The sequence below is a fragment of the Rhodopseudomonas infernalis genome, assembly GCF_022271405.1.
Taxonomy (GTDB): domain Bacteria; phylum Pseudomonadota; class Alphaproteobacteria; order Rhizobiales; family Xanthobacteraceae; genus Rhodopseudomonas; species Rhodopseudomonas infernalis.
Genome location: NZ_JAJNAL010000004.1, coordinates 57,280 through 169,760 on the forward strand (window position 1 = coordinate 57,280; position 112,481 = coordinate 169,760).

At 66.2% G+C, this 112,481-nt stretch carries 106 protein-coding genes, 1 tRNA gene and 1 riboswitch (1 of these 108 running past the window's edge); of the genes, 50 read left to right on the forward strand and 57 right to left on the reverse strand.

Annotated features, from left to right (window positions below):
* Positions 1-4 precede the first annotated feature (4 nt).
* From LPW26_RS04635 to LPW26_RS04645, 3 genes are read left to right on the forward strand one after another with little or no spacing between them, the layout of a single operon-like run.
* Positions 5-421, forward strand: coding sequence for an HIT domain-containing protein (locus tag LPW26_RS04635; protein ID WP_238733110.1), 417 nt, complete (start codon positions 5-7; stop codon positions 419-421).
* A 4-nt stretch (positions 422-425) separates the two neighbouring features.
* Positions 426-1,358 carry an NAD(+) diphosphatase gene (gene nudC / locus LPW26_RS04640; protein ID WP_238733111.1) on the forward strand — a complete coding sequence of 311 codons (933 nt, stop codon included), beginning with the start codon at positions 426-428 and terminating at the stop codon, positions 1,356-1,358.
* Positions 1,355-2,284 (forward strand): sugar kinase, encoded by a 930-nt coding sequence (locus tag LPW26_RS04645; RefSeq protein WP_238733112.1) that lies wholly within the window; start codon positions 1,355-1,357, stop codon positions 2,282-2,284. The genes nudC and LPW26_RS04645 overlap by 4 nt, the downstream gene beginning before the upstream one ends.
* Positions 2,285-2,743: 459 nt before the next feature.
* On the opposite strand, the gene LPW26_RS04650 is transcribed toward LPW26_RS04645, so the two are convergent.
* Positions 2,744-3,181: a cupin domain-containing protein gene (locus LPW26_RS04650; protein ID WP_406677030.1), complete on the reverse strand. Its 438-nt coding sequence runs from the start codon at positions 3,179-3,181 to the stop codon at positions 2,744-2,746.
* Positions 3,181-3,948, reverse strand: a complete 768-nt coding sequence (gloB, locus tag LPW26_RS04655) for a hydroxyacylglutathione hydrolase (protein ID WP_238733114.1) — start codon at positions 3,946-3,948, stop codon at positions 3,181-3,183. Before gloB ends, LPW26_RS04650 begins: the two co-directional genes overlap by 1 nt.
* Positions 3,949-4,119: 171 nt before the next feature.
* Between gloB and LPW26_RS04660 the strand changes: the two genes are divergently transcribed.
* Entirely contained in the window at positions 4,120-4,884 is a 765-nt protein-coding gene (locus LPW26_RS04660) for a class I SAM-dependent methyltransferase (protein ID WP_238733115.1), read from the forward strand.
* A gap of 89 nt (positions 4,885-4,973) precedes the next feature.
* Here the strand turns inward: LPW26_RS04660 and LPW26_RS04665 are convergent, their stop codons facing one another.
* The 5 genes from LPW26_RS04665 to LPW26_RS04685 form a co-directional block, all read right to left on the reverse strand.
* Entirely contained in the window at positions 4,974-5,690 is a 717-nt protein-coding gene (locus LPW26_RS04665) for a DUF4167 domain-containing protein (RefSeq protein ID WP_238733116.1), read from the reverse strand.
* Between the two features lie 590 nt (positions 5,691-6,280).
* Positions 6,281-7,156: a peptide chain release factor N(5)-glutamine methyltransferase gene (prmC, locus tag LPW26_RS04670; RefSeq protein WP_238733214.1), complete on the reverse strand. Its 876-nt coding sequence runs from the start codon at positions 7,154-7,156 to the stop codon at positions 6,281-6,283.
* A 38-nt stretch (positions 7,157-7,194) separates the two neighbouring features.
* Positions 7,195-8,283: a peptide chain release factor 1 gene (gene prfA, locus LPW26_RS04675; RefSeq protein WP_238733117.1), complete on the reverse strand. Its 1,089-nt coding sequence runs from the start codon at positions 8,281-8,283 to the stop codon at positions 7,195-7,197.
* A 73-nt stretch (positions 8,284-8,356) separates the two neighbouring features.
* A complete protein-coding gene (gene ptsP / locus LPW26_RS04680; RefSeq protein ID WP_238733118.1) occupies positions 8,357-10,624 on the reverse strand; it encodes a phosphoenolpyruvate--protein phosphotransferase in 2,268 nt (755 codons plus the stop codon).
* A gap of 296 nt (positions 10,625-10,920) precedes the next feature.
* On the reverse strand, positions 10,921-12,174 hold the full coding sequence (locus LPW26_RS04685) for an aspartate kinase (protein WP_238733119.1): 1,254 nt from the start codon (positions 12,172-12,174) through the stop codon (positions 10,921-10,923).
* A 190-nt stretch (positions 12,175-12,364) separates the two neighbouring features.
* Here LPW26_RS04685 and ubiG point away from each other — a divergent pair, with 190 nt between their 5' ends.
* On the forward strand, positions 12,365-13,126 hold the full coding sequence (ubiG, locus tag LPW26_RS04690; RefSeq protein ID WP_238733120.1) for a bifunctional 2-polyprenyl-6-hydroxyphenol methylase/3-demethylubiquinol 3-O-methyltransferase UbiG: 762 nt from the start codon (positions 12,365-12,367) through the stop codon (positions 13,124-13,126).
* 140 nt (positions 13,127-13,266) lie between these two features.
* Here the strand turns inward: ubiG and LPW26_RS04695 are convergent, their stop codons facing one another.
* Positions 13,267-14,082, reverse strand: a complete 816-nt coding sequence (locus LPW26_RS04695; protein WP_238733121.1) for an MBL fold metallo-hydrolase — start codon at positions 14,080-14,082, stop codon at positions 13,267-13,269.
* A 154-nt stretch (positions 14,083-14,236) separates the two neighbouring features.
* On the opposite strand from LPW26_RS04695, the gene LPW26_RS04700 reads away from it, so the two are divergent.
* A complete protein-coding gene (locus tag LPW26_RS04700; protein ID WP_238733122.1) occupies positions 14,237-15,136 on the forward strand; it encodes an EamA family transporter in 900 nt (299 codons plus the stop codon).
* On the opposite strand, the gene LPW26_RS04705 is transcribed toward LPW26_RS04700, so the two are convergent.
* From LPW26_RS04705 to LPW26_RS04725, 5 genes are all read right to left on the reverse strand, one after another.
* Positions 15,137-15,574 (reverse strand): EamA family transporter, encoded by a 438-nt coding sequence (locus tag LPW26_RS04705; RefSeq protein ID WP_238733123.1) that lies wholly within the window; start codon positions 15,572-15,574, stop codon positions 15,137-15,139. It lies immediately after the preceding gene.
* A gap of 224 nt (positions 15,575-15,798) precedes the next feature.
* A complete protein-coding gene (locus LPW26_RS04710) occupies positions 15,799-16,293 on the reverse strand; it encodes a DUF1178 family protein (RefSeq protein ID WP_238733124.1) in 495 nt (164 codons plus the stop codon).
* The gene (locus LPW26_RS04715; protein ID WP_238733125.1) at positions 16,290-17,168 is read right to left on the reverse strand and encodes a carbon-nitrogen hydrolase family protein; all 879 of its coding nucleotides are present in this window, start codon (positions 17,166-17,168) and stop codon (positions 16,290-16,292) included. Before LPW26_RS04715 ends, LPW26_RS04710 begins: the two co-directional genes overlap by 4 nt.
* On the reverse strand, positions 17,165-17,440 hold the full coding sequence (gene grxC / locus LPW26_RS04720) for a glutaredoxin 3 (RefSeq protein ID WP_238733126.1): 276 nt from the start codon (positions 17,438-17,440) through the stop codon (positions 17,165-17,167). Before grxC ends, LPW26_RS04715 begins: the two co-directional genes overlap by 4 nt.
* Before the next feature lie 52 nt (positions 17,441-17,492).
* Positions 17,493-18,308 carry a ComF family protein gene (locus tag LPW26_RS04725; RefSeq protein WP_238733127.1) on the reverse strand — a complete coding sequence of 272 codons (816 nt, stop codon included), beginning with the start codon at positions 18,306-18,308 and terminating at the stop codon, positions 17,493-17,495.
* A 111-nt stretch (positions 18,309-18,419) separates the two neighbouring features.
* Here LPW26_RS04725 and LPW26_RS04730 point away from each other — a divergent pair, with 111 nt between their 5' ends.
* On the forward strand, positions 18,420-18,722 hold the full coding sequence (locus LPW26_RS04730; protein ID WP_238733128.1) for a hypothetical protein: 303 nt from the start codon (positions 18,420-18,422) through the stop codon (positions 18,720-18,722).
* A gap of 43 nt (positions 18,723-18,765) precedes the next feature.
* Complete coding sequence (locus tag LPW26_RS04735) at positions 18,766-19,599, forward strand: methyltransferase domain-containing protein (protein ID WP_238733129.1); 834 nt, start codon at positions 18,766-18,768, stop codon at positions 19,597-19,599.
* 153 nt (positions 19,600-19,752) lie between these two features.
* On the opposite strand, the gene mutT is transcribed toward LPW26_RS04735, so the two are convergent.
* The 6 genes from mutT to LPW26_RS04765 form a co-directional block, all read right to left on the reverse strand.
* Positions 19,753-20,154, reverse strand: a complete 402-nt coding sequence (gene mutT / locus LPW26_RS04740; RefSeq protein ID WP_238733130.1) for an 8-oxo-dGTP diphosphatase MutT — start codon at positions 20,152-20,154, stop codon at positions 19,753-19,755.
* 217 nt (positions 20,155-20,371) lie between these two features.
* Positions 20,372-21,613: a bifunctional glutamate N-acetyltransferase/amino-acid acetyltransferase ArgJ gene (argJ, locus tag LPW26_RS04745; RefSeq protein ID WP_238733131.1), complete on the reverse strand. Its 1,242-nt coding sequence runs from the start codon at positions 21,611-21,613 to the stop codon at positions 20,372-20,374.
* Between the two features lie 267 nt (positions 21,614-21,880).
* Positions 21,881-22,390, reverse strand: coding sequence for an OsmC family protein (locus tag LPW26_RS04750; RefSeq protein ID WP_238733132.1), 510 nt, complete (start codon positions 22,388-22,390; stop codon positions 21,881-21,883).
* 54 nt (positions 22,391-22,444) lie between these two features.
* On the reverse strand, positions 22,445-23,230 hold the full coding sequence (locus LPW26_RS04755; RefSeq protein WP_238733133.1) for an ABC transporter ATP-binding protein: 786 nt from the start codon (positions 23,228-23,230) through the stop codon (positions 22,445-22,447).
* A complete protein-coding gene (locus tag LPW26_RS04760) occupies positions 23,230-24,084 on the reverse strand; it encodes an ABC transporter permease (protein WP_238733134.1) in 855 nt (284 codons plus the stop codon). The genes LPW26_RS04755 and LPW26_RS04760 overlap by 1 nt, the downstream gene beginning before the upstream one ends.
* A 241-nt stretch (positions 24,085-24,325) precedes the next feature.
* The gene (locus tag LPW26_RS04765) at positions 24,326-25,309 is read right to left on the reverse strand and encodes an aliphatic sulfonate ABC transporter substrate-binding protein (RefSeq protein WP_238733135.1); all 984 of its coding nucleotides are present in this window, start codon (positions 25,307-25,309) and stop codon (positions 24,326-24,328) included.
* Positions 25,310-25,551: 242 nt separating this feature from the next.
* On the opposite strand from LPW26_RS04765, the gene LPW26_RS04770 reads away from it, so the two are divergent.
* Positions 25,552-28,350: a [protein-PII] uridylyltransferase gene (locus LPW26_RS04770; protein ID WP_238733136.1), complete on the forward strand. Its 2,799-nt coding sequence runs from the start codon at positions 25,552-25,554 to the stop codon at positions 28,348-28,350.
* Between the two features lie 7 nt (positions 28,351-28,357).
* Here LPW26_RS04770 and LPW26_RS04775 read toward each other — a convergent pair whose 3' ends face one another.
* Positions 28,358-29,974: a sensor histidine kinase gene (locus LPW26_RS04775; protein ID WP_238733137.1), complete on the reverse strand. Its 1,617-nt coding sequence runs from the start codon at positions 29,972-29,974 to the stop codon at positions 28,358-28,360.
* 255 nt (positions 29,975-30,229) lie between these two features.
* On the opposite strand from LPW26_RS04775, the gene LPW26_RS04780 reads away from it, so the two are divergent.
* Together LPW26_RS04780 and LPW26_RS04785 are read left to right on the forward strand one after the other, a co-directional pair.
* Positions 30,230-30,706, forward strand: coding sequence for a MarR family winged helix-turn-helix transcriptional regulator (locus tag LPW26_RS04780; RefSeq protein ID WP_238733138.1), 477 nt, complete (start codon positions 30,230-30,232; stop codon positions 30,704-30,706).
* Positions 30,703-31,149, forward strand: a complete 447-nt coding sequence (locus LPW26_RS04785) for a hypothetical protein (RefSeq protein WP_238733139.1) — start codon at positions 30,703-30,705, stop codon at positions 31,147-31,149. Before LPW26_RS04780 ends, LPW26_RS04785 begins: the two co-directional genes overlap by 4 nt.
* A gap of 18 nt (positions 31,150-31,167) precedes the next feature.
* Here LPW26_RS04785 and LPW26_RS04790 read toward each other — a convergent pair whose 3' ends face one another.
* Both LPW26_RS04790 and LPW26_RS04795 read right to left on the reverse strand, forming a co-directional pair.
* A complete protein-coding gene (locus LPW26_RS04790) occupies positions 31,168-33,894 on the reverse strand; it encodes an ATP-binding protein (RefSeq protein WP_238733140.1) in 2,727 nt (908 codons plus the stop codon).
* Between the two features lie 123 nt (positions 33,895-34,017).
* Entirely contained in the window at positions 34,018-34,446 is a 429-nt protein-coding gene (locus LPW26_RS04795) for a DUF1330 domain-containing protein (RefSeq protein ID WP_238733141.1), read from the reverse strand.
* An 83-nt stretch (positions 34,447-34,529) separates the two neighbouring features.
* On the opposite strand from LPW26_RS04795, the gene LPW26_RS04800 reads away from it, so the two are divergent.
* From LPW26_RS04800 to LPW26_RS04810, 3 genes are all read left to right on the forward strand, one after another.
* Entirely contained in the window at positions 34,530-34,892 is a 363-nt protein-coding gene (locus tag LPW26_RS04800) for a DUF1304 domain-containing protein (protein WP_238733142.1), read from the forward strand.
* Between the two features lie 154 nt (positions 34,893-35,046).
* Positions 35,047-36,267 carry an ABC transporter substrate-binding protein gene (locus LPW26_RS04805; RefSeq protein ID WP_238733143.1) on the forward strand — a complete coding sequence of 407 codons (1,221 nt, stop codon included), beginning with the start codon at positions 35,047-35,049 and terminating at the stop codon, positions 36,265-36,267.
* Positions 36,268-36,538: 271 nt separating this feature from the next.
* Positions 36,539-36,745, forward strand: a complete 207-nt coding sequence (locus LPW26_RS04810; RefSeq protein WP_238733144.1) for a hypothetical protein — start codon at positions 36,539-36,541, stop codon at positions 36,743-36,745.
* Between the two features lie 68 nt (positions 36,746-36,813).
* On the opposite strand, the gene LPW26_RS04815 is transcribed toward LPW26_RS04810, so the two are convergent.
* Positions 36,814-37,065, reverse strand: coding sequence for a hypothetical protein (locus tag LPW26_RS04815; RefSeq protein ID WP_238733145.1), 252 nt, complete (start codon positions 37,063-37,065; stop codon positions 36,814-36,816).
* A 187-nt stretch (positions 37,066-37,252) separates the two neighbouring features.
* On the opposite strand from LPW26_RS04815, the gene LPW26_RS04820 reads away from it, so the two are divergent.
* Entirely contained in the window at positions 37,253-39,508 is a 2,256-nt protein-coding gene (locus LPW26_RS04820) for a transglycosylase domain-containing protein (RefSeq protein WP_238733146.1), read from the forward strand.
* A gap of 66 nt (positions 39,509-39,574) precedes the next feature.
* Here the strand turns inward: LPW26_RS04820 and LPW26_RS04825 are convergent, their stop codons facing one another.
* The 4 genes from LPW26_RS04825 to LPW26_RS04840 all read right to left on the reverse strand — a co-directional run bounded on the left by LPW26_RS04825 (position 39,575) and on the right by LPW26_RS04840 (position 43,960).
* Positions 39,575-40,411 (reverse strand): M48 family metallopeptidase, encoded by an 837-nt coding sequence (locus tag LPW26_RS04825; RefSeq protein ID WP_238733147.1) that lies wholly within the window; start codon positions 40,409-40,411, stop codon positions 39,575-39,577.
* A 254-nt stretch (positions 40,412-40,665) separates the two neighbouring features.
* Positions 40,666-41,991, reverse strand: a complete 1,326-nt coding sequence (locus LPW26_RS04830) for a polyhydroxyalkanoate depolymerase (protein WP_319942160.1) — start codon at positions 41,989-41,991, stop codon at positions 40,666-40,668.
* 117 nt (positions 41,992-42,108) lie between these two features.
* The gene (locus LPW26_RS04835; protein WP_238733148.1) at positions 42,109-42,939 is read right to left on the reverse strand and encodes an ABC transporter permease; all 831 of its coding nucleotides are present in this window, start codon (positions 42,937-42,939) and stop codon (positions 42,109-42,111) included.
* A 232-nt stretch (positions 42,940-43,171) separates the two neighbouring features.
* Entirely contained in the window at positions 43,172-43,960 is a 789-nt protein-coding gene (locus LPW26_RS04840; protein WP_238733149.1) for an ABC transporter ATP-binding protein, read from the reverse strand.
* Positions 43,961-44,061: 101 nt separating this feature from the next.
* On the opposite strand from LPW26_RS04840, the gene LPW26_RS04845 reads away from it, so the two are divergent.
* Positions 44,062-45,387: an ActS/PrrB/RegB family redox-sensitive histidine kinase gene (locus LPW26_RS04845; RefSeq protein WP_238733150.1), complete on the forward strand. Its 1,326-nt coding sequence runs from the start codon at positions 44,062-44,064 to the stop codon at positions 45,385-45,387.
* A 106-nt stretch (positions 45,388-45,493) separates the two neighbouring features.
* On the forward strand, positions 45,494-46,048 hold the full coding sequence (locus LPW26_RS04850) for an ActR/PrrA/RegA family redox response regulator transcription factor (RefSeq protein ID WP_119855162.1): 555 nt from the start codon (positions 45,494-45,496) through the stop codon (positions 46,046-46,048).
* Positions 46,049-46,207: 159 nt separating this feature from the next.
* Here LPW26_RS04850 and LPW26_RS04855 read toward each other — a convergent pair whose 3' ends face one another.
* The gene (locus tag LPW26_RS04855) at positions 46,208-46,687 is read right to left on the reverse strand and encodes an MmcB family DNA repair protein (protein ID WP_238733151.1); all 480 of its coding nucleotides are present in this window, start codon (positions 46,685-46,687) and stop codon (positions 46,208-46,210) included.
* A 123-nt stretch (positions 46,688-46,810) separates the two neighbouring features.
* Between LPW26_RS04855 and LPW26_RS04860 the strand changes: the two genes are divergently transcribed.
* Positions 46,811-47,929, forward strand: a complete 1,119-nt coding sequence (locus tag LPW26_RS04860) for a vWA domain-containing protein (RefSeq protein ID WP_238733152.1) — start codon at positions 46,811-46,813, stop codon at positions 47,927-47,929.
* A 94-nt stretch (positions 47,930-48,023) separates the two neighbouring features.
* Here the strand turns inward: LPW26_RS04860 and pcaF are convergent, their stop codons facing one another.
* The gene (gene pcaF / locus LPW26_RS04865) at positions 48,024-49,232 is read right to left on the reverse strand and encodes a 3-oxoadipyl-CoA thiolase (protein ID WP_238733153.1); all 1,209 of its coding nucleotides are present in this window, start codon (positions 49,230-49,232) and stop codon (positions 48,024-48,026) included.
* 172 nt (positions 49,233-49,404) lie between these two features.
* Here pcaF and mutS point away from each other — a divergent pair, with 172 nt between their 5' ends.
* Positions 49,405-52,128 (forward strand): DNA mismatch repair protein MutS, encoded by a 2,724-nt coding sequence (gene mutS, locus LPW26_RS04870; RefSeq protein ID WP_238733154.1) that lies wholly within the window; start codon positions 49,405-49,407, stop codon positions 52,126-52,128.
* 205 nt (positions 52,129-52,333) lie between these two features.
* Here mutS and LPW26_RS04875 read toward each other — a convergent pair whose 3' ends face one another.
* Positions 52,334-53,266, reverse strand: coding sequence for a peptidylprolyl isomerase (locus LPW26_RS04875; protein WP_238733155.1), 933 nt, complete (start codon positions 53,264-53,266; stop codon positions 52,334-52,336).
* A gap of 410 nt (positions 53,267-53,676) precedes the next feature.
* Here LPW26_RS04875 and secA point away from each other — a divergent pair, with 410 nt between their 5' ends.
* Positions 53,677-56,520 carry a preprotein translocase subunit SecA gene (secA, locus tag LPW26_RS04880; RefSeq protein ID WP_238733156.1) on the forward strand — a complete coding sequence of 948 codons (2,844 nt, stop codon included), beginning with the start codon at positions 53,677-53,679 and terminating at the stop codon, positions 56,518-56,520.
* Between the two features lie 343 nt (positions 56,521-56,863).
* Here the strand turns inward: secA and LPW26_RS04885 are convergent, their stop codons facing one another.
* The 4 genes from LPW26_RS04885 to LPW26_RS04900 form a co-directional block, all read right to left on the reverse strand.
* The gene (locus LPW26_RS04885; protein WP_238733157.1) at positions 56,864-58,282 is read right to left on the reverse strand and encodes a L,D-transpeptidase family protein; all 1,419 of its coding nucleotides are present in this window, start codon (positions 58,280-58,282) and stop codon (positions 56,864-56,866) included.
* Between the two features lie 356 nt (positions 58,283-58,638).
* Positions 58,639-59,601 (reverse strand): acetyl-CoA carboxylase carboxyltransferase subunit alpha, encoded by a 963-nt coding sequence (locus LPW26_RS04890; protein ID WP_238733158.1) that lies wholly within the window; start codon positions 59,599-59,601, stop codon positions 58,639-58,641.
* Positions 59,602-59,728: 127 nt separating this feature from the next.
* Positions 59,729-60,760, reverse strand: coding sequence for a site-specific tyrosine recombinase XerD (gene xerD, locus LPW26_RS04895; protein ID WP_238733159.1), 1,032 nt, complete (start codon positions 60,758-60,760; stop codon positions 59,729-59,731).
* A gap of 45 nt (positions 60,761-60,805) precedes the next feature.
* Positions 60,806-60,952, reverse strand: coding sequence for a histidine kinase (locus LPW26_RS04900; RefSeq protein ID WP_119856036.1), 147 nt, complete (start codon positions 60,950-60,952; stop codon positions 60,806-60,808).
* A gap of 164 nt (positions 60,953-61,116) precedes the next feature.
* Between LPW26_RS04900 and LPW26_RS04905 the strand changes: the two genes are divergently transcribed.
* From LPW26_RS04905 to LPW26_RS04915, 3 genes are read left to right on the forward strand one after another with little or no spacing between them, the layout of a single operon-like run.
* Entirely contained in the window at positions 61,117-61,734 is a 618-nt protein-coding gene (locus tag LPW26_RS04905; RefSeq protein ID WP_238733160.1) for a shikimate kinase, read from the forward strand.
* Positions 61,731-62,876, forward strand: a complete 1,146-nt coding sequence (gene aroB, locus LPW26_RS04910; protein WP_238733161.1) for a 3-dehydroquinate synthase — start codon at positions 61,731-61,733, stop codon at positions 62,874-62,876. The genes LPW26_RS04905 and aroB overlap by 4 nt, the downstream gene beginning before the upstream one ends.
* Positions 62,877-62,921: 45 nt before the next feature.
* Complete coding sequence (locus LPW26_RS04915) at positions 62,922-64,289, forward strand: HlyC/CorC family transporter (RefSeq protein WP_238733162.1); 1,368 nt, start codon at positions 62,922-62,924, stop codon at positions 64,287-64,289.
* A gap of 217 nt (positions 64,290-64,506) precedes the next feature.
* Here LPW26_RS04915 and LPW26_RS04920 read toward each other — a convergent pair whose 3' ends face one another.
* The 4 genes from LPW26_RS04920 to sdhC form a co-directional block, all read right to left on the reverse strand.
* Positions 64,507-65,289, reverse strand: a complete 783-nt coding sequence (locus tag LPW26_RS04920) for a succinate dehydrogenase iron-sulfur subunit (protein ID WP_238733163.1) — start codon at positions 65,287-65,289, stop codon at positions 64,507-64,509.
* A 138-nt stretch (positions 65,290-65,427) separates the two neighbouring features.
* Positions 65,428-67,251: a succinate dehydrogenase flavoprotein subunit gene (gene sdhA / locus LPW26_RS04925; protein ID WP_238733164.1), complete on the reverse strand. Its 1,824-nt coding sequence runs from the start codon at positions 67,249-67,251 to the stop codon at positions 65,428-65,430.
* 2 nt (positions 67,252-67,253) lie between these two features.
* A complete protein-coding gene (gene sdhD, locus LPW26_RS04930; protein ID WP_238733165.1) occupies positions 67,254-67,676 on the reverse strand; it encodes a succinate dehydrogenase, hydrophobic membrane anchor protein in 423 nt (140 codons plus the stop codon).
* Positions 67,673-68,071 (reverse strand): succinate dehydrogenase, cytochrome b556 subunit, encoded by a 399-nt coding sequence (sdhC, locus tag LPW26_RS04935; RefSeq protein WP_238733166.1) that lies wholly within the window; start codon positions 68,069-68,071, stop codon positions 67,673-67,675. Before sdhC ends, sdhD begins: the two co-directional genes overlap by 4 nt.
* 360 nt (positions 68,072-68,431) lie before the next feature.
* Between sdhC and LPW26_RS04940 the strand changes: the two genes are divergently transcribed.
* The 4 genes from LPW26_RS04940 to LPW26_RS04955 all read left to right on the forward strand — a co-directional run bounded on the left by LPW26_RS04940 (position 68,432) and on the right by LPW26_RS04955 (position 72,699).
* Complete coding sequence (locus LPW26_RS04940) at positions 68,432-69,466, forward strand: cation diffusion facilitator family transporter (RefSeq protein WP_238733167.1); 1,035 nt, start codon at positions 68,432-68,434, stop codon at positions 69,464-69,466.
* A 280-nt stretch (positions 69,467-69,746) separates the two neighbouring features.
* The gene (locus LPW26_RS04945; RefSeq protein WP_238733168.1) at positions 69,747-70,748 is read left to right on the forward strand and encodes an Hsp33 family molecular chaperone; all 1,002 of its coding nucleotides are present in this window, start codon (positions 69,747-69,749) and stop codon (positions 70,746-70,748) included.
* A 271-nt stretch (positions 70,749-71,019) separates the two neighbouring features.
* On the forward strand, positions 71,020-71,517 hold the full coding sequence (locus LPW26_RS04950; RefSeq protein ID WP_238733169.1) for a hypothetical protein: 498 nt from the start codon (positions 71,020-71,022) through the stop codon (positions 71,515-71,517).
* Positions 71,518-71,628: 111 nt separating this feature from the next.
* Positions 71,629-72,699 (forward strand): hypothetical protein, encoded by a 1,071-nt coding sequence (locus tag LPW26_RS04955; RefSeq protein WP_238733170.1) that lies wholly within the window; start codon positions 71,629-71,631, stop codon positions 72,697-72,699.
* Between the two features lie 10 nt (positions 72,700-72,709).
* Here the strand turns inward: LPW26_RS04955 and apaG are convergent, their stop codons facing one another.
* Complete coding sequence (apaG, locus tag LPW26_RS04960; protein ID WP_238733171.1) at positions 72,710-73,102, reverse strand: Co2+/Mg2+ efflux protein ApaG; 393 nt, start codon at positions 73,100-73,102, stop codon at positions 72,710-72,712.
* Positions 73,103-73,372: 270 nt separating this feature from the next.
* On the opposite strand from apaG, the gene LPW26_RS04965 reads away from it, so the two are divergent.
* The 3 genes from LPW26_RS04965 to LPW26_RS04975 are packed head-to-tail and all read left to right on the forward strand — an operon-like array spanning position 73,373 to position 76,396.
* Positions 73,373-74,638: an OpgC domain-containing protein gene (locus LPW26_RS04965; protein WP_238733172.1), complete on the forward strand. Its 1,266-nt coding sequence runs from the start codon at positions 73,373-73,375 to the stop codon at positions 74,636-74,638.
* Positions 74,639-74,646: 8 nt separating this feature from the next.
* Positions 74,647-75,429, forward strand: coding sequence for an SGNH/GDSL hydrolase family protein (locus LPW26_RS04970; protein ID WP_406677015.1), 783 nt, complete (start codon positions 74,647-74,649; stop codon positions 75,427-75,429).
* A gap of 1 nt (position 75,430) precedes the next feature.
* Positions 75,431-76,396 (forward strand): SGNH/GDSL hydrolase family protein, encoded by a 966-nt coding sequence (locus LPW26_RS04975; protein ID WP_238733173.1) that lies wholly within the window; start codon positions 75,431-75,433, stop codon positions 76,394-76,396.
* A 15-nt stretch (positions 76,397-76,411) separates the two neighbouring features.
* Here LPW26_RS04975 and LPW26_RS04980 read toward each other — a convergent pair whose 3' ends face one another.
* Positions 76,412-77,059 (reverse strand): L,D-transpeptidase, encoded by a 648-nt coding sequence (locus LPW26_RS04980; RefSeq protein WP_238733174.1) that lies wholly within the window; start codon positions 77,057-77,059, stop codon positions 76,412-76,414.
* Positions 77,060-77,430: 371 nt separating this feature from the next.
* Positions 77,431-78,672 carry an O-succinylhomoserine sulfhydrylase gene (locus tag LPW26_RS04985; RefSeq protein WP_238733175.1) on the reverse strand — a complete coding sequence of 414 codons (1,242 nt, stop codon included), beginning with the start codon at positions 78,670-78,672 and terminating at the stop codon, positions 77,431-77,433.
* A 74-nt stretch (positions 78,673-78,746) separates the two neighbouring features.
* Positions 78,747-78,826, reverse strand: a riboswitch (SAM riboswitch).
* A 106-nt stretch (positions 78,827-78,932) separates the two neighbouring features.
* Between LPW26_RS04985 and LPW26_RS04990 the strand changes: the two genes are divergently transcribed.
* Positions 78,933-80,039 carry a 2'-deoxycytidine 5'-triphosphate deaminase gene (locus LPW26_RS04990; RefSeq protein ID WP_238733176.1) on the forward strand — a complete coding sequence of 369 codons (1,107 nt, stop codon included), beginning with the start codon at positions 78,933-78,935 and terminating at the stop codon, positions 80,037-80,039.
* Positions 80,040-80,149: 110 nt separating this feature from the next.
* On the opposite strand, the gene LPW26_RS04995 is transcribed toward LPW26_RS04990, so the two are convergent.
* Positions 80,150-80,770: a Uma2 family endonuclease gene (locus LPW26_RS04995; protein ID WP_238733177.1), complete on the reverse strand. Its 621-nt coding sequence runs from the start codon at positions 80,768-80,770 to the stop codon at positions 80,150-80,152.
* A gap of 81 nt (positions 80,771-80,851) precedes the next feature.
* The gene (locus tag LPW26_RS05000; RefSeq protein WP_238733178.1) at positions 80,852-82,195 is read right to left on the reverse strand and encodes a PQQ-dependent sugar dehydrogenase; all 1,344 of its coding nucleotides are present in this window, start codon (positions 82,193-82,195) and stop codon (positions 80,852-80,854) included.
* A gap of 145 nt (positions 82,196-82,340) precedes the next feature.
* Here LPW26_RS05000 and LPW26_RS05005 point away from each other — a divergent pair, with 145 nt between their 5' ends.
* Together LPW26_RS05005 and LPW26_RS05010 are read left to right on the forward strand one after the other, a co-directional pair.
* Complete coding sequence (locus LPW26_RS05005) at positions 82,341-83,381, forward strand: hypothetical protein (RefSeq protein ID WP_238733179.1); 1,041 nt, start codon at positions 82,341-82,343, stop codon at positions 83,379-83,381.
* Between the two features lie 114 nt (positions 83,382-83,495).
* Positions 83,496-84,947: an MATE family efflux transporter gene (locus LPW26_RS05010; RefSeq protein WP_238733180.1), complete on the forward strand. Its 1,452-nt coding sequence runs from the start codon at positions 83,496-83,498 to the stop codon at positions 84,945-84,947.
* A gap of 11 nt (positions 84,948-84,958) precedes the next feature.
* On the opposite strand, the gene LPW26_RS05015 is transcribed toward LPW26_RS05010, so the two are convergent.
* Positions 84,959-85,537, reverse strand: coding sequence for a methylated-DNA--[protein]-cysteine S-methyltransferase (locus tag LPW26_RS05015; RefSeq protein ID WP_238733181.1), 579 nt, complete (start codon positions 85,535-85,537; stop codon positions 84,959-84,961).
* 200 nt (positions 85,538-85,737) lie between these two features.
* On the opposite strand from LPW26_RS05015, the gene LPW26_RS05020 reads away from it, so the two are divergent.
* Together LPW26_RS05020 and LPW26_RS05025 are read left to right on the forward strand one after the other, a co-directional pair.
* Positions 85,738-85,811 (forward strand) — tRNA-Gly (locus LPW26_RS05020).
* Positions 85,812-86,039: 228 nt separating this feature from the next.
* The gene (locus LPW26_RS05025; RefSeq protein WP_238733182.1) at positions 86,040-87,245 is read left to right on the forward strand and encodes a Fic family protein; all 1,206 of its coding nucleotides are present in this window, start codon (positions 86,040-86,042) and stop codon (positions 87,243-87,245) included.
* 62 nt (positions 87,246-87,307) lie between these two features.
* Here the strand turns inward: LPW26_RS05025 and LPW26_RS05030 are convergent, their stop codons facing one another.
* Genes LPW26_RS05030 through LPW26_RS05065 form a run of 8 tightly spaced genes read right to left on the reverse strand, consistent with a single transcriptional unit; the run spans position 87,308 to position 92,873 of the window.
* Positions 87,308-87,535 carry a hypothetical protein gene (locus LPW26_RS05030; RefSeq protein WP_238733183.1) on the reverse strand — a complete coding sequence of 76 codons (228 nt, stop codon included), beginning with the start codon at positions 87,533-87,535 and terminating at the stop codon, positions 87,308-87,310.
* Positions 87,532-87,942, reverse strand: a complete 411-nt coding sequence (locus tag LPW26_RS05035; protein WP_238733184.1) for a DUF4440 domain-containing protein — start codon at positions 87,940-87,942, stop codon at positions 87,532-87,534. Before LPW26_RS05035 ends, LPW26_RS05030 begins: the two co-directional genes overlap by 4 nt.
* Before the next feature lie 38 nt (positions 87,943-87,980).
* Entirely contained in the window at positions 87,981-88,547 is a 567-nt protein-coding gene (locus LPW26_RS05040; protein WP_238733185.1) for a nuclear transport factor 2 family protein, read from the reverse strand.
* Positions 88,548-88,585: 38 nt separating this feature from the next.
* A complete protein-coding gene (locus LPW26_RS05045) occupies positions 88,586-89,110 on the reverse strand; it encodes a flavin reductase (RefSeq protein ID WP_238733186.1) in 525 nt (174 codons plus the stop codon).
* Positions 89,111-89,118: 8 nt separating this feature from the next.
* Positions 89,119-89,880, reverse strand: a complete 762-nt coding sequence (locus tag LPW26_RS05050; protein ID WP_238733187.1) for an SDR family NAD(P)-dependent oxidoreductase — start codon at positions 89,878-89,880, stop codon at positions 89,119-89,121.
* The gene (locus tag LPW26_RS05055) at positions 89,877-90,374 is read right to left on the reverse strand and encodes an aromatic-ring-hydroxylating dioxygenase subunit beta (RefSeq protein ID WP_238733188.1); all 498 of its coding nucleotides are present in this window, start codon (positions 90,372-90,374) and stop codon (positions 89,877-89,879) included. The genes LPW26_RS05050 and LPW26_RS05055 overlap by 4 nt, the downstream gene beginning before the upstream one ends.
* A gap of 14 nt (positions 90,375-90,388) precedes the next feature.
* The gene (locus LPW26_RS05060; RefSeq protein ID WP_238733189.1) at positions 90,389-91,660 is read right to left on the reverse strand and encodes an aromatic ring-hydroxylating oxygenase subunit alpha; all 1,272 of its coding nucleotides are present in this window, start codon (positions 91,658-91,660) and stop codon (positions 90,389-90,391) included.
* 52 nt (positions 91,661-91,712) lie between these two features.
* Entirely contained in the window at positions 91,713-92,873 is a 1,161-nt protein-coding gene (locus LPW26_RS05065; protein ID WP_238733190.1) for an acyl-CoA dehydrogenase family protein, read from the reverse strand.
* Between the two features lie 458 nt (positions 92,874-93,331).
* Here LPW26_RS05065 and LPW26_RS05070 point away from each other — a divergent pair, with 458 nt between their 5' ends.
* From LPW26_RS05070 to LPW26_RS05100, 7 genes are all read left to right on the forward strand, one after another.
* On the forward strand, positions 93,332-93,808 hold the full coding sequence (locus LPW26_RS05070) for a MarR family winged helix-turn-helix transcriptional regulator (protein ID WP_238733191.1): 477 nt from the start codon (positions 93,332-93,334) through the stop codon (positions 93,806-93,808).
* A 308-nt stretch (positions 93,809-94,116) separates the two neighbouring features.
* On the forward strand, positions 94,117-95,262 hold the full coding sequence (locus LPW26_RS05075; RefSeq protein WP_238733192.1) for an ABC transporter substrate-binding protein: 1,146 nt from the start codon (positions 94,117-94,119) through the stop codon (positions 95,260-95,262).
* A gap of 120 nt (positions 95,263-95,382) precedes the next feature.
* On the forward strand, positions 95,383-98,247 hold the full coding sequence (locus tag LPW26_RS05080) for an ABC transporter permease subunit (protein ID WP_238733193.1): 2,865 nt from the start codon (positions 95,383-95,385) through the stop codon (positions 98,245-98,247).
* Positions 98,244-99,008, forward strand: coding sequence for an ABC transporter ATP-binding protein (locus tag LPW26_RS05085; RefSeq protein ID WP_238733194.1), 765 nt, complete (start codon positions 98,244-98,246; stop codon positions 99,006-99,008). Before LPW26_RS05080 ends, LPW26_RS05085 begins: the two co-directional genes overlap by 4 nt.
* 66 nt (positions 99,009-99,074) lie before the next feature.
* Positions 99,075-99,800, forward strand: a complete 726-nt coding sequence (locus tag LPW26_RS05090) for a class II aldolase/adducin family protein (RefSeq protein ID WP_238733195.1) — start codon at positions 99,075-99,077, stop codon at positions 99,798-99,800.
* A 46-nt stretch (positions 99,801-99,846) separates the two neighbouring features.
* Positions 99,847-100,860 carry a ketopantoate reductase family protein gene (locus LPW26_RS05095; RefSeq protein WP_238733196.1) on the forward strand — a complete coding sequence of 338 codons (1,014 nt, stop codon included), beginning with the start codon at positions 99,847-99,849 and terminating at the stop codon, positions 100,858-100,860.
* A gap of 166 nt (positions 100,861-101,026) precedes the next feature.
* Positions 101,027-101,164: a hypothetical protein gene (locus LPW26_RS05100; protein WP_238733197.1), complete on the forward strand. Its 138-nt coding sequence runs from the start codon at positions 101,027-101,029 to the stop codon at positions 101,162-101,164.
* 45 nt (positions 101,165-101,209) lie between these two features.
* Here the strand turns inward: LPW26_RS05100 and LPW26_RS05105 are convergent, their stop codons facing one another.
* Complete coding sequence (locus tag LPW26_RS05105; RefSeq protein WP_238733198.1) at positions 101,210-101,581, reverse strand: hypothetical protein; 372 nt, start codon at positions 101,579-101,581, stop codon at positions 101,210-101,212.
* A gap of 244 nt (positions 101,582-101,825) precedes the next feature.
* Positions 101,826-102,350 carry a hypothetical protein gene (locus tag LPW26_RS05110; RefSeq protein ID WP_238733199.1) on the reverse strand — a complete coding sequence of 175 codons (525 nt, stop codon included), beginning with the start codon at positions 102,348-102,350 and terminating at the stop codon, positions 101,826-101,828.
* A gap of 460 nt (positions 102,351-102,810) precedes the next feature.
* Here LPW26_RS05110 and LPW26_RS05115 point away from each other — a divergent pair, with 460 nt between their 5' ends.
* The gene (locus LPW26_RS05115; protein WP_238733200.1) at positions 102,811-104,427 is read left to right on the forward strand and encodes an alpha-amylase family glycosyl hydrolase; all 1,617 of its coding nucleotides are present in this window, start codon (positions 102,811-102,813) and stop codon (positions 104,425-104,427) included.
* A 185-nt stretch (positions 104,428-104,612) separates the two neighbouring features.
* On the opposite strand, the gene LPW26_RS05120 is transcribed toward LPW26_RS05115, so the two are convergent.
* Both LPW26_RS05120 and LPW26_RS05125 read right to left on the reverse strand, forming a co-directional pair.
* Positions 104,613-104,966 (reverse strand): PRC-barrel domain-containing protein, encoded by a 354-nt coding sequence (locus LPW26_RS05120; RefSeq protein WP_238733201.1) that lies wholly within the window; start codon positions 104,964-104,966, stop codon positions 104,613-104,615.
* 386 nt (positions 104,967-105,352) lie between these two features.
* Positions 105,353-106,015 carry a DNA-3-methyladenine glycosylase family protein gene (locus tag LPW26_RS05125; protein ID WP_238733202.1) on the reverse strand — a complete coding sequence of 221 codons (663 nt, stop codon included), beginning with the start codon at positions 106,013-106,015 and terminating at the stop codon, positions 105,353-105,355.
* Between the two features lie 125 nt (positions 106,016-106,140).
* Between LPW26_RS05125 and gluQRS the strand changes: the two genes are divergently transcribed.
* Together gluQRS and LPW26_RS05135 are read left to right on the forward strand one after the other, a co-directional pair.
* Positions 106,141-107,019 carry a tRNA glutamyl-Q(34) synthetase GluQRS gene (gluQRS, locus tag LPW26_RS05130; RefSeq protein ID WP_238733203.1) on the forward strand — a complete coding sequence of 293 codons (879 nt, stop codon included), beginning with the start codon at positions 106,141-106,143 and terminating at the stop codon, positions 107,017-107,019.
* Positions 107,020-107,111: 92 nt separating this feature from the next.
* Positions 107,112-108,329, forward strand: a complete 1,218-nt coding sequence (locus tag LPW26_RS05135) for an ATP-binding protein (RefSeq protein ID WP_238733204.1) — start codon at positions 107,112-107,114, stop codon at positions 108,327-108,329.
* Here the strand turns inward: LPW26_RS05135 and LPW26_RS05140 are convergent.
* A complete protein-coding gene (locus tag LPW26_RS05140) occupies positions 108,256-109,149 on the reverse strand; it encodes a YihY/virulence factor BrkB family protein (protein ID WP_238733205.1) in 894 nt (297 codons plus the stop codon). The two genes, LPW26_RS05135 and LPW26_RS05140, sit on opposite strands and share 74 nt — an antisense overlap.
* A gap of 119 nt (positions 109,150-109,268) precedes the next feature.
* Here LPW26_RS05140 and LPW26_RS05145 point away from each other — a divergent pair, with 119 nt between their 5' ends.
* The 5 genes from LPW26_RS05145 to LPW26_RS05165 all read left to right on the forward strand — a co-directional run.
* Entirely contained in the window at positions 109,269-109,463 is a 195-nt protein-coding gene (locus LPW26_RS05145) for a twin transmembrane helix small protein (protein WP_238733206.1), read from the forward strand.
* Positions 109,464-109,522: 59 nt separating this feature from the next.
* The gene (locus tag LPW26_RS05150; protein ID WP_238733207.1) at positions 109,523-110,095 is read left to right on the forward strand and encodes a cob(I)yrinic acid a,c-diamide adenosyltransferase; all 573 of its coding nucleotides are present in this window, start codon (positions 109,523-109,525) and stop codon (positions 110,093-110,095) included.
* 100 nt (positions 110,096-110,195) lie between these two features.
* Complete coding sequence (locus tag LPW26_RS05155; protein ID WP_238733208.1) at positions 110,196-110,945, forward strand: electron transfer flavoprotein subunit beta/FixA family protein; 750 nt, start codon at positions 110,196-110,198, stop codon at positions 110,943-110,945.
* A 1-nt stretch (position 110,946) separates the two neighbouring features.
* Entirely contained in the window at positions 110,947-111,897 is a 951-nt protein-coding gene (locus LPW26_RS05160) for an electron transfer flavoprotein subunit alpha/FixB family protein (protein WP_238733209.1), read from the forward strand.
* Positions 111,898-112,054: 157 nt separating this feature from the next.
* Positions 112,055-112,481, forward strand: partial view of a 3-hydroxybutyryl-CoA dehydrogenase gene (locus LPW26_RS05165; protein ID WP_238733210.1) — the 5' end (the start) only. It continues 455 nt past the right edge of the window; 427 of the gene's 882 nt are visible here — the first part of the coding sequence; it begins with the start codon at positions 112,055-112,057; the stop codon falls past the right edge of the window.

The window sequence follows — 112,481 nt, forward strand, 5'->3', positions numbered from 1 at the left end:
CTCAATGTCTTCCGACTGGTCGCTGAGCTCGCAGCTCGAAAAAGACACCGTCAACATCGGCGATCTGCCGCTGAGCCGCGTCCTGGTGATCAAGGACGCGCACTATCCGTGGCTGCTGCTGGTGCCGCGCCGCGCCGGCGCGATCGAGATCATCGATCTCGACGAGGTCGAGCAGGCGCAGCTGATGACCGAGATCTCCCGGGTCGGCCGAGCCCTCAAGGAGATCACCAAATGCGACAAGCTGAACATCGCGGCGCTCGGCAACATGGTGCCGCAGCTCCACGTCCACATCATCGCGCGGCGCTCCAGCGACCCCGCCTGGCCGCGCCCGGTGTGGGGCGTGATGCCGCCGCTGCCGCACGATCCGGAAGAAGTGCAGCAATTCATCAGCGCGCTCCGGCGCAAGATCTGGCTGGGGTGAACCGATGAGCAGCGCATTCCCTCTGGGCCAGCCGGCCTTCGTCAGCCATGTGCTCGACCGCGCCGCGCATCTGCGTATGAACGACGCCAAGCTGATGGCGATGGAAGACAAGAGCGACACCCGCGCCTATGTGGTGCACCGCGATTCGCTGGTGGTGAAGCACGAGGACGGCGGCCCGCGCGCGCTGCTCACCATCAAGGAAGCGCTGGCACTCGGCGCCAACGCCGGCACGATCTTCCTCGGCCTGCGCGACGGCGCGGCGGTGTTCGGCATGGGCATCGGCGCGCCGGCCGCCGAGAAACTGATCGGCCGGCCCGATGCGGGCCTCGCCGAGCTGCGCGGCATGGCGATGCAGGGCCAGCTGCCGCCGGATCAGCTTTCCGCGATCGCGGTGGCGAAGTCGCTGGTCAACTGGCATCAGCGCCATGGCTATTGCGCCAATTGCGGCACCCGCACCTCGATGTCGCAGGGCGGCTGGAAGCGCGATTGCCCGAGCTGCAAGGCCGAGCATTTCCCCCGCACCGACCCGGTGGTGATCATGCTGGTGACGGCGGGCGAGAAGTGCCTGCTCGGCCGGCAGAAGCAATTCCCGCCCGGGATGTATTCGTGCCTCGCCGGCTTCGTCGAGGCCGCCGAGACGATCGAGGACGCGGTCCGCCGCGAGATCCTGGAAGAGTCGGGCATCCGCTGCACCGACGTGCGCTACTACATGACGCAGCCCTGGCCGTACCCATCCTCGCTGATGATTGGTTGTACTGCGACCGCCACCAGCGAAGACGTCACGGTGGATTTGACCGAGCTCGAAGACGCGCGGTGGTTCTCGCGCGAAGAAGCGACGCTGATGATGAAGCGCGAGCATCCGGACGGATTGGCCGGCCCGCACCCGTTCGCGATCGCGCATCACCTCGTCGGCCGCTGGCTGGAAGGACAATCATGACCAACACCGCCAAGCCCAATCCGCGCGTGCTGTGCATCGGCATTCCGGTCCGCGACCTCACCTTCCGGATCGAAGCGGTGCCGGGCCGCGGTTACAAGGTGCCGGCCAGCGCCTATCAGGAAATCTGCGGCGGCAACGCGCTCAATGCCGGCATCGGCATCGCCCGGCTCGGCGGCACGGCAACGATGTGCGGTCCGATGGGCGACGCGACTGAGATCGCAGGACGCTTCATCTTCGACAAGCTCGCCGAGGAAGGCATCGGGACCTCCGGGCTGATCCACATGCCGGGGCTGGTGACGCCTATCTCCGCCGTGCTGGTCGACCCCACCGGCGAGCGCACCATCGTCACCTTCCGCGATCCGAAGCTGTGGGACGTCAACCTGCCGGCCGCGGACGAATTGCTCGCCGACTGCGACGCCATCATGATCGAAAGCCGCTGCGCCGGCTTCGCGACGCCGCTGTGCGCCGAAGCCCGCAAGCGCGGCATTCCGGTCGTGGTCGATATCGACAGCGCGATGTCGCTGAACCAGGGCCTGCTCACCGCCTCGTCGCATCTGATCTTCTCGGCCGAAGCGCTGCACGCCACCGCCGGCATCGAGGACGACGAAGCGGCGCTGAAAAAGGTCGCGGCGCTGACCCACGCGTTCGTCGCCGTGACGCGGGGGCCCAAGGGCACGCTGTGGCTCGACGACAAGCAGCAGTTCCAGGAAACCCCGGCATACCCGGTGCACGTCGTCGACACGCTCGGCGCCGGCGACATCTTCCACGGCGGCTTCGCTGTGGCGTTCAGCGAAGGCCAGGACATCCCGAGCGCCCTGCGCTTCGCCTCCGCCGCGGCGGCGTTGAAATGCACCAGGCCGGGCGGCGCGTTCGCGTGCCCGAGCCGGGCGGAGGTCGAGGCGTTTCTGGCTGAAAAGGCGAAGTAAGCGTGCGTCGCGCAGCTCGTAGGATGGGTTAGGCACACTTGCGCCGTAACCATCACTTCGCTCACAGCGTCGTGCGATGAGTTACGCGCTTCTCAACACCACCTCCGTCATTGCCGGGCTTGACCCGGCAATCCATCCTCTTCGCAAAGATTCGCTTCAGCGCGCTGACGCGCGCGATGGATACGCGGGTCAAGCCCGCGCATGACGGGAGTGGGTCTGGCAAGGCAGTGCCCGCAAATAAGGACTCGTAGGATGGGTTAGGCGCACTTGCGCCGTAACCCATCACGTCGCGCACAGCTTCGCGTGATGGGTTACGCGCTTCGCGCTAACCCATCCTACGGGCTTGCGCCGCAACCCATCGCCTCGCGTGCCGTGCCTTGCGGCGATGGGTTACGCGCTGCGCGCTAACCCATCCTACGAGTCACTGCGTGTGGCGAAGCAGCGCCACGAAATAACCGATCACCCACGCCGCGGGTCCCAACCCGGTGGCGCCAATTCGAAGCGATCAAATTCGAAACCCGGCGCCACCGTGCAGCCGACCAGCGTCCAGTCACCGGTCGCGGCGGCGGCCTGCCAGGCGTGCGGGGGCACGATCGCTTGCGGCTGTTCGCCGGCGGTGAGATCCGGGCCGAGCGTGATCGTTCGATGCCCGCTGTCATCGGCGATCTGCAGCGTCAGCGGGGCGCCCGCGTAGTAGTGCCAGATCTCGACCGCGTCGATGCGGTGCCAGTGCGAGCGTTCGCCGCGCGCCAGCAGGAAGTAGATCGCGGTCGAGAAACTGCGGCCGGTTTGGTCGCAGCGCGTGTCGCGAAACGTTTCGCGATAGTGACCGCCTTCGGGATGAGGCTTCAGGTCGAGCCGCGCAATCACCTCGGCGGCGGTCAGTGTCCGATCAATCACGAGTTATTCTTGCGCTCGCGAATCTCGCCGAACACGTCGGCCGCGCTTTCGCCGGCGAGGCCGACCGCGGCGGCGACCGATGGCACGTCGGCGCGCAGGAACACATTGGCCTGCTTCTCTTCGCCCAGTGTCACCGGAATCGTCGGCTGGCCGGCCGCACGCTGCTGCTCGACCTGCTTGGCGCGCGCCTGCAGCGCGGCGTTGTCCGGCTCGATCGCGAGGGCGAATTTGACGTTGGAGGCGGTGTATTCGTGGCCGCAATACAGTTTGTAATCGTCCGGCAACGCGCGCAGCTTGAGCAGCGACTCCCACATCATCGGATAGGTGCCCTCGAACACCCGGCCGCACCCGATCGAGAACAGCGTATCGGCGGCGAACAGCGTGCGGTCGTCCTCGAACACGTAGGAGATGTGATCGAGCGTGTGGCCGGGGGTCTCGAGCACGCGCGCCGACAGACCGCCGACCTTGACGACGTCGCCCTCCTCGACCCGCAGGTCGACATCGGCGATCTTGGCGTTGGCGTCGTGCGGCGCGACCACACGGCACTGGTACTTCTGCTTCAGCTCGGCGATGCCGCCGACATGATCGGCGTGGTGATGAGTGACGAAAATATCCGTCAGCTTCCAGCCTTCCTTCTCCAGCGCGGCGATCAGCGGCGCGGCTTCCGGCGCGTCGATCGACGCGGTGGCGCCGGTCGCCGGGTCGTGGACCAGATAGCCGAAATTGTCGGAAAGACAGGGGACGATACGGATGTCGGCAGCCATGAATTCTCCCGGGGATTTCGATAGACGGCGCGTTGACGCGGAAGGCGCCGGCCGGTGTCACGACGATAGTCTATCACGGACCGGCAGGCGGATAAAACGCGGGGAAGCACCTGAGCGCCGCTGCACAAGGCCGCTTTGCCGGACGCGCCGCCGGCGTGGTAAAAGCCGCCCATGACGATGGATGTGGTCAAACTGCGCGAATTCTATTCGAGCCGGCTCGGCGGTGTCGCGCGGCGCCTCATCAATCGCGGTATTCAGAAGCGGTGGCAGGGCGGCAGGGACCAGCGCGTTCTCGGGCTCGGCTATCCGACGCCGTATCTCGGGCTGTTTCGCGACAATTGCGAACGCTGCATCGCGTTCATGCCGGCCGCGCAGGGCGTGCTGAAATGGCCGACGGCGCGCGCGACGTTATCGACGCTGGTGGATGAGCGCGCGCTGCCGCTGCCCGACGCCGCGGTCGACCGTATCCTAATGGTGCACGCGCTGGAGATGTCGGACGACCCCGAGGCGCTGCTGCGCGAGGTCTGGCGGGTGCTGGCGCCGTCGGGACGCTTGCTGGCGGTGGTGCCGAATCGCCGCGGCGTCTGGGCCCGCATCGACGCCACGCCGTTCGGCCATGGCCGGCCGTATTCGCGCTCGCAGATTTCCGACCTGCTGCGGCGGACCTGGTTCACGCCGGTCGGCTGGAGCGAGGCGCTGTTCGTGCCGCCACTGCAGCAGGGCTGGCTGATGCGCTCGGCACCGGCCTGGGAGCGGATCGGCGGCGCGACCTCGCTGCCGCTGGCCGGCGTTCACGTGGTGGAAGCCACCAAGCAGGTGGTGCGGCCGCTTCCGGCCAAGCGCGAACGCATCCGGCTGATTCCGTCGCTCGAGCCGTCGCTGGTGCCGTCGCCGATGCAGGCGGACGATCCCGACCTGCCGGCCCGGCCCCGCTGAAGCGAGCGGAAACGAAAAGGGCCGCGCCGGAGCGCGACCCTTGATCTCGATCACCGGATCTCAATAACCGGGCAGACGGTCGCCGGCGTTTACTCGCCGCGCGAAACGTCCTCGGACGGAGCTGGCGCCGCAGCGGCCGCGGCTTCGCCACGCGGCGTGTGCGGACGGCGACGGCGACGGGGCGGGAAGCGTTCGCCGCCAGCCGCGCCTTCGAAAGCCGCAGGGGGAACCTGCGGCTGCGGACCGGTGATGAACGACGGCAGGCGGTCGACGCCGGCATCGACGGACGGCTGCGGCTGCTCGACGCGCGGGGTGAATTGCGGCTGCGGCCGATGCTCGCGCGGCTGCGGCTGCTCGCGGGGCTGGAACTGCGGCTGCTCGCGCGGCTGATATTGCGGCGGCGGCGGCACCGGGACCAGGCCCGGCTCGGCGCCGAAGTTCGAGTAATCGACCTCGTCATCGTCGCTGTCCGACATATCGTTGTCGATGCGCGGCTGCTGTTGCTGCGGCTGGTTCTGCCGGAACTGCTCCTGCGCGGCCGCGATCAGACGGAAGTAGTGCTCGGCGTGCTGATAGTAGTTCTCAGCCGCCACCGGGTCGCCGGACGAGCGCGCATCTCGGGCAAGCTGAACGTATTTCTCGGCGACGTGAGAGGCAGTGCCGCGGATCTTGATATCGGGGCCATTGGATTCGAACACCCGGGTCATCGGATTCTGGCCGCGCCGATTGTTGTTGTTATTATTGCCGCCGCCGCCACCACCGCTGTTGCGATTGCGCAGCCGCTTGTTGTTCTGCCCGTTTCTCATGTCTTACCTTTTTACCGAGTCCGATATGTCCCGATGGTCGATGCTTGATCGTTTTGGCGCCGGACGTTTTGGCCCCGGACCGTGCCAGTGCGCGTTTGCGTCGTGTTACCGCGCATGATGCGGGTCGCTCGCGTCGCCGGCCAAAAGCCGACCCCAGGCGGAAGCCGCCCATGCGCAAAATTGACCCGTTTGATACCGTCAGCGCCGCGTGTCGCGTTCAACAAAGACGCGTTCCCCAACTCCGGAGCGCACCGAGCCGCGCTGGCCGGACCCAACAACGAACCCGCCAAAGCAGGCTCAGCTTCGCTTGCGTGAGTTCTTCAAGCGTAAAAGTAAAATCAGGCTTTCGTTTGCTCCGCGGTCGAGAGCAGCGCGGCTTTGTCAAAACCCTCGCGCTCAACCGGATCCGCCGTCCTGAACCCCTTCGAGCCGGGTTCACGACAAGAGCCGGGGTTCTCGACAAGAACTGTGTTCTTTTCCGGCCTTCGACTGCAGACCCGCGGGGGCCAGTCACCCTGGCCCGATATCCTGGCCGGAACGTAGTCGCTCTTAGCCGATTTTCCAAGCGTTTTTTGCAATCTATTCCGACATTAAGGCGCCAGATGGCACCCCACGGCCACACGCAAAATACCTCCTAGATCGGCGCGCGGCGGTGACGATACCGTCAGCCCGGCGGTCCGCATCAGGGCGACCACGGCGCCGCTCTGGCCCTGGCCGAACTCCACCACCAGGGCGCCGCCCGGTCGCAGCAGCCGCATCGATTCGGGCGCGATCCGCCGATAGGCGTCGAGGCCGTCGGCGCCACCGTCGAGCGCCAGGCGCGGATCATGGTCGCGGACCTCGATGTCGAGCGCCGCGATGTCGCCGGCAGGGATGTAGGGCGGATTGGAGACGATCAGGTCGAACGGCCCGGACAGCGCCGCCGCGTAGTCGCCGGCAACGAAGCCCGCGCGGTCCGCCAGGCCGAGCGCCGCCGCGTTGGCGCGGGCGATCCGTAACGTTTCGAGGCTGATATCAGTCGCGACGCCGGTCGCGTCGCGGCACTCGCTGAGCAGCGCCAGCAGGATGGCACCGGAACCCGTGCCAATGTCGAGGATGCGAGGCTGCGGGCGGGCTTCGGCACGCAGCAACTCCAGCGCCACCTCGACGACCGTCTCGGTGTCCGGCCGCGGCACCAGAGTGTCGGCGCTCAGCCGCAGCGGCAATCCCCAGAATTCCCGCTGCCCGAAGATCCGCGCCACCGGCTCACCAGCCAGGCGCCGGACCGTAAAGCCGGCAAGGCGCTCAGCCTCCTCGGCGGTGAGCGGCCGCCCGGCCTGAGACACCAGGCCGGTGAGATCGAGACCCGTGACCTCCCCGATCAGGAGCCGCGCGTCCAGATCCGTCGATTCGACGCCGGCATCCTTGAGCAGTTTTCCGACAGCACGGCGTGCGGCCGCGAGCGGCAGGCCGGACAGCGCATGCATCACCGAAGCCGCATCCCGCGACGACCCGGTGTCGCCGCTCACGCCGCGTCGCTTTGCGCCGCGAGCTGAGCGGCCTGGTGCTCGGTGGTGAGCGCGTCGATCAGTTCGCCGAGCGCTTCGCCGGCGATCACTTGCGGCAGCTTGTACAGCGTCAGATTGATGCGGTGATCGGTGACCCGGCCCTGCGGGAAGTTGTAGGTGCGGATCCGCTCCGAGCGGTCGCCGGAGCCGACCTTCTCCTTGCGTTCGGCCGAGCGCGCCGCGTCGAGCCGCTGCTGCTCGGCGTCGTAGATCCGCGAACGCAGGATGTTCATCGCCGAGGCGCGGTTCTTATGCTGCGAGCGGCTGTCCTGCATCATCACCACGATGCCGGTCGGCAGATGGGTGATGCGGATCGCCGATTCGGTCTTGTTGACGTGCTGACCGCCGGCGCCCTGGGCCCGCATGGTATCGATCTTGAGATCGTCCGGCTTGATGTCGACGTCGACCTCTTCGACTTCCGGCAGGACCGCGACGGTCGCCGCCGAGGTGTGAATGCGGCCTTGCGTCTCGGTGTCCGGCACGCGCTGGACGCGGTGCACGCCGGATTCGAACTTCAGTTTGGCGAAGGCGCCGCGGCCTTTCACTTCGGCGATGATTTCCTTGTAGCCGCCGACGGAGCCTTCGCTGGCCGAAATCACCTCGACGCTCCAGCCCTGCAGCGCGGCGAATTTCTCGTACATCCTGAACAGATCGCCGGCGAACAGCGAGGCCTCGTCGCCGCCGGTGCCGGCGCGGATTTCCAGCATCACGTTGCGGTCGTCCATCGCGTCCTTGGGCAGCAACGCGACGCGGATCTGCTGGATCAGCTCTTCAAGATGGCCGTCGAGCGCCGCGTGCTCGGCTTCCGCCATGGCGCGGAGTTCGGGATCGGCGCCCGGATCTTCGAGCAGTTCATCGATGCCGCCCATTTCGTCGCGCACCTGTCGGTACGCCTTCACGGCCTCGATCAGCGGATTGAGATCGGACAATTCACGCGTGATACGCACATAGTCGGCCGCGCCGACATTGCCGCCGACCAGTTGGGCTTCGAGCGAGGCGTGATGCGCGAGCAGAACGTCGAGCTTGGCTTCGGGCAGATTGGACATGGATCGGTCTCGAACAAGGGGAAACGGCAGAGCGGCGGCGTGCGAGCGGAGCGCCGGCAGAACGACAGCGTCGCTACAAGGACAGCCGGTGAGCCTCGGCAAACTCCGCCAGCTTCTGCCGGATCGACACGCTGCCGGCCGGCTGATCGAGCAGCGGCGAGATCGCCGCCTCGGCCTTGGCGGCGTCGAGCTCGAGGATCATCGCCTTGACCGGGCCGTGCGACAGCGCCGACACCGACAACGAGCGATAGCCGATCCCGATCAGCGCCAACGCCCCGAGCGGCTGTGACGCCATCTCGCCGCACAGAGACACCGAGCGCTTCGCCGCCTTTGCCTTGCGGACAATGTCGCGCAGCGCCCGCAGGATCGGCGCCGACAGCGTATCGAAGCGCTCCGACACCTTGGCGTTGCCGCGGTCGACCGCATACAGGAACTGGAACAGATCGTTGGAGCCGACCGAGACGAAGTCGACCTTCTTGAGCAGCTCGTCGAGCTGATACAGCAGCGCCGGCACCTCGACCATGGTGCCGACGTCGACGCGCTCCGGCAGCGTGTGGCCGTGCTGGCGCAGGTAGGTGAGTTCGCGCTCGACGATCGACTTCGCGGCATCGAACTCGGCGACCTCGGAGATCATCGGAAACATGATGCGCAGATAGCGGCCGCCGCCAGCGCGCAGCAGCGCGCGGATCTGGCTGCGCAGCAGTCCGGGCCGATCGAGCCCGAGCCGGATCGCGCGCCAGCCGAGCGCGGGGTTTTCCTCGACCACCGTCTCCATATAGGGCAGCGCCTTGTCGCCGCCGATATCGAGGGTGCGGAACGTCACCGGCTTGCTGCCGGCGGCGTCGAGCACGGCGCGGTACAGCGCCAGCTGATCGCTCGACCGCGGCAGGCTCTGGCCGATCATGAACTGTAGCTCGGTGCGGAACAGGCCGATGCCGGACGAGCCGGTGTCCTCGATATGCGGCAGGTCGATCGCCAGCCCCGCATTGATCATCAGGTCGACCGGCTGACCGTCGCGGGTGACGCAGGGCCGATCGCGCAGCGCCGAATACTGCGCCTGCCGGCGCGCACGGAAGCGGACCCGCTCCGCATAGGCGGCCTCGATCTCGGCCGATGGCCGCACATAGATCGACCCCGAGGTGGCGTCGACGATGATGGCGTCGCCCGGATCGGCGATGCCGGGCGCGTTCGGCACTTCGCCGACCGCCGCGATGCCGAGCGCGCGCGCCACGATGGCGACGTGCGAATTCGCCGTGCCTTCTTCGAGCACCAGGCCGCGCAGCCGCTTGCGGTCGTAATCGAGCAGCGCCGCGGGGCCCATCGAGCGCGCGATCAGGATGGCATTTTCGGGCAGTTGCTCGCGCGACGGCGCGTGGTTCTGTCCGACCAGTTGGCGCATCAGCCGATGGCCGAGATCTTCGAGATCGTGCAGCCGCTCGCGCAAATACGGATCGGTCGAGCGCAGCATCCGCGCCCGGGTGTCCGACTGCACACGTTCGACCGCGGCCTCGGCGGTGAGGCCGGTGGCGACCGCCTCGTGCAGCTTGTGCGACCAGCCGTGGTCGTTGGCGAACATCCGGTAGGCTTCGAGCACGTCGCGATGCTCGCCGCCGTCGGCGACATCGCCGCGCTCAAGCATGCGGTCGAGATCTGACCGCAGATTGGCGAGCGCGGTGTCGAGCCGTTTGATTTCCTTCGGCAGATCTTCGGCGATGTAGTTGGTGATCACCACGCGCGGCTCGTGCAGCACGACATGGCCGAGCGCGATGCCGTCGGACAGCACCGCGCCGGTCTTGTGGATCGAGTGCCGCGCCGCGGGCTCGGCGCCAGGCTGCGCCAGCGCCGACAATTCGCCCGAGGCGATCATCTCGGCCAGCACCATCGCGGTGGTCTGCAGCGCCTCGACTTCTTCCTCGACATAGGTGCGCTTGGCGCGGTTCTGCACCACCAGCACGCCGAGCGTATTGCCGGCGCGCAGGATCGGCACGCCGAGGAAGGAGTGATAGATTTCTTCGCCGGTCTCCGGGCGGAACGAGAACGCCGGATGGCTCTGCGCGTCGGACAGGTTCAGCGGCGTCGCCTCGGATGCCACGAGACCGACCAGGCCTTCATGCGCGCTCAACACGGTCTGGTGGACCGCTTCGCGGTTGAGGCCTTCGGTGGCGTAGAGTTCGAGCGTGTTGTCGACACGCAGCACGTAGGTCGAGCACACCTCCGCCACCATGTTGGCGGCGATCAGCACGACGATCTTGTCCAGGCGTTCTTGCGCGGAGACTTGCTCCGCCATGGTTTCACGGAGCCGTCTCAGCAAGACGCGGGGGCCGCCCGACGTGCTCCGCATGTGCCGACATCTCCCTGAAATCAACGCCGCCGCCGACCTGCGCGCCGACGGCAGAAAACCTTCGTCTCAAACATCGCCGGGCGCCTCGCGCGCCCCGCGACACTCATCGAGCAACCGCCTCATCACCCGCCGCGGCCTTCGCAACGCAACACGAGCCGGCTTGTCAGCCGCCTCGGCGACGCCGTGCGCCCTTCAGGCCGTATAGCGAATTGAGGCTTGATTTGCCAAGCAAAACGCCTGCCACCCACGGCCGCGAAGCGTCATTACCCGCAGCCTTCAATCACTACAAAATTGTTCTAAACTTGATCCAATCCGTACAAAGTATGCAGCGTGCGGACAGCCAGCTCCGTATAGGCGGCATCGATCAGCACCGAGAACTTGATCTCCGAGGTCGTAATCGCCCGGATGTTGATGTTGCGGGCGGCCAGCGCCGCGAACGCCTGGGCGGCGACGCCGGCGTGACTGCGCATCCCCGAGCCGATCACCGACACCTTGGCGACGTCGGTTTCGCTGTCGAACCGGGCATAGCCGATCTTGTCCTGCGCTGACGTGATGGTCTGCTTGGCGCGGGCGAAATCCGCCGCCGGGACCGTGAAGGTCAGGTCGGTGGTCTTGCCGTCTTCCGACACGTTCTGGACGATCATGTCGACGTTGATGTTGGCGTCGGCCAGCGGCCCGAAGATCGACGCCGCCACCCCCGGCTTGTCCTCGATCCGGCGGACCGAGATCTGGGCTTCGTCCTTCGAGAAGGCGATGCCGGTGACGACGTGGTTCTCCATGATTTTCTCCTCGCTGCAGATCAGCGTGCCCGGCGGCGTGCCGTGCGGATCGATGTCTTCGGGTTTGTCGAACGAGGACCGCACGAAGATCGGCACGTTGTAGACCATGCCGAGCTCGACCGAGCGGACCTGCAGCACCTTGGCGCCCTGCGAGGCCAGCTCCAGCATTTCCTCGAACGCGACCTTGTCGAGCCGCCTGGCCTTCGGCACCACCCGCGGGTCGGTGGTGTAGACGCCGTCGACGTCGGTGTAGATGTCGCAGCGGTCGGCCTTCAGGGCCGCCGCGATCGCCACCGCCGAGGTGTCCGAGCCGCCACGGCCGAGCGTGGTGATGCGGCCGGTCTCGGGATTGATGCCCTGGAAGCCGGCAATCACCGCCACTTCCTTGCGGTCTTCGAACCGCTTGATGATCTCGCCGCCGTCAATGTCGACGATCCGGGCCGACGCATGGGCGTCGCTGGTGCGGATCGGCAACTGCCAGCCCTGCCAAGACCGTGCCTGGATACCGAGCGCCTGAAGGGCGATCGCCAGCAGGCCCGACGTCACCTGTTCGCCGGACGCCACCACCGCATCGTATTCGCGGGCGTCATGCATCGGCGAGGCTTCGGTGCACCAGGCGACCAGCTCGTTGGTCTTGCCGGCCATCGCCGACACCACCACGGCGACCTCATGGCCGGCATCGACCTCGCGTTTGACATGGCGCGCGACGTTCTGGATGCGCTCGATATTGGCGACGGACGTGCCGCCGAATTTCATCACAAGCCGGGCCATGACGAATAGTGCAATCCCTGCAGACAACGGATATGGATGGCGCGGAATCCGCCAGTCGGCAGCCGCGTGGCGCGTATACACAGCGCCGCGGTTTCGGGCAAGCAACCGAGCGGCCCCGGACGGAACCGGGGCAAGCTTTAGCTGCCCGCGATGGCGCGAACACGCGAATCTGGGAGCACGGCGAACCGCCATGGCATTGCAACACGAGACCTCCGGCGCGCCGGCGTCGACCGTCGACCCCGCCGAGATCGCCAAATTTTCCAAGCTGTCGGCAGAATGGTGGGATCCGACCGGCAAGATGGCGCCGCTGCACCGGATCAATCCGCTGCGGATCAGCTTCATCCGCGACGCCGCCTGCCGCAAGTTCGACCGCAACGCCAAGAGCCTGAGCTGCCTGTCCGGGCTGCGCATGCTCGACATCGGCTGCGGCGCCGGCCTGCTGTGCGAGCCGTTCACCCGGCTCGGCGCCCAGGTGATCGGCATTGATCCATCGGCCACCAACATCGCGGCCGCCAAGCTGCACGCCGACAAATCGCATCTGGCGATCGACTACCGCAACGTCATGGTCGAGGAGATCGACCCGCGCGAGCGCTTCGACATCGTGCTCGCGATGGAAGTGATCGAGCACGTCACCGACGTCGGCGCCTTCCTGTCGCGCTGCGCGGCGCTGATGAAGCCGACCGGCATCATGGTGGTGGCGACGCTCAACCGGAACTGGAAGAGCTTCGCGCTGGCCATCGTCGGCGCCGAATATGTGATGCGCTGGCTGCCGCGCGGCACCCATCAGTGGGACAAGTTCGTCACCCCGGCCGAACTCGAGCAGCACCTCAACGGCATGAAGCTGGTCGTCACCGAACAGTCCGGCATGGTCTTCAACCCGCTCGCCGACCGCTGGAAGCTCTCGCCCGACATGGACGTGAACTACATGGTGGTGGCAGAGACCGCGCCGTAGCAAGCTTCGTAGGGTGGGCAAAGGCGCACTTGCGCCGTGCCCACGCGTGACCCACCTCATGCTGAGGCTACGCGTGGGCACGGCGCTGCGCGCCTTTGCCCACCCTACGACTCACTGAATTATCCGTCATTGCGAGACGACTACACCCCCCTCAAAATAATCACCGTCGGTGCGCCCGGCAGCGTCTCGCGCGAGATGCGCAGGCTGCTGTCGCCACGCTGATCGATCGCGAAATCTTGCCCGATGCGGCGCATGAAGTCGTCGAGCGGCGTCATGAAGCGGTGCATCGGCAGCACCACCGAGGCGCGCAGCCGCTTGGTGATGTCGGAGATGCCGGCGAGCGACATCGTGTAGCTGCCGTCGATCGGCACCATCAGAATATCGATCCGGCCGATCGCCGCGATATGGCTGTCGTCGAGCGTGGTGTGCAGATGACCGAGATGGCCGATACACAGGCCGGCGACTTCGAAGATGAAGATCGAATTGCCGTCCTTGATCATGCCGCCGGCGCCGCCGTCGTCGAACATGTAGCGGCGGATATCGGTGGTGACGTTGCGGATCAGCACGTCGCCGACGCGCTCATAAACCTTCGCCGGCTGGCCACCCTCGCCCCAGCCGTGCAGCACATGGGCGATGGTCGGATCGGGCGCCAGCGTGTAGTGGGTCGAGTGCGCGCGGTTCATGGTGACGACGTCCGGCGTGCGCCCGGTGTCGTAGGTGCCGCTGTAATCGGTCGCCACCATGACGCCGCCCGGGCTTTCGATCGTGTAGGTGGCGTGGCCCCGATAGGTGATCAGCACCTGCTCGGCCGCAGCCGTGCGCCGCAGGCTGACCGGGATGGCGCGCGGCCCTTGCGCCATCGCCAGACACTCGCTGCCGCGGAACCCATCGGCAGCCCGCGCCGGCGCGGCGAACAGGGTGACCAAAGCGGCGAAGACGGCAAGGCAGCGCAACATGGCGGTGTCGCTCCGTTCGAGGCACCGGAAGTGTAGCGGTAAAATCCGCGAGCACCAGCGCGACCGGGGCGCGCAACGCTGGCATGAGCCCGCTCAGGTTGACCCGGGCGAGCGGCCCCGCCACGGTGCCGCGCCCTCCAGCCACGATCACCTCATGCTCACCGTCGCCTCGCTCTGGATTCCGTTCACGCTCGTCGCCGCGCTCGGCCAGGTCGCGCGCAATGCGATGCAGCGCTCGCTGACCGGGCCGCTCGGCACCTGGGGCGCCACCAACATCCGCTTCCTGTTCGGGTTTCCGTTCTCGATCCTGTTCTTCGTGGGGGTGATCGCGGCGACCGGCGACGCCGTGCCGTGGCCGAGCCTGGCGTTCTGGCCATGGCTGCTGCTCGGCGCGCTGTCGCAGATCGTCGCCACCGGGCTGATGCTGGCGGCGATGAACGAGCGCTCCTTCGTGGTGACCACCGCGTATCTGAAGACCGAAGCGATTCAGACCGCGGTGTTCGGCTTCGTGTTTCTCGCCGATCATTTGAACCTGTGGAAGGTGGTGGCGATCCTGATCGCCACCTTCGGCGTGATCATCACGGCGCTGCGGCCCGGCAGCGAGCGCAACCTCGCCAGCCTGCGGCCGACGCTGCTGGGGCTCGCCGCCGCCGCGGCGTTCGCGCTGTCGGCGGTCGGATTTCGCGGCGCCATCATCGTGGTGCCGAACGTGACGTTCGTGACCGCGGCGAGCTTCACGCTGGTGTTCGCGCTCGGCATGCAGACGTTGGTGCTGACGATCTATCTGCTGGCCCGCGCCCCGCAGGTGCTGCGCGAGATCTTCCGGCTGTGGAAGCCGTCGATGCTGGCGGGCTTCGTCGGCGCGCTCGCCTCGCAGTTCTGGTTTCTGGCGTTCGCGCTCACCGCCGCCGCTAATGTCCGCACGCTGGCGCTGGTCGAGGTGCTGTTCGCGCAGGCGGTGGCTTACTACTCGTTCAAGCAGCCGCTGTCGGCGCGCGAACTCGGCGGCACGGCGCTGATCGTGCTCGGCGTCGCGCTGCTGGTCGCGGCCTGATCACTTCACCACGATGATCACCGCGCCGGCGGCGATCAGCGCGATGCCGAGCCAGTGCGTCGCGCTCGGCCGCTCGCCGAGAAAAACCACGGCGAACAGCGCCACCAGCACCACGCTGAGCTTGTCGATCGGCGCCACCAAGGTGGCCGGCCCGAGCTTCAGCGCGCGGAAGTAGCACAGCCACGACGCCCCGGTGCACAGCCCGGACAGCACCAGGAAAAGCCAGGTCTTCGCGCTGATCGGGCCGGTGGTTGCAAACTGCCCGGTCGCAAACAGGACCACGGCGAGCGACATCAGCACCACGACGGTGCGGATGAAGGTGGCAAGATCGGAATTGATATCGGCGACGCCGACCTTGGCGAAGATCGCGGTCAGCGCCGCGAATACGGCGGAGAGCAGCGCCCAGAATTGCCAGGAGAGCAGCGTGTCGGGGTTCATGGCCAATGCCGCGCAATGAAGTCGCCGCGCCGGCAGCGCGCTCCCTCGCCCCGCCCTTGCGGGGAGAGGGTTGGGGTGAGGGGCGAAGCGAGTCGCAGCGTCTCGGCTACGCGGAGACGCTCCCTCACCCGACCGGCTGCGCTGCGCTTAGCCGGTCGACCTCTCCCCGCGCGCGGGGAGAGGTCAGGCGCGCTGTGCTCGGGGGCCGCGCGCCGCATGCGCGTTCAATTCCGGTCGTCCGGCAGCACCGGCAGCGGCGCCACTTCGATGCCTTCGTCGATCAGCGCCTTGGCCTCGGTGGGCGAGGCCTCGCCGTAGATCGGGCGGTGCTCGATATCGCCATAGTGCATCTTGCGGGCTTCCTCGGGGAAGCTATCGCCGACATTGTCGGCATTCTTGACGATATGGTCGCGCAGCTCCTTGAGCTTGGCGCGCAGCTCGCGCTCCTGCGCCAGCAGCAGCGGAGTCGATGACGCTTCGCTCGCACCTGCCGCCTCGGGCGCAGCCGCCGGCGCCGCAGCCTCGACCGGTTCCGGCGCGCGGCCGCGGCCTTTCTTGCCGACGATGCGCGGCGCCATGATGGCCTTTTCGACCTTGGTGGAGTCGCAGGCCGGGCAGCTCACCAGCTTGCGCCGGACCTGCGAGTCATAGGCCGACGAGCTCTGAAACCAGCTGTCGAACTCATGCCCGCTGTCGCAGCGCAGACTGTAACGGATCATGTCGGGCTCCGGACCAGATGCAGATAGTCCGGGCCGGCATTGGGATCGGCCAGCGTGAAGCGGCGGCCGTGCTGCAGCGACGGGATCTTGCCGCGCGCCTTGGCGACCTCCGCCGGATCGATCCGCGCCATGATGAAGCCCGGGTCGATACCGCCCTCGGCCAGCACCTTGCCCCACGGATCGATGATCAGCGAATGGCCGAAGGTCTCCCGCTTGTTCTCGTGCAGGCCGCCCTGCGCGGCGGCGAACACGAAGCAGCCGTTCTCGATCGCGCGGGCGCGCAGCAGAACGTGCCAATGCGCCTCGCCGGTCGGCTTGGTGAAGGCCGCCGGCACCGAGATGAACGACGCGCCGGCCTCGGCCAGCGCGCGGTACAGCGCAGGAAAGCGCACGTCGTAGCAGATCGTCAGCCCGATCCGGCCCCACGGCAGATCGGAAATCACCGCGGTCTCGCCCGGCTGATAGTTCGCCGATTCGCGATAGCTTTCGCCATTGCCGAGATCGATGTCGAACATGTGGATCTTGTCGTAGCTCGCCAGGATGGTGCCGTTCGGCGCGATCAGGAACGAGCGGTTGACGGCGCGGTCCGGCGAGCCGAGCAGCGCCAGCGAGCCGATATGCAGATGAATGTTCAGTTCGCGCGCCAACGCCCGGTACGCCTTGAGCGAGGCGTCGTTGTCCTCGTCGGCCAGATGCTCGAACAGTTTCTCGCGATTGAGCTGCATCATGTTGCTCACCTCGGGGGTGAGCACGTAGTCAGCGCCGGCCGCGGCCGCCTCGCGGATCAGCGCGGTGCCCTGTTCGAGGCTCTGTCCGGGCAGCAGCCCGGTGCGCATCTGAACCAGAGCGGCATTGAACGGCGCGGTCTCGGTCATGAGGTGGCCTTTTCGCCCGCCAGCATCGCGTCGAGCTTGCCTTCGCGATCGAGCGCATAGAGGTCGTCGCAGCCGCCCACATGGGTGCCGCCGATGAAGATCTGCGGATAGGTCGAACCCGGATGGGTGCGCTCGTCCATCTGCTTGCGATAGGCCGGATCGACCGCGACATCGTACTCGGTGAACGCCGCCTTCTTGCGGTTCAGCAGCGACTTGGCGGCGCTGCAATAGCCACAGCCGGGGCGCGTAAAGATCTCGATCGCAGCGGGCATCGCAGCTCCATGGGTCGTTATTGAGGCCGGGCCTTCAAAGCAAGGTACGGAATTATATGGGAGATTTCAGCATCTCCACAACCCGGGCAAAGACCAACACGTCGACCGACCGGGCCTTGGCGCGGAGCAGCGCCCGGGCGCAGGCATCGACGGTGGCGCCGGAGGTCAGCACATCGTCGATCAGCACGACCCGTCTCCCCTGCACCTCGGCCTTCCGATCCGCCGGAACCTTGAAGGCGCCCTGCACATTGGCGGCCCGCTCCGAGCGCGACAGCCCGATCTGATGCGCGGTCGGCCGGACTCTCCGCAGCGCCTCGACTGCAACCGGCAGACCGGCCTGCCGGCCGATCACCCGCGCCAGCGCGCCGGACTGATTATAGCGCCGCGAAAAGCTGCGCCGCCAATGCAGCGGCACCGGAACCAGCAAGTCGGCGCCCTGCAGCAGCGGCTCGCCGGCATGCGCCATCCAGCGCCCCATGGTCGGCGCCAGATCGGTGCGATCATGGAATTTCAGCGCGTGAACCAGCGTCTTGGCCACCTCGTCGTAGCGCACCGCGGCACGGGCGCGGGCATAGGCCGGCGGATCGGCGATCGCCTGCATCGACAGGATGCCGGGGCCGGGGTCGTAGACGAACGGAATGCCGAGCTTGTCGCAATATGGCGGGGCGATGAACGACAGCTGCGACCAACATTGCGCGCACAGCCCCTCGCCCGCCACCGGCTCGCGGCAGGCCACGCACAGCGTCGGCAGTGCGACGTCGAGCACCAGCCGGGTCGCGCGGGACCAGACGCGGCGCACGGCTCCGAACGCTCGGACGAGGCCGCCGCCCGTTTTGCCGTCCGAAGCCGTGATCGCTTCCGCCTGCATGACGCGAGGCTAGCGCCGTGCCGTCCGCCGTCAAGGATAAGAACCGGGTAGTGTCGGGCGCCCGAATGGAGCACAAGGAGGCCTCACGCTGCGGCACCCCGGAGAGCGCAAATGTCCAATCCCGACGACAAGACCGACGACACGATCAACTACGTCGATCGGCCGGATGCGCCGCACGTCTATTTCGACATCGCGCCGGCGCATGGCGTGATGGCCAACAATGTCGAGATCGAGCTGGCCACGCGCACCCTCAACCCGCTGCCGGACGGCAGCGTCGAGGTGAAGTTCGTCACCGCCGCCCGGCTGCGATGCAGCCAGGCCGGGGCGCTGCATCTGCGCAATGCGCTGGATGCGGTGCTGAAGATGTTCGAGGCCTCCCAGCAGGGGCCCTCGGCGGCCGCCAAGCTGAACTGAGGACGCCATTGCCGATGGCCATCAGGCTCCCCACCTGCCCGGCATGACCGACGTGCCCCCGATCCTATTCGACCGCCGCCTGCTCGCGGCGCGTCTGAGCCGCGCGCGCGCCTCCGGCCCGGAGAGCTTCCTGCTCGACCGCGTGACCGAGGAGATGGACGACCGGCTGCACGCCGTGCTGCGCGACTTCAAGCGCGTCGCCGACGTCTGGACGCCCGGCGCGGCGCTGCCGCCGGGGCGTTTCGCATCGATCACGCACGTCGCCCTTGATGCCTCCGGCGACGAAGCGCTCGGGCTCGCGCCCGGCGCGTTCGATCTGGTGGTGTCGGCGCTGGCGCTGCAATTCGCCAACGATCTGCCGGGCGTGCTGGCGCAGATCCGCCGCGCGCTGAAGCCGGACGGGCTGCTGCTGGCGGCGCTGACCGGCGGCGACACGCTGACCGAACTGCGCCAGGCCTTCGCGGCGGCCGAAGCCGAGATCGAAGGCGGCGTCTCGCCGCGCGTCGCCCCGGCCGCGGACCTGCGCGACATCGGCGCGCTGCTGCAACGCGCCGGCTTCGCGCTGCCGGTGACCGACGTCGACCGCGTCGTGGTGCGCTACGATCATGCGTTCGCGCTGATGCAGGACCTGCGCCGGATGGGCGCCACCAATGTGCTGATCGAACGCCGCAAGGCCCCGCTGCGCCGCACCACGCTGACCCGGATGGCCGAAATCTACGCCGACCGCTTCAGCGACCCCGACGGCCGCATCCGCGCCACCTTCGAGATCATCTGGCTGTCCGGCTGGTCCCCCCACGAAAGCCAGCAGCAGCCGCTGAAGCCGGGCTCGGCGAAAGCGAGTCTGGAGGAGGCGGTGAAGGGACTGATGCCGAAGTAGTTCGCAACCTGTGCCGAACGCAGAGCCGCACGTCACCTACCCCTGGTCGTCATTGCCGGGCTTGACCCGGCAATCCATCTTCTTGTGAAGAGTGATGGATGCGCGGGTCAAGCCCGCGCATGACGCTGATACGTGCTGCCAACGCCGTGCGCTTCACATCAGAAGTTCGATCAGCGGCGGGATCAGCGGGATGTCGGCGGGCGGCATCGGGTAGTCGCGGAGTTTGTTGGCGCGGACCCAGGCCAGCTCCTGGCCCTCGCGCGGCATCACTTGTCCTTCCCAGCGCCGGCATACATACAGCGGCATCAGCAGATGGAAGGTCTCATAGGCGTGGCTGGCGAAGGTCAGCGGCGCCAGGCAAGCTTCTTTCACCGTGATGCCGAGCTCTTCGTCGAGCTCGCGGATCAGCGCCGCTTCCGGCCGCTCGCCGGGATCGAGCTTGCCGCCGGGAAACTCCCACAGCCCGCCGAGCTGCTTGTGCTTCGGCCGCTGCGCGATCAGCACGCGATTGTCCGCATCGATCAGCGCGACGGCGACGACGAGGAGGAGGTTCATGCGGCCCTCCGCAGTATGGCCACATCGTCGCCCGCAATACGCTTGTTGTGGCGCACTGCGCCCGCCCCACCAACGCCGTCATGCCCCGCGAAAGCGGGGCAACCAGTATCCAAGAGCGCTGCGGTTAAGTAACTGTCGGCACGGCGTACTGGGTCGCCCGCCTGCGCGGGCGATGACGGCAGACGGTGGCGAGGCGCTGTGCTCTGCACGACCAAATTCACGACCGATAGTCGCCGTTGATCGCGACGTATTCCTTGGTCAGGTCGCACGTCAGCACGCGGTCGCGGCCTTTGCCGAGGCCGAGCGCGACCTTGATCTGGATCTCCGGCTTCTTCATCGCGGCCGAGACTTCCTTCTCGTCGTAGGACGGATCGCGCGCGCCGGCCTTGGCGACGCGGATGCCGTTGAAGGAGATCGACAGTTTGTCGCGATCGGCCGGCTCGCCGGCCTTGCCGACCGCCATCACCACGCGGCCCCAATTGGCGTCCTCGCCGGCGATCGCGGTTTTCACCAGCGGCGAGTTGGCGATCGACATCGCGATCTTGCGTGCCGAGGCCGGCGTCTTCGCACCTTCGACGATGATCTCGACCAGCTTGCGGGCGCCTTCGCCGTCACGCGCGACCTGCTCGGCGAGATCGGCCAGCACCGCATTAAACGCTTTCACGAACGCCTTCAGCCGCGGATCGGAGGCGCGGGAAATCTTCGGCGCGCCGGCCTTGGCGGCAGCACCGGTGGCGAACGCCAACAGCGTATCCGAGGTCGAGGTGTCGCCGTCGATGGTCACGGCATTGAAGGTGTCGGCGACGCCGGCTTTCAGCAGCGCCTGCAGGCAGGAGGCCGACAGCGGCGCGTCGGTGAACACAAAGGACAGCATCGTCGCCATGTCGGGCGCGATCATGCCGGCGCCCTTGGCCATGCCGTTGATGGTGACCTTGGTGGTGCCGATCTTCACCGTCTTGGTCGCCACCTTGGGGAAAGTATCAGTGGTCATGATCGCCTTGGCGGCGTCCATCCACTGGCCCGGTTCGGCGGTCTCGGCGAGCTTGCCGAGCACGCCGTCGAACTTGGTGGCGTCGAGCGGTTCACCGATCACGCCGGTCGAGGCGAGGAACACCTCGTCGGTTTTACAGCCGATCGCCTTGGCGGCGATCGAGGCGGTCAGCGCGGTCGATTGCCGGCCGTTCTTGCCGGTGAAGGCATTGGCGTTGCCGGAATTCACCACCAGCACGCGCGCGGTGCCGCCCTTCAGCTTGTCGCGGCACCACTCGACCGGGGCCGACGGACACTTCGACTTGGTGAACACGCCCGCCACCGCGGTGCCCGGATCGAGCGCGACCAGCAGCACGTCGGTGCGGCCCTTGTAGCGGATGCCGGCCGCGGCGGTGCCGAGGCGAACGCCGGCAAGCTCCGGCAGCGTGGGGACGTTGGTGGGCGCGAGCGGAGAAACGGAGCTGGACATCGGAGCGCTTTCGGCAGGTTCAGTGAAGCCCCGCGGCGCGGAGCCCCACCCCTGTCTCACAAGCGCATGGCATTGAGAAGAAAAAATCGGATCGCGGTCCCTGCATCACCCCCACGTCGTCCCCGCGCAGGCGGGACCCATAACCCCTGGCTTGCCGATTTACGCAAGGCCTCTACCGCACTGCTCTCATCGAGAGACTGCGGCGTATGGGTCCCCGCCTGCGCGGGGACGACGTGGGATGGTCACGTGCCTGAAAGCGAGTTGCGCTCACACCCGCTCGAGCGCGACCGAGACCTTCGGGCCGTTCTTGATGGTCTGGTACACCACGCAATAGCGCTCGGTCAGCTTCAACAGCAGGTCGAGCTTGTCCTGCGGCGCGTCGGTGCCGACCTCGAAGCGCAGGCGGATTTCGCGGAAGCCGACCGGAGTTTCCTTGTCGATGCCGAGCGTGCCGCGGAAGTCGAGATCGCCCTCGGCCACCACGTCACCGCGCGTCAGCGGCACCTCGATCGCGGTCGCGACCGATTTCAGCGTGACGCCGGCGCAGGCCACCAGTGCCTCGAGCAGCATGTCGCCCGAGCACAGTTCGAGCCCGGAGCCGCCGGTCGCCGGATGCAGGCCGGCGCTCGCCAGCGCCCGGCCGGTCTCGACCTTGCAGGAGATGCCGTCCTGATCGACCGAGCCCTTGGCCTTCAGCGTGATCAGCGCGGCGGCCGGATCGGTCTTGTAGCGCTCCTTGTACGGCGCCTGAGTGGCGCGCAGCGTGGCGGCATCCATGGTGTTTCTCCCTGTTGTGTCTGGCTGGTATTTAGGAACAGAGCGGCGGCGCTGTCACCACCACATCGCGTCGCCGACGTTCACTTTCGCGGCGCGGTCCGGCGGGCCGCGATCGAGCGAGCGGTCGAGCGCGGTGTAGATGCGGTGCCGCAACGTTTCGAACTGCACCGCGTTGCGGTCGCGCGGCCGGGTGAGATCGACGGCGATTTCCTCGAATAATCGCCCCGGCCGCGGCTGCATCACCAGCACCCGGTCGGCCAGCACCACCGCCTCCTCGACGTCATGCGTCACCAGGATCAGCGTCGGCCTGGTATCGGCCCAGAGGTCGAGCAGATGATCCTGCAGATCGCGGCGGGTGAAGGCGTCGAGCGCCGAGAACGGCTCGTCGAGCAGCAGCACTTCGGGCTGCGGTACCAGCGCCCGCGCGATCGCGACGCGCTGCGCCTGTCCGCCAGAGAGTTCGCGCGGCCAGGCTTTGGCCTTGTCGGCGAGCCCGACCCGCGCCAGCGCCGCTGCGACGCGCTCGGCCCGCTGCGGCCGCGGCACGCCGTCGAGCCCGAAGCCGATATTGTCGGCGACGCTGAGCCAGGGCAGCAGCCGCGGCTCCTGGAAGATGATGCCGATCTTCGGATGCGGCGCGGTGATCGCCTCGCCGTCGAGCGTGATGCTGCCGGCGCTGGCACGGTCGAGCCCGGCGATCGCGCGCAGCAGCGTGGACTTGCCGCAGCCGGAGCCGCCGATGATCGCGATGATCTCGCCGAGCTGGATCTGCGCGGAGAACTGCGCCAGCGCGTGGACGCCGTTCGGATAGGTCTTGTCGACGCCGTCCAGCACCAGCATCAGGCGTCTCCCTCGCGCGGCCCGAACGAATCCTGCCAGCGCAGCAGCGGGGCGGTGGCGATCTCGATCAGCCAGTCGGTGGTCTTGCCGAGCAGCGCGAAGATCACGATCGCCGCCACGATCTGGGCCGGCTTGCCGAGCTGCTGGCCGTCGATCAGCAGGAAGCCGAGCCCTTCAGACGCGCCCATGAACTCGGCCGCGACCACGAACATCCATCCGAGCCCGAGCCCGACGCGCAGCGCCACGACATAGGCCGGCAGCACCGCCGGCAGCAGAATGCGCCGGATCATCGCATGCCCGGACAGCCGGAACGTCCGCCCGACCTCGACGATCTTGCGATCCACCGACCGGATCGCGCCCATCACGCCGAGATACACCGGGAAGAACACCCCGACGGCGATCAGCGCGACCTTCGAGGTTTCGAAAATGCCGAGCCACAGGATGAACAGCGGCACCCAGGCGATCGACGGAATCGCCCGCAGTGCCTGCACGGTCGGATCGAGCAGCTGCCGCGCCAGCCCCCAATAGCCCGAGACCGCGCCGAGCAGCGTGCCGGCCAGCACGCCGAGGCCAAATCCGGCGGCGACGCGGCTGACGGTGGCGACGATGTGCCGCGTGAGGTCGCCGCTATTGGCCAGCTCGCCGATGGTCGCGATGACTTTGGACGGCGGCGGCACCAGCCGTCCGTTCGACCAGCCGAGATGCACGGCCAGCTCCCAGCCGAGCGCGACCGTCAGCGGCAGCAGCAGACCGAGCACCGGCCCACGCCAGCGCGGCGCGCGGCGGGGCGCCGCGGCGGCCGGGCCGACCGCGTCAGAGCGCTCCGGCGCTTGGGATTCGAGAGTTATGGCCATAGTGAGAAGCGGTTCTCGATCGGGATTGCAAGGTAGGACCGCCCTCCCCTGGAGGGGGAGGGTCGGCACGCAGCCCCGCGCGAGCGGGGTGCGTGACGGGGTGGGGTGGCGAAGAGTTCATCCGCTGTGCCCGCGGCTCACCCCACCCCGCTCGCTAAGCGAGCGACCCTCCCCCTCAAGGGGAGGGTGGCTCCATGCTCGGGGTTGGTCCGAACCACCGCTGCCTAACGGCGGCACCGCCTTAGTTCGTCGGCAGCGGCACCTGGTCGTCGATCAGTTGGTCCAGCGTCGCCTTGACGTCGACCGTCCCGGCGATGACGCCGGCCTGCTGCAAGGCGAGGCCTGCGGCCAGGATCGAGTCGCGCTGCGGCGCGCCGATGCGGCTGTGGGTGAGCTCGGTGCGCTCCTTGAGCTGCTTGTCGACCACCGCTTCGGGCAGCTTGGTGACGCCGATGAAGGCCTTCTTCACCTCGTCATAGTTCGCCACCGAGTACTTGCGGGCGTCCTCATAGACCGCCAGCACGCGGCGCACGAGATCGGGGTGATCCTTCAGAAACTGCTCGCGGACATTGAGGATGCCCCAGGTGTTGGCCTCGGGCTTGCGGTAGAACAGTCTGGCGCCTTCTTCGACTTCGGCCTGCGCCATCATCGGGTCGAGCCCGGCCCAGGCGTCGACGTCGCCGCGGATCAATGCGGTCTTGCCGTCGGCGTGCTGCAGCAGAACCGGCGTGATGTCGCTCTGCTTCAGGCCGGCATCGAGCAGCGCGCGGACCAGGAAGATGTGCGGATCGGTGCCGCGCGTCACCGCGACGCGCTTGCCCTTGAGGTCGGCCACCGTCGCGATCTTGGAATCCTTGCCGGTGACCAGCGCGGTCCATTCCGGCCGCGAATAGACGTAGATCGACTTGATCGGATTGCCGTTGATCTTCGCCACCAGCGCCGCGGAGCCGGCGGTCGAGCCGAAATCGATCGAGCCGGCATTGAGGAATTCGAGCGCCTTGTTGGAGCCGGCCGACTGCACCCAGACGACGTTGATGCCGTCCTTGGCGAATTCCTTCTCGAGCAAGCCCTGCTGCTTGAGCACGATCGAGACCGGATTGTAGGTCGCCCAGTCGATCCGAATTTCCTTTGGCTTGTCGGCCGCGAGGCCGGTGCCCGACATCACGCCCGGCAGCAGCGCGGCGGCAATGAGCGCGGTCATGGCTCGCCGTGAGATGGTCGACATTCGGCTTCCCCCCTTCGGTCGAAATAATGTGCATCCGCGGCGGATTGTTCGCCGCTTGTTGATGCTCGCAAAACGTATATCTTTTCAGTTAGTTACTTCGCAGAATCAATGAGAAAGAGTTTCTTGCTTCGGCCCCGCCGCGGGAACGTCTTTGCCCGTAAGCGGTAAAATTCAGCATGGACTTGCTGCCTCGCCAACTTGTTCCGTGACAGCGAAGCTCTCGTCCGATATCCGGAGTCCTCATGGACAAAGCTGCGACAACTCCCCGGCCCGCCGCCGACGAACGGTTCGACACCCCGCGGATCACCGGCGAGATCGCCGCGCTGGCCGAGCAGCATATCGGCAACGGCCAGGCGTTCCGCACCGCGCTGGCGCAACTGATGAAGGCTGAACTCGGCAAGGCGCGCGCCGCGGCCGAGGCCCAGTTGCTGCGCGACCGCCACGGCCGGCGCTGTGCCGAACACCTCTGCTTCGTCCAGGACGAGATCATCCGCCTGCTGTTCATCGCGGCGACGCGGTATTTGTACAACTCGCCGACGCCGTCGAGCTCGGAGCGGATGTCGGTGGTGGCGACCGGCGGCTACGGTCGCGGCCTGATGGCGCCGGAGTCCGACATCGATCTGTTGTTCATCCTGCCCTACAAGCAGACCGCGTGGGGCGAACAGGTCGCCGAAGTGGTGCTGTATTCGCTGTGGGACATCGGTCTGAAGGTCGGCCACGCGACGCGCTCGGTGGACGAGTGCATCCGTCAGGCGCGCGCCGACATGACGATCCGCACCGCGATCCTCGAGACCCGCTTCCTCGCCGGCGACAAGGCTCTGTACAGCGAGCTGGTCGAGCGCTTCGACAAGGAAGTCGTCGAAGGCACGGCTGCCGAATTCGTCACCGCCAAGCTCGCCGAGCGCGAGGAGCGTCATCGCCGCTCCGGCCAGTCGCGCTATCTGGTCGAGCCCAACGTCAAGGACGGCAAGGGCGCGTTACGCGACCTGCACACGCTGTTCTGGATCGCCAAATATGTCTACCGCGTCCGAGAGACCAGCGAGCTGCTGGCGCGCGGCGTGTTCGATCAGGTCGAGTTCCGCACCTTCCGCCGCTGCGAGGATTTCCTGTGGTCGGTGCGCTGCAATCTGCATTTCCTGACGCGGCGACCCGAGGAGCGGCTGTCGTTCGATCTGCAGCGCGAGATCGGCGTGCGGCTCGGCTACACGTCGCATCCGGGGATGCAGGACGTCGAGCGCTTCATGAAGCACTACTTCCTGATCGCCAAGGAAGTCGGCAACCTCACCGCCATCCTGTGCGCCAAGCTGGAAGATCAGCAGGCCAAGCCGGCACCGGCACTGACCCGGATGATGGCCCGGCTCCGCCCCGGCACCACGAGCCGGCGCGTGCCGGAATCGGACGACTTCGTCATCGACAACAACCGCATCAATTGCGCGACGCCGGACGTGTTCAAGCACGATCCGGTCAACCTGATCCGGATCTTCCGGTTGGCGCAGAAGAACAACCTCGCGTTTCATCCGGACGCGATGCGCACGGTGACGCGGTCGCTGGCGCTGATCAATGCCCAGCTGCGCGACAATCCGGAAGCCAACAAGCTGCTGGTCGAGATCCTGACGTCGGACAATTCCGAGTCGGTGCTGCGGCGAATGAACGAGACCGGCGTGCTCGGCCGTTTCATCCGCGCCTTCGGCCGCATCGTCTCGATGATGCAGTTCAACATGTATCACAGCTACACGGTCGACGAGCATCTGCTGCGCTGCGTCGGCAACCTGCAGGAGATCGAGCGCGGCGGCAATGACGAGTTCGTGCTGTCGTCCGACCTGATCCGCAAGATCCGCCCCGACCATCGCGCGGTGCTGTACGTCGCGGTGCTGCTGCACGACATCGCCAAGGGCCAGCCGGAGGATCACTCCGTCGCCGGCGCGCGGATCGCACGGCGGCTGTGCCCGCGGCTCGGCTTCAATGCGGCCGACACCGAACTGATCGCCTGGCTGATCGACAAGCATCTGGTGATGTCGACCGTGGCGCAGTCGCGCGATCTGTCGGACCGCAAGACGATCGAGAATTTCGCCGCCGTGGTGGAGTCGGTCGAGCAGATGAAGCTGCTCACCATCCTCACCACTGCGGACATTCGCGGCGTCGGCCCCGGCGTCTGGAACGGCTGGAAGGCGCAGCTGATCCGCACCCTGTACTACGAGACCGAGCCGGTGCTGACCGGCGGCTTCTCCGAAGTCAACCGCGCCGAGCGCATCCGCAGCGCGCAGGCGGAATTCCGCGCCGCCTTCACCGAATGGCCCGAGGACGAGCTCAACGCCTATGTGGCGCGGCACTATCCGGCCTACTGGCTCAAGGTCGAGCTGCCGCGCAAGATCCGCCACGCCCGCTTCCTGCGCGCCTCCGAACAGGCCGGCCACAAGCTGGCGATCAATGTCGGCTTCGACGAGGCCCGCGGCGTCACCGAACTGACCATCCTGGCGGTCGACCATCCCTGGCTGCTGTCGGTGATCGCCGGCGCCTGCGCGTCGGCCGGTGCCAACATCGTCGACGCTCAGATCTACACCACCACCGACGGCCGCGCGCTCGACACCATCTCGATCAGCCGCGAATACGACCGCGACGAGGACGAGGGCCGCAGAGCCACGCGGATCGGCGAGATGATCGAGGAAGTCCTCGAAGGCAAGCTTCGGCTGCCGGAGGCCGTGGCGCGCCGCGCCACCAGCGGCAAGACCAAGCTGCGCGCCTTCGTGGTCGAGCCGGAAGTGTCGATCAACAACAACTGGTCGGACCGCTACACGGTGATCGAAGTCTCCGGGCTCGACCGCCCCGGCCTGCTGTATCAGCTGACCACCGCGATCTCGAAGCTCAACCTCAACATCGCCTCGGCGCACGTCGCCACCTTCGGCGAGCGCGCCCGCGACGTGTTCTACGTCACCGACCTGCTCGGCGCCCAGATCACCGCGCCGACCCGGCAGGCCGCGATCAAACGCGCGCTGGTCCACCTCCTCGCCAACGGCGACGCGGCGCAGAAACCGGCGGCGTGATGACGCTTCAGCTCTGTAGTTCGGCAAGGCCGGCGACGAAGTCGGCCTCGACGCCGGAGCGATGATAGGTCAGGCGCGCGCCACCGGTGCCCGCCAGCCCCATCTTCAGCAGCCGCGATCCGAAGCCCTGGCGGGTCGGCGGCGCGACATCGGGGCCACCGGTCTCGCGCCATCGCAGGCGAAACATCTCGCCGTCGCCATCCGGCTCGATCGCCCAGGCGATCTCGACCCGACCGGTGTCGTTGGACAGCGCGCCGTATTTGACTGCGTTGGTGGTGAGTTCGTGCAGCAGCAGCGATAGTGACAAGGTCGCGCGCGAGCCCAGCGTCACCCACTCGCCCACAATGTCGAACCGGCCGGCATCGTCGAAGCTGCAGGTCGCCGCCTCGACGATGGTGGCGACCTGCGCGGGCCGCCAGTCTTGTTGCAGCAGCACGTCGTGCGCCATGCTGAGCGCCATCAAGCGCGCTGAAAACGCCCGGACCGGGGTTTGATCGGGGACGTTCTTCAAGGTTTGCGACGCCACCGCCTGCACCAGCGCCATGGTGTTTTTCATGCGGTGGCTGAGCTCGTGATTGAGCAGGCGCTGTTGCGCTTCGGCGCGCAGCCGCGCCACGCCCATCTCGATGCGGTCGGCGATGTTGCGCAGATAGGTCAGCGTTTCCGACGCCCAGCTACGCGGCTCGCAGGCATGGACGATCAGCATCGCCACGGTGCGACCGTGATCGATCACCGGCACGTTGACCAGCGAGCGGATGTTCAGCCGCAGCAGCGGCTCGGGGCAGCTCGCCGTCGCCGGATCGGTCGTCACGTCGGTGATCACCAGCATTTCGCCGCGCAGCACGCCATCCAGCAGACGTTCGCCATATTCGGCGACGCGGTGCCGCCCGGCGACGGACTGGACCCCCTCGGCGGTCCAGTCCGGCTCGATGTCGACGAAGTCGGCGGTCTCGTCGAACCGGCCGAATGCAGCACGGCCGACCCCGAGGGTCTGGCCGATCACCGCCGTCGCCGCGCGGGTGATGTCGCCGATACTGGCGGCGTCGCGCAGCCGGTCGCCGATCTCCAGCAGGCCGTTGCGGCGGATCTCCGCCTCCTTCTGTTCGATCAGCAGACCGTCACGTTGCGCCACGGCGCGGCGCAATTCGAGTTGCGCCACCACCTGCCGGCCGAGAACGCGCAGCGCGCTCGCCTGCGCAGACGACAGTCCTTCCGGCCGCGGCCGGGTGTCGATCGCGCACAGGCTGCCGAGCACATCGCCATCGGCGGTGCGCAGCGGCGCGCCGGCATAGAACCGGATGAACGGCTCGCCGGTGACGAGCGGATTGAGTTTTGTGCGGTCATCGAGCGTGAGATCCGGCACCACAAGCAGGTCCGGCTCGATCAGGGCGTGCGCGCACACCGACCGGCTGAGATCGGTCTCACACTGCTCGAATCCCATCCGCGCCTTGAACCATTGCCGATCGTCCGTCACCAGGCTGACGAGCGCCACCGGCGTCTCGCAGATCAGCGTCGTCAGTTCGACGATGTCGTCGAAGCCCTGCTCGGGCGGCGTGTCGAGAACCGCGAACCGTGACAGGGCCGCGAGCCTGTCGCGATCGAAGGTGTAATCCGGCGGTTCCAACGGAACTCCAAGTGTCGTTTATTAGCAGCGTTTTACCCGATCCCCCGAGACCGACAAGAGCGATTCGCGCGCCCTCGATAAACGCCGGGCCAGGGGACGCCGATCCGGCGGGCGGCGCTGTGCGCTAAGTACGCAAACCGAGCAGGCGAACACAGTCCCGGCGTTTGGCCCGGCTCTCGCCTGCTGCGGCGCCTCTGCCAGTTCCGGCATTCCGACGCCATTGACAACATGCTGTCGATTTGACAGAATGCTGTCATGTCAAACGATATTGCCTCACCGTTCGATCACCCGACCAACGCGCTGGTGCTGGAGGTCTTCCGACTCAATGGTGCGTTGATCCGCACCGGCGACGCACTGATCAAACCGCTGGGCCTCACCAGCGCGCGCTGGCAGGTGCTGGGATCGATCGCACATGGCGGCGGGACATTCTCCGTCGCGAGGCTGGCGGACAATATGGGTCTCGCCCGACAGTCGGTTCAGCGCATCGTTGACGAACTCGCCGAGGCCGGTCTGGTCGACTTCGAACCCAACCCGGCGCACAAGCGCGCCAAGCTGGTGGTGATGACGCCGCGGGGCCAGCGTGCCTTCGCCCGCGCAACCGAACTGTGGCAGCCGCTGGCCGACGCGCTGGCAGGCGAACTCACGGCACGCGACCTTCGCAAGACCGCCGACAACCTCGCCGCCCTGCGCGCTCGGCTGGAAGATCACTCGCAACAAGGAAGCCAGCAATGATCAAGAAGATTCACCCGGTCGCGGGATTCATCGCCTTCTTCACCATCCTCGGCTTTTGGCTGACGACGATCGCATCGGAGGTCCAGGGCGACCCTGCCACGATCGCTGCAGTCAAGCTGGCGATCCTGCAAGGGCTGCTGCTGCTCGTGCCGTCGATCGCGCTCGCCGGCGCCACCGGCTTCAACCTCGGCGGCAAGTCGCCCAATCCCAACATCGTGCGCAAGCGCAAACGGATGCCGATCATCGCAATCAACGGCATCGTCGTGCTGGTGCCGTGCGCGGTCTTTCTGCATCAACGCGCGGCCGCCGGCCAGTTCGATCAGACCTTCGTCCTGGTGCAGGCGCTCGAGCTGACCGCAGGTGCAATCAACCTCGCGTTGCTCGGCCTCAACATCCGCGACGGCTTTCGTCTGACGCATCGCGGGACACCCGCGCACGTATGACCGCCGGCGCGCAAGCTTCTATCGTGGCGGAGGCACCGCGGGACCATCGACCGCGAGCCGTAACATCCTGGCGAGATCGCCGCGTCGATAGGGTTTCTCCAGCAGCAGCGCCCCTTCAACGCCAGTGTTCCATTGCTTGAGAACATTGTCGCCGTAGCCGGACGTAAACAGCACCTTGAGGTTCGGCCGGTACTTGCGCAGTTCATCGGCGAGCTGCGCGCCGTTGATCGGGCCACCCAGCATCACGTCGGTGAACAGCAGATCGAACTCGACCTCGTCGTACACCATAGCCATCGCGTGTGCGGCGCTGGCGGCCGCATGCGTGGTGTAACCGAGCGCCGCCAGATCGGTCATCACGTAGCTGCGCACCAGGACGTCGTCCTCGACCACCAGGATGGTTTCGCGGCCGCCCTGCGCGGTGGGCAGCGGCGCAGCCGTCTCGCTGCGTTGCGGAGAAGCCGACGGCAAATAGAGGCGGATTGCAGTGCCGGAACCTTCCCGACTGTGGATCTCGATATGGCCGCCGGACTGTTTGACGAAGCCGTACACCATGCTCAGCCCGAGCCCGGTGCCTTCGCCGACCGCCTTGGTGGTGAAGAACGGCTCAAACACGCGGTCGCGGATCAACGCCGGAATGCCGGTGCCGGTATCGGTGATCACCAGCACGACGTAGTGGCCCGGTGTCACCTCGTCGTGCTGCTCGGCATACACCTTGTCGAGATTGACGTTGGCGGTCTCCAGCAACAATCGACCGCCACCCGGCATGGCGTCGCGAGCGTTGATGGCGAGGTTGAGCAGCGCGCTGGATAGTTGCGAAGGATCGGCCAACGCCGGCCCGAGTGCGGGCGCAGGGCGAAAATCGATCTCGATGGTGCCGCTGAAGGTCGAGCGCAGCAGCCGCGCGGTTTCCTCCATCAACGCATTGACGTCGATGCTTCGTGGCTGCAGCGGCTGCTTGCGGGCAAACGACAGCAGGCCGTTGGTGAGATCGCTGGCACGCGACACGGCCTGATCGACCATCAGCGCCACGTCCTTGAGGGCCGGCCGATCGCCGACACCTTCGGCCAGCATCTCGACGCCGCCGGTCAGCACCGTGAGGATGTTGTTGAGATCGTGGGCAACGCCGCCGGTGAGCTGGCCGATCGCCTGCATCTTCTGGGCCTGACGCAACTGTCGCTCGGCCTCCTTCAGCGCGGTGATGTCGCGATACACGATGACGGCGCCGCCGAAGCTGCCGTCGGGGTTCTCGATCGGGCGCGCGCTGGCGACGAGCTGGATCAGCTCTGCCTCGTCGGTCCGGCGAATGCCAAGATCGACATTGTCGAAGCTCTCGCCGCGGCGGGCCCGCGACGACGGGCTCTCGCCATCGGGCATCGGCGTCACGCCATCGGCCTTGAGCCGCTTGTACTTGCGCTTCCACTGCTCCGAGTCGATCTCGGCCGCCTCGCCGAACAACGCGAGGCAGCGCGGATTGGCGAATACGCGTCGGCCGCCAGCGTCGATCACCGCGACAGCATCGGCCATGCTGGCGATGATCTTGTCGAGTTGTTCGGATTTGGTGCGTAGCGCCTTGGTGGTGCTGTCGATCTCGGACGTCATGTGCTCGAACGCCGCGGCGAGCCGCAGCGTCTCGCCGCTCAGCCCGCGCGGCACCGCGATCCGCCCGGTGCTGGCGAATTGCTCGACCGCGGCGGTCAGTTGCACCACCGGCTTGGCAAGAGAGCGCGACAGCAACACCGAGACCAGCACCGCGACCAGGCCGGCGACCAGCGCGACGATCAGGCTGGCGCTCTGCAACGCTTTGGCCGGCGCCATGATGGTGTCGAACGCGATCGTTTCGATGACGCCCGCGCGTATCCCGTTCGGCAAGCGGATCAGCCCGATCACCGCCGCGACGCGCTGCCCGTCCGGCCCCGTGAGAACCGCCGCCGCGCCGTTCTTGGCGCCCAGCGCCGCCGCCAAATCGGGGAAGTCGTCCTGCCAGCGTCCGGCTGCGCTGGTCGGCACCAGTCGGCCCTCGCGCAGATTGGCCAGATATGGCCCGTTGGCGTCGACGATGTAGGACCGCGTGTCTTCATTCAGCGCGGCGCGGATCCGCTCGAAGGTCGGACGCATGTCGATCTCGAGCACGATCAGGCCGAACGGTTCGTCCGCCGCGGTGCGGACCGGCGTCGCGAACATCACGACCGGACCCGCCAGCGGGCCATCCGCGGGGTCGCTGCGAGTCCAGGTCATATCGACCTCGCGCTCGGCCAGCGCGATGCCACGCTGAATGAACTCTTCGTCACCGAGCCGCTGCAGCTCGCTCTCCGGCACGATGCGCGGAGAGCGATCGGAGGTCTTGCGATCGACCCTGACCAACTCGTGCCCACCATCGGCGACGCTGATGAAGCGATAGCGCAGAATGCCAGGCTTCGCCATCATTTGACCGGCATAGATCGTGGCGAGGGTGCGCCGTGAGGCTGCCTCCGCGATGTCGTCCTGCGGATCTATGCCGCCGCTGCTCCGCGCGCGCTGGATCCGCTGATGGGACGGGAACGTCCGCGCCGCGAGAGCTTCGTTGCGCGCGGTGCCGAGCAGCGCGTAGATGCCGCCGATCCTCGCCTTGGTCTGATCGGCGAGCCGCTGGATGCCCGCCGGCACCATGGCGCGGCCGATACTGTAGTAGGAGAGCAGGCCGAGCGCCGCCACCGTGCTCAACACCAGCGCCGTCATCGCCAGCGTCAGGCGCACCGACAAGCGCATCGTCCGGTCTCCTGATGTCGGGAAGGCGGCAAACTATCCGAAGGCGGCGCAGCGCGCCACCGCGGCCAAGTTAGCCTGATGGACTAGCCGGATTGCGAACAAAACGTCGCTGCACCGCAACCGTCATTGCGGAATCTGGCCAAACCCCTCGCCGACTGGCAGCGGCTTGGTGCGGATCAGCCGGGAGTCTTCGACCGCCGCCTGGCGATGCTTCACCGCCTCGCGATACACCGGATCGCGGATCATCTCGACGAACGCCGCGACGCTCGGATATTCGGCGATGAACATGTGATCCCAGCGCTCGCTCTGCGGCCCGATCAGCATCAGTTCGAATGCGCCCTGCCACACCACCTTGCCGCCGAGCCGCGCAAACACCGGCAGCGAGTCGCGGCCGTAGGCGGCGTAAGCCTCGGCGCCGGTCGCCTCGCGCCCGTCCGGATAGGTCGCGCGCGGCTTCAGCCGCACCAGGTTGAGCATATGGATCGGGCCCGGCCGATCGCTCTCGCGGAATTGTGCGAACACTTCCTTGGTCGGGTCGATGTGCCCCGTCATGCGTCCTCCCTCTTGCTTTTGACTCGTCTGGTCCGTGTTACTATCACGCCGCAGATGCCGATGTCTGCCTCCGGAGATTTCTCGTGAACGCTGTTGCCGCCCTCCTCGTCGCGCTGGTCGCGGCGCTGCACGTGTTTTTTCTCGTCCTCGAGATGTTTCTCTGGACCAAGCCGCTCGGCATGAATGTGTTTCGCAACACCCCCGAGAAGGCCGCCGCCTCAGCAGTGCTGGCCGCCAATCAGGGGCTGTACAACGGGTTTCTGGCGGCGGGCCTGATCTGGTCGCTGATTCATCCGAACCCTGCCGTCGCGCTGCAGCTCGCGACGTTCTTTCTCGGCTGCGTCATCGTCGCGGGACTTTACGGCGCCTGGAGCGTGAGCCGGCGGATTCTCTATGTCCAGGCGGCGCCCGCGGCGCTGGCGCTGCTTCTGGTTTGGCTCGCGTAGCCGGGACCGCTGCTACATGGTGCGTTGCACAGCGCGGCATAATGAAACGAGTCGCATGACGGCATTGCAAGACTCCAGGTGCTGATCCACACTCCCTGATAACGGCGGCAGACAAAACGCCGCCGATCATAAGGCCATAGGGAGTAGACCAGCGATGAAGAGCCTGTATCAGGCCGCCGTAGCGGCTCTTGCGACCGTTGCGCTGAGCGCCGCGCCCGCCGCGGCGCAGAAGAAATACGATACCGGAGCCTCCGACACCGAAATCAAGATCGGCCAGACCGTGCCGTTCTCCGGCCCCGCCTCGGCCTACGCCGGCATCGGCAAGACCCAGGCCGCCTATATGCGGATGATCAACGAACAGGGCGGCGTCAACGGCCGCAAGATCAATCTGATCCAGTACGACGACGCCTACTCGCCACCCAAGGCCGTCGAGCAGGTCCGCAAGCTGGTCGAAAGCGACGAAGTGCTGCTGACTTTCCAGATCATCGGCACGCCGTCCAACGCCGCCGTGCAGAAATATCTCAATCAGAAGAAGGTGCCGCAGCTGCTCGCCTCGACCGGAGCAACACGCTTCACCGACCCGAAGAACTTTCCCTGGACGATGGGCTTCAACCCCAACTACCAGACCGAAGGCAGGATCTACGCGCGCTATATCCTGCAAAATCATCCCGACGCCAAGATCGGCATCCTGTTCCAGAACGACGATCTCGGCCGCGATTATGTCACGGGACTACGATCCGGACTGGGCGACAAGGCCGACAAGATGATCGTCGCCGAGTCGTCCTACGAACTCACCGACCCGACCGTCGACTCCCAGATCGTCAAGTTGAAGTCCGCCGGCGCCACGCTGCTGTACAATGCCTCGACGCCGCGCTTCGCCGCCCAGGCGATCAAGAAGATCGCCGACCTCGGTTGGAACCCGGTCCACATCCTCGACATCAATGCCAGCCCGGTGTCGGCGACGCTGAAGCCCGCCGGCCTCGACATCTCCAAGGGCATCATCAGCGTCAATTACGGCAAGGACCCTGCCGATCCGCAGTGGGCCAATGACGAGGGCGTGAAGAAGTACTTCGTCTTCATGGACAAGTACTATCCCGAGGGCGACAAGCTCAACACCGTCAACAGCTACGGCTATTCGACGGCCGAGCTGCTCGTCCACATCCTGAAGCAATGCGGCGACGACCTCACCCGCGACAACGTCATGAAGCAGGCCGCGAACATCAAGGGCTTCGTCGGCGGCCTGTCGCTGCCGGGCATGTCGGTCAATACTTCGCCGACCGATTTCCGCGTCAACAAGCAACTGCGGATGATGAAGTTCAACGGTGAGCGCTGGGAGCTGTTCGGCCCGATCATCGAAGACGACGCGGCGATGTAAATCCAGGGTGTCCCGGTGCGAGACCCGACACCTCGTACCGGGATGCATTCCGGCGATACCGCCTATCCTAGGTAATTGGCACAGGAACACCGATCTCACGGACAACTAATCAGTAACTGAATCACTGGCATTGCGGCGCATCCACCTCACCTAAGGTCACCGTCGTTCAAAACACGACAGACACGTCTGTCGAATCATCGTGGAATGACCCCGCGGCACACGCGAGTGCAGCGAGCGAGTCGGGAGCGCCGCGCGTCGCGGCGGAAGCACGATGAACACAGAAGCCAGCCGCTATTTCACCGTCGAACAACTCGAAGAGCTAGCCGTCGCCAAATACATCGAGGCCGCGCTGACGCCGGAAGGCGGCGAACGCGAGGAACTGCTGCTGGCAGCCAAGCGCTTCGCCAGCCGCGCCAAGATGAAGAGCTGGCTGATGGGCGAAATGGGCATCGCGCCGCCGCGCCGCGATTATCATTGATGCGGCCGCGCGCGCACCGCCGATAGACCTCGGGATGACGCGAAGACATCGGGGGCGTCGTTACAGGATCACTCCCAGGGGATCAGGCTGACCTCGCGCTGCAGCCGATCCATGGCGATCATCACCGCCGCGCCGGCGAATTCGCGGCTGGCGCCGCCGGGATCGACCGACGCGACCTTCCAGTTGGCGCGATTGTTGTCGTCGTCCGGCAGGCAGCCGCAGATGCGGATGGCTTCGACCTTGTCGCAGTGACGCTGCTGGCGGACGTCAATCAGCAACATCTGTTCGATCTCGTCGGCGGTTTTCAACACCCGGGTCATGGCTTGCTTTCGTCGATAGGCTGAGCAGGCCTGTAACGCAGGCGCATCCGGCCGCTGTTGAGGTGTCTCAAGCCAGATCCGACGCGAGCCGTCGCCGTGGTCATGGAACCCGGTTTTAACCATGGCTTTACCGGGCCTTAAACCCGCTCCGCTACGGTGCGCCGATCGGTCGGCACGGGCGTGGCGTATGGCGTTGGGCAAGAAAAAAGCCGGCGAACGGCGGGAGCCGACATTCGGCGGCTTCGCGGAATCACTCGGGGGGTTGCGGCTCGGGCCACAGGACAGGGTCAGCGTCGCCGACGACATGCCGAAAAAGCCTAAAGCGCCAGCCGCCAAATCGAGCGGCCGCGGCAAACCCAAACCCAAGCCGCGCCGCAAGGGCGGGTTCCGCCGCTTCGTCACCGGCACGGTGTACTGGACCGCCGTGGTCGGGATCTGGGGCGTGCTGGCCGTGGTCGGGGTTCTGATCTGGGTCGGCGCCCATTTGCCGCCGATCCAGTCGCTGGAGATCCCCAAGCGGCCGCCGACCATCACCATTGTGGGTCTCGACGGCACCCAGCTCGCGGTGCGCGGCGAGATGGCCGGCACCAATGTGTCGCTGAAGGATCTGCCGCCATATCTGCCGAAGGCCTTCATCGCCATCGAGGACCGGCGATTCTATCAACATTTCGGCGTCGATCCGATCGGCATCGCCCGCGCCGCGGTCGCCAACGTGCTGCATCGGGGCGTGTCGCAGGGCGGCTCGACGCTGACCCAGCAGCTCGCCAAGAACCTGTTCCTGACTCAGGACCGGACGATCACCCGCAAGCTGCAGGAGGTCGAGCTGGCGCTGTGGCTGGAGCGCAAGCACTCCAAGACCGAGATCCTCGAACTGTATCTCAACCGGGTCTATTTCGGATCCGGCGCCTACGGCATCGAGGCGGCGGCGCAGAAATACTTCGGCAAGTCGGCCAAGGAGGTCACGCTGGTCGAGGCCGCAATGCTGGCCGGCCTGGTCAAATCGCCGTCGCGGCTGGCGCCGAACCGCAATCCGGAAGGCGCCGAGAAGCGCGCCCAGATCGTGCTCGCCGCGATGGCCGACGCCGATTTCATCACCGACAAGCAATCGAAGACCGCGATCGCCAACCCGGTCTACACGGTCAAACCGACCGGTGCCGGAACCATCAACTACGTGGCCGACTGGATCATCGAGGTGCTCGACGATCTGATCGGCCAGATCGACCAGTCGGTGATCGTCGAGACCTCGATCGATCCGAAACTGCAGTCGGAGGCCGAAGCCGCGATCATCGACGAACTCGCCGCCAAGAGCGTCAAGTTCAAGGTGTCGCAGGGCGCGCTGGTGGCGATGACGCCGGACGGCGCGGTGCGCGCCATGATCGGCGGCCGCAACTACGCCGACAGCCAGTTCAACCGCGCGGTCACCGCCAAGCGCCAGCCCGGCTCGGCGTTCAAACCATTCGTCTACCTGACCGCCGTCGAATCCGGGCTGACCCCGGAGACGATCCGCCAGGACGCGCCGCTCGACCTCAAGGGTTGGAAGCCGGAGAACTACACCCACGAGTATTTCGGCTCGGTGACGCTGACCCAGGCGCTGGCGATGTCGCTCAACACGGTGGCGGTGCGGCTTGGGCTTGAGGTCGGGCCCAAGAACGTGGTGCGCACCGCGCACCGGCTCGGCATCGCCTCGAAGCTCGACGCCAACCCGTCGATCGCGCTCGGCACCTCGGAAGTCTCGGTACTGGAACTGGTCGGCGCCTATGCGACCTTCGCCAATGGCGGGCTGATGGCGGCACCGCACGTCATCAGCCGCATCCGCACCGCGCAGGGCAATAAAGTGGTGTATGCGCGCTCGACCGATGCGCCGACGCGCGTCGTCGACGCGCGCGCGGTCGGCATGATGAACACGATGATGCTGGAGACACTGCAGTCCGGAACGGCCAAGAAAGCCGACCTGCCGGGCTGGAGCGCCGCCGGCAAGACCGGCACCAGCCAGGATTTCCGCGACGCCTGGTTCATCGGCTACACCGGCACGCTGGTCACCGGCGTGTGGTTCGGCAACGACGACAACTCGTCGACCAAGAAGGCGACCGGCGGCGGGCTGCCGGTCGAGGTCTGGACCCGCTTCATGCGCGAAGCGCTGAAGGGCACCGCGCCGCAGCCGCTGCCCGGCGGCTGGAGCGGCGGCCCCTTGGTGGCGAGCGGCGCCGCCGCGCCCACCAGCTCCGGCATCGGCGGTGCGATCGGCGGCTTCCTGACCGGCGGCGCCGTGCCGCCAGGCGGCGGCAGCATCGCCCAGGCCGGCCCGCGCGGCGAAGCCCAGGTCACCAACATGCCGCCCCCACCAGGCGCAACCCGCATGCCGTCGCCGACGCGTGCGAATGTCCGGCCCGAAGCGGATGCGGGGCTCGATGGCTGGCTGATGGATCGGCTGTTCGGGCGGTGAGGCGTTTCGTCGTCTGAGGATTTACCAACAAGCCTTAGCCTGCGCGGCACCCGCGTCTAGCGCACCTCAGTCGCTGATGCCGTAGCGGTGCAGGTCGTTGCCGTGGGTGTCGAGCCAGGTCTTGGCGCGTTCCATCTGCGGGCAGACCTTGCCGACCACGCGCCAGAACCGCGCCGAGTGATTCATCTCGACCAGATGCGCGACCTCGTGGGCCGCGAGATAATCCAGCACGTAGGACGGCGCCAGGATCAGCCGCCACGAGAACGACAGCGACCCGGCCGAGGTGCATGAGCCCCAGCGGCTCGACTGATCGCGGATCGACAGCCGGGTGACCTTGACGCCGAGCTCCGGCGCGTAGCGATCGCAGGCCTTCTGCAGATCCTTACGCGCCTCGCGCTTGAGGAAATCGTGGACGCGGCGATCGATGTGCTCGGCTTCGCCGGCCACGCAGATGATCCGTTCGCCGGATTCGCGCACCTCGGTCCAGACCGTGCCGCGGCCGGTGCGATGCACGATCTTGTGGTCATGGCCGCGCAGCGGCACCAGCGTGCCGGGCTGGAACGGCGCCGCCTTCGGCAGGCGTCCGAGACGCGCCGCGATCCAGGCGCCGTGGCGCTGCGCGAACTCCTTGGCATCGGTCAGCGTGCCGCGCGGCGGCATCGTCAGGATGGCTTCGCGGTCACTCGGATGGATACGCAGCGTATAGCGTCGGGCGCGGCGATGACGCCGGATGCGAACTGCAAAGAACTGCGAGCCGTGACGGACGGCGATGGTCGACGGCTCAGTGGGCCGCCGATAGAGGAGTGCGCGGAAGGCCATTTCTAAAGATCCGGACAACGAAAGGTCGCCTGGAGTCTGCCATATCCGCCGCCAATGGAAGCGCTCGGCGCAAAAACAAATCATTTGCCCAATATACAGTGTCCGGGCGCATCTCGTCCGCTACAAGATGGGCCAGGGAACTCTGATTTCAGGCGAATTTAGATTCAAATTCGAGTCGTGAATCGTGACTCACAACTCACTCATTGAAAATTGGGTGAATCGAGATTCCCCCATCCGGACTCACAGCCTACTAATCACACTTCATTTTGAATTGGCTTCAGAAAACGAAGCCTGTGCGGCACCTATCCACAGATGATCAGCGAATGCGCCGCAGCTGATTACTCCGCGGCGCTCGCACGTGAGCCGTTAGCAGCCGACACCATGAAGTCCGAGATACGCGGCACGATCTCCGACCGGAACCGCGAACCGTTGAACACGCCGTAATGACCGACGCCTTTCTGCACGTAGTGCACGCGGCGATCGTCGGGGATCGAGCTACACAGCGTGTGGGTCGCTTCGGTCTGACCGAGGCCGGAGATGTCGTCCTTCTCGCCTTCGACCGTCATCAGCGCGACGCGGGTGATCTTCGAGGGCTCGACCAGCTTGCCACGATGCATCATCTCACCCTTCGGCAGAGAGTGCTTGACGAAGACCTCGTCGACGGTTTGCAGGTAGAACTCCGCAGTGAGATCCATCACCGCCAGATACTCGTCGTAGAACTCGCGATGCTTGTCGGCGAGATCGCCGTCGCCCTGAACCAGGTGATTGAACAGGTTCTTGTGCGCGTCGACGTGGCGGTCGAGGTTCATGCTGATGAAGCCGTTGAGCTGCAGAAAGCCCGGATAGACATCGCGCATGAAACCCGGATGCGGGAACGGCACCTTGGTGATGACGTGGCTACGGAACCAGTCGATGCCCTTCTCGGCCGCCAGATTGTTGACCGCGGTGGGATTGCGGCGGGTGTCGATCGGGCCGCCCATCAGCGTCATCGACAGCGGCACGAACGGGTCCTGATTGGCCTCCATCACCGACACCGCGCTCAGCACCGGCACCGATGGCTGGCACACCGCGACGACGTGGACGTTGCCGCCCAGCGTCTGCAGCATCTCGATGACGTAATCCACATAGTCGTCGAGATCGAACCGGCCGGCCGCGGCCGGCACCATCCGGGCGTCCGACCAGTCGGTGATATAGACCTCGTGGGTCGGCAGGAACGCCTCGACGGTGCCGCGCAGCAGCGTCGCGTAGTGGCCCGACATCGGCGCCACGATCAGCACCCGCGGATGCGGATGGCGCAGCGGGTGCTCCAGCTTGCGTTCGAAATACAGCAGCCGGCAGAACGGCTTTTCCCAGACGCTGTGGATCTCGATCGGCACGCGCATGCCGTTGACTTCGGTGGTGTCGAGGCCCCATTCGGGCTTGCCGTAGCGGCGCGTGGTGCGCTCGAACACTTCGCAGGCCGCCGCGATCTGCTTGCCGACATCCGTGTGGCTCCACGGATTCAGCGGGTTCTTCAGCGCGAGCTTGGTGGCGTCCGACATCGCCCGCGCCGGATTCAGCGAGGCGTGCGCGAGTTCGTAGAACCAGTACATCGGCGTGGTCATCGCCGGACTGACTTCCGCCGGCATCTCCGGCGGGCGGCCAAATTCACCAATCACTGGCATAGTATCTGTCCCTCGAGCTCTTTCGCGCCGCAGCATAGTGGCCGCTGGGCCGGGGGGCGTCAATCGGTAGATCGAAATATGAGCACAGAGCCGGGACGAAAGCTGTCCGGAAACAGCCTATTCACCGCTCTGAATTAACGATCCGTGGCGACGTGCACCATTCAGCATCACCAGGAAGCTCACGAAGGAGGCAGCAAACAGCACCAAGTTGAGCCCGAGTGACCACAGCATCAGGTCGGCCCGGAAGTGGTGCTCCATCAGCAGCGCCCGCATCCCCTCGAACACGTAGGTCGGCGGCAGCGCCCAGGCGATCAGTTGCAGCCAGTGTGGCAGCACCGACACCGGATAGTACACGCAGGCCAGCGGCATGATGCCGAACATCAGCGACCAGACGATACTCTCGGCGCCGAGCCCGTTGCGCAGCACCAGGCCGGACACGAAGATGCCGAGCGCCCAGCTGGTGAAGATCAGGTTGCAGAAGAACGCAATCAGCGGCAGGCCGAAGCCGAGCAAATTGAAGTCGAAGAAGATCATCGCCAGCAGCGTCATCGGCACGATGCCGATCGCCAGCCGGATCAGGCTCATGATCATCAGCGAGATCAGAAACTCGATCGGCTTCAGCGGACTCATCATCAGGTTGCCGAGATTGCGCGCCCACATCTCTTCGAGGAACGAGATCGAGAACCCGAGCTGGCCGCGGAACAGGATGTCCCACAGGATCACCGCGCCGATCAGCGTGCCGCCGGCGCGCGCGAAGAACCCGGCATTCTCAGCGATGTAGCTTTGCAGAAAACCCCAGGTGATGATCTGCAGCGCCGGCCAATACACCAGCTCCAGCAGCCGCGGCCACGACGACAGCAGCAAGTACCAATAGCGCATCACCATCGCGGCGATGCGATGCCAGGCGAGGCCCTGACCGAGTTCGAGGCTGCTGATCAGTGATTTCATAGCACGGCACCTGTGCGCTTCGTCTCCGGCTTCTCGCACTGCCTATCAGCTTCTCGTCCCCGCGAAGGCGGGGACCCATACGCCGCAGCATCGCGGTTGAGGCACTGGGGCAGACGCCTTGCTTCACTTGAAAAGCCAGGGGCTATGGGTCCCCGCCTGCGCAGGGACGACTCGTTGGGGATGCCGCGGCTGAACCCGCCGGCGCGGCGACGACGCGTCGAGAGCATCTGGCTCATAGCGTCTCGCCTTGCTCGCGGTCGCGGCCGCGGGCGACGTCGAGGAACACCTCTTCGAGCGTGGCGCGGTTGTAGCGCGCCATGATGGCGGCCGGGCTGTCGTCGTCCTCGATCCGGCCGCGCTTCATGATCACCACGCGGTCGCACAACCGCTCCACTTCGAGCATGTTGTGCGAGGCGAGCAGGATCGAGGCGCCGTGCGCCTTGCGATAGGTTTCGAGATGGCCGCGGATCCAGTCGGCGGTGTCGGGATCGAGCGAGGCGGTCGGCTCGTCGAGCAGCAGCAGCTCGGGCCGGTTGATCAGCGCCTTGGCCAGCGCGACCCGGGTCTTCTGCCCAGCCGACAGCTTGCCGCTGGCGCGGTCGAGAAACTCGGTCAGATCAAGGTCGGACGCTAGTTCGGCGATCCGGCCGCGCAGGTCGGGCACATTGTAGAGCCGGCCGAACACGCTGAGATTCTGCCGAACCGTCAGCCGCGACGGCATGTCGACATAGGGGCTCTCGAAATTGATCCGGCCGAGCACCGCGGCCCGCTGCTCCGGCATGGCGTGGCCGAGCACGCGGATGCGGCCCTCGGTGGGCAGCACCAGACCCATGATCATGGCGATCGTGGTTGTCTTGCCGGCACCGTTGCCGCCGAGCAGGCCGGTGATGCTGCCGCGCGGCACCCGGAACGAGATGCCGTCGACCGCGCGCGTCGCCTTGTAGATCTTGACCAGGCCGGCGACTTCGATCGCAGCAGCGTCGGCCGGCGCAGGCGGCCGGGAGGGAAGATCGAGCGTCATGCAGGCCTTTTGACCATTCCTGCGCCCTCGTGCAAGCCACAGGCGCGCCGCGACGACGGCGCGAATTGTGAACGCCCGGCGCGGCGAGTAGTGTCCGGCGCATGTCCGACGATCTGATCTCCCCCGATTTCCGCCATCCCCGCCGCCACGTCCGGCTCGACACCATCCTGCGGCTGCGCTGGCTCGCGGCGCTGGGCCAGTTGTCGGCGATCTTCATCGTCGCCCAGGGCCTCGAATTCGATTTCGCGGTGCTGCCCTGCCTCGCCATCATCGGCGCGTCCGCCCTGGTCAACCTGGCGCTGCAGATCGCCTTCAATCCGATGCAGCGGATGGAACCGATCTATGCGGCGCTGCTGCTGGCGCTGAACATCGCCGAGCTCGCCGGCCTTCTATACTTCACCGGCGGCCTGCAGAACCCGTTCGCGTTCCTGTTTCTCGGCCCGGTGCTGATCGCCGCCACCGCACTGCCGACCCGGATGACGATCGCGCTCGGCATCTTCGCGGCGGGTTGTGCGGCGCTGCTCGGCTACACCCACCAGCCGCTGCCCTGGGCCGGCGACGAAGCCGTGCAATTGCCGGAAATCTACCTGATCGGCGTCTGGCTCTCGATCCTGCTCGCGATCGGCGTCACCAGCGTCTACACCTTCCAGGTCACCGAAGAGGCGCGCAAGCTCGCCGACGCGCTGTCGGCGACCGAGCTGGTGCTGGAGCGCGAGCAGCATCTGACCCAGATCGACGGCCTCGCCGCCGCCGCCGCCCACGAGCTCGGCACCCCGCTGTCGACCATCTTCCTGATCTCGCGCGAGCTGGAAAAATCCGCCCCGCCCGAGATGGTGAGCGACCTGCGCACGCTGCGCGAGCAGGCGCAGCGCTGCCGCGAGATCCTCGCCAAGATCTCGCATCTCAACGCCGCGGGCGCGCCGTTCGACAAGATGCCGCTGTCGACGCTGATCGAGGAAGCGGTCGAGCCGCACCGAGATTTCGGTGTCACCATCAAGGTTCGGGTCGCGGTCTCGGGCGTCAGCGAGCCGGTGGTGATGCGCAACCCGGCCATCCTGTACGGCATCGGCAACATCCTGGAAAACGCCGTGGATTTCGCCCGCGAGACGGTCGAGGTGAACGCCTGGTGGAACGCCGAGACCGTCCAGATCATGATCTCGGACGACGGCCCGGGCATCAAACCGGACCTGTTGAAGCGGATCGGCGAGCCGTATCTGTCGCGCCGCCGCCATCCTGACGACGACGGCCCGTCCGACCGCGCCGGGCTCGGGCTGGGCGTGTTCATCGCCCGCACGCTGCTGGAGCGCACCGGCGCCAAGGTGTCGTTCCGCAACAAGCTGTTCCCGGATCATGGCGCGGTGGTGCAGTTGACCTGGCCGCGCAGCCGCTTCGACAACGTGGAAAGCGCCGCAATCGCCGAGGCTTGAACGGGGGCGCGCGATCCGGTCGCAGGGCGGCCGGCGGGCCGGGGTCTTGGCATTGTCGCACCCCGTCGCCATATCTTCACGATCGACGCTTAGGAGATCCCGCGCCGTGAACGCCATTCCCGAACTGAACGACCACACCGACCGCTCGCTGCTGATCGTCGAGGACGACAAGCCGTTCCTCGAGCGGCTGTCGCGCGCGATGGAAACCCGCGGCTTCGCCGTCACGTCCTGCGACAGCGTCTCCAGCGGTCTGGCACAGATCGGCAAGCAGGCGCCGGCGTTCGCGGTGGTCGACCTGCGGCTCGGCGACGGCAACGGCCTCGACGTGGTGTCGGCGCTGAAGAAGGAGCGTCCGGACGCCCGGGCCATCGTGCTGACCGGCTACGGCAACATCGCCACCGCCGTCACCGCGGTGAAGATGGGCGCCGTCGATTATCTGTCGAAGCCGGCCGACGCCGACGACGTCGTCGCGGCGCTGCTGGCAAGCGGCGATGAGAAGTCGGAACTGCCGAACAATCCGATGTCGGCGGACCGCGTGCGCTGGGAACACATCCAGCGCATCTACGAGATGTGCAACCGCAACGTCTCCGAAACCGCCCGCCGCCTCAACATGCACCGCCGCACGTTGCAGCGCATCCTCGCCAAGCGCGCCCCGCGCTGAGACAGCGCACCTCTCCCGCTTGCGGGAGAGGTCGACACGCGTAGCGCGGCGGGTGAGGGCACTCCGCTCCGCGAATCGCTGACTCACTGCCTGGGGCGCCCTCACCCCAGCCCTCTCCCGCAAGCGGGAGAGGGAGCGCGCTGCGGCGCCGGGCAATGCCTACCCTTCCCCAAATCCCTGCGGGTCGCTCAGCCGGTTGAGCCGCCCTGCGGCCGCGAGTGCGAATCGCAGCATCATCAGCTTGCGGGTCGGGGCCGGGAGTTTGTGCTCGGGGGCTTCGCAATGCAGGTGCGCGCCGTAGCCGTCGGCAACGATCAGGCCGGTGTCGCCGGGAAAGATGTCGCACGGCAGATCCTGGGTGAAGGCGAAGAACAGCCGGTCGCAATGCGCCCGATAGTCCGGCCATTTCTGATCGGCACGCAGATCCGCCAGCGACGATTTGATCTCGACGATCCAGATCTCGCCGCGCTCGTTGAGCGCCACCAGATCGGCGCGCCGTCCCGACGGCAGCGAGAGTTCGCTGACGCACGCGAAGCCGAGCGAGCGCAGCAGCCGCGTGGTGCCGCGCGCGATCTGCAGCGCTGTTTCCGATTGCCGCAGATCGGGCGGCACCAGCATGTGAACGGCATTCGTTTTCATCGCGACGAAGTCTAGCCGATTCCGATGCCGGCTCCCAAGCGGAGCGTGCCGGAACCGCGCCGTCGCCGCGCGCCGCGCAGCGATGCGTCGAAGCATGGCTGCGGGGGCAGTTGGAGACGATCGATGAAACGCATCACCCTGTTCCGCGCGCTTACACTCGCGGCGCTCGCAGCGCCGCTGGCGCTGCCGTCCGTTGCGCACGCCAAGCCGGCGGTGGAAGTCGCCTTCGTGCTCGACACCACCGGCTCGATGAGCGGGCTGCTGGAAGGCGCCAAGCGCAAGATCTGGTCGATCGCCACCGCGATCGTCGACAGCAATCCCGACGCCGACATCCGCATGGGGCTGGTGTCGTATCGGGATATCGGCGACGACTACGTCACACGCAGCGTCGACCTCACCGCCGATATTCAGGATCTCTACGCCCGCCTGCTCGAGCTGCAGGCGCGCGGCGGCGGCGACTGGCCGGAGAGCGTCAACGAGGCGCTCGACGTCGCCGTCAATAAGCTGAAATGGACCAGCGGCACCGACACCCGCCGCATCGTCTTCCTGGTCGGCGACGCGCCGCCCCACATGGACTACGCACAGGACACCAAGTACCCGACCACGCTCGCGGTGGCGCGGCAGAAGGACATCATCGTCAACGCCGTGCAGGCCGGCAGCGCAGAGGACACCGCGCGGGTGTGGCACGACATCGCCGAAGGCGGCCGCGGCCGCTACATCCCGATCCCGCAGGACGGCGGCCAGGTGGTGATCATCGAGACGCCGTATGACGAGGACATCATCATCCTGCAAAAGGAGATCAACGGCACCGTGATCCCCTATGGCCCGGCGCCACTGCAGAAGCGCACCGAAAACAAGATGCGGCAATTGTCCGAAGTCGCCGCCGCGGCGCCGGCCGCCGCCTCCGACATGGCGAGCTACCTCAACAAGCGCGCGCCGGCTTCGTCCGAAGCCGTCACCGGCGGCGGCGATCTCGTCGGCGACGTCGCGGCGGGACGGCAGAAGCTCGATCAGGTCAAGGACGCGGACCTTCCGGACGCCTTCCGCGCGCTACCCGCAGAACAACGCGCCGCCCGGCTCGAACAGCAGATCGGCAAGCGCCAGGCCCTGAACGCCAAACTCGCCACGCTGGTGAAACAGCGCGACGCGTACCTGCGCAACCATCGCGACAAACAGCCCAAGCAGGCGTCGTCGTTCGACCGCGAAGTCGAAGCGACCTTGAAGACGCAGTTGAAGCGGTAAACGTCTTGCCCTCTCCGCTCGCCAAGTAGGCGGCGGACGCAGCCCACAACGGCTCCCTCGCCCGTAACAGCGGGGCGAGGGAGCCGGTCTATGCTTAGTTCACCTTCTCGATCGCCATGGCGACGCCCTGGCCGACGCCGACGCACATGGTGGCGAGCGCGAGCTTGCCGCCGCGGGCTTCCATGCCGTGGACGGCGGTGAGCGCCAGACGGGCGCCGCTCATGCCGAGCGGGTGGCCGAGCGCGATGGCGCCGCCGTGCGGGTTGACGAAGTCGGCGTCGTCCGCAACGCCGAGCTGGCGCATGCAGGCGATGCCCTGGCTGGCGAAGGCTTCGTTGAGTTCGATCAGGTCGAAATCGCTGATCTTGAGGCCGAGCCGTTCCATCAGCTTTCGGGTCGCCGGCACCGGGCCGATGCCCATGATGCGCGGCGGCACCGCGGCCGACGCGAGGCCGAGAATTTTTCCGCGCGGCGTCAGGCCGTACTTCTTCACGGCAGCTTCGGAGGCGATCAGCAGCGCGGCGGCGCCGTCATTGACGCCCGAGGCGTTGCCGGCCGTCACGGTGCCGGGATTGCGCACGATCGGCTTCAGCTTGGCGAGGGCTTCCAGCGTCGTCTCCGGGCGCGGATGCTCGTCCTTGTCGACGACGATCGGACCGGCCTTGCCGCCCGGCACCGTCACCGGCGCGATCTCCTGCGCGAAATAACCGGCTGCGATCGCCGCGCCGGCGCGCTGCTGGGAGCGGATTGCGAAAGCGTCCTGGTCGGCGCGCGAGATCTGGAATTCCTCGGCGACGTTTTCGCCGGTCTCCGGCATCGAGTCGACGCCGTATTGCTGCTTCATCAGCGGGTTGATGAAGCGCCAGCCGATCGTGGTGTCGAAGATCTCGGCCGAGCGCGAGAACGCCTCGGTCGCCTTGCCCTGCACGAACGGCGCACGGGTCATGGATTCGACGCCGCCGGCGATGGCGAGATCGATCTCGCCGCCGCGGATCGCGCGGCCGGCGGCGCCGACCGCGTCGAGCCCGGAGGCGCACAGCCGGTTGAGGGTCTGGCCCGGAACGGAGTCGGGCAGGCCCGCGAGCAGCGCGGCCATGCGGGCGACGTTGCGGTTGTCCTCGCCGGCCTGATTGGCGCAGCCGAAGAACACCTCGTCGACGGCGCTCCAGTCCATGTCGGGATGCTTGGCCATCAACGCCCGGATCGGAACCGCCGCGAGGTCGTCGGCCCGGACCTTGGCGAGCGAGCCGCCGAACCGGCCGATCGGAGTGCGCACTGCGTCGCAGATGAAAACGTCGGCCATCGAAAAACTCCCTTGTGACGGCGATCCGGGCTGAGGCCGGAATTGAGCCCGGTTTTTAGGAAGCAAGCCCCGGGCGGTCAATGCACACGCAACGCACAACCACGTGCGGAAACCGTGCATGGCTGTGGTGATGCGGTGGAGCCGGCCGGGTGAAATTTGCTAGACATCGGCCATGACCATCCATGCCGACATCGTCCCGCCGCCCGATCCGTCACCGCCCACCGAGGCGCCGGCGAAGATGTCGCCGATGATGGAGCAGTATCACGAGATCAAGGCTGCCAATCCCGGGCTGCTGCTGTTCTACCGGATGGGCGACTTCTACGAGCTGTTCTTCGAGGACGCCGAGATCGCCTCGCGAGCGCTCGGCATCACGCTGACCAAGCGCGGCAAGCATCTGGGCGCCGACATTCCGATGTGCGGCGTGCCGGTCGAGCGCTCCGACGACTATCTGCACCGCTTGATCGCGCTCGGCCACCGCGTCGCGGTGTGCGAGCAGACTGAGGACCCGGCGGCGGCGCGCGCCCGCAAGAGCGTGGTGCGGCGCGACGTGGTGCGGCTGATCACGCCCGGCACGCTGACCGAAGACACGCTGCTGGACGCGCGCGCCAACAACTATCTGCTGGCGATCGCCCGCGCGCGCGGCTCGTCCGGCACCGACCGCATCGGGCTGGCCTGGATCGACATCTCGACCGGCGAATTCATCGTCACTGAATGCGCGACCGGCGAATTGCCGGCGACGCTGGCGCGGATCAATCCGAACGAGGCGATCGTCTCGGACGCGCTGTACGGCGACGCCGAGATCGGCCCGCTGCTGCGCGAACTCGCCGCCGTGACGCCGCTGACCCGCGACGTGTTCGACAGTGCGACCGCCGAGAAGCGGCTGTGCGATTACTTCGCCGTGGCGACGATGGACGGCCTCGCGGTGCTGTCGCGGCTCGAGGCCACCGCGGCCGCCGCCTGCGTCACCTATGTGGACCGCACCCAGCTCGGCAAGCGCCCGCCGCTGTCGCCGCCGTCGCGCGAGGCCACCGGCTCGACCATGGCGATCGATCCGGCCACCCGCGCCAATCTCGAGCTGACTCGCACGCTGGCGGGCGAGCGCCGCGGCTCGCTGCTCGACGCGATCGACTGCACCGTCACCGCCGCCGGCTCGCGCCTCCTCGCACAACGTCTTGCCGCGCCGCTGACCGATGCGGCGGCGATCGCGCGGCGGCTCGATGCGGTCGAGGCCTTCGTGGCCGAGCCGGTGCTGCGCGAACAGATCCGCAGCGCACTGCGTGCCGCGCCCGATATGGCGCGGTCGCTGGCGCGGCTGTCGCTCGGCCGCGGCGGCCCGCGCGATCTCGCGGCGCTGTGCAGCGGCATTCGCGCCGCCGACGAGGTGCTGGAACAGCTGTCGCGCCTCGCCGAGCCGCCACAGGACATCGCCGGCGCGATGGCGGCGCTGCAGCGGCCGTCGCGTGATCTGTGCGCCGAGCTTGGCCGCGCGCTCGCCGACGACCTGCCGCTGCTCAAGCGCGACGGCGGCTTCGTGCGCGACGGCTTCGAGCCGGCGCTCGACGAGACCCGCAAGCTGCGCGACGCCTCGCGGCTGGTGGTGGCGTCGATGCAGGCGCGCTACGCCGACGAAACCGGCGTCAAGGCGTTGAAGATCCGGCACAATAACGTGCTCGGCTACTTCGTCGAGGTGACCGCGCAGCATGGCGAGAAGCTGATGGCGCCGCCGCTCAACGCCACCTTCATCCATCGCCAGACCCTGGCGGGTCAGGTCCGCTTCACCACCGCCGAGCTCGGCGAGATCGAAGCCAAGATCGCCAATGCGGGCGACCGCGCGCTCGGGCTGGAGCTGGAAATCTTCGACCGCCTCGCAGCAATGATCGATGCCGCCGGCGACGATCTGCGCGCCGCCGCGCACGCGTTCGCGCTTCTCGACGTCGCCACCGCGCTGGCCAAGCTCGCGTCCGACGACAACTACGTCCGGCCCGAGGTTGACGAGTCGCTGGCGTTCGCGATCGAAGGCGGCCGGCATCCGGTGGTCGAGCAGGCGCTGAAGCGTGCCGGCGAGCCGTTCATCGCCAATGCCTGCGATCTGTCGCCCGGACCGGCGCAGAAGAACGGTCAGATCTGGCTGCTGACCGGCCCGAACATGGCCGGTAAGTCGACTTTCCTCCGGCAGAACGCCCTGATTGCGCTGCTGGCCCAGGTCGGCAGTTACGTTCCGGCGGGCCGGGCCCGCATCGGCATCGTCGACCGGCTGTTCTCGCGCGTCGGCGCCGCCGACGATCTGGCGCGCGGCCGCTCGACCTTCATGGTCGAGATGGTCGAGACCGCCGCGATCCTCAACCAGGCGTCCGAGCGGGCGCTGGTGATCCTCGACGAGATCGGCCGCGGCACCGCGACCTTCGACGGCCTGTCGATCGCCTGGGCGGCGATCGAGCATCTGCACGAACAAAACCGCTGCCGCGCGCTGTTCGCGACCCACTACCACGAGCTGACCGCGCTGTCGGCCAAGCTGCCGCGGCTGTTCAACGCCACCGTGCGGGTCAAGGAGTGGCGCGGCGAAGTGGTGTTCCTGCACGAGGTGCTGCCGGGCTCCGCCGACCGCTCCTACGGCATCCAGGTCGCCAAGCTGGCCGGGCTTCCGTCCTCGGTGGTGAGCCGGGCCAAGTCGGTGCTGGCGAAGCTCGAGGCCAACGACCGCGGCCAGCCCAAGACGCTGATCGACGACCTGCCACTGTTCGCCATCACCGCCCGCGCCCCCGCCGAAGCCGCGCCGCCGAGCGAGGCCGAGCAGCTGATCGAGGCGGTCCGGGCGCTGCATCCGGACGAACTGAGCCCGCGCGAGGCGCTGGAGGCGCTGTATGCCCTGAAGGCGAAGCTGCCGAAGGCGGATTAGCCGTAGGATGGGTTGAGCGCAGCGAAACCCATCGCCCCACAGCACGGCCTGATGGGTTTCGCTGCGCTCAACCCATCCCACGAATTGGCACAGCCTCGCCCCCTGGCAGGCTTCATCCCAGAGGCCTCAGCCTGAAGGGGTCCTCAAACGACAACGGCCGGGGCTGAACCCCGGCCGTTGCAGCAGAACTGAAGTCTTGTGACGCTTACTTCTTCGCCGGAGCCGGAGCTGGAGCCTTGGCGGCCGGGTCGGCGGGCTTGGCGGCATCCGCCGGCTTGGCTGCGTCGGCAGCCGGCTTGTCGAGGCGCTCGACCTTGGCGCTCTGGCGGAGCTGGGCGACGTAGTCGGACTGCGCCTTGCGGGTGACGTACTGCTCGATCTGCGGCTTGACCTGATCGAAGCTCGGCGGCTTGCGGTTGCGCTTTTCCTCGACCTTGATGATGTGCCAGCCGAACTGGCTCTTCACCGGGTCGGAAATCTTGCCCGGTTCGAGCGCGAAGGCGACGGCGGAGAATTCCGGCACCATCTGGTCCTTGGTGAAGAAGCCGAGGTCGCCGCCGTCGGAGGCACCCGGATCCTTGGACTTCTTCTTCGCCAGTTCGGCGAAATCGGCGCCCTTTTTCAGTTCCTCGGCGATCGCCTTGGCCTCGTCCTCGGTCTCGACCAGGATGTGGCGGGCGTGAACTTCCTGCTCGCCCGCGATCTGCTTGGCGGCGTCCTCATAGACCTTCTTCATCGCCTCGTCGGTGGTGGCGGCCTTGCCCTCGACCGAGAGCAGATCGTCCATCAGCAGCCGGTTGCGGGCGAAGTCGAGCCGCTTCTTGAACTCGGCGCGGTCGGCGATCTTCTTGTCCTCGGCGGCCTTGGCGACGATCTTCATGTCGATCAGGAACGCCAGCACGTTTTCCTTTTTCGACGCCGGGTCCATCTGGGCGAGGCTCGGGCCGAGTTCTTCCTCCGCCAGGGTCACGTCGCTCTGCCGGATCTCAGCGCCGTTCACCTTGGCCAGCACCGGGTCGGCGTCCTGGGCGCGCGCCATCGGGCTCGCAAGCAGCGCGAAGGCGAGACAGCCGGTCGCGGCCGCGCCGACGAAGCCGGCGCGCAGGGCCGAGAGGACTGCGGATGACGCAGGGGTCATGGAAACAAAATCCTTGTTCTGTAAGCCGGGGTGCCGGAAGCGGCGGGACAGTCACCCAATCGCGGCGCCTTGGCAACGCGAAAACTCTGTCAAAATGATGAAATCCCTGAAAGGTCGGCGCGTTGACAACCCCCCACCCCAGCCATATCTCTGCGGCCAGTGGCACGGGTATCAAGGTCTGTGGACGGCCTCGGCCGCGCCGTCAGCCCCTGGATTGCCGGATGTCCTATCAATTCGCCCCCGCGCCTGTACTCCGATAGGTGAGCGGCGTCACGATGAGTTGATAGTGGCTCAGGCAAACCGCATACCGGCTGGAACGGCACCTCGTGGCACGGCACAAGCCCGTGGCACGGCATATTCGGCACGGCAGCAACGGCTGTGAAGTTATACCGCAAGGACAGGAAGCTGGCATGATCGGCGCGTTAGCCCGCAAACTTTTCGGCTCGTCGAATGATCGCAGGATCAAGGCCTATCAGGCCCGCGTCGCGGCGATCAACGCGCTGGAGCCGGAAATCGCGGCGCTGTCGGACGAGGCGCTGCGCGCCCGCACCGACGAATTCCGCGCCCAGCTCGCTGCCGGCAAGACCCTCGACGACCTGCTGGTCCCCGCCTTCGCCACCGTGCGCGAGGCGGCCAAGCGCACGCTCGGTCAGCGCCATTTCGACGTCCAGCTGATCGGCGGCATGGTGCTGCACGAGGGCGACATCGCCGAGATGAAGACCGGCGAAGGCAAGACGCTGGTCGCCACGCTGGCGGTCTATCTCAACGCGCTGCCCGGCAAGGGTGTGCACGTCGTGACCGTCAACGACTACCTCGCATCCCGCGACTCCGGCTGGATGGGCCAGATCTACGGCTTCCTCGGCATGACCACCGGCGTGATCGTGCACGGCCTCGACGACGGCCAGCGCCAGGCCGCCTATGCGTGCGACATCACCTACGGCACCAACAACGAATACGGCTTCGATTATCTGCGCGACAACATGAAGTACCGGCTGGAGGACATGGTCCAGCGCGGGCACTTCTTCGCCATCGTCGACGAAGTCGACTCGATCCTGATCGACGAAGCCCGCACCCCGCTGATCATCTCCGGTCCGCTCGACGACCGCTCCGAATTCTACAACACCATCGACACCTTCATTCCGAGCCTCGACAAGACCGACTACGACATCGACGAGAAGCAGCGCACCGTGACGCTGACCGAAGCCGGCATGGAGAAGATCGAGACGCTACTGCGCGACGCCGGCCAGTTGCGCGGCGAGTCGCTGTACGACGTCGAGAACGTCTCGGTGGTGCACCACATCAACCAGGCGCTGCGCGCCCACACACTGTTCCAGCGCGACAAGGACTACATCGTCCGCAACGACGAGGTGGTGATCATCGACGAGTTCACCGGCCGCATGATGCAGGGCCGGCGCTATTCGGAAGGCCTGCACCAGGCGCTGGAAGCCAAGGAACACGTCACCGTCCAGCCGGAAAACCAGACGCTGGCGTCGATCACCTTCCAGAACTACTTCCGGATGTACGACAAGCTCGCCGGCATGACCGGCACCGCGGCCACAGAGGCCGACGAGTTCTACGACATCTACAAGCTCGAAGTGGTCGAGATCCCGACCAACCTGCCGATCTCGCGTCTCGACGAGGACGACGAGGTGTACCGTACGCAGGGCGAGAAGTACGCGGCGATCCTCGCCGAGGTCGAGCGCGCCAATGCGCGGATGCAGCCGGTGCTGGTCGGCACCGCCTCGATCGAGAAGTCCGAGGTGCTGGCCGATCTGCTGCTCAAGAACGGCTACAAGCAGATCGACTTCGGCGACCCCAAGGGGCTCGACAAGCTGTATGCGGCGGCCCGCGCCGGCAAGCCGGCCAAGCTGTTCGCGGTGCTGAACGCCCGCTTCCACGAGCAGGAAGCCTACATCGTGGCCGAGGCCGGCGTCCCCGGCGCCATCACCATCGCCACCAACATGGCCGGCCGCGGCACCGACATCAAACTCGGCGGCTCGCTGGAAATGCGGATCCCGCAGGAAACCGCCGGGATCACCGACGAGGCCGAGAAGGCCGCGAAGATCGAGCAGATCAAGGCCGACATCGAGCGCTTCCGCGAACTGGTGTTGAACGCCGAAGACGAGATCGAGATCGAGCCCGCCAAGGGCAGCAAGCCGGCCAAGACCGCCAAGCGGCCCGGCGGCCTCTACATCATTGGCTCCGAACGCCACGAAAGCCGCCGCATCGACAACCAGCTGCGCGGCCGCTCCGGTCGTCAGGGCGACCCCGGCCGTTCCAAGTTCTTCCTGTCGCTCGAAGACGACCTGATGCGGATCTTCGGGTCCGGCAAGCTCGACACCATGCTGACCCGCCTCGGCCTCAAGGAAGGCGAGGCGATCATCCATCCGTGGATCAACAAGGCTCTGGAGAAGGCGCAGCAGAAGGTCGAGGCGCGCAACTTCGACATCCGCAAGAACCTGTTGAAGTTCGACGACGTCCAGAACGACCAGCGCAAGGTGATCTTTGATCAGCGCATCGAGCTGATGAAGGAAGACAGCGTCGTCGAGACCGTCACCGACATGCGCCACACCTTCATCGAGGATCTGGTCGCAAAGCACGTGCCCGAGCACGCCTATGCCGAGCAGTGGGACGTTGCGGGCCTGAAGGAAGAGCTGCAGCGCGTCATCGGCCTCGACATTCCGGTCGACGAATGGGCCAAGGAAGAGGGCATCGCCGACGAGGAGCTGATCTCGCGGCTCGAGAAGGTGTTCGACGAGCATATGGCCGCGAAGGTCGGGCAGTGGGGCCCCGACGTGATGCGCTATGCCGAGAAGAGCATCCTGCTGCAGACGCTGGATCATCTGTGGCGCGAGCATCTGGTGATGCTCGACCATCTGCGCCAGGTGATCGGCCTGCGCGGCTACGGCCAGCGCGATCCGCTGCAGGAGTACAAGTCCGAGGCGTTCAATCTCTTCCAGGAGATGAGCGCGCATCTGCGCGAGGCCGTGACGGCGCAGCTGATGCGCGTCGAGATCATCCCGCCGGAGCAGCCGCGCGAGCTGCCGCCGATGGAAGTCCACAAGGCCAACCCCGACACCGGCGAAGACGAGATGGCGTTCGCCAACGTCTCGCTGGCCCCTGCTGACGACGTCGTCGACAAGGCCGCCCGCGATCCGAACAAGCCCGAGACTTGGGGCAAGGTCGGCCGCAACGAGGACTGCCCCTGCGGCAGCGGCAAGAAGTACAAGCACTGCCACGGCCGGTACGCGTAAGCGTTTTGCGCGGCGGCGTCAGCGCGGCTGCATCAAAGTCGAAGAATAATCTTCATGCCCGGGCTCGTCCCGGGCATCGTCGTTCGAGTGGTGGAGTTCGAACCACGCGCCAGCTCGGCGTATCGGTTGATCGCCGCGAAAAGCAGGGCATCACCTAACTCTTGCCACCCACGCCGTCATTCCGGGGCGCGCGTAGCGCGAACCCGGAATCTCGAAAAGTTCTGCGACTCAGTCATTTCCACCATTTCTGGATTCCGGGTTCGCGCGCGAAGAGCGCGCGCCCCGGAATGACGGAGAGAGAGTGAGCCGATTGAAGACGTACTGTCGGCCGGAGCCCGTCAGCTCAGCGGAATGCCGAGAACCGGCCGTCGAAATTGTTCGACGACACCACCGGCGCGGCGCCGGAGATGGTGGCGGTCGGGCGGGCCGGAGCCGAGGAGGTGGTGTCGGTATCGACGCCGGGCTTCAGCGTCGGCTTCGATGACGCGGTGGGACGCGCCTCGTTCGACGTCCGCACGGCGGCCTGAGGCCGCGGCGGCTCGGTGTGGCGTGAGGCCGGCTGCGACGATGCGGCGCCCTTGTGGTTTGAGGCTGCGCGATTCGACGCTGCCAGCAGCCCTCCGATATCGTCCTTCGAGGCCGAGGCGATGCGCGGGCTGGCCGGCGCCGGCGTCGCGGCGACCGCAGTGGTTTCGGGTGCGCGCAGCAGATTGTCGGACGGCCGCGGCGGATTGACGTGCGGCGGGATTGTGCCGGGCGCGCGCTCCATCGCCAGCGTCGGGCTGTCGGTGGACTCGGACAGGCCGGTCGAGCCTTCGGGAATCTTGGAGGCGAAGATCTGGTTCATGCCGCCGTCGATGCCGGTGCGCAGCCGCGCCACCGGGGTGCCCTTGGCGACCAAGTCGGCGATCTGGATCTGATCCTTCTGATCCTTCTTGCGGACCGCGTCGGCGACCTCGGCCGGCACCGTATAGGCCGGGCACTTGGCGGAGGCGTTGAACTGCAGCGGCCGGCCCGCATTGGGCAGCGGCACGGCGTCGAACACGTATTTCTGCTCGCAGAAGTCGACCTTCGGCTCCTGCTTGGTCACTTCGAAATGGTCGTTGCCTTCCTTCAGCATCTTCCAGAACGGCATGTTCGGGTTGTTACGATGCTTGGCGAAGTTGGCCGGCGTCATCTTGAACGGATAGGCCTGCAGCTGAAACGCGCGCTGACCGCCGAAGAACGACTCGCGACCGAGCGCGTAGATCTCGGCGATCTGCTCGTCGGTCATCGCGTAGCAGCCGCGCGACGAACAATCGCCGTGCACCATCAGCTGCGAGCCGGTGCGACCGAGCGATTTGTCGAAGGCGTTCGGATAGCCGGTGTTGAACGACAGATAATACGAGGATTGCGGATTCATCTGCGCCGGCGAGATCGAATAGAACCCCTCGGGCGCCTGACGGTCGCCTTCGCGGATCTTCGGGCCGAGATCGCCCGACCAGCGGCAGATCGGATAGGACTTCAGCAGCTGGAAGACGCCGCTACGGTCCTGCTTCCAGACCTCGAGTTCGGCTTCCTGCTTGAACAGCCGCACCAGCATCGGCGACTGCAGGTCCATGTTCTTGTCCTGCATCGCCGCCACCAGCTTGGGCGGCACCGGCTGATTGGCCTTGGCGTTGCTGGCGAGCGACATCTGATCGCTGTTGCAGCCGGCCAGCACCACGCTCGTCGCGATCGCGGCCGAAGCCAGCAGCGCGCGCAGCAGCGGAGTTCTCGTCACAGCCAAGCTCCCCGGACGATCGCCAAACCCGCACCCCATTGATGGCTCAACAGATGAGCAGTTCGGTCGTCGCTCTGACGCGATCGCAGCAGCCGAATTGGCTGGCATTTGATCGTGTGCATTTACCAAGATGCGCAGGGTGAAGACGCCTCAGGCCGGCGCATCCTGCACACATGAAAGATTATCCTTAAGCCCCCATGGTCGCAAGCCGATCGGCCGATAGCGCCCGACGCCTCTGCGACATGGTCAAGGAACATTGAACAGAGAGGAGCGGCGAAACTGCGGCCGAGGGCGCAGGTCGCCTGCCAGCCGGCGGCTATGGTTAACAAAGCCGCATGGGGCCGGCGGCCGAGGGCTCAGGCCAGTTTGCGGCCGATCTCGAGGAATTTCTGCCGGCGCCGGGTGCGGACCGTGACCGCGTCGAGGCCGCTGAGCTCGGCGAAGGCCGCCGCGATGGCGTCGCCGGTCGTCGCAATCATGCTGGACGGATCGCGGTGAGCGCCGCCCTTGGGCTCGGCCAGGATCTGGTCGATCACGCCGAACCTCAGCAGGTCCTGGGCGGTGATCTTCATCGAGTTGGCGGCTTCCTGCGCCTTGGTGCCGTCGCGCCACAGGATCGAGGAGGCGGCTTCAGGCGAGATCACGCTGTAGATTGCGTGTTCGAGCATCAGCACCTTGTTGGCGGTGGCGATCGCGATTGCGCCGCCGGAGCCGCCCTCGCCGATCACCACGGCGACATTCGGCACGCCGAGCTGCAGGCAGGCGGCGGTCGACCGGGCGATCGCCTCGGCCTGGCCGCGCTCTTCGGCGCCGATGCCCGGATAGGCGCCGGCGGTGTCGACCAGCGACAGCACCGGGATGCCGAAGCGGTCGGCCATTTCCATCAGCCGGACCGCCTTGCGATACCCCTCCGGCCGCGCCATGCCGAAATTGTGCTTGAGCCGGGTCTCGGTGGACGAGCCCTTCTCCTGGCCGATCACGCAGATGCTTTCCCCGCGGAAGCGGCCGAAGCCGCCGATCAGCGCTTCGTCTTCGCCGAACTTGCGGTCGCCGGCCAAAGGCGTGAACTCGGTGATCAGAGCTTCGATGTAGTCGACGCAATGCGGCCGCTGCGGATGCCGCGCCACCTGGGTCTTCTGCCACGGCGTCAGCGACGCATAGAGCTCGGTGAGAGCCTGGACGGCCTTCTCCTCGATCTTGGCGACCTCTTCGTGGATGTCGCTGCCGGACGCCGCCAGCGTACGCAACTCGTCGATCTTGGAATCGAGTTCCGCGACCGGCTTTTCGAAGTCGAGATAGCTGCGCATGGGCTCGGACATGATCAGAAACACAGGGAGGGTTGGCGGCGGCCGGACATCGGCCGGGCCTCGGCTTTTCGAACCTCATGGCCATCAAGTCAAGCGGCCAGGCCAGTCCGCCGCTTAGGCAATAGAACCAAGCGGCCGGTCAGTGGCCTTCGGCGAGCGGGTGCAGGTCGCGCACCAGGCTCTTCAGCCGGTCCTCGACCACATGGGTGTAGATTTGCGTGGTCGAGATATCGCTGTGGCCCAGCAGGGTCTGGACGATGCGCAGGTCGGCGCCGTTGTGCAGCAGATGGCTGGCGAAGGCGTGGCGCAGCACGTGCGGGCTGACCAGCCGCGGCGACAGCCCGGCGCGGGCCGTCAGATCCTTCAGATCGCGGGCGAAATGCTGCCGGGTCAGATGCCCGCTCTCGCCGAACGACGGAAACAGCCATTTCGAAGCCGGCGGTTGCTTGCCGCCCTTCGCGGTGGCCTTGGCGGCCGCGTCGGTCGCCGCCAGATACGACGCCATCGCCTGTTTGGAGGTGGCGTTGAGCGGCACCAGCCGCTCCTTGTCGCCCTTGCCGCGGACCACGATCATCCGGGCATCGCGGCGCGCCGCCGACAGCGGCAGCGACACCAGTTCGGAGACGCGCAGCCCGGTCGCGTACAGCACTTCCAGCAGGCAATACAGCCGCAGCGCGCGCAGCCGGGCCGGTCCCTCGGCCACCTCGGCCTCCTGCCGGGCGCATTCGAGCAGCCGGTCGACATCGGCGATCGACAGCACCTTCGGCAGGCCGCGGCCGCGCTTCGGCCCGGACAGGATCGCGGCCGGATCGTCGGCGCGGATCCGCTCGCTGAGCAGAAACCGGAACAGATGCCGCAGCGACGACAGCCGCCGCGCCACGCTGGAGGTGGCGAAGCCGCGCTTGTCGAGATCGGACAAATAGCCGCGCAGCGCCTCGGTGTCGGCGGAGGCGAGGCTGTGGCGGCGGCGGGCCAGATAGGCCGACAGATCGGCCAGGTCGCGGCGATAGGCGTCGATGGTGTTGGCCGAGGCACCCTGCTCGGCCGCGATCATGTCGAGAAACAGCTCGCTCAGCCCGGCGTCCGAATACGATGCGGGCCGCAGCGGCGCGGCCTCGGCATCGGTGCGCGCCGCCAGCGGCGGGTTGGAACTGGTTCGCGGTCGTCGCATCGTTCGAGCCTCGGTTGTGGCATCGCTCGACCGTAGGCTTACCGGCTATTTCTTGAGAAACTTATCCGGCTGCACCACCACCGTCATTTCCCGCTCTTTCGGGCTGACGAAATTGGCCAGGGCAAAGATCGCTCCGTAGATGATACCACCGATCACCGCGACGACCGACAGGAAGCGGAACAGAGTGGGCATTTGGGCGAGTCTCGGCAGCCTGGAAAGCGGGTCGCGGGTCCAGGACGATGACCATGTTCGTCCGTGGGTGGCAAGAGACTCTGGCAGGCGCAGCAATCACAGTAGTATAGCTGGCCGTTCCGGGCTCCAGCCGAGCCCGCCGTGAAACCACGAGTACCGCGCCAATGTCCGAAACCGCACCGACGGTAACTGCCGCCAGGTCCCAGCACGAAGCCGAGGTCGTCGCGGCGCTGGGCGAGCGTGCGGTCGTGCTCGTCGGCATGATGGGCGCCGGCAAATCCACCGTCGGCCGCCGGCTGGCGCTGCGGCTCGGGCTGCCGTTCCTCGACGCCGACACCGAGATCGAGAACGCCGCGGCGATGACCATTCCGGAGATTTTCGAGACTCATGGCGAGCCGCATTTCCGCGACGGCGAGGCGCGGGTGATTGCGCGGCTGCTAGACGGCGGCGCCAAGGTGCTGGCGACCGGCGGCGGCGCCTTCATGCGGGCGGAGACCCGGGATCGCATCCGCGACAAGGCGGTGTCGATGTGGCTCGAGGCAGATGCCGACGTGATCCTGCGCCGGGTCAAGCGCCGCGCCGACCGGCCGCTGCTGAAGACGCCGGATCCGGCCGGCACCATTGCCCGGCTGATCGAAGAACGCCATCCGGTGTACCGCGCCGCCGACATCACCATCGCGTCGCGCGACGTGCCGCACGAGAAGATCGTCGACGAATGCGTCGCCGCATTGCACGACTATCTGTGCGGCGCCTCCGCCCCAACCCTGAGCGAGACCCCATGACTGCGCCGCTGAACCATTCCGCCCCGATCACCGTCGAGGTCGCGCTCGGCGACCGCGCCTATGACATCGTGATCGGCCGCGACGTGCTGGGCTCGCTCGGCGAGCGGATCGCGAGGCTGCGCCCCGGCGCCCGCACCGCGATCGTCACGGATCACACCGTGGCGAAGAGCTGGTTGAAGCCGACCGAGGACATCCTCGACGCCGCCGGCATCGCCCACACCAGCATCGTGGTCGGCGAGGGCGAAAGCTCCAAGACCTATGCGGGGCTGCAGCAGGTCAGCGAGGCGCTGATCGCCGCCAGGATCGAGCGCAACGATCTGGTGATCGCGCTCGGCGGCGGCGTGGTCGGCGATCTGGCCGGCTTTTCGGCAGCGATCCTGCGCCGCGGCGTCGACTTCGTGCAGGTGCCGACCTCGCTGCTGGCGCAGGTCGATTCGTCCGTGGGCGGCAAGACCGGTATCAACTCGCCGCAGGGCAAGAACCTGCTCGGTGCGTTTCATCAGCCCGTTCTGGTGATCGCCGACACCGCTGTGCTCGATACCCTGTCGCCGCGGCAGTTCCGCGCCGGCTATGCGGAAGTCGCCAAATACGGCGCGCTCGGCGACGAGGCGTTCTTCGCCTGGCTCGAGGCCAATCACGCCGATATCTTCAGCGGCGGCGCGGCGCGCGAGCACGCCATCGCCACGTCGTGCCGCGCCAAGGCCGGGATCGTGGCCCGCGACGAGCGTGAGAACGGCGAGCGCGCGCTGCTCAATCTCGGCCACACCTTCGGCCACGCGCTGGAAGCCGCGACCGGTTTCTCCGATCGGCTGTTCCACGGCGAGGGCGTGGCGATCGGCATGGTGCTGGCGGCGCAATTCTCCGCCGCGCGCGGCATGATGCCGGAGACAGACGCCGTGCGGCTGGAGACGCATCTGGCCGAGGTCGGTCTGCCGACGCGGCTGCAGGACATCGCCGGCTTCGCGCAGGAAGGCCTTGCGGACGCCGACGCGCTGATGACGCTGATGACCCAGGACAAGAAGGTCAAACGCGGCAAGCTCACCTTCATCCTGATGGAAGGCATCGGCCGCGCGGTGATCGCCAATGACGTCGACCCGGCGCCGGTGCGAGACTTTCTGCACGGCAAGCTCGCGCAGGTGTAAAGCTCGGCTGCGCGAACCGATCGCACGCGCCAACCCAAGAGCCCGATGAGCCCGATCCTCTCCAACGTCCTGATCGCGGTCCTGCTGCTGACCGCCAACGCGTTCTATGTTGCGGCCGAGTTCGCGCTGGTGCGCAGCCGCGGCTTTCGCATCAAGGCGATGGCCGAGAAGCGGCAATTCGGCGCGCGGCTGCTGCAGCAGATCCTCGGCAATGTCGAAGCCTATCTGGCCTGCTGCCAGCTCGGCATCACCATGGCGTCGCTCGGGCTGGGCTGGGTCGGCGAGCCGACCGTGGTGGCGCTGCTCGCACCGCTGCTCGAGCCGCTCGGCCTGTCGGAATCGGCGCTGCATCTGATCGCGTTTCTCGGCGGCTTCCTGTTCTTCTCGTCGCTCCACATCGTGATCGGCGAGCAGGTGCCGAAGACACTGGCGATCCGCCAGCCGGAGCCGGTGTCGCAGTGGATCGCCTACCCGCTCCACATCTCTTACATCCTGTTGTATCCGCTCAACTGGCTGCTGAACCAGGCCTCGCGCGGCATCCTGCGGCTGCTCGGTGTCGAGGAGAACTCGGAGCACGAGATTCTCACGGACGTCGAGATCGAGGGGTTGGTCGGGCAATCCGCCGAGCATGGCAAGATCGAGAGCGGTGAGGCCGAGTACATTCAGAATGTGTTCCGGTTCGGCGAGTTGGTGGTGTCCGACGTGATGGTGCATCGCACCTCGATGGTGACCATCAATGCCGATCTACCGACAGAGCAGCTGGTCAAGGAAGTGCTCGCCACCGAATACACACGCGTGCCGCTGTGGCGCGACAAGTCCGAGAACATCGTCGGCGTGCTGCACGCCAAGGACCTGTTGCGCGCGCTGCGCGAAGCCGATGGCGACGCCTCCAAGATCGACATCGGCAAGATCGCGCTGTCGCCGTGGTTCGTGCCGGAATTGCGGCTGGTGTCCGAACAGCTCAAGGCGTTCCGCGCCCGCAAGACTCACTTCGCCCTGGTGGTCGACGAATACGGCGAAGTCGAAGGCATGGTGACGCTCGAGGACATCCTCGAAGAAATCGTCGGCGACATTTCGGACGAGCACGACGTCGTGGTCGCCGGCGCCCGCGCCCAGCCGGACGGCTCGGTGGTGGTCGACGGCTCGGTGCCGATCCGCGATCTCAACCGCGCGATGGATTGGCAGCTGCCCGACGACGAAGCCACCACGATCGCCGGCCTGGTGATCCACGAGGCGCGCTCGATCCCGGTCCGCGGCCAGAGCTTCACCTTCCACGGCTTCCGCTTCCGGGTCCTGCGCCGCGAGCGCAACCGCATCACCGCGCTGCGGATCGTCCCGGTCGAGCGCGACACCAAGACCGAGTCGATCGACAAGAAGAGAGGCCGACGAGCCGCTCGGGCAGGTACGGCTTAAAGTCCAGCCGAGACATCGGCCCGCGGAGTTCTGCCACTCCCTCACCCCGTCATGCCCGGCCTTGTGCCGGGCATCCAGGCCTTGCTGAGTTCGCGGCGTCGAAAGGCGTGGATGGCCGGGACGAGCCCGGCCATGACGAAAGTCTCGGTTGGGACGCCACAAAACGCAAACGGCCGGGCGCGAGCCCGGCCGTTGAAACCTGTGAAAACTTCGCCGCTCAGATCTGGCGTTCGACCAGCTTGAGCTTGAGGTTGGCGATCGCCTCGGAGGGGTTGAGGCCCTTCGGGCAGACCTTGGCGCAGTTCATGATGGTGTGGCAGCGATAGATCCGGAACGGGTCCTCGAGATTGTCGAGACGCTCGCCGGTGGCCTCGTCGCGCGAATCTTCCACCCAGCGGGTCGCCTGCAGCAGCGCGGCCGGGCCGAGGAAGCGGTCGGAATTCCACCAGTAGCTCGGGCACGAGGTCGAGCAGCAGGCGCACAGGATGCACTCGTACAGGCCGTCGAGCTTCTCGCGGTCCTCGTGGCTCTGCCGCCATTCCTTCTGCGGCGTCGGCGTCACGGTCTGCAGCCAGGGCTGGATCGAGGCGTATTGGGCGTAGAAGTTGGTGAGGTCCGGCACCAGGTCCTTGACCACCGGCTGATGCGGCAGCGGGTTGACCTTCACGGCGCCGTCGCGGACGTCGTCCATCGCCTTGGTGCAGGCCAGCGTGTTCTCGCCGTCGATATTCATCGCGCAGGAGCCGCACACGCCCTCGCGGCAGGATCGTCGGAAGGTCAGCGTCGGATCGATGTTGTTCTTGATCCAGATCAGGCCGTCCAAGACCATCGGCCCGCAATCGTGCTTGTCGACATAGTAGGTGTCGACGCTCGGGTTCTTGCCGTCGTCCGGATTCCAGCGATAGACGCGGAATTCGCGAACGTCCGTCGCGCCTTCCGGCTTCGGCCAGGCCTTGCCGCCGACAATCTTCGAATTCTTCGGAAGTGCGAATTCAACCATCTTGTCTCACCCTCTCGTCATTCCGGGGCGCGCGCAGCGCGAGCCCGGAATCTCGGTCCGTCGTAGCCGCTCGGGATTCCGGGTTCGTGCGCGTTCCGCGCACGCCCCGGAATGACGGGGCATTGTTCGTGCGTTCGCTCAATACACCCGCGGCTTCGGCGGGATGTACTGGACGTCGTTGGTCATCGTGTAGTCGTGCACCGGGCGATAATCGATCGTGGTGCCGCCGTTGCCGCCGATCCACGCCAGCGTGTGCTTCATCCAGTTCGCGTCGTCGCGATCCGGGAAGTCCTCGCGGGCATGGGCGCCGCGGCTCTCGGTGCGGTTGGCGGCCGAGTTCATCGTCACCACCGCCTGCACGATCAGATTGTCGAATTCCAGCGTCTCGACCAGATCGGAATTCCAGGTCAGCGAGCGATCGGACACGCCGATATCGCCGATGCCGCCGTGCACGTTCTGGATCAGCTGCTTGCCTTCGGCCAGCACTTCGCCGGTGCGGAACACCGCGCAGTTGTTCTGCATCACGTGCTGCATCTTCTCACGCAGCTTCGCGGTCGGGGTGCCGCCCTTGGCGTAGCGATACTTGTCGAGGCGCGACAGCGACAGATCGGCGGAGTCGGCCGGCAACTCCGGCTGCTTGCCGTTCGGCGTCAGCTTCTCGGCGCAGCGCAGCGCCGCGGCGCGGCCGAACACCACGAGATCGATCAGCGAGTTGGAGCCGAGGCGGTTGGCGCCGTGCACCGACACGCAGGCGGCTTCGCCGATCGCCATCAGGCCCGGCACCACCGCGTTGTCGTCGCCGTCCTTCTTGGTGACGACCTCGCCGTGGAAGTTCGTCGGAATGCCGCCCATGTTGTAGTGCACGGTCGGCAGGATCGGGATCGGCTCGCGGGTGACGTCGACGCCGGCGAAGATCCGCGCCGATTCCGAAATGCCCGGCAGACGCTCGGCCAGCACTTCCGGCGCCAGATGGTCGAGGTGCAGGAAGATGTGGTCCTTCTTCTTGCCGACGCCGCGGCCTTCGCGCATCTCGATCGTCATCGCGCGCGAGACGACGTCGCGCGAGGCGAGGTCCTTGGCGGACGGCGCGTAGCGCTCCATGAAGCGCTCGCCTTCCGAATTGACCAGATAGCCGCCCTCGCCGCGCGCGCCCTCGGTGACGAGGCAGCCCGAGCCGTAGATGCCGGTCGGATGGAACTGCACGAACTCCATGTCCTGCAGCGGCAGGCCGGCCCGCAGCGCCATCGCGCCGCCGTCACCCGTGCAGGTGTGCGCCGAGGTGCAGGAGGCGTAGGCGCGGCCGTAGCCGCCGGTGGCGAGGATCGTGGTCTGGGCCTTGAAGCGGTGGATGGTGCCGTCGTCGAGCTTCAGCGCGACGACGCCGCGGCAGACGCCCTGGTCGTCCATGATAAGGTCGATGGCGAAGAACTCGATGTAGAACTCGGCCGAATGGCGCAGCGCCTGGCCGTACATCGTGTGCAGCATCGCGTGGCCGGTGCGGTCGGCGGCCGCGCAGGTGCGCTGTGCCTGACCCTTGCCGAAATCCAGCGTCATGCCGCCGAACGGCCGCTGATAGATCTTGCCTTCCTCGGTGCGCGAGAACGGCACGCCCCAGTGCTCGAGCTCGTACACCGCGTCGGGCGCGTTGCGCACCATGTATTCGATCGAGTCCTGATCGCCGAGCCAGTCCGACCCCTTGACGGTGTCGTACATGTGCCAGCGCCAGTCGTCCTTGTGCATGTTGCCGAGCGAGGCCGAGATGCCGCCCTGCGCCGCCACGGTGTGCGACCGGGTCGGAAACACCTTGGTGATGCAGGCGGTGCGCAGTCCGGCTTCGCTGCAGCCGACCACGGCGCGCAGGCCGGCGCCGCCGGCGCCCACCACGACGACGTCATAGACGTGGTCTTCGATCGGATAGGCGGTTCCGCCCGCGGCTGCTGCGCCGTTGAGGTTCGCCGCCATGCTTAGACTCCGGATGCGAGTTTGAAGATCGCGAAGATCGCGGCGAGCGCCACGGCGATCGAGAAGAAGTTATTGGCCATGACCGTGACGAGCTTGAGCTTCTCGTTCTGGATGTAGTCTTCGATCACCACCTGCATGCCGATCTTCATGTGGATCGCGGATGCGATGATGAACAGGATCATGGTCAGCGAAATCAGCGGCGAGCCGAGGATCTGCGCCGCGCCGGCCTGGTTGCGGCCGAGCAGCATCATGATCACGACGATCACCGGGAGAATCAGCAGCGTCATCGCCACGCCGGTGATGCGCTGGCGCCAGAAATCGCCCGTGCCGGAGCCGGCCGGGCCGAGCTTGCGGACCTTGCCCATCGGGGTGCGCATGGTCGGCTCGGCGCGCCGGGCGGAGCCGTGAGATTCCTGAACGCTCATCGGGCCACTCCCATCGTGAAGGCGATCACCCAGAGCAGCACCGTCAGCACGATGCCGCCGATCAGCGCCGCCCAGGTCAGCCACTCGCGATCTGCGGTCTTGAAGCCGTAGCCGAGATCCCAGACGAAATGCCGGACGCCGCTGAGCAGATGATGCATCAGCGCCCAGGTGTAACCGAACAGGATCAGGCGGCCGATCCAGCTGCCGGTGAAGGCCTGGATATTGGCGTAGGCGGCGGGGCCGGCGGCGCAGGCGATCAGCCACCACGCCAGCAACAGGGTTCCGGAATACAGCGCGATGCCGGTGGCGCGATGGACGATGGACATCGTCATCGTCAGGCTCCAGCGGTACGTCTGCATATGCGGCGAAAGCGGTCGTTCGATCCTGGAGGTCATCGGCTGCTATAGGGTTGGCGGCGAGCGGACATGGCCCGGGCGGGGCTCGCGGGAGTGCCCCTATTTACGAAGCTCGTTCAGCGAGCGCAACGAAGAATTTGCATCTTCGGAACTTCAATTCAGCACTTGAAGAGACTGGCAAGCCAACGCGATCGCGGGTTTACGAGCTCCATTCCACGATCCGGAAATGAAACCAGATTCAGCGCGCCAAACATCCGCCGACCGCGACTTGCATCGATGAACCGCGGGTTTCGAGCATCTCTAAAGCCCGAGCCCATCGCTTTCCGCAACGCCGTGTCCGTGCGATGGTTCACCACAGCATAGCGGCATTGTCGCCGACCGTGCATCGTCAGGTTTCCGATGGCCCATTCTCCCGACTGCACGCTCGACCACGCCGATCACGATCATCACGCCCAAGGCCATGATCAAGTCCATGATCAAAGCCATGAACACGGGCATGGTCGCGGCAGGGCCGGCGCGCATGCGCATCACCACGGCCCCGGCGCCCACGACCATACGCCGACGGATTTCGGCCGCGCCTTCGCCATCGGCATCGCGCTGAACATCGCCTTCGTGATCGCCGAGGCGGTGTTCGGCTGGCTCGGCAATTCGATGGCGCTGATCGCCGACGCCGGCCACAACCTGTCCGACGTGCTCGGCCTCGCGGTCGCCTGGATCGCCGCCGAGCTGTCGAAGCGGCCGCCATCGGCGCGCTACACCTACGGCCTGCGCGGGTCCTCGATCCTGGCGGCGCTGTTCAATGCGGTGTTTCTGCTGCTCGCGGTCGGCGCCATCATCTGGGAAGCGATCGCGCGGCTGTTCAATCCCGAGCCTGTGGCCAGCGGCACCATGATCGTGGTGGCGAGCATCGGCATCGTCATCAATGCGGCCACCGCCTGGCTGTTCTTCGCCGGTCGCCACAGCGACCTCAACATCCGCGGCGCCTATCTGCACATGGTGGCGGACGCCACGGTGTCGGCCGCCGTCGTGGTCGCCGGCATCGTCATCCTGTTCACCGGCTGGACCTGGACCGACCCGGCCGTCAGCCTGCTGGTCGCCGGCGTCATCGTGTGGGGCACCTGGGGGCTGCTGCGCGATTCCACCGCGATGTCGCTGGACGCCGTGCCGCCCGGCATCGATCCCAACGCGGTGCGCAACTTCCTCGCCAGCCGCCCCGGCGTCACGCAAGTTCACGATCTGCACATCTGGCCGATGTCCACGACCGAGGTGGCGCTGACCTGCCATCTGGTGATCCCCTCCGGCGCCCCCGGCGACGCCTTCCTGATCGACCTCGCCCACGAACTCGACCACGATTTCGGCATCGCTCACACCACGGTGCAGATCGAGACCAGCCCCGACACCCCGTGCGCGCTGGCGCCGGAGCATGTGGTGTAGCCGCCTCCTCGCCTCCGAGGCTGTTGCTGAGAGCGGGCGATTGCACGACGGGCGCCCGCGGTCCCCCTCCCCCTTGCGGGGAGGGTCGGCCGAGCGAAGCGGAGGCCGGGGTGGGGGCCCCCGAGCACTGAGCGTGCGGCTACCCCCACCAGACCGGCCTTACGGCCGGCCACCCTCCCCGCAAGGGGGAGGGGGACTAAACCTGCTCCGCGGCATCGCTGCCATTCGCCTTCCAGCCCGGCCCTTCCGATCCCCGCCTCTCGCCCCCAGATAAGCGCCCATGACCTCACAGACCCCCGATCCCCACACCCCCGAAACGCCCCCCGTCCGCGCACCGTCGGCGGTTCCGATCGACGACAGCGTGCTGCCGTTCGAGGTCGGTGCGCTCGATCTGCGCGGCCGGCTGACACGGCTCGGCCCGGCGCTCGACGAACTGTTGGAAAAACACGCCTATCCGACCCCGGTCGGCAAGCTGCTCGGCGAGGCCGTGGTGCTGGCGACGCTGCTCGGCTCGGCGCTGAAATTCGACGGCCGCTTCATCCTGCAGACCCAGACCGATGGTCCGGTGTCGCTGCTGATCGTCGACTTTCAGGCGCCCGACCGGCTGCGCGCCTATGCGCGGTTCGACGAGACCCGGCTGGCGCCGGGGCTGGATTCAGGCGCACTGCTCGGCAAGGGGCATTTGGCGATGACCGTCGATCAGGGCCCCGACATGAGCCGCTATCAGGGCCTCGTCGCGCTCGACGGCGGCGGACTCGAAGAAGCCGCGCACGAATACTTCCTGCGCTCGGAGCAGATCCCCACCAAGGTGCGGCTCGCGGTCGGCGAGGAATGGCGCGGCGGCGAAGGCGGTCGGCATCACTGGCGCGCCGGCGGCATGCTGCTGCAGTTCCTGCCGAAGGCGCCGGAGCGCGCGCGGCAGCCCGATCTCGATCCGGGCGATGCGCCCGACGGCGCCGAAGTCCACGCCGTGACGGAAGACGATGCCTGGGTCGAAGGCCAGTCGCTGATCGGCACCGTCGAGGACATCGAGCTGATCGATCCGGACCTGTCCGGCGAGCGGCTGCTGTATCGTCTGTTCCACGAGCGCGGCGTCCGCGTATTCTCGTCGCTGCCGCTGCGCGCGCAATGCTCGTGCTCGCGCGACGCCGTGTCCGGCATGCTGTCCCGCTTCTCCGCGCAGGACCGCGCCGACATGGTCAAGGACGACAAGGTCGTGGTGACCTGCGAGTTCTGCAGCTCGGTGTACGAGTTCACGCCGGAAGAGGCGGGGGTGGAGTAGGTTGGTAATCCCGCCAAATAAGTTTGGCGGGATTAATCTCCTATGTCTGCAATTAGCTTCTCTGAAGCTGAAAGCGAGAATTGTTTTCTTCGCTCTGCGATGTTTCATCGCTCTGCGATGTTTCAAGTTTATCTAATACTTTCGTGCTGCTCAGTTGGTTTGGTCGCGGATCCTGCTGGAGATTAATCTGGGATTGGGCAAAATGGAGAAATGTTCGTTTTTCTATTGGTGAGATATGTACTCATTTCAGACAAGTGGAGCCCCAGCCTCGTTGTACGAGTTTAAGGCTTGGTTGCAGCAGAAGCCGCTTGAGTGGTCCATCTCATTGAGTGCGCGAGCTGTTTTGCGAGTTGTCCCAATTGCTTACAACGACGCCGATTTTGCGGCAGTCATACTGCCAGTGTTTCGTGCTGCGGCGATCGCCCGATATGCTGCAAAATATCCAAGCCCTAGCTTAGCGAAAGCTGCAGCAGATGCGTCTAGAGGCGCGCGGCCTATACTGCGCGCTGCACTTTCAGCTGCAGCGTCGGTCGCGGACACTGTTAGTTACTTGGATTTTGATGTTGCGCGGGATGAGCTTGCATCTGAGTCCTCTTCCCGCTCAGCTCGTTTCCAAGAAAAGATCGGTGCGTTGATGAATTCTTCAGAGGGTTCAACAATTGCCGCTTACGTTGCAGGATCCGCCGCAGCTGATGCTATCAATGCGGCCAGCGACTGCGTGGCCGCCTACGCCCCCGCCGACAAAGACATCTTTTTGCAGGCTGTCTAATCCGATGCCCAAGGATTGGATGCCGGGAAGTTTACAGCAGAAGCCCTCACGGAGGAACGTCTGTGGCCAAGCCGACCGCCTCGCTGGATAGGCACCGCATGGGGGCGGTTGGTGGGCGACTTGTTAGCTAAAGGTGATCATTGGTCGGTGTGGACCGATTGGTATCGCGAGGTAGCGGCAGGGGGTTCAACTTCCCGAACATTCAAGGCTTGGGATGCGGCCTTTACGGACCTTCCAGGAGAACTTCCGTGGGGCTTTGGCGCTGAGGCTGTCAATTCTGCGATCCGCAGCCGAATAGATGTGCTCAAGCCCGGTCCTTATCCATTGGAGGGAGTTCCGTCTCCGGTTGCAATTGAAAAAATGCCGGACGGGCGTATTGGTGCACTCGCTCCGCGCCTATCCTCACCTACGGTGCCTCCTCCTGTAAAATTGGAGGATCACGATCGTTCATTAGACGCCTGTTTTAGCCGCGCAGGGCAGTTGTACGATACTTGTTCTAAACCCGACTTTCAGTGGAGACGTGACTATCGAGATGCACTCGAAGCGTATCTAGAGTGGCTTCCTAGGAAGAAAAATTCGGGAAACATGCTTCTCGCTGATGGAGAAGCCAGGGTGCTTGGCAAGCTGTTTAAGGCGGACGAAGCAATTTTACCCGTCGGATTTGCAACCAGACTTGCTGTATTTCTTGAAGATCACATCGGTCTTCGGGCATTCTATCCGGAAGTGGAGCAGCATTACCTCTTTATCCAAACTGGTCGCCTTATAAAACCGCTTGAACGGGACGCCGTTGTAGGCATCGCGCATGCGGTTCGGTCGAATTCGCCTGACGTGTTTAACGAGACGGTTCGTCCTATAATGGACGAGACGTCTAGACTTGTTCCGAATCCGTTGCCACCTCTTCCGGAAGATCTCCCACAGAGCGATGTAGGTCAGCCAAAGGCCCCGAAGGATCCAGTTTCCGATGTCGATCCCTCTCTGTCGCGGGAGTTTACTTTTGCGAGTGCGGCTAATCGCATTTGGCAGCTTTTGCAGAAGGGAAAAGACCTGCCAGACGCGCTTGCTGGTTGGCAAAAAGCATACGATGATTTCAAGCCCTACATTACAACTCTAATCGAGTGGCTGAAGGCCTTCGTTCCCAACGCCGGTGATGGTCCGCCGGCACCGCCGCCTAGCTTGATTTGAAGCAGTAACTCTAATTCAACGTCCGCTTCCCCTCCGGGCTGTCCAGCGAGAACGCCGGGACGTCGATTTCGAAGCGTTCGCCGGTTTCGCTTTCCATCTGATAGCGGCCGGCCATGAAGCCGGAGGCGGTGGGGAGGGGGACGCCGCTGGTGTATTCGAAGCGCTCGCCGGGCGCGAGCACCGGCTGTTCACCGACCACGCCTTCGCCGCGGACCTCCTGGGTCCGACCGGAGGCGTCGGTGATCACCCAATGCCGGGTCCGCAGTTGCACGGTCTCGTCGCCCGAATTGGTGATCACAACCGTGTACGACCAGAAGAACTGGCGGTTCTCGGCCGAGGACCGTTCCGGCAGGTAGTTTGGCTCGACGGTCACCTCGATCTGGCGGGTCACGGCGCGGTACATGAGGGGCGTTCCAGCTTGCACCGCAATCATATCGCAAAACTCCGTTTTGAAACCAGCCGCTCGGAACGATTTTCACTTTACGTATAACGCGAACCTCGGTTTCAACATAGTTGCGGCGTAGTTCCGCGTCGACGCCGGTCGCACCGCGCGGGACGCCGGCACGTCCGGCCGGCAGCCGGGTCGTCACTCGTCCGTTGTGGCTCTCGCCTGCGATCGGGCAGGCTAGTATATCAGCCCCGATGGCGCGCCGCTGCGCCTGCCTGGAGCACCATGACTCCTCCACCTTCCATCGCCGAACCGGTCGTCGAAGCGCCGCCTGCGGATCCGAAGCCGCCGACGGACGTCGCGCCACCGCCTGCATCGCCGCTGGCGCCGGCCGTCCGTAAGCTCGCGCCGAAGCGCGAATTGCGGCTCGACCTGTTTCGCGGCCTGGCGCTGTGGCTGATCTTCATCGACCACCTGCCGGCGAACGTGCTGACCTGGCTGACGATCCGCAATTACGGCTTTTCCGACGCCACCGAGATTTTCATCTTCATCTCCGGCTACACCGCGGCCTTCGTGTATGGCCGGGCGATGCGCGACCAGGGCTTCGTGGTGGCATCAGCCCGGATCATGAAGCGGGTCTGGCAGATCTACGTCGCCCATGTCTTCTTGTTTACGATCTTCCTGGCCGAGATTTCCTACGTCGCCACCAGCTTCCAGAACCCGCTCTACACCGAGGAAATGGGCATTCTGGACTTCCTGAAGCAGCCCGACGTCACCATCGTCCAGGCGCTGTTGCTGCGGTTCCGCCCGGTCAACATGGACGTGCTGCCACTCTACATCGTGCTGATGTTCTTCCTGCCGGCGATCCTCTGGATCACCCGGCGCTCGCCCGATCTCGCGCTGGCGCTGTCCACGGCACTGTATGCGGCGACCTGGCAGTTCGATCTGCACCTCACCGCCTATCCGAGCGGCGTCTGGGCGTTCAATCCGTATGCCTGGCAGCTGCTGTTCGTGTTTGGCGTGTGGTGTGCCATGGGCGGCGCGCAACGGTTGTCCCGGGTGTTGGCGTCGCGGGTCACGCTGTGGGTGTCGGCGGCCTATCTGCTGGCAGCGTTCTTCGTCACCCTGACCTGGCACATGCCGCAGCTGTTCCATACCCTGCCGAAATGGCTCGAACAGTGGATGTACCCGATCGACAAGCCGAACCTGGACGTGCTGCGGTTCGCTCATTTTCTGGCGCTGGCGGCCATCACGGTGCGGTTCCTGCACCGGGATTGGCAGGGCTTGAACTCGATCTGGCTGCGGCCTCTGATCCTGTGTGGCCAGCACTCGCTCGAGATCTTCTGCATCGGCATTTTTCTTGCTTTCGCAGGCTACTTCGTGCTCGCCGAAATCTCGGGCGGCGCGGTGATGCACTTCTTTGTCAGCCTGACGGGGGTCGTCATCATGTCCGCCGCGGCATGGCTTTTTTCGTGGTACAAGAACGAGGTGGTCAAAGGTGGAGCCCCCAAGGGGAAGCCAGACGCCGACCTCGCGGGAGGCGATGTATGATGGCCAGAATGGCCAGTCCGAGACTGCGTGCCGTATTGCTGGGCGTGAGCCTGACCTTGGGGTTGGCGCTGGCCGGCGGGCCGGCGGTGGCTGCGCCCGAGGTGGCGTCGGTCGGCTGCGAGGCGCCGGCCTATCTGCTCGCCACCGATCTGAAGATCGGCCGGGTGGTGGCGTCGCTGAAGAACGACCGCAAGCTCGACATCCTGGTGATCGGCAGCCGCTCCTCCAGCATCAGCTCGGCGGAGAGCACCGCCTATCCGGCGCGGCTGCAGACGCTGCTGCGCGACAAGCTGCCGGGCATCGCCGTCAACGTCACGCTTGAAATGCGGATGAAGCGCACCGCCGCGGAGGTCGCCTCGGCGATCGGCCCGCTCGTCACCGAGCGCAAGCCGTCGCTGGTGATCTGGCAGACCGGCACTTACGATGCGATCCGGTCGATTGATCCGGAGGACTTCCGCAGCGCGCTCAGCGAAGGCATCGAAGCCTCGCAGAAGGCCGGCGCCGACGTCATCCTGATGAATCTGCAGTACAGTCCGCGCACCGAGACGATGATCAATCCCACGCCGTATTTGGACAATATGCGGGTGGTGGCGCAGGAACACGACGTGCCGTTGTTCGATCGCTTCGCCCTGATGCGGCACTGGAACGAGACCGGCGAGTTCGACCTGTTCAGCCCCTCGCCGGGCATCGACCTCGCGATGCGGGTTCACGGCTGCCTTGCACGTGCGTTATCGACTTTCGTGCTCGATGCAACGCATATCAATCCGTTGGAGTTGAGGACGCTGCGTTAAGATGAGGCGACGAGTTGGTTTAAAGTCCGCCGCCCTGGCTATCTGGGCGGCTTTGGCGTTTGGTGGTCTGACCTCGGGTGCCCTGGCGCAGACCGCCCGTCCCGAGCCTGCGCCGGCCCATGCCGATCGGACGCCGGCTCCCACTGAAGAAGCGCCGACAGCCGCTCCCGCCCAGAAAGGCATCGCCGGGCAGGCCATCGATAGGGTCAAGCAGGCCGCCAAACAGGCAGGCGATATTCTCACCCGCGTACCCTGCCTGCCTCCGAAGGGCGGCAGCAAGTCGATGGGGTCGCTACCCCACGTTGCCCGCAAGCTGGTCAACGGCGAGCCCGTGGTGATCGTGGCGTTCGGGTCGTCCTCGACCCAGGGCTACGGCTCGAGCTCACCGGCCCACAACTATCCCAACCGTCTCGCAGAGCGTCTGCGCCGGCAGTATCCGACCGCCGAAATCACCGTCATCAACAGCGGCAAGGGCGGCGAGGACGCGCCCGAGATGATGGCGCGGCTGAAGACCACGGTGCTCGACGCCAAGCCGGATCTGGTGATCTGGCAGGTCGGCACCAATGCGATTCTGCGCAACCTCGATCCGGCCGAGACCGGCAAGCTGGTCGAGGAAGGCATCGCGGCGATCCAGGCCGCCGGCGCCGACATCGTGCTGGTCGACCCGCAATACGCGCCGCGCGTCAACGAACGGGCCGAGAGCGCCGGCAAGATGATTGCAGCGCTCGGCCGGCTCGCCGAGCTGCGCCGCGTCGGAATCTTTCCGCGCTTCGAAGTGATGAAGGAATGGCACGAACGACAGGCGCTGCCGTTCGACAGCTTCGTCATCGCCGACGGGCTGCACATGAACGATTGGGGTTACGCCTGCTTCGCCCAACTGCTGGCCGACGACATCATCCGCTCGGTCGGCCAGATCAAGCTCGGCGTCACCGTGCCGGCCGATATCCGCGCGTATCGGCCGATGTGAGCCGAGGCCAGTTTCTCAGCGCACCACCACCTTGGAACCTGCCGGCACCCGCTCGTAGAGATCCACGACGTCCTGGTTGAGCATCCGGATGCAGCCGGACGACACCGCCTCGCCGATCGTCCACGGCTCGGTGGTGCCGTGGATGCGGAACATCGTGTCCTTGCCGCCGCGGTAGAGATACAGCGCCCGCGGCCCGAGCGGATTGTTGACGCCGCCCGACATGCCGCCGGCGAGCTTGCCGTAGCGCTCCGGCTCACGCGCGATCATGTTGGCGGTCGGGGCCCAGTTCGGCCACTCGGCCTTGCGCCCGACCTCAGCTGTGCCGGTGAAGGCCAGCCCGGCCTTGCCGACGCCGACGCCGTAGCGCAGCGCCTTGCCGTCCTCCAGCACCAGATAAAGGAACCGCTTGCGCGGCTCGACTACGATGGTTCCGGGGCGCTCGCTGCCGGTGTAGTCCACCACCTGCCGCACATAAGCCGGGTTGAGGTCGCCGGCATCGATGCCGTCTATCGGAAACTTTTCGGTGTCGATCGCAGCGTAACGAGCCGCGACTGCCGGGCTGACCAGCGACGGCGCGATCCCGATCGACGATCGTGAATTGGTGACGCAGCCGCCGAGCGTGAGCGCGGCGGCAGCGAGAACAAGCAGGGCGGAGAATTTCATCGGGATGTTCGGCTTCGCTGACTTTGCTTGCTGACGGCAGCGCCTCGACCATCACCTTGCGCGAGCGCGGCGTCGGCGCGGCCGCGACATGGTCGGACCCATCGCTGCGTCGTCACCGAGGCAGCTCGCAGGTGATAGCATCGCCGGACGCCGCCGCGACCCTTCGCAACTGCGGCATGTCGACGCCTGCGAGTTCCGTGTGTGCTGCCGCTGCAACTAATCGCGCGCGAGCGCCGCGTAGTCGGCGATCGTATTGATCGATGATATGCCCCCGCCATGGCCGCGATAAGCCCGGCCATGACCGAAGTGATAATGGAACTACACGGCCTCGCGGGCGATCTGTTCGGTGCGCTCGGCGGAGACTCTCGAACTCACACCTTCTCCAGCGACGCGGTCAGATCCTCGATCAGATCGTCCTTGTGCTCGAGGCCGGCCGAGTAGCGGATGAAGCCTTCGCTGATTCCGAGTTCGGCACGGGCCTCCGGCTTCAGCCGCTGATGCGTGGTCGTCGCCGGATGGGTGACGAGGCTCTTGGCATCGCCGAGATTGTTGCTGATCTTGATCAGCTTCAGTCCGTTGAGGAAGCGGAACGCCTCGGCCTTGCCGCCCTTCACCTCGAAGCCGATCAGCGTCGAGCCGGCGCCCATCTGCTTCTTCACGGTGGCGGCCTGTGGATGGTCGGCGCGGCCGGGATAGATCAGCCGGCCGATCTTCGGATGGCCTGCGAGCGCGTCGGCGATCGCTGCGGCGGTCTCGGTCTGCTGGCGAACCCGTACGCTCAAGGTCTCGAGACCCTTCAGCAGCACCCAGGCGTTGAACGGCGACAGCGACGGGCCGGTCTGGCGCAGATACATCTGGATGTGTTCCTCGATGAACGCCTGCGACGACAGCACCACGCCGCCGAGACAGCGGCCCTGGCCATCGATGTGCTTAGTGGCGGAGTAAACCACGACGTCGGCGCCGAGTTCGAGCGGGCTCTGCCAGATCGGCGTCGCGAACACGTTGTCGACGACGAGGCGCGCGCCGCCCGCATGGGCGATCTCGGCGATCGCGCCGATGTCGAGCACGTCGAGCGTCGGATTGGTCGGGCTTTCGAGGAAGAACGTCTTGGTGTTCGGCCGCACGGCACGCTGCCACTGGTCGAGATCGAGGCCGTCGACCAGCGTCGACTCGATGCCATAGCGCGGTAACAGGTCTTCGACCACGTAGCGGCACGAGCCGAACATCGCCTTCGAGGCCACGACGTGATCGCCGGCGCGCAGCGGCGCCAGGATAGCTGCAGTCACGGCGGCCATGCCGGTGGCGGTGGCGCGTGCGGTCTCGGCACCCTCGAACTCCGCCATCCGCTGCTCGAAGCTGAACACCGTCGGATTGGAGAACCGCGAATACTGGAAGCCGGCGTCGTCGCCGGTGAAGCGCGCCTCGCACTGCTCGGCGCTGTCGTAGACGAAGCCCTGGGTGAGAAACAGCGCTTCGGAGGTCTCGCCATATTGCGAGCGCAGGCTGCCGGAATGCACCAGCCGGGTCTCGCGGCGATAATGCGCGGTGTCGGGGATGGCGATCGAGGGCTTCGAATCGGCGGGCTTTTGATCGGGCGTATGGGTCTCGGACATGTGGTCTCCGTCGTGACCACACCGACTGATGCGGGCACAAAAAAACCGGCCTGGAAAAATTTCCACAAGCCGGGATCACACTGTCCCCGGCCTGTTTAGCGACTTGTTTAACGTGGCTGCAAGCCGGCCGGCTCAAATCACCACGGGATAAGTTGGCTCATAATCCTCCGCACACTTCCCGTCAAGCCGGCCTTCGGATAACCGATGAAATCCAGTATTTTCCACGTCTGGCGGCCAGCGCCGTCGTGAGGATCGCCGCCGTGCCGTTTGCGTTGCCGCCCAATGCCGATGGGATTTTACCCGACCGTATGATTGCGGCGATGACCGAGGCCGGGCTGATCCTGCCTGAATATCCGTTCGTCGAAAGCCAGATCCAGCCGGCGAGCCTCGACCTGCGGCTCGGCGGCATCGCCTACCGGGTCCGCGCCAGCTTCCTGCCGGGACCGGACTGCACGGTGGCCGAGCGGATCGACGAATTGAAGCTGCACGAGATCGACCTGTCGGACGGCGCTGTGCTCGAGACCAACTGCGTCTACATCGTGCCGCTGCTGGAGAGTCTGGCGCTGCCGCGCAATATCGTCGCCGCCGCCAATCCGAAAAGCTCGACCGGTCGGCTCGACGTGTTCACGCGCGTGATCGCCGACGGCACCCGCCGGTTCGACATGATCGGCGCCGGCTATCACGGTCCCCTTTACGCCGAGATCAGCCCCAAGACCTTCCCGGTGCTGCTGCGCGAGGGATCGCGGCTGTCGCAGGTCCGCTTCCGTGTGGGGCACGCGACGCTCGACGCCGACGAACTCGACGCGCTGCACGATGCCGAGCGACTGGTGGACAGCGACGACGCTGACCTCAACGGCGGCGTCGCGCTCAGCGTCGACCTGTCCGGCGCCAATGCCAACGGCTTCGTTGGATACCGCGCCAAGCGGCACACCGGCGTGGTCGATATCGACCGCCGCGGCGGCTACGCAGTCGGCGAGTTCTGGGAGCCGATCGCGGCGCGGCCGGACGGCACGCTGATCCTCGATCCCGGCGAGTTCTACATCCTGGCGTCGAAGGAAGCCGTGCAGGTGCCGCCGGACTACGCCGCCGAGATGGTGCCGTTCGATCCCTTGGTCGGTGAGTTCCGCGTGCACTATGCCGGCTTCTTCGACCCCGGTTTCGGTTACGAGGGCGCCGGCGGCCTCGGCTCACGCGCGGTACTGGAAGTCCGCTCGCGCGAAGTGCCGTTCATCCTCGAACACGGCCAGATCGTCGGCCGTCTGATCTATGAAAAAATGCTGTCGCGCCCCGACGCGATGTACGGCCAGCGCATCGGCTCGAACTATCAGGGCCAGAGCCTGAAGCTGAGCAAGCATTTCAAGGTGTAGTCAGTGTCGCATCCGTAGGGTGGGCAAAGGCGCGCAGCGCCGTGCCCACGCGGGTCGCCTTCAACTTTGATCCTTCGCAACGATGGTGGGCACGCTTCGCTCTGCCCACCCTACGGCCTCTGCTTGCGTGGTCGGAGCGGTGTGCCGTCGTAGAGTTCGCCAAGCGGGCATCTCACGCCGAACGCGGGAAGATGTAGTTCGGCCTCGCCTCCGCTCAGCGTTGACGACTGCCAGTCATCGCCGATCCTGAGGTCGACCTCGGCTTCAATACGGTCCTGCTGAATGATCAAGACAGCCTCGCAAAGGGCGTGCGCGCGATAGATCCGCCGTTTGACGTCGATCCATGGCTCCCGCAGCTTCGGCACCCCAATCTCGTCGCTGATCGATACGATTTCCGCGAGAAGGTAGGCGCGGCTTACAAAGCGCTGGTCCTCGTCGAAATCTGCATCGATCACCGCCACATCCGGTTCGGGGCGGTAGTTGCCGGAATTGAACTCAAGTCCGGGGCGCTGCACGGCAACCCACGGCGCATTCCGCTGCTCAAGTTTTGCGTTGAGCACGCGTTCGAGGTTGGAGGCAATCCGATTGTGGACCAGCGTTGGCGGCGTCATCATCATCGGCACACCTGCCAACAGCTCCCACCGCTCATGGTCCGGTCGCCGCTCCTGGAAGGAACGGAATTCGGCGACCGACATCTGGCCAGAAATTGTTTCCGGAACCGCAATGCCCATGGTGTTTCAGGCCCGCGTGGGAGTTCAATTGCGCATAAGTCTAGGCCGATCGAGATCCACCCGCAATGAGCCCGCGCTACGCTACCTCGCCGCCTGCTCGCTGCCCGCTGGCTTCACCCGCCACACCGAGTTGCTGACATCGTCGGCGACCAGCAGGGCGCCGCGCTGGTCGAGCGCGACGCCGACAGGGCGGCCGAGGGCTTCGCCCTTGTCGTTGAGGAAGCCGGTGAGGATGTCGCGCGGCGGACCGGAGGGTTGGCCGTCCTTGAACGGCACGTAGATCACCTTGTAGCCGGAATGCGGCTTGCGATTCCACGAGCCGTGCTGGCCGACGAAGGCGCCGCCCTTCATCTCGGCGGGGAACAGGTCGCCGGTGTTGAAGGCGAGGCCGAGCGAGGCGGTGTGGTTGCCGAGCGCGTAGTCCGGCTTGATCGCCTTGGCCACGAGATCGGGACGCGGCGGCTTTATCCGCTCGTCGACGTTCTGGCCGAAATAACTGTAGGGCCAGCCATAGAACGCGCCGTCCTGCACCGAGGTCATGTAGTCCGGCACCAGATCGCTGCCGATCTCGTCGCGCTCGTTGACCACGACCCACAGCTTGCCGGTCTGAGGCTCCCAGGCCGGGCCGTTCGGATTGCGCAGGCCCGTCGCGAACAGCCGCGTCGCGCCGCTCTGGCGATCGACTTCGATCACCGCGGCGCGGTTGACCTCCTGGTCCATGCCATGTTCGCCGACATTGCTGTTGGAGCCGGCGGTCGCATACAGCTTGCTGCCGTCCGGGCTCGCCACCAGGTCCTTGGTCCAGTGATGGTTGAGCGGACCGCCGGGCAGCTCGGCGAGCTTGGTGCCGGGCGTGGTGATACGCGTATCGCCCGGATTGTAGGTGAAGCGCATGATACCGTCGGTGTTGGCGACGTAGAAGTCGGTGCCGACCAGCGCCATGCCGAACGGCGAATTCAGGCCGTCGAGGAACGTGGTGCGGAGTTCCGCCACGCCGTCGCCGTCGGCGTCACGCAGCAGGGTGATGCGGTTGGCGCTCGGCGTGCGGGCGCCGGCCCGGCCCATCACATACTCGGCGACGATGCGCTTGATCGTCTTGCCCTGCTCAGGGCGCTCCGGCGCATTGGTCTCGGCGACCAGCACGTCGCCGTTCGGCAGCACGTGCAGCGTGCGCGGATGGTCGAGCCCCTGGGCAAACGCCGTCACCGCCAGGCTGTCCGCCGGCTTCGGCTTGGCACCCTCGGCGAAGCGGACCGCCGGAGCGATGTTGACGGTCGGCAGCAGCTGGCTCTTCGGCTCCGGCAGCTTCGGCGACGGACCGTAATCTTCACCCTTTGCGATCTGGGTCTGGTCGCCGCAGGCCGCCAGCGGCAGCGTCACGGCGAGACACAAGGCAAGGCGGCTGATCGTGACGGGTCGGCGCATCAATTTTCTCCACTCAGGAACCACGGCACGCCAATAGCGCAGCCAGGGTTGCGTTCGCCTAAAGGCCATGAAAAATCTGTGAGGCGGCCTGCTGTGATGACGCAGCGACAAAATGACAAAGATGGCTGCGGGAACGGGAGACGAAATGTCCGACGCCGAACGCAAGGCGCAGTGGCGGCGCTGGCGCAGCGTGGCTGATCTGTACCACGCCTGCTTCACCGGGCTGGTGCTGACACTGGTCAGCCGGCGCGGCACGCCGGACGCCGCCGAATTCGTGTTCAGGGTGTTTCGCCGCCAGCAGCAGGAAAGGTTCGTCCCCGGCCTCGCCAAGCTAGGCCTGAGCCATCTGCCGCCTGCGGTCGCGGCCGCGCAGTATCACTATCTGTCGAACTGGATCGGCGGCGTCCACGTCGAATACATGCATGAGAGCGACCGCAAGGCGTGGATCCGCTACCCGCCGCCGCGCTGGATCTGGCGCGGGACGGCGATCTGCGGCGTGCCGGGCGAGGTGTCCAAGGCGATGCTGCGCGGCTGGCACGGCAATAACGGCATCGCGCTCGGCCACCCCAGCCTGGGCTTCGTCTGCACCAAGCAGAGCGTCGACGGCCAGGACGGGCTCGAAGGCTATTACTACGACGACGATCATCCGCTCGAGCCGGACCAGCGCGTGGTGTTCGCGCGGCATCTCGAAGCGCCGCTGTTCGATGCCGCGCAGGCGCCGGCGCTGCCGGTCGAGAGCTGGCCGCGGCCGCGGCTGGAGAAGGCCTACCGCAACTACGCGATGGAATATGTCCGCACCGCCGCTCCGGTCGCCGTGCAGCTGTTCGGCCCGATCGATGCCGGCTATCTGCTGCACCTCACCGGCAAGCTGATCGGCATGCAGTCGTACGACGACCTCGCCCCCGGTCTCGGCGAAACCGGACGCGACACGGCGGGGTTTGCGCGGCTGCTGCAGGCGCTGCTCGCCGCACAGGGTGACGAGGCCGAGTTGCGCGACACCGGCGACGGCTTCGAGCTGCGACAGCAGCGCTGGACGCTGATGGACGGCGTAGATGATGTCCATCCGGCCTGCGTGCGGGTGCTGGAGGGGTTGGTCGAGGGACTGGCTGCGGCTTGCGGGCGGCGGATCGCGGCCGGGTTGTCGCAGCCCGCCGGCGTGTCGTCGCTGGTCTGGCGGGTCGGTTGACGGCGCCCTGATCTCTCCGGCTTTCACCTATGCGTCCGGCGCGCTCGCTTTGCGGCCGATCAATGCTAGGAACGAGCCGAGGCACGGCAGTCAGATCGGGCCCCGGAGGAAACGATGTCCGACGTCGCCGTCGCCGAATTGCCGCCCGTTGCGGCCGAGCCGCTGCTGCGGCCCGGTGCCGAGCCGCCGCCTCCGCCGAAAAATCCGCTGCTTGACGACGCCATCCTGCCGACGCTGCTGCGGCTGTCCTGGCCCAACATGCTGGCGCTCACCGCCGGCACCTGCGTGGTGGTGGCGGAGACGTCCTATATCGGCCGGCTCGGCACCGAGGCGCTGGCTGCCATGGCGCTGGTGTTCCCGTTCGTGATCCTGACGATGACGATGTCGGGCGGCGCGATGGGCGGCGGCGTCGCTTCCGCGATTGCCCGCGCGCTCGGTTCCGGCGATCGGGATCGTGCCGCCACGCTGGCCATGCACGCGCTGCTGATCGGACTGTGCTTCGGCCTGGTCTTCACGCTCGGCATGCTGATCTTCGGCGCCAGGGCGCTGGAGCTGCTCGGCGGACGCGGCAACGTGCTGGCGCAGGCGATCGGCTACGTCCAGATCTTCTTCGCCGGCGCGGTGGTGCCGTGGCTGATGAATACGCTCGCGGCGATCCTGCGCGGCACCGGCAATATGAAGCTGCCGTCGCTGATGATCCTGATTTCGGCGATGCTGCAGGTCGTGCTCGGCGGCGTGCTCGGGCTTGGGTTCGGGCCGATTCCGAGCTTCGGCATGCCGGGCGTCGCGGCCGGCACACTGATCGCATTCTCGACCGGCACCGCGGTGATGGCCTGGTACATCTTCTCCGGCCGTGCCCGGGTGCAGCCCACCCTCAAGGGGCTGCAGATCGAGCGAGGGATGTTCGTCGACATCCTCAAGGTCGGCGCGGTGGCGTGCTTCACGCCGCTGCAATCGGTACTCACCATCATCATCTTCACCCACATGCTGGCGCATTTCGGCACCGCGATCCTCGCCGGCTTCGGCATCGGCGCGCGGCTCGAATTCATGCTGACATCGATGGCGTTCGCGGTCGGCATCGCCTCGGTGCCGATGATCGGCATGGCGATCGGCGCCGGGCAGATCAAGCGGGCGCGGCGCATTGCCTGGACCGCGGCGCTGGTGTCGTTTCTCACCGTCGGCGTGGTCGGCAGCGCGATCGCGTTCTTTCCACATCTGTGGGTCGATCTCTTCACCAGCGACCCGGACGTCAAGCTCGCCGGCGAGCGCTATTTGCAGGCGGCGGCGCCGTTCTATGCGTTCATCGGCCTGTCGATCTCGCTGTACTTCTCCGCCCAGGGGGCCGCCAAGGTGCTCGGGCCGGTGCTGGCGCAGACCGTGCGGCTGATCTTCGTCGTCATCGGCGGCTGGCTGCTGACGGTCAATCACGGCACCGCCGCCAACTTCTTCGCGCTCGCGGCCGCCTCGATGGTGCTGCTCGGCCTCGGCTGCGCCTTCAGCGTTCTGGTGACGCGGTGGGAGCCGAAGAAGATCGCGGTGATCACCCCGCCGACGATCGTCGGCTGAGGACGCTGCGCTCAGCGCTCGGGCTGGCGCGGCGCGGCGGCGAGTAGCACGTCGAACAGGCTCGGGCCGCCGGCGGCGAGCGCCCCTTCCATCGCCAGCAACCGGCGCCGGGTGATGACGCCGCCGTTGGCGCAGATGCCGCTGGTGTCGCCGGCGGTCTGCAGCGCGCGATGGCACGGCACGATCAGCGCGAACGGATTGCGGCGGATCGCATGCCCGACCGCATGCAGCGCACCGGACGAGCCGACCCGCTGGGCGAGGTCGGCGTGGGTGGCGGTCTCGCCGCGCGGGATCGCCCGGATGGCGTCATAGACCCGGCAGTCGAACGCGGGCAGGCCGCCAAGATCGAGCTGAATGTCGGAAAAATCCGCCGGCGCGCCCCGCAGGATGGCGGCGATGCCGGCGATCGCGCCCGCGGCCTCTGGGGTCGGCCGGCTCTCGCGGGCGTCGGGACATTGCCGCAGCAGGCGGCGGCGGGTGTCGATCTCGCGGCTCTCGGCGAGCTGGACGGCCAGGATGCCGTCATCGCCCCATGCGATCCCGCACCGGCCCATCAACGTGTCGAAGATCGCGTACGCCGGCCCCACCATGGCCCAACTATAGCAACGGTAGGCGAGCGCGCATCTGGATTCTTAGCGAATCGTTAACTTCAGAATCCGTCGGCGCCGTTTGCATTGCGAAATCCGTCGGGTGGCCAAAACGGCCGCGTCAGCGGATCGCGTCGCAGCCCCTTGGCGGCGGCCGCCGTCTCGGCTAGATCAGGAGAGCCGGCCGCTTCGCGGCCAGGTGCGCGGGCGTAGTTCAATGGTAGAACGGCAGCTTCCCAAGCTGCATACGAGGGTTCGATTCCCTTCGCCCGCTCCAGCGGCTTTGTCCTCCCGTGTTGCCAAATCCTCTTTCAGATCGGCGTGGCCCGATAGCGTCGGCCCGCTGCGGGCGATATCGCATCTGTTGGCACGTGCAGCAGCCATGGCGGGGGATGCTGGCTAAGGCAAAAAGCCAAATCAAGCGCCGCCGCGATCGCATCATGTTATGGTTTTTTTATAAAAACCAAATTATAGATTAGGAATTCGGCTCTTAGTTTGGGTTCCGATGAAACGCAGCGATCTCAGTCACACGATCCGCGAGACCCTGAAACGGCTGCCGCCGCCCTTTGAGGCCCATTACGGGGTCGTCCCGCCGGCGCCCCCTGAAGGTGGCGTAGTTGCGCCCGGGGCGACCACAGCCCTTGAAACCGCCCAAGCGGCGTTCGGCAAGGTCAACGCGATCGCGGCCCAGATGAAAGACCCCTACATCGTGAGCAGGGTCCTGACCCGGCGCGAGGCGGTCAGTTCGTCTTCGATCGAGGGGACACAAAGCACCCTCGACGAGCTGCTCTTCGTCGAGGAGACGGGCGACGACGGTGCCCGCGACGAAGCGCGACAGGTCCGCAACTACGCGGTCGCATTGGATGGGTTCATCCCGAAGGCCGCCAAGGACGGATACGGCGTCTTCACGATGGACTTGATCAAGGATCTCCATCGCGCCGTGATGAAGGACGACCCTGACTATCAGGACGTTCCTGGAGAATTCAGAACCCGCGTCGTGTGGATCGGTGGAAACAAGGACATCGCATATTCGAGCCTCAATCCCCCGCCGCCTGCCGATGTTCCGGACTGCCTCGCCCAGACGGTCGACTATCTTCGGAATGAGGGCATGCAGCAGATGACTCAGGGGTTCATCACGCGCATGGCGATCGCGCACACCCATTTCGAAGCCGTGCACCCGTTCCGCGACGGCAATGGACGTGTCGGTCGCCTCCTGCTTCCACTGATGATGGCTGCCGAAAAACATGTGCCGCTGTATCTCTCGCCTTACATCGAAAGCCGGAAAGGCGCGTACTACGCATCGCTGAAAGACGCTCAGCAGCGGCTCGATTGGGAGCCCATCATCACCTTCATGGCCGACGCTGTGACCGGCACTGTCGAAGAGCTGATGCGCACGCGGGCGGCCCTGTCTCAGCTCTCCGAGCGCTGGAGGAGGCGCCGAAAATTCCGAAAGGGGTCTGCGGCGCTGCGCACTCTGGATGAACTTCACAACTATCCGGTGGTGACGGCAAAGCGCCTCGGCCAGCTCCTTGATGTCACCCCAGCGCAGATCAATCAGGCGATCGCGCAATTACAGGAAGTCGGCATCCTGCAAGAAAAGACCGGATACGCGCGCAACCGGGTCTACGCGGCTTCAGAAGCTCTCGCCATCATCAACCGCCCGTTCGGCGAAGAGCCGATCCTTGCTGAAGTCGATCCTGACGAGGTCTGAGCGGGCCCGGCGAGGCCGTGAACGGCATTTCGCTAGCAACCCAGCGCCCGATCAACCCCCCGTCATTCCGGCTCGGCCTCCTTCAGAAAATCCGCCTCAAACAGGCCGGTGGCGTGGGCGCCGCCGTCGTCGATGCTCTCGATCCGGATCATGCGGCGGCCGAATGGGTCGTCCCATTGCTGGATGACGATCACCCGGAAGCCGTTGTAGCGATAGGTCTTCCACATCTCGGCCTCGGCCATCGGGTGTCCCTGCAGTCGCTCTGTCGTATCGGGCGTGACGGCGGTCACGGTGTCATCCAGGTCTCCTGCAGATGCCGCCAGACCGGCGTCGGGCGGTCGTCGCGCTTGATCAGCAGCGCGGTGGAGAGCCGGTCGGTGGTGCCGCTGTCCTGGATCTGGCGTTCGCGATAGGTGACGACCGCCGTGGTCTCGTCCTGGTAGCGCACCACGACGTCGCTGATCTCCATGATCAGCGTCGGGCGCGAGCCGCGCATGGTGGGCAGGCCGGCGGAGAACTGATCGAACGGCAGCACCTTGCCGGCTGGCGTCACCATGTTGAAGCCTTCGTCGAAGCGCGCGCGGATCGCCGCCGGATCGTCGCTGCCCTCGGCGCGGAACCAGGCCTGCAGCAGGCGGTGCAGTGCGTCGGCCTCGAGCGGTACGGCGTCGGCGAAAGCGGGCGTCGTCGTGGTCATCGCGAATCCTCTCTTGTCGTCCGAATCGGGTGGACGGGTCACGGCCGCATCAGCACGGATTTCTCCGGCACGCTTTCGGCCCAGCCCGGCTTTAGCGGCGCGACGAACAGATTTTCGGTGCGGGTGCGCGCGACCTTCCACACGCCGTCCTCCTTGCGGAACAGATTGTTCAGCCGGCTCGAGCGCAGCATCGCGGAGCCGTCGGTGAAGATCCAGGGCTGGCAGTGCACCCACTGGCCGTCGGCCTCGTCGCCGCGGACATGGATCTGCTCGGAGGTGAGATAGTGCACGTTCAGCACCAGTCCCGGAACCCGGGTCGGTCCCCAGAACGCCTCGAAGTGCTTGCGGATCGCGTCCTTGCCGACGCTGCGGCCGAACTGATTGTCGTAGTAAGCGCCGACGCCTTCCCAGATCGCGTCCTCGGTGTACAGGTCGAGGATTCGCTCGATCCGCTCGTCGTCATTGTCGACGCCGAATTCGGGGCAGGGCGTGTCGCACAGGAACATGTAGCGCGCCTGGATGCGGCGTATGTCGGCCTCTGCGCGCAAGGTCGCCACCTCGTCCTGCAGGGCGGTCACGGTGGCGGCGAGCTGGTCGAGATCCATCTGGGTTCCTCGGTTGATCGGGAGATTCGGAAGGCGCGTTATGGCGTGCAGGCGTGATGGAGGGCGGGCGCGGGCGGCGCGAGATCGTGATAGGCGCGGTTGAAGTAGATCAGCCCTTCGGGATGGGCGCCGAGCGCGATCGCCTGCACGCGGCAGAAGAACACGCTGTGGGTGCCGACCTCGGTGATCTGCGCGACGGTGCAGTCGAGGCTGACCACGGCGTCGGCAAGCGCCGGCGCGCCGGTAGTCAACATGCGCCACTGCGCGCCGGCAAAGCGGTCTTCCACCGGAATGCCGCCCTTGCCGAACAAGTTTGATAGATCCTGGTGCCGGCTCGCCAGCACGTTGACGCACAGCACGCCGTTCGCCGACAGCGCAGCGTGGACATTGGAGGCGCGGTTGACGCACACGAGCAACGTCGGCGGATCGTCGGTGACGCTGCACACGGCGGATGCAGTCAGCCCGTGCAGTCCGGCCGGGCCATCGGTGGTGATGATGTTCACGGCTGCGCCGAGCCGGCTCATCGCTTCGCGAAATTCGCTGCGTTCGACCGTGGTCATCATCGCCCGCCTCATCGCATGAACAGGCCGCCATTGACGTCCCAGGTCGCGCCGGAGACGAAGCCGGATTCCGGCGACGCCAGCTGCAGCACGAGCTGAGCGACGAAGGCGGGATCGCCGATGTCGCCGACCGGGATGTTGGCCTTGAACTCGGCGAAGCGTTCGGCCGGCACGGTCTTGTGCACGATAGGCAGGTCGAGCGGCCCGGGCGCGATCGCGTTCACGGTGACGCCGGCCTTGCCGAGATCGCGCGCGAATACTTTGGTCAGCGTGACGATGCCGCCCTTGGACGCAGCGTAGTGCGCGCCGGTGGCGGTGCCGCCATTCTGGCCGGCGAGCGACGCCATGTTGACGATCCGGCCGTGGCCGGAATCGCGGAAGTAAGCGCCGAACACCTGGCAGCCGAGAAACGTGCCGCGCAGATTGACGGCGATCACCTCGTCGAATTCCTCCGGCGAGATCTCCATCACCGGCCGGGCGACGGTGACGGCGGCGTTGTTGACCAGCACATGCGCGGCATTCCAGCGCGCCAGGATCGCGGCCAGCGCGGCGTCGAAGTCGCTCTTGCGGCGAACGTCGAGCTTCAGCGCGATCGCAGATTTGCCGGCAGGGTCGAGCCGGGCCGCGACGGCCTTGGCCGCCGCCTCGTTGATATCGCCGATCGCCACCCGATAGCCCGTGCCGTGCAGCGCCCCGGCGATGATCTCGCCGAGGCCGCCGCCACCGCCGGTGACCAGCGCGACGCGTCCCCCGCTCGTCGCCGCGGCGCTCATAGGATGTAGCCGATGCCGCCGAGCGCCTCGGTGGAGTTGATCAGCCAGACCACCTTGCGGGCGATCTGCAGACCGGTCGGACCTCGCACCAGACGATAGGTGACGTCGCCGGTGTAGGTCCGCTCGCGTCCGCGACGATATTCGGTGATGATCTGCGCGCAGCGCAGCTCGCAGGAGGCTTCGTCCGCGTGCAGCAGGCGGAAGCGCGACAGCGAGCGCACCGTGCGGGCCACCGGCGAGGCCGAGACCGACTGGCCGCTGAGCAGCCGGTCGACGCGCTTCTTGCGCATCTCGTGATCGTCATAGGCGTAGTTCACGGCGTTCTCGAAATCGGTGACGCCGGGTTCGATAGGCACGATGTAGCGGGCGTCGTCGGTCCACAGCGCCAGCCACTCCTCATAGACGGCGTGGTCGAGCAGATCGGCCTCAGTCCAGGCGAATTCCATCGCCTCGGCAAGCGTGATGGTCGCAGCGGTGGTGGTGGGAATTGTCATGGCGATGTTCATGGTCAAGCCGTCATCATCCGCTTCCATTGATCATAAGCGGCGCGCATGCCGGTTTCGGCGCTGACGTCGCTGCGATGCCGGCCGTCCGGCAGGCTCTCTTCCTTCGGAAAGCCGCGGTTCAGCATGATCCACATGTCCTCGCCGCCCTGGGCGCCGTGCTGGACGCGGTCCCACACTTCGGCGTCGTCGGGGCTGCCGAAACCCATCGGGCCCTGGAAGAATTCGTGCAGGCGGATCCGGGCGCGGTTGGCCGCCGCCGGGCCGCCGTCCATGCCGATCGCGATGTGGCGGATCTCGGTCTCGTTCACCGACACCGGCTGCAGCACGCGGAAGAACGCCATCGAGCAGGCGAGGTTGGGGAACAGGTTGATGTTGAAGCCGGAGCCGCCGACGGCGCGGACGATGCGGCGGACTTCCGTGTCGGAGTAACCTTCAGCCGCCAGCTCCTTGGCGAGGTCGGCGAATTTCTCCGGGATCGGCGCCTCGAGATTGTCGTCGAGGTCGATCAGTTCGGGGATCATCACCATCACGCTGTGACCGTTGCCGAGATCCTCGACAAAGCCGCCATTGTTCAGCATGTCGAGCTGCTGCTCGGTCTCCTTGTCGACCGCGGTGAGAAAGGATTTGTGCACCAGCGGGAAGTGATAGGCGTCGGTGGTGTTCTCGAGCTGGATCTTCCAGTTGCCGGGGAAGCGGAACTTGTGCTCGCCGAGCGTCTTCACCGGATAACCGCCGCCCTGCTTCATAAACAGGTCGATCCACTTCCTGGCGGGGCCGAGGAAGTCGGCGAGCGGTTCGATATCGTCGCGGAATGTCGCGAAGATCAGGCCGTTGTATTCCTCGACGCGCAGCGACTTCAAAGACAGTTGACTGCGGTCGAGCGAGGTTTCGTCGTAGCCGTTTTCGTAAGGCACGCCGCGCAGCTTGCCGTCGAGCGAGTAGCCCCAGCCGTGATACGGGCAGACCAGGCTGGATGTCTTGCCCTTGCGCACTTCGCACAGCGTCGCGCCGCGGTGCCGGCAGCGGTTGAGGTGGACATGCACTTGGCCCTTGCGATCGCGCACCACGATCACCGGTTCGAGCCCGACCTGCGCCATCTTGAAGTCGCCGTTGTTCGGGATCTCGCTGACATGCGCGACCCAGACCCAGGTGTTGTGGAAGATCTTGGTCATCTCGGCTTCGAAGATCGCCGGGTCGGTGTAGAGCGGCGTGCGGACGCGATCCTTGCGGATCAGATCGTCGGGGGAGGTGGAGAGTTCTGCCAGGCTGGTCATGCGTCTGGTCCTTGTCGCAGGGAGATATCCGAAGCTGAAAGGCGGCGAGTGATCATGGGAAGCCGGGGACCGAGGGCAGCCCGAGCAGCACGCGGCCGGCGCTCTGCATCGTGCCCTCGTTGAGGAAGGCGTGCTGCGCGACCACGAAGCTGTCGGTCAGCGCCCGCGCCAGCGGATGGCCCTGATAGATCGAGGTGGTGCCGGTCAGTTCGGTCGCCATCCGCGTCACGTCGGCGCCGGTCTTGGCGGCGTGGCTCGCGGCGAGCCGCAGCACCGTGGTCGCTTCGGCCGAAGGTTTGTCGCCGGCGCGGACGATGTCCCAGGTCTGTTCGGTCGCCTCGTAAAAGAAGGCGCGGGCGGCGCGCAGATTGGCTTCGGCCTTGGCGACCGCAACCTGCACATAGCCTCGATCGGCGAGCTTCGGCGCGCCGGTGATCGAGACGCGGCCGCCGGCCATATCGATCACTTCATCGAGTGCGCCGCGCGCCACCCCGAGGCCGACCACGGCGAGTACTTGCGCGGCGAGGCCGAGCGATGGATAGCGATAGATGTCGGCATTGACCGAGGCACCGCCGCCGCGGATCAGCGTCCATTCCTCGGGAACGACCACGTCCTCGACGACGAGGTCGTGGCTGCCGGTGCCTTCCAGCCCGATCACATCCCAGTTCTGGCGGATCTCGACTTTCTCCGCCGGCATCACCGCGACGCGCGGCAGGCCGCCGGACGCATCACCCTCGACCGAGATGCCGACGCCGATCAGCGACGCGCCGGTGCAGCCGCTGCCGAACTTCCAAGTGCCGTTGACCAGGAAGCCGCCCGGCACGCGCTTGGCCGGCTGCAGCGGGAACAGGCCGCCGGCGAACACCACGTCGGGACCGTTCGCGTAGAGCTTGCGCAGCGTCGGCTCGGGCAGCGCGGCCAGATACGTAGCGGCTGCGCCGAAGCTGGCGACCCAGCCGGCCGAGCCATCGGCTTCCGCAATCTTCTCGATCATCCGGCAGAATTCGGCCGGGCTCTTTTCGTCGCCGCCGAACATCCGCGCCACCATCGCCCGATAGATGCCGGCCTTGCGCAGCCGCTCGATGATGTCCAGCGAGACGTGCTGCTGCGCGCCGAACTCGGCACGGCGGTTGCGGATGTCGGCGATGACCGCGTCGAAATCCTCGATCGGCGCGGCCGGCTTCCAGTGGATCACGCTGGCGACGTCGGTCATGGTGTCCTCTTTGCGGTTGGGGCTGGCGTCCGCGCTGCGAGGAGATTCGGTGCCTGTTAATGACGGCGTCGACGGCCTCGCTACCTGCAAAAGACAATCATGAACTACTAGAACATTCCAGTGAATTATCAAGCGTTAGCGCATCAATTTCGGGCGCTTGCCTGCACGCGCAATACGCATCGTGCGAACCAGACAGGCAGAAGGGGCGATTGTTGCGGCGCACGCTGCACGCCGCGTGCGATGGCTTGCGCGGCCCACCCGCGCCTGCGCGCGTAGCTCGGACAAGGCTGGAACTGATCGGCCGTCTCCGGGCGTCCACCTGATGCGGCGTCTGGAATAATTGTCGATTGGCCCGGCGAGATATTGTCATTTTCCACAATCTCGGGAAGTGTCGCGACGGTGCAGCGAGCGGCGTCTCGCGGCGAGAATGCGATCGATCGACGGGGCGGGACCAGCAGATGCAGAGTAAGAACGACGGCATGAAGCGACGAATCCGGGCTGATGACAGCCGTTTTCTCGCCAACCGCTCGCCGTTCTTCCACAACGTACGCATGCTGGCGCGCTATTCGGCGCGCATGAACGCGATCCTGAAACCCGCCGGCCTTGATGTGCCGAAATGGCGGGTGCTGATGCTGCTGGTTGAGGGGCGGCCGATCACCGTCTCGCAGATTGCGGACGAGGCGGTGGTCAATATCTCGACCATGGCCAAGATCATCAACCGGATGACCGACGACGGCCTGGTGACGGTGCGGACGTCGAGCGCCGACGCCCGCTCGACCGAAGTTTTCATCACCGACGCTGGTGAGCAGGTGCTCGAGGTGGTGCGGGACAAGGTCGCGTATCTGTTCAAGGAAGCGCTGCGTGGCCTGACCAAGGCCGAGGTGCAACTCCTCAACACACTGTCCGTCAAGATTTACGACAACCTGTCGCCGTAGCCCACAAACATCGCCTAAGCTCGGTCATCGGGACCGTTTTGCCCGCGCAGGGCGGCGGTGCTTGCGCCTCCGGCAGCGCCGAGCGCGGGCATTTTGACTGCGAAAGCAGCAAATCGCAGCGAGATTATGTGCAGCGCGCCGTTTTAAGTTGCTTGATTGTTCGCTGGAATATTTCACTAATTAGGTCGATCGCTGCAGGCGGGAATTAGTTGCGTTAAAAGCCCTCTGCAGATCTCCGCGCCCGATCCGAGCGGCCATGCCGCCAAGCTCGGCAGCGGCCCAGCAACGACGGATGGGAAGAGGACCTCATGCAGAAATTCAAGGCGCTCGCGGCCGCGGCGATCCTGACGACACTGGCCGGTCCGGCGATGGCCCAGGTCAAGGTCGGCGTCATCGCCTCGTCGACCGGGCCGATCTCGGTGGTCGGCCTGCAGCAGAAGAACACGGTGGCGCTGCTGCCGAAGAAGATCGGCGACGTCACGGTCGACTACATCTACATGGATGATAACAGCGACCCGACTCAGGCGACCAAAAACGTCCAGAAGTTCCTGATCGAGGACAAGGTCGACGCCATCATCGGCCCGTCGGGTTCGCCCAACGCGGTCGCAGTCTTACCGTTCATCGCCGACGCCAAGACCGTGATGCTGGCGCCGGTCGGTTCCACCGCGGTTGTGCTGCCGATGGATGAAAAGAAGAAGTGGGTGTTCAAGACCACCCAGAACGACAACCTCGTCATGGACGCGCTGGTCGCGCACATGAAGAAGAACGGTGTCAAGACGGTCGCCTTCATCGGCACCAACGATCCGCTCGGCGCCAACTTCGCCAAGGCGTTCAAGACGGTGATCGAGCGCGAAGGCATCAAGCTGATCGCCGAAGAAACCTTCAGCCGCGCCGATACGTCGGTCGCCGGCCAGGCGCTCAAGATCCTGTCGGCAGCGCCGGACGCGGTGCTGGTCGGCGCCGCCGGCGCCACCACGGTGCTGCCCGAAGTGACGCTGGTCGATCAGGGCTACAAGGGCAAGATCTATCAGACCCACGGCGCTGCGACGCCGGAATTCCTCAAGCTCGGCGGCAAGAAGGTCGAGGGCACCGTGCTGGCCGCGAGCCCGATGCTGGTGCAGGCGCAGGTCGGCGACGACGTGCCGTCCAAGGCTTCGGGCCAGGCTTACATCGACGCCTATACCAAGGTGTACAACGTTGCGCCTGGCACGTTCGGTGCCAACGTTTGGGACGCTGGGCTGCTGCTCGAGCGGACCGTTCCGATCGCGGCGGCGAAGGGCAAGCCGGGCACGCCGGAGTTTCGCGCCGCGCTGCGCGACGCGCTGGAGAACGTCAAGGAGCTGACCGGCGCACAGGGCGTCTACAACATGACCCCGGCCGATCACTCCGGCTTCGATGCGCGCAGCATCGTCCTCGTCACCGTCAAGGACGGCGCCTGGCAGCTGCTGAAGTAACACCGCGTCTCCGGCCGCGGACATCGCCCTTCGCGATCCGCGGTCGGCCTCGCCCCGACCGGCACCTTCGACCATCCGCACGGCAGGCGGCGCCAAACCCGCGTCGTCGAAAGGATCTTCGTGAATCTCGTCGTCGCTCTGTTTCTGGCTCAGGACGGCATTGCCAATGGCGTGGTCTACGCGCTGCTGGCGGTCGCGATCGTGGTGTTGTTCTCGGTCACCCGCATCACCTTCGTGCCGCAGGGCGAGTTCGTCTCCTACGGGGCGCTCACCTTCGTCACCATGCAGGACGGGCAGCGGCCGGGCACGATCCCGCTGCTCGGCCTGCTGATCGCCCTGCACGTCGGGCTTGATCTGATTGGCGGTTGGCGCAAGCAGCGCCCGGCGGCGCTGCTGCTGTCGAGCCTGCGCAGCGTCGCGAGTGCGCTGATCGTGCTGGCGCTGGCCTATGCGGCCACCAGCTTCGACCTGCCGCTGCTGCTGAAAGCCGTGATTGCGATCGCGGTGGTCACCGCCGCCGGCCCGCTGCTCTACCGCATCGTCTATCAGCCGCTCGCCGATGCCTCGGTGCTGGTGCTGCTGATCGTGTCGGTGGCGCTGCATTTCGTGATGACCGGGCTGGCGCTCTACATCTTCGGGCCGAGCGGCCAGCGCTCGGCGCCGCTGCTCGACATCACGTTTCCAGTCATGGGCGTGCCGATCGCCGGCCAGACGCTACTGATCCTGGGCGTCACTGTGGTGGTGATCGTCGCGCTGTACTTCGCCTCGCAGCACACACTGTACGGCAAGGCCATGCAGGCGGTGGCGCTGAACCGCACAGGCGCGCGGCTGATGGGTATTTCCACCTCACTGGCCGGCCGTACCTCTTTCCTGGTCGCCGCCTTCATCGGCGCGCTGGCCGGCGTGCTGATCTCGCCGACCACCACGATCCTGTACGACACCGGCTTCCTGCTCGGCCTCAAGGGTTTTGTCGGCGCGATTCTCGGCGGCTTGGCCAGCTATCCCATCTCGGCGCTCGGCGCGTTGCTGATCGGCCTGTTGGAGAGCTACTCGTCGTTCTTCGCCTCGACCTACAAGGAAGTCATCGTCTTCAGCCTGATCATCCCGATCCTCTTGGTGCAGACGCTGCGCCAGCACCGCATCAAGGAAGACGACGACCACGGCGCCGAGGCGCTGCCGGCGCAGGCCAATCTGTCGCCGCAGGCGCTGCAATTCCGCCGCCGGATCAAGACCGGCCTCGGCATCGCGTTCGTGCTTGCCGTCGCGGCGGCGCCCGCCGTGTTCTCGGATTACGAGATCGCGCTGCTGAATTACGTCGGCCTCGCCGCGATCGTGGTGCTCGGCCTGGTGCTGCTCACCGGCGTTGCGGGGCTGACCTCGTTCGCGCAGGCCGCCTATGTGGGCATTGGCGCCTACATCACCGGCTACGTCTCCTCGACCTACGGTCTGTCGCCGTGGCTGACGCTGCCGCTGGCGCTCGCGGTCGCCTTCGTGCTGGCGCTGTTCGGCTCGCTGATCACGGCGCGGCTGTCGGGGCACTATCTGCCGCTGGCGACGCTGTCGCTCGCGGTGGTCGCTTATTATCTGTTCGCCGCGTTGCCGCAGACCGGCGGGCAGGCCGGCATGACCAACATTCCGCCGCTGACCATCGCGGGTATCGCGGTTCACAGCCCCAAGGCCTGGTATGCGGGCATCTGGGGCGCGCTGCTGTTGCTGCAACTGGCGATGACCAATCTGCTCGACTCCCGCCCCGGCCGCGCCATCCGGGCGCTGAAGTCCGGCACCATCATGGCCGAAAGCCTCGGCGTCGACACCTGGAAGGCGAAGATCGCGGCGTTCGTCATCGCCTGCCTCTTGGCGGCGCTGGCCGGCTGGTTCTACGCGCACTACCAGCGCTTCCTCAATCCGTCGCCGTTCTCGTTCAACCAGGGCATCGAGTATCTGTTCATGGCGGTGATCGGCGGCGCGGGCTCGATCGGCGGCGCGCTGGTCGGCTCCGGCATCGTGGTGCTGGCCAATCAGTGGCTGCAGACCAATCTGCCGCTGCTGCTCGGCATGCAGGGCGATTTCCAGGTGATCATCTTCGGCATCGTCGCCATGGCAATGCTGCAGCTTCTGCCGCGCGGCATCTGGCCGGCGCTGCTCGATCTCACCGGGATGCGGCTGCCGAAGGCGTGGTCGATGTCCAAGGACACCGCGCCGCTGCCGGCGCGCGACAAGCCGCGGCCGGGGGAGACCGTGCTGGCGGTGCGCGGCGTGTCGAAGAATTTCGGCGCGATCGCCGCCAACCGCGACATCAGCCTTGACGCCAAGGCCGGCGAGATCCTGGCGCTGATCGGCCCGAACGGTGCCGGCAAGAGTACGCTTTTCGACCTGATCTCCGGCGTGCAGCGGCCGTCGAGCGGCACCGTGCACTTCCTCGGCCGCGAGAGCAGCTACTTCCCGCGCACGCTGTCCCGCGACGGCATGGGCCGCACCTTCCAGCACGTCCGCATCATTCCCGAGATGACCGTGCTGGAGAACACCGCGCTCGGCGCCCACGCCCGCGTCGACACCTCGTTCGCCTCGGCGGCGCTTCGCCTCGATCGGCCAACCGAGGCGCGGCTGATCGGCGAGGCGCTGCGCCAGCTCGCCCGCGTCGGGCTGGAGAGCGGCGCGACGCAAACCGCCGGCAGCCTCTCGCTCGGCCAGCAGCGCGTGCTGGAGATCGCCCGCGCGCTCGCCTCCGATCCGTGCCTGCTGCTGCTGGATGAGCCCGCCGCCGGCCTGCGTCATCTCGAAAAGCAGGCGCTGGCGCGGCTGCTGAAGCAGCTCAAGGCCGAGGGCATCGCGGTGATCGTGGTCGAGCACGACATGGACTTCGTGATGAACCTCGCCGACCGCATCGTCGTCATGCAGTTCGGCCAGAAGCTCGCCGAAGGCACGCCGTGCGAGATCCAGCGCAACCCGGCCGTGATCGAGGCCTATCTCGGAGGCGCCGAATGACCGCGACGACGAGCGACGTCCTGCTGCGCGCCGACAGCATCAATATCGGTTATGGCCGCGTCGACGTGGTGCACGGCGTCAGCCTCAATGTCCGCCGCGGCCAGATCATCGCCATTATCGGCCCCAACGGCGCCGGCAAGACCACGCTGCTCAGCGGCCTGATGGGGCTGCTGCCGGTGAAGGGCGCGCTGTCCTTCTTCGGCGAAACCGCGACTGAGCAGCCGACCGTCGAGGCGCTGGTCGGGCGCGGCGTCACGCTGATCCCGGAGACCCGCGAATTGTTCGGGCCGATGAGCGTCGAGGACAATCTGCGGCTCGGCGGCTTCGCCCGCTATCAGCAGGGCCACCGCGATCTCGATGCCGGGCTCGAAGAGGTTTACGCGTTGATGCCGCGGCTGCGCGAGCGCAAGGCGCAGGCCGCCAAGACGCTGTCGGGCGGCGAGCGGCAGATGCTGGCGATGGGCCGGGCGCTGATGTCGAAGCCGCAGCTATTGCTGCTCGACGAGCCGAGCCTCGGGCTCGCGCCGCTGATCACCCGCGACATTCTCAGGACGGTGGCGACGCTGCGCGACCGCGGCATGTCGTGTCTGCTCGTGGAGCAGAACGCCAAGGCGGCGCTGCGCATCGCCGATTATGCCTATGTGATGGAATCCGGCGCCTTCGTGCTGGAAGGCCCGGCCGCCGAGATCGCGGCCAATCCGGACGTCATCGCCAGCTATCTGGGCGTGCGCACCGCCGCGGCGGCGGACCACCACGCCTGACACGCGGCCCGCCGAAGCGTCGCTCCGGCGGGGACGGACTTCGTAGCAACCAGGAGCACCACGCTCATGAACGCGCATGCCTCGATGAATCACATGACCGAAGCCCAGCTCCGCACCGAGCTGGCGCTGTGCTATCGGCTGATCGATTTCTTCGGCTGGACCGAGATGATCTTCAACCACGTCTCGGTGCGGCTGCCCGGCGCCGAGAAGCGCTACCTCGTCAATCCGTTCGGCCTCAACTACAACGAGGTGACGCCCGACAATCTGCTCACCGTCGACGTCTCCGGCGAACTGATCGGTACCTCCAACTACAGGCCGAATCCGGCCGGCTTCGCGCTGCACGGCGCAATCCATTCGGCGCGCGAGGATCTGCACTGCGTGCTGCACGCCCACACCACGCCGATGTCGGCGGTGGCGCAAAAGGCCGGCGGCCTCAGCCATGACAGCTTCTACGGCGCGCAGCTCACCGGGCGGGTCGGCTATCACACCTTCGAGGGCATCACGCTGTACGACGACGAGCGCGAACGGATGCTCGCCAGCCTCGGCCAGGGCGACGTGCTGATCCTGCGCAACCACGGCGTCGCGGTCGGCGCGCCGGACATTCCGCGCGCCTTCATGCTGCTGTGGACGGTGCAGCGCGCCTGCGAGATCCAGTGCGCGGCGGGCGGCATTCCGGGCGCCGACACGCCGCTGCCGGATCAGGTCAAACAGCAATGCGTCGACAGCTCGCGCGACCTGATCGCCAGAGCAGCTTCGCGCGGCTGTTCTTCGACGCCGCGGTGCGCCGCATGACTAAGGCACAGGGGCCGGCGTTCTGAGCGCGGGCGTTGCGAACGCCATGAGCGACAGCACGCCAGGCGCGGGCGCCATCGGGGCATCGGTGGCGCCCGCTCGCCTGAAACTATGCGTCGTCGGCGCCGGTGCGATCGGCACCGCGCTGGCGGTACGGCTCGCCGCGGGCGGGCACGAGGTCGGCGTGCTGGCGCGCGGCGCGCGGCAGACCTTCATCGCCAATCACGGCCTGACGCTGCGCGACGGCGACCGCGATTTTGCTTTCCGTCCGACGCTGGCCGACCTCGCCGACCTATCGGCCTATGATCTGGTGATCGTCGCGGTGAAGGCCGGCGCGCTGCCGGCGCTGCTGCCGCGGCTCGCGGCTGCCATGCGACCCGACGCGCTGCTGATGCCGGCCATCAATGGCCTGCCGTGGTGGTACGCCCTCGGCGAACGGCAGCCGCTCGGCGGCCGCCCGATTGCGGCGGTGGATCCGGATGGGAGCTTGCTGCCGCTGTTCGCGCCGGAGCGGCTGATCGGCTGCGTGGTCTACAGCCGCGTCACCATGCTGGGCAGCGGCCACGTCATCGTCAGCGGCCGGCAGGATCTGCAGCTCGGCGCCGTCGGCGGCACGCCGCCGCTCGCGACCATTGCGGCGCAATTTTCCGAGGCCGGCATTGCGGTCCGCGTTGAGTCCGATATCCGCCGCGCGGTCTGGCGCAAGCTGATCCGCAACGCCGCAACCAATGTCGTGACCGCGCTGACCGGGGCGACGCTGGAGCAGCTCGGCCATGAGGCCGAGACGATCCGCCTGGTCACCGACATCGCGCTGGAAGTCTCCAACCTCGCCGCCCGTGTCGGCCGCGCTGTCGATCCGGAGATCGACGAACTGATCGCAGTGCTGCGCAGCGCCGGGCCGTTTGCGACCTCGATGCTGCAAGACGTGAGGCATGGCCGCGAACCCGAACTCGGCGCCATCGCCGGGGCGCCGCTGGAGCTTGCCGAACTGGTCGGGCAACCGATGCCGACGCTGCGCGCGGTGGCGACGCTGCTGCGCTTGCACGTCCGAGCGCGCTGACAACCTGCCGCCAGTATTCCGCCGGGCGGTGGCTCAGCACTCGAGCTAAGCGCCGGTCATAATGCTGCCCCCAAAAGGCGGATGCCCGAGTTGATCGGCGTCAACGCCGTGCCCGGGCGACGGCGCGAAGCTACCGCCACTGCATCTCATGCAGGGGGATACGATCATGATGAATTTCGACATGCTGCTGATCGCAGCGGGGGCGCTATCCACCGTTGTGATTCTGTTCGGTGTGGTGATCATGAGCGACTATGAGGCCGAGCATCAGCACGTCCGTGCGATGCCGCGGCGGCAGCCGGACTAATCGTCCGGGCGTCTGGTCGATCGAGGCAGATCGCCGTGCCGGGGCTTAGCGGCGGGTGGCCTCGCCAAGATCCCGCTTGATGATCTCAAGCAGGGACGCCAGCACCTCATTGCGCGGGGGCGGAAGGGCGTCGGCTGGCAGTTTCTTGCGCTGCAGCGGCGCTGGTCTCGGCGGAGGCAGCGCTGACCGTCGCTTGGCCAGCGCCGGCATCTCTATGAACTCGTCGAGTGCGCTCTCCGGCCGTAGCACGCGTGGCCGGCGCGGCAACTCGGGCGGAAGCGCTTCGCTGCCTGCTGGTCCAGGCGTTGGCGTCACGAATGATCCGTACAGCACATCCTCGTGCCGACCCACCAGCCACATCGTCGCCCAATAGATCGCGGCCAGAGCGATCACGCAGAGAAGGCCGAGCTCAAGCATCGCCGGTCTCCAACACATTGCGTGCGGTGCTATGCGACCACGCCCGCACGCAGCCTGTTAGCAGCAGTGCTGGATCTGATCTTTGAGCGCAATTAATTCGCATCCACAGCCCTCGGGAACAGATTGATTCCGGAAGGTGACACGAGACGCAAGGGGAATCTGGAACCCGCCCGCGACACGCGCAAACAAAAGCGCCGGGCCAAGGCCCGGCGCTGATGATCAGTTCAGGATTACGTCAGTGCGTTCAGCGGCCGAGTAGTACCGGCAGCCCGAGCATCGACGAGAACGGCGCCGGGTCGTTGATCAGTTTGGCCGAGCCGTTCTGATTGGCAGCGAGCTGCGAAAACGGCTTCTGGCTCGAGGTGAGCGACGACCACGGCTTCTGGCTCGACGCCAGCGACGAGAACGGCTTTTGCGAGGCCGACAGCAGCGGCCCGAAGATCGACGACAGGAAGAAGTTCGGGCTGGTCAGCTCGGGGAAGATGCCTCCGAGGGTCGTGCGCGAGTCGGTCAGGCGCGGGGCGCCGGTGAGATTGGCGGACGGGCTCAGCGAGGCGCCTGCGTAGCTCGCCGCCGCCTTCGACGGACCGTGGCGATTGAGAATGGCTTCGGCCTGCGCGCCCTTGCCGAATGGCGGGTCCACGCTTACCAAAGTACCATTGCTGCCGCTGGTGATCAGTTCGGCGTTGTCGAACGAGGCTGCTTTCAGCTCGGCGAGAGCCGCCTGGGCCTTCTTCGCGTCGTCATATGCTTTAACAATTTGCGTCATGCTTACTTTCCTCGATCGTGTTGGGTGGGCAACGGAATCTCAGTGTTCACCGACAATTCCACGGCCAGGACCCGGTTCCCAATCTCGCACATTTTCGCGCTGCGGCAAGCTAATTTGGGCATCGGCGTACCGGTGACAACGCGTCGCACAAGACTAAGTAAGCGTGGCGTGAACGCGCTTGCGCAGAATCAAGCCGCAGACGGATTTAGCTACCGAGGCTCTCGTCTACCGGTATTGCGATGCTGAATGTGCCCAGCTGGCGGCTGTCGTCGCCTTTCTGCTGATGACAAGTGCTTGCAGAAACGCCTAGCCGATCGCGGTGGAAAATTCTGTCCGGGTTCGCCCGGACAGATGTTCACGTCTCCGACGCAACCATGTGCCATCAGACGAAATCAGCCGCTGCCGGAACCAGGCTGGCCAGCCGGGCTTTGTGTGACGCACAAAAAGAAAAGGAAAGCCGATGGAGAGCGTGTCGAGCCCGTCGTGGTGGGCGAGCGGGGTTCTGTACCAGATCTATCCGCGCTCGTTCCAGGACTCCAATGCCGACGGCATCGGCGATCTCCGCGGCATCATCGATCGGCTCGACCATCTGTCCGACCTCGGGATCGACGCGCTGTGGCTGTCGCCGATCTTTCCGTCGCCGATGGCCGATTTCGGCTATGACGTCGCCGACTATACCGGGATCGACCCGATCTTCGGCACCATGGCGGATTTCGACGCATTGGTGCTGACCGCCCATGCCCGCGGCCTGAAGGTGATCCTCGACCTGGTGCCGAACCACTCGTCGGAGCAGCATCCCTGGTTCGTTGAAAGCCGCGCGTCGCGCGATAATCCGAAGCGCGACTGGTATCTTTGGCGTGATCCGGCGCCGGACGGCGGGCCTCCGAACAATTGGTTGTCGGAGTTCGGCGGCAGCGCTTGGGAGTTCGATCCGGTCACCGGGCAATACTATTACCACGCTTTCCTGAAGCAGCAGCCCGACCTCAATTGGCGCAACCCGGAGGTCCGGGTTGCGATCTACGAGGCGATGCGCTTCTGGCTGCGTAAGGGCGTCGATGGGTTTCGGGTCGACGTGATCTGGCATCTGGTGAAGGACGATCAGTTTCGCGACAACCCGCCCAACCCGGATTTCGCGCCCGGCCAGCCGCCGCACGCCGCGCTGATGCCGGTGCATTCCACCGACCAGCTCGAGACGCTCGACGTCGTCGCCGAAATGCGCGCCGTGCTGGAGGAGTTCCACCATCGCCTGCTGATCGGCGAGATCTATCTGCCGATCGAGCGGCTGGTCGCCTATTACGGCAAAGAGTTGAACGGCGCACAACTGCCGTTCAACTTCGCGCTGCTGTCGACACCGTGGAATGCCCGAGAGATCGCCGCGCTGATCGACCGCTACGAGCGGGCGTTGCCGCCGGGCGCCTGGCCGAACTGGGTGTTGGGCAATCACGACCGGCCGCGCGTGGCGAGCCGGGTCGGCGAGGCGCAGGCGCGCGTCGCCGCGATGCTGCTGCTGACGTTGCGCGGCACGCCGACGATGTATTACGGCGACGAGATCGGAATGACGCAGGTGCCGATTCGGCCGGAGGACGTGCAGGATCCGTTCGAGAAGAACGTGCCGGGCATCGGCGTCGGCCGCGACGGCTGCCGGACCCCGATGCAGTGGGATGCCTCACCGAACGCGGGCTTCACCGACGGAAAGCCTTGGTTGCCGCAGGCGAACGACGCCCTGCACGACAACGTCGTCAATTTGCGGGCCGACGGCCAGTCGATCCTCAACCTCTACCGCGCGCTGCTGCGGCTGCGCCGGTCCTCGCCGCAACTGGCGCAGGGCAACTTTGAACCGCTCGCAGCGGAAGGTGAACTGCTGCTGTATCGCCGGCACCACGGCGGGCGTTCCCTGCTGATCGCCCTCAACCTTGGCGACGAGCCGGTGTCGGCAGCCTCGAACGCGTTCGGACTCGACGGCGAGGTACTGCTGTCGACCCTGATGGATCGCACCGGCGAGCGGGTCGGCGACACGCTCGACCTGCGCGGCAACGAGGGCGTGATCATCGGCCCTGCGCCGGAGCCGATCGTTTAGTCCCGCCGGCGATCCGGATCCTTTTCCAGGGCTCGGCGCGCGCGGCGTTCTTGTGCCAAAGATCTTCGAACATTGGTGCGTGTCGAGGGGTTTCGGAAGGTGCAGGCGAAGCGCGCCCGCGCGGCGTTTCGCTGCAGCGTGGGCACTGCGCGGCGCGCCTTTGCCCACCCCACAACGAAGGCGTTTTACGTCAGCGCAACGCCGTAATAATCGTCGACCTTGCGGGCGCCCTTCCAGTCGTATTCGTCGTCGCGGGCGTAGTGGGGCGCGTTCTGGAGCTGGTCGTTGGTAATCAGGGTCTGATAACCGCCGAGCTCGACATTGTACTTCAGCGAATGCCACGGCAGTGGGTAGTGGTCGTCGCCGATGCCGAGAAAGCCGCCGAAGCTGAGCACCGCATACGATACCTTGCCGCTGACCTTCTCGATCATCACCCGCTCAATACTGCCGATCTTCTCGCCATCGGGGCCGTAAACCACGGTGCCCTGCACCTTGTCGCTGCCGATCAGGCTGACGGTTTCGTCTGCTTCCGCTGTCATGCTGTCTCTCCCTGTGAGGAGGAACAACCACCAGATCCCGGGCCTGTTCCTCGCCCGTCGGTCGGTCGGTCGCGGCGTGACTTGCAGGCGGGGCTTTGCAAACGAGAGAATCACTCCTATCTTGGGGCTTCATGAAACAACGAAAGGAGGTGATCCAGTGTCTCACTCGAAACGCTGTCACCTCGCTGGGGACGCCCGCTAAGGTTGGCTCCTGATTGAGCCGCTTTTGCCAGGGCGCCCCGGCGCCTGGGAACCAGCGAGTTACGAGGGGCGCGTCGGCGGACACCGTCGGCGCGCCTTGTCGTATTGGGGATCCAGTAGCCGCGATGAAGCGCAGCGCAATCGCGGACCATGCGCCCCTGCATTCCGCTGCGCTGTTGCGGCGCTTACTGCGTCTTTGTCTTCCCCGCGATCACACCCTCGCGCTTTTTCACCGCGTGATAGTAAGCCCACCACAGATGCGCGGCGGCGCCGCGGAGCGGACGCCAGGGCTCGGCGAGTGGCCCCATCTGCTTGACGGTTGGGCGTGCGTTCAACCCGAGGCCGATCCGCATTGCTTCTTGCACGGCGAGATCGCCGGCCGGCCAGGCATCGCCGTGGCCGAGGCAGAACAGCAGATAGATATCGGCGGTCCACGGCCCGATGCCGTGCAGCGCCGTGAGCGTCGCGTGGGCGACGTCGGCGTCTTCGTTGGCGAGCACGTCGAGATTGAGCCGCTCCGCATGCAGTTCCTTGGCGAGCGCCTTCAGCGTCTTGATCTTGGCGGCCGACAGCCCCAGCCGGCCGAGCCGGTCGGTGCGGGCGCGCTTGATTGCGGCGTGGTCGAACGGCTCGAACGCGGCGCCGACCCGGCCCCAGATCGCCGCCGCGCTCGCCACCGACAATTGCTGGCCGCAGACGATCGCGGCGAGGCCCTTGAAGCCCGGATCGCGCCGCCGCAGCGCCGGCATCCCGGCCGTTTTCAACACCGGGCGCAGCCGCGGGTCCTGCTTGACCAACGTTTTGATCGCGGCCGCGAGGTCGTCCTGGGTGTCGAGGTGGATGGTCATCGGTCCTGCGTTTTTCCGCGGCGTCATGCGCGGGCTTGACCCGCGCATCCATCCGCTATCGTAAGAAGAGTCTGTCATCCGATGGATTGCCGGATCAAGCCCGGCAATGACACGCGCCGGGACCAATGCCACCCGTTTTCCGATTTGCCCCGAGTCCGAACGGCTACCTGCATCTCGGCCACGCGTATTCGGCGCTGCTGAATGCCGATCTGGCGCGGGCGCAGGGCGGCCGGCTGCTGCTGCGGATCGAGGACATCGACCAGACGCGCTGCCGGCCGGAGTATGAAGACGCGATCTATCAGGATCTGGCCTGGCTGGGCATCGCCTGGGAGCCCGAGGTGCGGCGGCAATCCGATCACCTCGCGCTGTACCGCGACGCCGTCGAGCAACTCGCGGCGCGCGGGCTGATCTATCCGGCGTTCGAGAGCCGCGCCGAGATTGCGCGCCTTGTCGCCGCGAACGATGTGGTCGCGCCGTGGCCGCGCGATCCCGACGGCGCGCCGCTGTATCCCGGCGCCGGCAAAGAGCTCGCTCCCGAGCAACGCGCGAGGCTGATCGCGTCCGGCGTGCCCTATGCGCTGCGGCTCGATATGGCCGCCGCGCGTGCCATCGCCGGTGATCTGACCTGGCGCGAGTTCGGCGAAGGTCCCGGCGGTGAAACCGGGGAGGTCGCGGCGCGACCGGAGGCGTGGGGCGACGTCGTGGTCGCCCGCAAGGAGACGCCGACCAGCTATCACCTGTCGGTGGGGATCGACGACGCGCTGCAGGGCGTCACCGAGGTGGTGCGCGGCGCCGATCTGTTCTGGTCGACCAGCGTGCACCGGCTGCTGCAGACCCTGCTCGGGCTGCCGGCGCCGCGCTATCGTCACCACGGGCTGATCCGCGATGCGGACGGGCGCAAGCTGTCGAAATCCACCGCGGCGACCGGGCTGCGCGAATTGCGGGCCATGGGGGTTTCGTCCGAGCAGATTAGACGCATGGTCGGCCTGCCGCCCGCCTCCTGATCGGGCGCGGTGTGGCGGGCTCGCGCTCGATTTCAACGGTGACTCTGTTAACGGCCTCATGGCATGGTGCCGCCCGTTCGGGTGGGGGAGTTATGGCAGTGAAGTCGCGCGCCCTGCGGAGCGGGCGAGCGGCGCTCAAGCGAGCGCCGGTCAAGCGCGTGCGCAAGAAGGCTGAGACCCCCGGTATGGTCGAAACCGCGCTTGCGGCATTCGCCCACGAGGTCCGCACGCCGCTGACCGGAATCCTGGCGGTCAGCGACCTGTTGGCGACTTCCGACCTCGGCGAACGCGAGCGCCGCTGGGTCGAAACCATCAAAGCCGGCGCCGAGCATCTGTCCGGACTGGCGACGCTGTTCGTCGATGCGGCGCGGCTGGGCGCGGCCGGCCTCGGCGCCCGCCACGACTTCTTCGATCTGCGCGCGCTTGCGCGGCACGGCAGCGATTCGCTGTCCGGCCGCGCCGCCGCCAAGGGGCTGCGCGTCGCGGTGACGATCTCGTCCCGGCTGCCGGCCTTCGTGATCGGCGACGCGGTGCGGTTGCGGGCTGCCTTGGAAAACCTGATCGACAATGCGGTGAAGTTCACCGAGCACGGCGACGTCGGCCTCAAGGTCACTTCCGCCAGCGCCGGGAAGGACGCCGTGCTGGTCAGCTTCGCGGTGTCGGACAGCGGCATCGGCTTGACGCTGGCCGAGATCAAGCGGCTGTTCCGGCCGTTCTCGCAGGCCAATGTCAGCATCGCGTCGCGGTTCGGCGGCGCTGGGCTCGGCCTGTCCTCGGTCCGCCAGATCGCGCGCGCCATGCAAGGCGACGTTGCGGTGACGCAGCGGCCGAAGGGGGGCGCGGTCTTCACCCTTACGGTGAAACTGATCCGCGCCAAGCCGCCGAAGTCGCTCGCCTCTGGGCCGCATCAGGCGGCCGGCAGCTTCAGCCGTCCGCTCCGCCTGCTCAGCGTCGAGGACAATCCGTTCGGCCGGGTGGTGCTCAACGCCATCCTGACCGAGCTCGGCCATCACACCGAATTCGTCGGCAGCGGCGAGGCCGCGCCGGAGCGCCTCGCGCAGGGCGAGTTCGACGCGGTGTTGATGGACATGGTGCTGCCCGGCATCAGCGGCCCTGAAGCCATCCGCAACATTCGGGCACTCGCGGCGCCGCTCGGCGCGATGCCGATCATCGGCGTCTCGGGGCGTGATCAGGACGAAGCGGCGGCGCGGGAGGCGGGGGCCGACGCTTTTCTGCTCAAGCCGGTTTCTCCGCGCGCGCTCGCAACTGCGCTGATTGAAGCGTCGCGCCGTCCGGCAGTCGCGACTTGATAATCGCGGCGTTGAGTTCGCCGCCGTACACGAAGATCGCCGCGATAAAATACAAGAACACCAGCGCGATGATCACCGAGGCAAGTCCGGCATACATCGTCACGTAGTTGTTGGCGAACCGCGCCAGATACATGCCGAAGCCGACGCCGGACATCACCGAGGCCACCATCGTGAAGACGATGCCGGGCACGATCTGCTTGATCGAACGGCGGCCCGCAGGTAGCCGCGCATGCAGGATGAACAGCGCAACCGTCAGAGCGCCGACCGCGATGCCGTAGCGGGCAACGGTGAGAAGCGTCTGGTTGTCCTCGACCAGCAGTGGCACGTAGTGCCGTGCCGTAGCCAGGATCAGCGGTCCGAGCACGATCAGGAACGCCATCGCCAGCGCGGTGAACGCCGCCACCAGCGTGTAGCCGATAGATTCCAGTCGCAGCATGTACCAGGGCCGGACCTCGATCACCGCATAGGCGCGGTTGAGCGCGACCCGCAGGCTCTCGACGCCGTTGGATGCGAAGTACAACGCCAGCAGCAGGCCGATGGTCAGGGCGTCGCCGCGAGTGGTGGTCAGCACATCGTGGATTTCACCCGACAGCGTGCTGGCGACCTGTGCCGGCCAGATGTCCAGCATCAGCTCTGCCGCCTTGTCGGCCAGTTCTCGCGAGCCGACGAAGCCGGCCAGCGAGGTCAGCACGATCAGGAAGGGGAACAGTGCCATCAGCGACGACAGCGCGATATGGCTGGCGATCGCCCACCCGTCATCCGCCAAAAACGTATAGAGCGCGTCCATCGCGACCGCATAGACGTAGCGGATATGCCTCACGGGTCACCTGACTTACGATTGCGGCACGGGATTGTAGCATCGGCTACTAACCCGTTCCAACCAACTTCGTTGCCCCCGCCCGGGTAGCGCCGCACGGATGGTGGTGTTATGAGACCAGAATGGCAACCTTCCTCAGCACGCTTCTACTCCCGATTGCGCTGTGCGCGGTGGCGCTTGTCCTGCTGCTCGGCCTGATCAATATGATGCGGGGAGGGTCGCCGAACCGGTCGCAGAAGCTGATGCGGCTGCGCGTCCTTCTGCAATTCGCCGCGATCGTCGTGACGATGCTTGCGGTCTGGGCGCTGGGCCGCTAGCCGAGACGTCCCCATATTTTCCTTCCCGACAAGCCGGCTGCTCGCCGAGGATCTGCGCCATGGTCGTCCTCAATCGAATTTATACCCGCACCGGTGACGACGGCTCGACTGCGCTCGGCAGCGGCGAGCGCCGACCGAAATACGATCTGCGCATCGCCGCTTACGGCACCGTGGACGAGACCAATGCGGCGATCGGCGTGGCCCGGGTGCATCTCGGCGGCCTGCCGGGGATCGACGCCATGCTGGGGCGTATCCAGAACGATCTGTTCGACCTCGGCGCCGATCTGGCGGTCCCGGACCGCGACGGTAAGGCCGAGCGGCTCAGGGTCGTTTCGACGCAGGTGGAACGGCTCGAGGCTGAAATCGATCAGCTCAACGCGCGTCTCGCGCCGTTGACGTCATTCGTACTGCCTGGCGGACAGCCCGGTGCTGCTTATCTGCATATGGCGCGCACGATATGCCGCCGCGCAGAACGCGTCATGGTGGAACTCGCGGCGCGGCCTGAGGAATGGGTCAATCCGGCCGGCGTGCAATACGTCAACCGGCTGTCGGACTTCCTGTTCGTCGCCAGCCGCGCGGTGAATAACGACGGTGCCGGTGACGTGCTCTGGGTTCCGGGTCAAAACCGCTAGGATTGGGTCGTTTTTGGCTCTGCTGCGTTGACCGCCGATATCCGGGGCTTTAGGTTCCGCCGCCACGATAAGTAAAACCAGCGAAAACGAAAGAGGATCGATGAAGGTTCTGGTGCCGGTCAAGCGGGTGGTCGACTACAACGTCAAGATCAGGGTCAAGAGCGACGGATCGGGCGTTGAACTCGCCAACGTGAAGATGTCGATGAATCCGTTCGACGAGATCGCGGTCGAGGAAGCGCTGCGGCTGAAGGAAGCCGGCAAGGCGACCGAAGTCGTGGTGGTGTCGATCGGCCCCGCGCAGGCGTCGGAAACGCTGCGCACTGGCCTCGCGATGGGCGCCGATCGCGGCATCCTGGTCAAGGTCGACGGCAACGTCGAGCCGCTCGCGGTCGCCAAGATCCTCAAGGGCATCGCCGGCGAAGAGCAGCCCGGTCTGATCATCCTCGGCAAGCAGGCGATCGACGACGACAGCAACCAGACCGGCCAGATGCTGGCCGCGCTGCTCGGCTGGTCGCAGGCGACCTTCGCGTCCAAGCTCGAAGTCGAAGGCTCGGACTTCAAGGTGTCGCGCGAAGTCGACGGCGGCTCGCAGACGCTGCAGCTCAAGGGCCCGGCGATCGTCACCACCGATCTGCGGCTCAACGAGCCCCGCTACGCCAGCCTGCCCAACATCATGAAGGCCAAGAAGAAGCCGATCGCGGAAAAGACCGCGGCCGACTACGGCGTCGACATCGCGCCGCGTCTGGAAGTCCTGAAGACCGTCGAGCCGAGCGGCCGCAAGGCCGGCGTGAAGGTCAAGGACGTCGCCGAACTGGTCTCGAAACTCAAGAACGAAGCGGGTGTTATCTGATATGGCCACGCTGCTGATTGCCGAACACGACCACGCCGACCTCAAGGACGCGACCAACAAGGCGCTGACCGCCGCTGCCGCGCTCGGCTCGGATGTTCACGTCCTCGTCGCCGGTGGCGGCGAAGGCACCAAGGCCGCGGCCGAAGCCGCTGCGAAGCTGCAGGGCGTCGCCAAGGTGCTTGTCGCCGAAGCTCCGGCCTATGCGCACGATCTGGCCGAGCCGCTGGCCGCGCTGATCGTGTCGCTCGCGGGCAATTACGATGCCTTCGTCGCGCCCGCGACCTCGCGGTTCAAGAACGTGATGCCGCGCGTCGCTGCGCTGCTCGATGTGATGCAGGTGTCGGAGATCATCAAGGTCGTCGCGCCCGACACGTTCGAGCGTCCGATCTATGCCGGCAACGCGATCCAGACCGTGAAGTCGAAGGACGCCAAGAAGGTCATCACCGTCCGCACCTCGACCTTCCAGGCGACCGGCGAGGGCGGCAGCGCCAGCGTCGAGTCCGTGGCGGCGGCCGAAGATCCGGGTCTGTCGACCTTCGTCAGCGAGGAAGTCGCCAAGAGCGATCGCCCGGAGCTGGCCTCGGCCAAGATCATCGTGTCCGGCGGCCGTGCGATGCAGAGCCGCGAGAACTTCACCAAATACATCGAGCCGCTCGCCGACAAGCTCGGTGCCGGTGTTGGCGCCTCGCGCGCCGCAGTCGATGCCGGCTACGCGCCGAACGACTGGCAGGTCGGCCAGACCGGCAAGGTCGTGGCGCCGGAGCTGTACGTCGCGATCGGCATTTCGGGCGCGATCCAGCATCTCGCCGGCATGAAGGACTCCAAGGTGATCGTCGCGATCAACAAGGACGAAGACGCGCCGATCTTCCAGGTCGCCGACTACGGCCTGGTCGCCGACCTGTATCAGGCGGTGCCGGAACTGACCGAAGAACTGGGCAAGCTCGGCAAGTAATTGCCGGCTCGCAGACGGATCCGGCTACGGCCGGATCCGTTGGCAAATTTGGAACGTTATTGCGATACTGCTCCCAGGCCGGCGGATGCTCGGTGCGGAAGAGGCCACCTTGGGCCGGTCAGGCGCGTCGCGCGACCGATCCTCAACGAGATGACAGATGGCGTTCACGATCAAGAAAGTCGGCGTAATCGGCTCGGGCCAGATGGGCAACGGCATCGCGCATGTCGCCGCGCTGGGCGGTTTCGCAGTGGTGTTGAACGACGTCTCGGCCGACCGGCTGAAGTCGGCGATGGCGACCATCAACGGCAATTTGTCCCGTCAGCTCGCCAAGAAGATCATCACCGAGGACCAGCGCAAGCAGGCGCTCGCCAACATCACCGCCACCGAGAAGCTCGAAGGTCTGGCGGATTGCGATCTGGTGATCGAAACCGCCGTCGAGAAGGAAGAGGTCAAGCGCAAGATCTTCCACGACCTGTGCGCGACGCTGAAGCCCGAGGCGATCATCGCCTCCAACACCTCGTCGATCTCGATCACCCGGCTCGCCGCCTCGACCGATCGGCCCGAGCGCTTCATCGGCATTCACT

Coding starts and splice junctions, on each gene's coding strand:
- mutT (WP_238733130.1), bottom strand. CDS start 20,154: ATGAACCTCCTCCTCGTCGTCGCCGTCGCGCTGATCGATGCGGACAAT.
- LPW26_RS05060 (WP_238733189.1), bottom strand. CDS start 91,660: ATGACCAGCCTGGCAGAACTCTCCACCTCCCCCGACGATCTGATCCGC.
- LPW26_RS05120 (WP_238733201.1), bottom strand. CDS start 104,966: ATGACAGCGGAAGCAGACGAAACCGTCAGCCTGATCGGCAGCGACAAG.
- LPW26_RS04695 (WP_238733121.1), bottom strand. CDS start 14,082: ATGTTGCGCTGCCTTGCCGTCTTCGCCGCTTTGGTCACCCTGTTCGCC.
- LPW26_RS05025 (WP_238733182.1), top strand. CDS start 86,040: ATGAAACGCAGCGATCTCAGTCACACGATCCGCGAGACCCTGAAACGG.
- LPW26_RS04855 (WP_238733151.1), bottom strand. CDS start 46,687: ATGAAAACGAATGCCGTTCACATGCTGGTGCCGCCCGATCTGCGGCAA.
- LPW26_RS04875 (WP_238733155.1), bottom strand. CDS start 53,266: ATGACCCCTGCGTCATCCGCAGTCCTCTCGGCCCTGCGCGCCGGCTTC.
- LPW26_RS05150 (WP_238733207.1), top strand. CDS start 109,523: ATGGTCGTCCTCAATCGAATTTATACCCGCACCGGTGACGACGGCTCG.
- LPW26_RS04970 (WP_406677015.1), top strand. CDS start 74,647: ATGGCCAGTCCGAGACTGCGTGCCGTATTGCTGGGCGTGAGCCTGACC.
- LPW26_RS05105 (WP_238733198.1), bottom strand. CDS start 101,581: ATGCTTGAGCTCGGCCTTCTCTGCGTGATCGCTCTGGCCGCGATCTAT.
- sdhA (WP_238733164.1), bottom strand. CDS start 67,251: ATGGCGGCGAACCTCAACGGCGCAGCAGCCGCGGGCGGAACCGCCTAT.
- LPW26_RS04750 (WP_238733132.1), bottom strand. CDS start 22,390: ATGGATGCCGCCACGCTGCGCGCCACTCAGGCGCCGTACAAGGAGCGC.
- LPW26_RS05135 (WP_238733204.1), top strand. CDS start 107,112: ATGGCAGTGAAGTCGCGCGCCCTGCGGAGCGGGCGAGCGGCGCTCAAG.
- xerD (WP_238733159.1), bottom strand. CDS start 60,760: ATGCGACGACCGCGAACCAGTTCCAACCCGCCGCTGGCGGCGCGCACC.
- LPW26_RS04660 (WP_238733115.1), top strand. CDS start 4,120: ATGACGATGGATGTGGTCAAACTGCGCGAATTCTATTCGAGCCGGCTC.
- LPW26_RS04860 (WP_238733152.1), top strand. CDS start 46,811: ATGAAACGCATCACCCTGTTCCGCGCGCTTACACTCGCGGCGCTCGCA.
- LPW26_RS04840 (WP_238733149.1), bottom strand. CDS start 43,960: ATGACGCTCGATCTTCCCTCCCGGCCGCCTGCGCCGGCCGACGCTGCT.
- prmC (WP_238733214.1), bottom strand. CDS start 7,156: ATGCATGCGCTGTCCGGCCTGCCGCTCGCGGCCGCACGCCGTGCTGTC.
- LPW26_RS05160 (WP_238733209.1), top strand. CDS start 110,947: ATGGCCACGCTGCTGATTGCCGAACACGACCACGCCGACCTCAAGGAC.
- LPW26_RS05075 (WP_238733192.1), top strand. CDS start 94,117: ATGCAGAAATTCAAGGCGCTCGCGGCCGCGGCGATCCTGACGACACTG.
- LPW26_RS04645 (WP_238733112.1), top strand. CDS start 1,355: ATGACCAACACCGCCAAGCCCAATCCGCGCGTGCTGTGCATCGGCATT.
- argJ (WP_238733131.1), bottom strand. CDS start 21,613: ATGTCCAGCTCCGTTTCTCCGCTCGCGCCCACCAACGTCCCCACGCTG.
- LPW26_RS04790 (WP_238733140.1), bottom strand. CDS start 33,894: ATGCGCTTGTCGGTGCGCCTGACGCTGGCGATGACGGCGCTGGTGTTG.
- LPW26_RS04770 (WP_238733136.1), top strand. CDS start 25,552: ATGGACAAAGCTGCGACAACTCCCCGGCCCGCCGCCGACGAACGGTTC.
- sdhC (WP_238733166.1), bottom strand. CDS start 68,071: ATGACCTCCAGGATCGAACGACCGCTTTCGCCGCATATGCAGACGTAC.
- LPW26_RS05055 (WP_238733188.1), bottom strand. CDS start 90,374: ATGACAATTCCCACCACCACCGCTGCGACCATCACGCTTGCCGAGGCG.
- pcaF (WP_238733153.1), bottom strand. CDS start 49,232: ATGGCCGACGTTTTCATCTGCGACGCAGTGCGCACTCCGATCGGCCGG.
- LPW26_RS05100 (WP_238733197.1), top strand. CDS start 101,027: ATGATGAATTTCGACATGCTGCTGATCGCAGCGGGGGCGCTATCCACC.
- LPW26_RS04715 (WP_238733125.1), bottom strand. CDS start 17,168: ATGACCGAGACCGCGCCGTTCAATGCCGCTCTGGTTCAGATGCGCACC.
- LPW26_RS04795 (WP_238733141.1), bottom strand. CDS start 34,446: ATGACGGGGCACATCGACCCGACCAAGGAAGTGTTCGCACAATTCCGC.
- LPW26_RS04915 (WP_238733162.1), top strand. CDS start 62,922: ATGAGCCCGATCCTCTCCAACGTCCTGATCGCGGTCCTGCTGCTGACC.
- LPW26_RS05090 (WP_238733195.1), top strand. CDS start 99,075: ATGAACGCGCATGCCTCGATGAATCACATGACCGAAGCCCAGCTCCGC.
- LPW26_RS04905 (WP_238733160.1), top strand. CDS start 61,117: ATGTCCGAAACCGCACCGACGGTAACTGCCGCCAGGTCCCAGCACGAA.
- LPW26_RS04995 (WP_238733177.1), bottom strand. CDS start 80,770: ATGGGCATTGCGGTTCCGGAAACAATTTCTGGCCAGATGTCGGTCGCC.
- LPW26_RS05005 (WP_238733179.1), top strand. CDS start 82,341: ATGTCCGACGCCGAACGCAAGGCGCAGTGGCGGCGCTGGCGCAGCGTG.
- mutS (WP_238733154.1), top strand. CDS start 49,405: ATGACCATCCATGCCGACATCGTCCCGCCGCCCGATCCGTCACCGCCC.
- LPW26_RS04845 (WP_238733150.1), top strand. CDS start 44,062: ATGTCCGACGATCTGATCTCCCCCGATTTCCGCCATCCCCGCCGCCAC.
- LPW26_RS04735 (WP_238733129.1), top strand. CDS start 18,766: ATGACCGACGTGCCCCCGATCCTATTCGACCGCCGCCTGCTCGCGGCG.
- LPW26_RS04755 (WP_238733133.1), bottom strand. CDS start 23,230: ATGCTGGTGCTGGACGGCGTCGACAAGACCTATCCGAACGGCGTCCAC.
- LPW26_RS04920 (WP_238733163.1), bottom strand. CDS start 65,289: ATGGTTGAATTCGCACTTCCGAAGAATTCGAAGATTGTCGGCGGCAAG.
- LPW26_RS05015 (WP_238733181.1), bottom strand. CDS start 85,537: ATGGTGGGGCCGGCGTACGCGATCTTCGACACGTTGATGGGCCGGTGC.
- LPW26_RS04765 (WP_238733135.1), bottom strand. CDS start 25,309: ATGTCGACCATCTCACGGCGAGCCATGACCGCGCTCATTGCCGCCGCG.
- ptsP (WP_238733118.1), bottom strand. CDS start 10,624: ATGCGGAGCACGTCGGGCGGCCCCCGCGTCTTGCTGAGACGGCTCCGT.
- LPW26_RS04705 (WP_238733123.1), bottom strand. CDS start 15,574: ATGAACCCCGACACGCTGCTCTCCTGGCAATTCTGGGCGCTGCTCTCC.
- LPW26_RS04900 (WP_119856036.1), bottom strand. CDS start 60,952: ATGCCCACTCTGTTCCGCTTCCTGTCGGTCGTCGCGGTGATCGGTGGT.
- LPW26_RS04825 (WP_238733147.1), bottom strand. CDS start 40,411: ATGATTTGTTTTTGCGCCGAGCGCTTCCATTGGCGGCGGATATGGCAG.
- sdhD (WP_238733165.1), bottom strand. CDS start 67,676: ATGAGCGTTCAGGAATCTCACGGCTCCGCCCGGCGCGCCGAGCCGACC.
- LPW26_RS04710 (WP_238733124.1), bottom strand. CDS start 16,293: ATGATCCGTTACAGTCTGCGCTGCGACAGCGGGCATGAGTTCGACAGC.
- LPW26_RS05035 (WP_238733184.1), bottom strand. CDS start 87,942: ATGACCACGACGACGCCCGCTTTCGCCGACGCCGTACCGCTCGAGGCC.
- LPW26_RS04760 (WP_238733134.1), bottom strand. CDS start 24,084: ATGGCCATAACTCTCGAATCCCAAGCGCCGGAGCGCTCTGACGCGGTC.
- LPW26_RS05095 (WP_238733196.1), top strand. CDS start 99,847: ATGAGCGACAGCACGCCAGGCGCGGGCGCCATCGGGGCATCGGTGGCG.
- LPW26_RS04985 (WP_238733175.1), bottom strand. CDS start 78,672: ATGTCCGAGACCCATACGCCCGATCAAAAGCCCGCCGATTCGAAGCCC.
- gluQRS (WP_238733203.1), top strand. CDS start 106,141: ATGCCACCCGTTTTCCGATTTGCCCCGAGTCCGAACGGCTACCTGCAT.
- LPW26_RS05010 (WP_238733180.1), top strand. CDS start 83,496: ATGTCCGACGTCGCCGTCGCCGAATTGCCGCCCGTTGCGGCCGAGCCG.
- LPW26_RS04830 (WP_319942160.1), bottom strand. CDS start 41,991: ATGCCAGTGATTGGTGAATTTGGCCGCCCGCCGGAGATGCCGGCGGAA.
- LPW26_RS04725 (WP_238733127.1), bottom strand. CDS start 18,308: ATGCAGGCGGAAGCGATCACGGCTTCGGACGGCAAAACGGGCGGCGGC.
- LPW26_RS05000 (WP_238733178.1), bottom strand. CDS start 82,195: ATGCGCCGACCCGTCACGATCAGCCGCCTTGCCTTGTGTCTCGCCGTG.
- aroB (WP_238733161.1), top strand. CDS start 61,731: ATGACTGCGCCGCTGAACCATTCCGCCCCGATCACCGTCGAGGTCGCG.
- LPW26_RS05045 (WP_238733186.1), bottom strand. CDS start 89,110: ATGATGACCACGGTCGAACGCAGCGAATTTCGCGAAGCGATGAGCCGG.
- LPW26_RS04730 (WP_238733128.1), top strand. CDS start 18,420: ATGTCCAATCCCGACGACAAGACCGACGACACGATCAACTACGTCGAT.
- LPW26_RS04635 (WP_238733110.1), top strand. CDS start 5: ATGTCTTCCGACTGGTCGCTGAGCTCGCAGCTCGAAAAAGACACCGTC.
- LPW26_RS05110 (WP_238733199.1), bottom strand. CDS start 102,350: ATGACGCAAATTGTTAAAGCATATGACGACGCGAAGAAGGCCCAGGCG.
- LPW26_RS04890 (WP_238733158.1), bottom strand. CDS start 59,601: ATGTCCGAGCCCATGCGCAGCTATCTCGACTTCGAAAAGCCGGTCGCG.
- LPW26_RS04665 (WP_238733116.1), bottom strand. CDS start 5,690: ATGAGAAACGGGCAGAACAACAAGCGGCTGCGCAATCGCAACAGCGGT.
- LPW26_RS05085 (WP_238733194.1), top strand. CDS start 98,244: ATGACCGCGACGACGAGCGACGTCCTGCTGCGCGCCGACAGCATCAAT.
- LPW26_RS04980 (WP_238733174.1), bottom strand. CDS start 77,059: ATGAAATTCTCCGCCCTGCTTGTTCTCGCTGCCGCCGCGCTCACGCTC.
- nudC (WP_238733111.1), top strand. CDS start 426: ATGAGCAGCGCATTCCCTCTGGGCCAGCCGGCCTTCGTCAGCCATGTG.
- LPW26_RS04945 (WP_238733168.1), top strand. CDS start 69,747: ATGACCTCACAGACCCCCGATCCCCACACCCCCGAAACGCCCCCCGTC.
- LPW26_RS05065 (WP_238733190.1), bottom strand. CDS start 92,873: ATGACCGACGTCGCCAGCGTGATCCACTGGAAGCCGGCCGCGCCGATC.
- LPW26_RS05155 (WP_238733208.1), top strand. CDS start 110,196: ATGAAGGTTCTGGTGCCGGTCAAGCGGGTGGTCGACTACAACGTCAAG.
- LPW26_RS04965 (WP_238733172.1), top strand. CDS start 73,373: ATGACTCCTCCACCTTCCATCGCCGAACCGGTCGTCGAAGCGCCGCCT.
- LPW26_RS05040 (WP_238733185.1), bottom strand. CDS start 88,547: ATGGATCTCGACCAGCTCGCCGCCACCGTGACCGCCCTGCAGGACGAG.
- LPW26_RS05145 (WP_238733206.1), top strand. CDS start 109,269: ATGGCAACCTTCCTCAGCACGCTTCTACTCCCGATTGCGCTGTGCGCG.
- LPW26_RS04785 (WP_238733139.1), top strand. CDS start 30,703: ATGATCAAGAAGATTCACCCGGTCGCGGGATTCATCGCCTTCTTCACC.
- LPW26_RS04810 (WP_238733144.1), top strand. CDS start 36,539: ATGAACACAGAAGCCAGCCGCTATTTCACCGTCGAACAACTCGAAGAG.
- LPW26_RS04820 (WP_238733146.1), top strand. CDS start 37,253: ATGGCGTTGGGCAAGAAAAAAGCCGGCGAACGGCGGGAGCCGACATTC.
- ubiG (WP_238733120.1), top strand. CDS start 12,365: ATGGCATTGCAACACGAGACCTCCGGCGCGCCGGCGTCGACCGTCGAC.
- LPW26_RS04805 (WP_238733143.1), top strand. CDS start 35,047: ATGAAGAGCCTGTATCAGGCCGCCGTAGCGGCTCTTGCGACCGTTGCG.
- LPW26_RS04940 (WP_238733167.1), top strand. CDS start 68,432: ATGGCCCATTCTCCCGACTGCACGCTCGACCACGCCGATCACGATCAT.
- grxC (WP_238733126.1), bottom strand. CDS start 17,440: ATGCCCGCTGCGATCGAGATCTTTACGCGCCCCGGCTGTGGCTATTGC.
- LPW26_RS04685 (WP_238733119.1), bottom strand. CDS start 12,174: ATGGCCCGGCTTGTGATGAAATTCGGCGGCACGTCCGTCGCCAATATC.
- LPW26_RS04780 (WP_238733138.1), top strand. CDS start 30,230: ATGTCAAACGATATTGCCTCACCGTTCGATCACCCGACCAACGCGCTG.
- secA (WP_238733156.1), top strand. CDS start 53,677: ATGATCGGCGCGTTAGCCCGCAAACTTTTCGGCTCGTCGAATGATCGC.
- LPW26_RS05115 (WP_238733200.1), top strand. CDS start 102,811: ATGGAGAGCGTGTCGAGCCCGTCGTGGTGGGCGAGCGGGGTTCTGTAC.
- LPW26_RS05050 (WP_238733187.1), bottom strand. CDS start 89,880: ATGAGCGCCGCGGCGACGAGCGGGGGACGCGTCGCGCTGGTCACCGGC.
- LPW26_RS04835 (WP_238733148.1), bottom strand. CDS start 42,939: ATGAAATCACTGATCAGCAGCCTCGAACTCGGTCAGGGCCTCGCCTGG.
- gloB (WP_238733114.1), bottom strand. CDS start 3,948: ATGGCTGCCGACATCCGTATCGTCCCCTGTCTTTCCGACAATTTCGGC.
- LPW26_RS04975 (WP_238733173.1), top strand. CDS start 75,431: ATGAGGCGACGAGTTGGTTTAAAGTCCGCCGCCCTGGCTATCTGGGCG.
- LPW26_RS05125 (WP_238733202.1), bottom strand. CDS start 106,015: ATGACCATCCACCTCGACACCCAGGACGACCTCGCGGCCGCGATCAAA.
- LPW26_RS05070 (WP_238733191.1), top strand. CDS start 93,332: ATGCAGAGTAAGAACGACGGCATGAAGCGACGAATCCGGGCTGATGAC.
- prfA (WP_238733117.1), bottom strand. CDS start 8,283: ATGTCCAATCTGCCCGAAGCCAAGCTCGACGTTCTGCTCGCGCATCAC.
- apaG (WP_238733171.1), bottom strand. CDS start 73,102: ATGTACCGCGCCGTGACCCGCCAGATCGAGGTGACCGTCGAGCCAAAC.
- LPW26_RS04815 (WP_238733145.1), bottom strand. CDS start 37,065: ATGACCCGGGTGTTGAAAACCGCCGACGAGATCGAACAGATGTTGCTG.
- LPW26_RS04700 (WP_238733122.1), top strand. CDS start 14,237: ATGCTCACCGTCGCCTCGCTCTGGATTCCGTTCACGCTCGTCGCCGCG.